Source organism: Streptomyces sp. NPDC003393 (assembly GCF_053589015.1).
Genome location: NZ_JBSFRB010000002.1, coordinates 1 through 112812 on the forward strand (window position 1 = coordinate 1; position 112812 = coordinate 112812).

Annotated in this window: 100 protein-coding genes, 2 pseudogenes and 1 riboswitch (1 of these 103 only partly in view); of the genes and pseudogenes, 63 read left to right on the forward strand and 39 right to left on the reverse strand. The window is 72.4% G+C overall.

Going from position 1 to position 112812, the window contains the following annotated elements:
• Positions 1-680: 680 nt before the first annotated feature.
• Together ACWDUZ_RS02020 and ACWDUZ_RS02025 are read left to right on the forward strand one after the other, a co-directional pair.
• Entirely contained in the window at positions 681-965 is a 285-nt protein-coding gene (locus ACWDUZ_RS02020) for a 2Fe-2S iron-sulfur cluster-binding protein (protein WP_451630166.1), read from the forward strand.
• A gap of 68 nt (positions 966-1033) precedes the next feature.
• Positions 1034-2752, forward strand: coding sequence for a serine/threonine-protein kinase (locus ACWDUZ_RS02025; RefSeq protein ID WP_451629820.1), 1719 nt, complete (start codon positions 1034-1036; stop codon positions 2750-2752).
• 4 nt (positions 2753-2756) lie between these two features.
• On the opposite strand, the gene ACWDUZ_RS02030 is transcribed toward ACWDUZ_RS02025, so the two are convergent.
• On the reverse strand, positions 2757-3692 hold the full coding sequence (locus ACWDUZ_RS02030; protein WP_451629821.1) for an AraC family transcriptional regulator: 936 nt from the start codon (positions 3690-3692) through the stop codon (positions 2757-2759).
• A 100-nt stretch (positions 3693-3792) separates the two neighbouring features.
• Here ACWDUZ_RS02030 and ACWDUZ_RS02035 point away from each other — a divergent pair, with 100 nt between their 5' ends.
• The 3 genes from ACWDUZ_RS02035 (at position 3793) to ACWDUZ_RS02045 (ending at position 8312) form a co-directional block, all read left to right on the forward strand.
• Positions 3793-4707, forward strand: coding sequence for an MBL fold metallo-hydrolase (locus tag ACWDUZ_RS02035; protein ID WP_451629822.1), 915 nt, complete (start codon positions 3793-3795; stop codon positions 4705-4707).
• A gap of 135 nt (positions 4708-4842) precedes the next feature.
• Positions 4843-6456 carry a succinic semialdehyde dehydrogenase gene (locus tag ACWDUZ_RS02040; protein WP_451629823.1) on the forward strand — a complete coding sequence of 538 codons (1614 nt, stop codon included), beginning with the start codon at positions 4843-4845 and terminating at the stop codon, positions 6454-6456.
• Between the two features lie 50 nt (positions 6457-6506).
• On the forward strand, positions 6507-8312 hold the full coding sequence (locus ACWDUZ_RS02045; RefSeq protein WP_451629824.1) for a GMC family oxidoreductase N-terminal domain-containing protein: 1806 nt from the start codon (positions 6507-6509) through the stop codon (positions 8310-8312).
• Positions 8313-8719: 407 nt separating this feature from the next.
• Here ACWDUZ_RS02045 and ACWDUZ_RS02050 read toward each other — a convergent pair whose 3' ends face one another.
• A complete protein-coding gene (locus ACWDUZ_RS02050) occupies positions 8720-9007 on the reverse strand; it encodes a chorismate mutase (protein WP_451629825.1) in 288 nt (95 codons plus the stop codon).
• A 340-nt stretch (positions 9008-9347) separates the two neighbouring features.
• Here ACWDUZ_RS02050 and guaA point away from each other — a divergent pair, with 340 nt between their 5' ends.
• Complete coding sequence (gene guaA / locus ACWDUZ_RS02055) at positions 9348-10928, forward strand: glutamine-hydrolyzing GMP synthase (RefSeq protein ID WP_451629826.1); 1581 nt, start codon at positions 9348-9350, stop codon at positions 10926-10928.
• Between the two features lie 17 nt (positions 10929-10945).
• Here guaA and ACWDUZ_RS02060 read toward each other — a convergent pair whose 3' ends face one another.
• Positions 10946-11419, reverse strand: coding sequence for a pyridoxamine 5'-phosphate oxidase family protein (locus ACWDUZ_RS02060; RefSeq protein WP_451629827.1), 474 nt, complete (start codon positions 11417-11419; stop codon positions 10946-10948).
• A 138-nt stretch (positions 11420-11557) separates the two neighbouring features.
• Between ACWDUZ_RS02060 and ACWDUZ_RS02065 the strand changes: the two genes are divergently transcribed.
• On the forward strand, positions 11558-12358 hold the full coding sequence (locus ACWDUZ_RS02065; protein WP_451629828.1) for a class II aldolase/adducin family protein: 801 nt from the start codon (positions 11558-11560) through the stop codon (positions 12356-12358).
• Between the two features lie 35 nt (positions 12359-12393).
• On the opposite strand, the gene ACWDUZ_RS02070 is transcribed toward ACWDUZ_RS02065, so the two are convergent.
• Complete coding sequence (locus tag ACWDUZ_RS02070) at positions 12394-12522, reverse strand: hypothetical protein (RefSeq protein ID WP_451630184.1); 129 nt, start codon at positions 12520-12522, stop codon at positions 12394-12396.
• Between the two features lie 294 nt (positions 12523-12816).
• Here ACWDUZ_RS02070 and ACWDUZ_RS02075 point away from each other — a divergent pair, with 294 nt between their 5' ends.
• The gene (locus ACWDUZ_RS02075; RefSeq protein ID WP_451629829.1) at positions 12817-14094 is read left to right on the forward strand and encodes a hypothetical protein; all 1278 of its coding nucleotides are present in this window, start codon (positions 12817-12819) and stop codon (positions 14092-14094) included.
• A gap of 162 nt (positions 14095-14256) precedes the next feature.
• Positions 14257-14784 carry a DoxX family protein gene (locus ACWDUZ_RS02080; RefSeq protein ID WP_451629830.1) on the forward strand — a complete coding sequence of 176 codons (528 nt, stop codon included), beginning with the start codon at positions 14257-14259 and terminating at the stop codon, positions 14782-14784.
• A gap of 94 nt (positions 14785-14878) precedes the next feature.
• Here the strand turns inward: ACWDUZ_RS02080 and ACWDUZ_RS02085 are convergent, their stop codons facing one another.
• A complete protein-coding gene (locus ACWDUZ_RS02085) occupies positions 14879-15121 on the reverse strand; it encodes a hypothetical protein (protein ID WP_451629831.1) in 243 nt (80 codons plus the stop codon).
• Positions 15108-16547 carry a PspC domain-containing protein gene (locus ACWDUZ_RS02090; protein WP_451629832.1) on the reverse strand — a complete coding sequence of 480 codons (1440 nt, stop codon included), beginning with the start codon at positions 16545-16547 and terminating at the stop codon, positions 15108-15110. The genes ACWDUZ_RS02085 and ACWDUZ_RS02090 overlap by 14 nt, the downstream gene beginning before the upstream one ends.
• Positions 16548-17028: 481 nt before the next feature.
• On the opposite strand from ACWDUZ_RS02090, the gene ACWDUZ_RS02095 reads away from it, so the two are divergent.
• Positions 17029-18318 carry an ATP-binding protein gene (locus ACWDUZ_RS02095; RefSeq protein WP_451629833.1) on the forward strand — a complete coding sequence of 430 codons (1290 nt, stop codon included), beginning with the start codon at positions 17029-17031 and terminating at the stop codon, positions 18316-18318.
• Positions 18318-19061 carry a LuxR C-terminal-related transcriptional regulator gene (locus tag ACWDUZ_RS02100; protein WP_451629834.1) on the forward strand — a complete coding sequence of 248 codons (744 nt, stop codon included), beginning with the start codon at positions 18318-18320 and terminating at the stop codon, positions 19059-19061. The genes ACWDUZ_RS02095 and ACWDUZ_RS02100 overlap by 1 nt, the downstream gene beginning before the upstream one ends.
• Before the next feature lie 21 nt (positions 19062-19082).
• On the opposite strand, the gene ACWDUZ_RS02105 is transcribed toward ACWDUZ_RS02100, so the two are convergent.
• Entirely contained in the window at positions 19083-20135 is a 1053-nt protein-coding gene (locus ACWDUZ_RS02105; RefSeq protein ID WP_451630167.1) for an NlpC/P60 family protein, read from the reverse strand.
• 499 nt (positions 20136-20634) lie between these two features.
• On the opposite strand from ACWDUZ_RS02105, the gene ACWDUZ_RS02110 reads away from it, so the two are divergent.
• A complete protein-coding gene (locus tag ACWDUZ_RS02110; RefSeq protein WP_451629835.1) occupies positions 20635-20988 on the forward strand; it encodes a hypothetical protein in 354 nt (117 codons plus the stop codon).
• Here the strand turns inward: ACWDUZ_RS02110 and ACWDUZ_RS02115 are convergent.
• Together ACWDUZ_RS02115 and ACWDUZ_RS02120 are read right to left on the reverse strand one after the other, a co-directional pair.
• The gene (locus tag ACWDUZ_RS02115) at positions 20966-21940 is read right to left on the reverse strand and encodes a tellurite resistance/C4-dicarboxylate transporter family protein (protein ID WP_451629836.1); all 975 of its coding nucleotides are present in this window, start codon (positions 21938-21940) and stop codon (positions 20966-20968) included. The two genes, ACWDUZ_RS02110 and ACWDUZ_RS02115, sit on opposite strands and share 23 nt — an antisense overlap.
• A 79-nt stretch (positions 21941-22019) precedes the next feature.
• A complete protein-coding gene (locus tag ACWDUZ_RS02120; RefSeq protein ID WP_451629837.1) occupies positions 22020-23078 on the reverse strand; it encodes a C40 family peptidase in 1059 nt (352 codons plus the stop codon).
• A gap of 219 nt (positions 23079-23297) precedes the next feature.
• Between ACWDUZ_RS02120 and pcrA the strand changes: the two genes are divergently transcribed.
• Complete coding sequence (gene pcrA / locus ACWDUZ_RS02125) at positions 23298-25778, forward strand: DNA helicase PcrA (RefSeq protein ID WP_451629838.1); 2481 nt, start codon at positions 23298-23300, stop codon at positions 25776-25778.
• A gap of 83 nt (positions 25779-25861) precedes the next feature.
• Here the strand turns inward: pcrA and ACWDUZ_RS02130 are convergent, their stop codons facing one another.
• Complete coding sequence (locus ACWDUZ_RS02130; protein WP_451629839.1) at positions 25862-27421, reverse strand: M23 family metallopeptidase; 1560 nt, start codon at positions 27419-27421, stop codon at positions 25862-25864.
• Positions 27422-27620: 199 nt separating this feature from the next.
• Positions 27621-28487: an esterase/lipase family protein gene (locus ACWDUZ_RS02135; RefSeq protein WP_451629840.1), complete on the reverse strand. Its 867-nt coding sequence runs from the start codon at positions 28485-28487 to the stop codon at positions 27621-27623.
• 440 nt (positions 28488-28927) lie between these two features.
• Between ACWDUZ_RS02135 and ACWDUZ_RS02140 the strand changes: the two genes are divergently transcribed.
• Positions 28928-29347 carry a cobalamin B12-binding domain-containing protein gene (locus tag ACWDUZ_RS02140; protein WP_451629841.1) on the forward strand — a complete coding sequence of 140 codons (420 nt, stop codon included), beginning with the start codon at positions 28928-28930 and terminating at the stop codon, positions 29345-29347.
• Positions 29348-29493: 146 nt separating this feature from the next.
• On the opposite strand, the gene ACWDUZ_RS02145 is transcribed toward ACWDUZ_RS02140, so the two are convergent.
• Positions 29494-31122: a DUF5691 domain-containing protein gene (locus tag ACWDUZ_RS02145; RefSeq protein WP_451629842.1), complete on the reverse strand. Its 1629-nt coding sequence runs from the start codon at positions 31120-31122 to the stop codon at positions 29494-29496.
• Between the two features lie 243 nt (positions 31123-31365).
• Positions 31366-32721, reverse strand: coding sequence for an SWIM zinc finger family protein (locus ACWDUZ_RS02150; RefSeq protein WP_451629843.1), 1356 nt, complete (start codon positions 32719-32721; stop codon positions 31366-31368).
• A 133-nt stretch (positions 32722-32854) separates the two neighbouring features.
• On the opposite strand from ACWDUZ_RS02150, the gene ACWDUZ_RS02155 reads away from it, so the two are divergent.
• The 6 genes from ACWDUZ_RS02155 to sucD all read left to right on the forward strand — a co-directional run bounded on the left by ACWDUZ_RS02155 (position 32855) and on the right by sucD (position 42065).
• On the forward strand, positions 32855-34015 hold the full coding sequence (locus ACWDUZ_RS02155) for an ATP-binding protein (protein ID WP_451629844.1): 1161 nt from the start codon (positions 32855-32857) through the stop codon (positions 34013-34015).
• 183 nt (positions 34016-34198) lie between these two features.
• Entirely contained in the window at positions 34199-36736 is a 2538-nt protein-coding gene (locus tag ACWDUZ_RS02160) for a DUF5682 family protein (protein WP_451629845.1), read from the forward strand.
• Complete coding sequence (locus ACWDUZ_RS02165; protein WP_451629846.1) at positions 36733-37923, forward strand: VWA domain-containing protein; 1191 nt, start codon at positions 36733-36735, stop codon at positions 37921-37923. Before ACWDUZ_RS02160 ends, ACWDUZ_RS02165 begins: the two co-directional genes overlap by 4 nt.
• A gap of 192 nt (positions 37924-38115) precedes the next feature.
• On the forward strand, positions 38116-39258 hold the full coding sequence (locus ACWDUZ_RS02170) for a hypothetical protein (protein ID WP_451629847.1): 1143 nt from the start codon (positions 38116-38118) through the stop codon (positions 39256-39258).
• A gap of 715 nt (positions 39259-39973) precedes the next feature.
• Positions 39974-41152 carry an ADP-forming succinate--CoA ligase subunit beta gene (gene sucC / locus ACWDUZ_RS02175; RefSeq protein ID WP_451629848.1) on the forward strand — a complete coding sequence of 393 codons (1179 nt, stop codon included), beginning with the start codon at positions 39974-39976 and terminating at the stop codon, positions 41150-41152.
• 28 nt (positions 41153-41180) lie between these two features.
• On the forward strand, positions 41181-42065 hold the full coding sequence (gene sucD, locus ACWDUZ_RS02180; protein WP_009190236.1) for a succinate--CoA ligase subunit alpha: 885 nt from the start codon (positions 41181-41183) through the stop codon (positions 42063-42065).
• A gap of 100 nt (positions 42066-42165) precedes the next feature.
• Here sucD and ACWDUZ_RS02185 read toward each other — a convergent pair whose 3' ends face one another.
• Positions 42166-43065: an RNA polymerase sigma factor gene (locus tag ACWDUZ_RS02185; RefSeq protein WP_451629849.1), complete on the reverse strand. Its 900-nt coding sequence runs from the start codon at positions 43063-43065 to the stop codon at positions 42166-42168.
• 96 nt (positions 43066-43161) lie between these two features.
• Between ACWDUZ_RS02185 and ACWDUZ_RS02190 the strand changes: the two genes are divergently transcribed.
• Positions 43162-44949 carry a cell division protein PerM gene (locus tag ACWDUZ_RS02190; protein ID WP_451629850.1) on the forward strand — a complete coding sequence of 596 codons (1788 nt, stop codon included), beginning with the start codon at positions 43162-43164 and terminating at the stop codon, positions 44947-44949.
• Between the two features lie 35 nt (positions 44950-44984).
• On the opposite strand, the gene ACWDUZ_RS02195 is transcribed toward ACWDUZ_RS02190, so the two are convergent.
• On the reverse strand, positions 44985-45809 hold the full coding sequence (locus tag ACWDUZ_RS02195; protein WP_451629851.1) for a hypothetical protein: 825 nt from the start codon (positions 45807-45809) through the stop codon (positions 44985-44987).
• A gap of 294 nt (positions 45810-46103) precedes the next feature.
• Here ACWDUZ_RS02195 and purN point away from each other — a divergent pair, with 294 nt between their 5' ends.
• Positions 46104-46733 carry a phosphoribosylglycinamide formyltransferase gene (purN, locus tag ACWDUZ_RS02200; RefSeq protein WP_451629852.1) on the forward strand — a complete coding sequence of 210 codons (630 nt, stop codon included), beginning with the start codon at positions 46104-46106 and terminating at the stop codon, positions 46731-46733.
• Positions 46730-48295, forward strand: coding sequence for a bifunctional phosphoribosylaminoimidazolecarboxamide formyltransferase/IMP cyclohydrolase (gene purH / locus ACWDUZ_RS02205; protein WP_451629853.1), 1566 nt, complete (start codon positions 46730-46732; stop codon positions 48293-48295). The genes purN and purH overlap by 4 nt, the downstream gene beginning before the upstream one ends.
• Before the next feature lie 128 nt (positions 48296-48423).
• On the opposite strand, the gene ACWDUZ_RS02210 is transcribed toward purH, so the two are convergent.
• A complete protein-coding gene (locus ACWDUZ_RS02210) occupies positions 48424-48963 on the reverse strand; it encodes a hypothetical protein (RefSeq protein ID WP_451629854.1) in 540 nt (179 codons plus the stop codon).
• Between the two features lie 287 nt (positions 48964-49250).
• On the opposite strand from ACWDUZ_RS02210, the gene ACWDUZ_RS02215 reads away from it, so the two are divergent.
• From ACWDUZ_RS02215 to ACWDUZ_RS02240, 6 genes are all read left to right on the forward strand, one after another.
• Positions 49251-50105, forward strand: coding sequence for a bifunctional methylenetetrahydrofolate dehydrogenase/methenyltetrahydrofolate cyclohydrolase (locus ACWDUZ_RS02215; RefSeq protein WP_451629855.1), 855 nt, complete (start codon positions 49251-49253; stop codon positions 50103-50105).
• Complete coding sequence (locus ACWDUZ_RS02220; protein WP_451629856.1) at positions 50095-50628, forward strand: DUF3017 domain-containing protein; 534 nt, start codon at positions 50095-50097, stop codon at positions 50626-50628. Before ACWDUZ_RS02215 ends, ACWDUZ_RS02220 begins: the two co-directional genes overlap by 11 nt.
• 274 nt (positions 50629-50902) lie before the next feature.
• Positions 50903-51478 (forward strand): helix-turn-helix domain-containing protein, encoded by a 576-nt coding sequence (locus ACWDUZ_RS02225; protein ID WP_451629857.1) that lies wholly within the window; start codon positions 50903-50905, stop codon positions 51476-51478.
• 82 nt (positions 51479-51560) lie between these two features.
• Positions 51561-52661 carry a DUF2690 domain-containing protein gene (locus tag ACWDUZ_RS02230; protein ID WP_451629858.1) on the forward strand — a complete coding sequence of 367 codons (1101 nt, stop codon included), beginning with the start codon at positions 51561-51563 and terminating at the stop codon, positions 52659-52661.
• Positions 52662-53124: 463 nt separating this feature from the next.
• Positions 53125-54114, forward strand: coding sequence for a malate dehydrogenase (locus tag ACWDUZ_RS02235; RefSeq protein WP_451629859.1), 990 nt, complete (start codon positions 53125-53127; stop codon positions 54112-54114).
• A gap of 411 nt (positions 54115-54525) precedes the next feature.
• A complete protein-coding gene (locus ACWDUZ_RS02240) occupies positions 54526-55302 on the forward strand; it encodes a hypothetical protein (protein WP_451629860.1) in 777 nt (258 codons plus the stop codon).
• On the opposite strand, the pseudogene ACWDUZ_RS02245 reads toward ACWDUZ_RS02240, so the two are convergent.
• Positions 55253-56329, reverse strand: a pseudogene (locus tag ACWDUZ_RS02245) (MFS transporter); the annotation flags it as partial. The gene ACWDUZ_RS02240 and the pseudogene ACWDUZ_RS02245 overlap by 50 nt on opposite strands.
• An 8-nt stretch (positions 56330-56337) precedes the next feature.
• Here ACWDUZ_RS02245 and ACWDUZ_RS02250 point away from each other — a divergent pair.
• From ACWDUZ_RS02250 to ACWDUZ_RS02275, 6 genes are all read left to right on the forward strand, one after another.
• On the forward strand, positions 56338-56535 hold the full coding sequence (locus tag ACWDUZ_RS02250; RefSeq protein ID WP_451630185.1) for a hypothetical protein: 198 nt from the start codon (positions 56338-56340) through the stop codon (positions 56533-56535).
• A gap of 188 nt (positions 56536-56723) precedes the next feature.
• Positions 56724-58250 carry an aldehyde dehydrogenase family protein gene (locus ACWDUZ_RS02255; protein ID WP_451629861.1) on the forward strand — a complete coding sequence of 509 codons (1527 nt, stop codon included), beginning with the start codon at positions 56724-56726 and terminating at the stop codon, positions 58248-58250.
• 146 nt (positions 58251-58396) lie between these two features.
• Complete coding sequence (locus tag ACWDUZ_RS02260; protein ID WP_451629862.1) at positions 58397-59935, forward strand: GMC family oxidoreductase; 1539 nt, start codon at positions 58397-58399, stop codon at positions 59933-59935.
• Positions 59932-61116, forward strand: a complete 1185-nt coding sequence (locus ACWDUZ_RS02265) for a quaternary amine ABC transporter ATP-binding protein (protein ID WP_451629863.1) — start codon at positions 59932-59934, stop codon at positions 61114-61116. The genes ACWDUZ_RS02260 and ACWDUZ_RS02265 overlap by 4 nt, the downstream gene beginning before the upstream one ends.
• Positions 61116-63065, forward strand: coding sequence for an ABC transporter permease (locus ACWDUZ_RS02270; protein WP_451629864.1), 1950 nt, complete (start codon positions 61116-61118; stop codon positions 63063-63065). Before ACWDUZ_RS02265 ends, ACWDUZ_RS02270 begins: the two co-directional genes overlap by 1 nt.
• Before the next feature lies 1 nt (position 63066).
• The gene (locus tag ACWDUZ_RS02275) at positions 63067-64023 is read left to right on the forward strand and encodes an ABC transporter substrate-binding protein (protein ID WP_451629865.1); all 957 of its coding nucleotides are present in this window, start codon (positions 63067-63069) and stop codon (positions 64021-64023) included.
• A gap of 6 nt (positions 64024-64029) precedes the next feature.
• Here ACWDUZ_RS02275 and ACWDUZ_RS02280 read toward each other — a convergent pair whose 3' ends face one another.
• From ACWDUZ_RS02280 to ACWDUZ_RS02290, 3 genes are read right to left on the reverse strand one after another with little or no spacing between them, the layout of a single operon-like run.
• Positions 64030-64752, reverse strand: coding sequence for an isocitrate lyase/PEP mutase family protein (locus tag ACWDUZ_RS02280; RefSeq protein ID WP_451629866.1), 723 nt, complete (start codon positions 64750-64752; stop codon positions 64030-64032).
• A complete protein-coding gene (locus ACWDUZ_RS02285) occupies positions 64749-65225 on the reverse strand; it encodes a carboxymuconolactone decarboxylase family protein (RefSeq protein ID WP_451629867.1) in 477 nt (158 codons plus the stop codon). Before ACWDUZ_RS02285 ends, ACWDUZ_RS02280 begins: the two co-directional genes overlap by 4 nt.
• On the reverse strand, positions 65222-65746 hold the full coding sequence (locus tag ACWDUZ_RS02290) for a carboxymuconolactone decarboxylase family protein (protein ID WP_451629868.1): 525 nt from the start codon (positions 65744-65746) through the stop codon (positions 65222-65224). Before ACWDUZ_RS02290 ends, ACWDUZ_RS02285 begins: the two co-directional genes overlap by 4 nt.
• A gap of 46 nt (positions 65747-65792) precedes the next feature.
• Here ACWDUZ_RS02290 and pdxR point away from each other — a divergent pair, with 46 nt between their 5' ends.
• Entirely contained in the window at positions 65793-67181 is a 1389-nt protein-coding gene (pdxR, locus tag ACWDUZ_RS02295; RefSeq protein WP_451629869.1) for a MocR-like pyridoxine biosynthesis transcription factor PdxR, read from the forward strand.
• Between the two features lie 68 nt (positions 67182-67249).
• Here the strand turns inward: pdxR and ACWDUZ_RS02300 are convergent, their stop codons facing one another.
• On the reverse strand, positions 67250-68179 hold the full coding sequence (locus tag ACWDUZ_RS02300; RefSeq protein ID WP_451630168.1) for a hypothetical protein: 930 nt from the start codon (positions 68177-68179) through the stop codon (positions 67250-67252).
• A gap of 138 nt (positions 68180-68317) precedes the next feature.
• Between ACWDUZ_RS02300 and ACWDUZ_RS02305 the strand changes: the two genes are divergently transcribed.
• The 3 genes from ACWDUZ_RS02305 (at position 68318) to ACWDUZ_RS02315 (ending at position 71520) form a co-directional block, all read left to right on the forward strand.
• On the forward strand, positions 68318-68659 hold the full coding sequence (locus ACWDUZ_RS02305; protein ID WP_451629870.1) for a hypothetical protein: 342 nt from the start codon (positions 68318-68320) through the stop codon (positions 68657-68659).
• Between the two features lie 7 nt (positions 68660-68666).
• The gene (locus tag ACWDUZ_RS02310; RefSeq protein WP_451629871.1) at positions 68667-69851 is read left to right on the forward strand and encodes a glutathionylspermidine synthase family protein; all 1185 of its coding nucleotides are present in this window, start codon (positions 68667-68669) and stop codon (positions 69849-69851) included.
• 69 nt (positions 69852-69920) lie between these two features.
• A riboswitch (ZMP/ZTP riboswitch) is annotated at positions 69921-70033 on the forward strand.
• Positions 70034-70074: 41 nt separating this feature from the next.
• Complete coding sequence (locus tag ACWDUZ_RS02315) at positions 70075-71520, forward strand: glycine hydroxymethyltransferase (protein ID WP_451629872.1); 1446 nt, start codon at positions 70075-70077, stop codon at positions 71518-71520.
• Between the two features lie 32 nt (positions 71521-71552).
• Here ACWDUZ_RS02315 and ACWDUZ_RS02320 read toward each other — a convergent pair whose 3' ends face one another.
• The gene (locus ACWDUZ_RS02320) at positions 71553-72197 is read right to left on the reverse strand and encodes a hypothetical protein (RefSeq protein WP_451629873.1); all 645 of its coding nucleotides are present in this window, start codon (positions 72195-72197) and stop codon (positions 71553-71555) included.
• Positions 72198-72357: 160 nt separating this feature from the next.
• Between ACWDUZ_RS02320 and trpS the strand changes: the two genes are divergently transcribed.
• Positions 72358-73371 carry a tryptophan--tRNA ligase gene (gene trpS / locus ACWDUZ_RS02325; protein WP_451629874.1) on the forward strand — a complete coding sequence of 338 codons (1014 nt, stop codon included), beginning with the start codon at positions 72358-72360 and terminating at the stop codon, positions 73369-73371.
• Between the two features lie 150 nt (positions 73372-73521).
• Complete coding sequence (locus ACWDUZ_RS02330) at positions 73522-74103, forward strand: 2'-5' RNA ligase family protein (protein ID WP_451629875.1); 582 nt, start codon at positions 73522-73524, stop codon at positions 74101-74103.
• 21 nt (positions 74104-74124) lie between these two features.
• Here ACWDUZ_RS02330 and ACWDUZ_RS02335 read toward each other — a convergent pair whose 3' ends face one another.
• Positions 74125-74907 carry an SDR family NAD(P)-dependent oxidoreductase gene (locus ACWDUZ_RS02335; RefSeq protein ID WP_451629876.1) on the reverse strand — a complete coding sequence of 261 codons (783 nt, stop codon included), beginning with the start codon at positions 74905-74907 and terminating at the stop codon, positions 74125-74127.
• A gap of 86 nt (positions 74908-74993) precedes the next feature.
• Here ACWDUZ_RS02335 and ACWDUZ_RS02340 point away from each other — a divergent pair, with 86 nt between their 5' ends.
• Positions 74994-75950, forward strand: a complete 957-nt coding sequence (locus tag ACWDUZ_RS02340) for a YihY/virulence factor BrkB family protein (protein WP_451629877.1) — start codon at positions 74994-74996, stop codon at positions 75948-75950.
• Here the strand turns inward: ACWDUZ_RS02340 and ACWDUZ_RS02345 are convergent.
• Positions 75898-77169: a D-alanyl-D-alanine carboxypeptidase family protein gene (locus tag ACWDUZ_RS02345; RefSeq protein WP_451629878.1), complete on the reverse strand. Its 1272-nt coding sequence runs from the start codon at positions 77167-77169 to the stop codon at positions 75898-75900. The genes ACWDUZ_RS02340 and ACWDUZ_RS02345 overlap by 53 nt on opposite strands.
• Positions 77170-77260: 91 nt before the next feature.
• Between ACWDUZ_RS02345 and ACWDUZ_RS02350 the strand changes: the two genes are divergently transcribed.
• From ACWDUZ_RS02350 to ACWDUZ_RS02360, 3 genes and pseudogenes are all read left to right on the forward strand, one after another.
• A complete protein-coding gene (locus tag ACWDUZ_RS02350) occupies positions 77261-77500 on the forward strand; it encodes an SCO4848 family membrane protein (protein ID WP_389833229.1) in 240 nt (79 codons plus the stop codon).
• A gap of 148 nt (positions 77501-77648) precedes the next feature.
• Positions 77649-77801 (forward strand): annotated as a pseudogene (locus tag ACWDUZ_RS02355) (metallophosphoesterase); the annotation flags it as partial.
• Positions 77802-78040: 239 nt separating this feature from the next.
• On the forward strand, positions 78041-79582 hold the full coding sequence (locus ACWDUZ_RS02360; protein ID WP_451629879.1) for an ABC transporter substrate-binding protein: 1542 nt from the start codon (positions 78041-78043) through the stop codon (positions 79580-79582).
• Positions 79583-79594: 12 nt separating this feature from the next.
• On the opposite strand, the gene ACWDUZ_RS02365 is transcribed toward ACWDUZ_RS02360, so the two are convergent.
• The 8 genes from ACWDUZ_RS02365 to ACWDUZ_RS02400 form a co-directional block, all read right to left on the reverse strand.
• Entirely contained in the window at positions 79595-80203 is a 609-nt protein-coding gene (locus tag ACWDUZ_RS02365; RefSeq protein ID WP_451629880.1) for a Uma2 family endonuclease, read from the reverse strand.
• 91 nt (positions 80204-80294) lie between these two features.
• A complete protein-coding gene (locus tag ACWDUZ_RS02370) occupies positions 80295-81014 on the reverse strand; it encodes a TetR/AcrR family transcriptional regulator (RefSeq protein WP_389833223.1) in 720 nt (239 codons plus the stop codon).
• A gap of 44 nt (positions 81015-81058) precedes the next feature.
• The gene (locus ACWDUZ_RS02375) at positions 81059-81469 is read right to left on the reverse strand and encodes a VOC family protein (protein WP_451629881.1); all 411 of its coding nucleotides are present in this window, start codon (positions 81467-81469) and stop codon (positions 81059-81061) included.
• A 147-nt stretch (positions 81470-81616) separates the two neighbouring features.
• Positions 81617-82396, reverse strand: a complete 780-nt coding sequence (locus tag ACWDUZ_RS02380; protein WP_451629882.1) for a succinate dehydrogenase iron-sulfur subunit — start codon at positions 82394-82396, stop codon at positions 81617-81619.
• Positions 82396-84150, reverse strand: coding sequence for a succinate dehydrogenase flavoprotein subunit (gene sdhA, locus ACWDUZ_RS02385; RefSeq protein WP_451629883.1), 1755 nt, complete (start codon positions 84148-84150; stop codon positions 82396-82398). The genes ACWDUZ_RS02380 and sdhA overlap by 1 nt, the downstream gene beginning before the upstream one ends.
• 24 nt (positions 84151-84174) lie before the next feature.
• Entirely contained in the window at positions 84175-84669 is a 495-nt protein-coding gene (locus tag ACWDUZ_RS02390; protein ID WP_451629884.1) for a succinate dehydrogenase hydrophobic membrane anchor subunit, read from the reverse strand.
• A 9-nt stretch (positions 84670-84678) separates the two neighbouring features.
• Complete coding sequence (gene sdhC, locus ACWDUZ_RS02395; protein ID WP_451629885.1) at positions 84679-85059, reverse strand: succinate dehydrogenase, cytochrome b556 subunit; 381 nt, start codon at positions 85057-85059, stop codon at positions 84679-84681.
• Between the two features lie 168 nt (positions 85060-85227).
• Positions 85228-85818, reverse strand: a complete 591-nt coding sequence (locus ACWDUZ_RS02400; protein WP_451630169.1) for a 2-oxo-4-hydroxy-4-carboxy-5-ureidoimidazoline decarboxylase — start codon at positions 85816-85818, stop codon at positions 85228-85230.
• 177 nt (positions 85819-85995) lie between these two features.
• On the opposite strand from ACWDUZ_RS02400, the gene ACWDUZ_RS02405 reads away from it, so the two are divergent.
• The 5 genes from ACWDUZ_RS02405 (at position 85996) to ACWDUZ_RS02425 (ending at position 91414) form a co-directional block, all read left to right on the forward strand.
• A complete protein-coding gene (locus tag ACWDUZ_RS02405; protein ID WP_451629886.1) occupies positions 85996-87639 on the forward strand; it encodes a beta-N-acetylhexosaminidase in 1644 nt (547 codons plus the stop codon).
• Positions 87640-87807: 168 nt separating this feature from the next.
• Positions 87808-88368 carry a hypothetical protein gene (locus ACWDUZ_RS02410; RefSeq protein ID WP_451629887.1) on the forward strand — a complete coding sequence of 187 codons (561 nt, stop codon included), beginning with the start codon at positions 87808-87810 and terminating at the stop codon, positions 88366-88368.
• Between the two features lie 171 nt (positions 88369-88539).
• Positions 88540-88941: a hypothetical protein gene (locus ACWDUZ_RS02415; protein WP_451629888.1), complete on the forward strand. Its 402-nt coding sequence runs from the start codon at positions 88540-88542 to the stop codon at positions 88939-88941.
• Between the two features lie 605 nt (positions 88942-89546).
• Positions 89547-90209 carry an RNA polymerase sigma factor gene (locus ACWDUZ_RS02420; RefSeq protein WP_451630170.1) on the forward strand — a complete coding sequence of 221 codons (663 nt, stop codon included), beginning with the start codon at positions 89547-89549 and terminating at the stop codon, positions 90207-90209.
• The gene (locus ACWDUZ_RS02425; protein ID WP_451629889.1) at positions 90209-91414 is read left to right on the forward strand and encodes an extensin; all 1206 of its coding nucleotides are present in this window, start codon (positions 90209-90211) and stop codon (positions 91412-91414) included. Before ACWDUZ_RS02420 ends, ACWDUZ_RS02425 begins: the two co-directional genes overlap by 1 nt.
• Positions 91415-91622: 208 nt before the next feature.
• On the opposite strand, the gene ACWDUZ_RS02430 is transcribed toward ACWDUZ_RS02425, so the two are convergent.
• Positions 91623-92558: a L,D-transpeptidase family protein gene (locus ACWDUZ_RS02430; protein WP_451629890.1), complete on the reverse strand. Its 936-nt coding sequence runs from the start codon at positions 92556-92558 to the stop codon at positions 91623-91625.
• Positions 92559-92857: 299 nt separating this feature from the next.
• Between ACWDUZ_RS02430 and ACWDUZ_RS02435 the strand changes: the two genes are divergently transcribed.
• Positions 92858-94438 carry an acyl-CoA mutase large subunit family protein gene (locus ACWDUZ_RS02435; RefSeq protein ID WP_451629891.1) on the forward strand — a complete coding sequence of 527 codons (1581 nt, stop codon included), beginning with the start codon at positions 92858-92860 and terminating at the stop codon, positions 94436-94438.
• Between the two features lie 198 nt (positions 94439-94636).
• Positions 94637-95293 carry a leucine efflux protein LeuE gene (leuE, locus tag ACWDUZ_RS02440; protein WP_451629892.1) on the forward strand — a complete coding sequence of 219 codons (657 nt, stop codon included), beginning with the start codon at positions 94637-94639 and terminating at the stop codon, positions 95291-95293.
• Positions 95294-95322: 29 nt separating this feature from the next.
• Here leuE and ACWDUZ_RS02445 read toward each other — a convergent pair whose 3' ends face one another.
• Complete coding sequence (locus ACWDUZ_RS02445) at positions 95323-96741, reverse strand: FAD-dependent monooxygenase (protein WP_451629893.1); 1419 nt, start codon at positions 96739-96741, stop codon at positions 95323-95325.
• A 71-nt stretch (positions 96742-96812) separates the two neighbouring features.
• Here ACWDUZ_RS02445 and ACWDUZ_RS02450 point away from each other — a divergent pair, with 71 nt between their 5' ends.
• Positions 96813-97463: a TetR/AcrR family transcriptional regulator C-terminal domain-containing protein gene (locus ACWDUZ_RS02450; RefSeq protein ID WP_451629894.1), complete on the forward strand. Its 651-nt coding sequence runs from the start codon at positions 96813-96815 to the stop codon at positions 97461-97463.
• 26 nt (positions 97464-97489) lie between these two features.
• Here the strand turns inward: ACWDUZ_RS02450 and ACWDUZ_RS02455 are convergent, their stop codons facing one another.
• Positions 97490-98827 (reverse strand): polysialyltransferase family glycosyltransferase, encoded by a 1338-nt coding sequence (locus ACWDUZ_RS02455; protein WP_451629895.1) that lies wholly within the window; start codon positions 98825-98827, stop codon positions 97490-97492.
• Entirely contained in the window at positions 98824-99819 is a 996-nt protein-coding gene (locus tag ACWDUZ_RS02460) for a glycosyltransferase family 2 protein (protein WP_451629896.1), read from the reverse strand. Before ACWDUZ_RS02460 ends, ACWDUZ_RS02455 begins: the two co-directional genes overlap by 4 nt.
• Before the next feature lie 198 nt (positions 99820-100017).
• On the opposite strand from ACWDUZ_RS02460, the gene ACWDUZ_RS02465 reads away from it, so the two are divergent.
• From ACWDUZ_RS02465 to ACWDUZ_RS02480, 4 genes are all read left to right on the forward strand, one after another.
• Positions 100018-101442: a DUF6716 putative glycosyltransferase gene (locus tag ACWDUZ_RS02465; RefSeq protein WP_451629897.1), complete on the forward strand. Its 1425-nt coding sequence runs from the start codon at positions 100018-100020 to the stop codon at positions 101440-101442.
• Positions 101443-101462: 20 nt separating this feature from the next.
• Positions 101463-102680: a cytidylyltransferase domain-containing protein gene (locus ACWDUZ_RS02470; RefSeq protein WP_451629898.1), complete on the forward strand. Its 1218-nt coding sequence runs from the start codon at positions 101463-101465 to the stop codon at positions 102678-102680.
• 11 nt (positions 102681-102691) lie between these two features.
• A complete protein-coding gene (locus ACWDUZ_RS02475) occupies positions 102692-103630 on the forward strand; it encodes an N-acetylneuraminate synthase family protein (protein ID WP_451629899.1) in 939 nt (312 codons plus the stop codon).
• A gap of 80 nt (positions 103631-103710) precedes the next feature.
• The gene (locus ACWDUZ_RS02480; RefSeq protein WP_451629900.1) at positions 103711-104799 is read left to right on the forward strand and encodes a hypothetical protein; all 1089 of its coding nucleotides are present in this window, start codon (positions 103711-103713) and stop codon (positions 104797-104799) included.
• A 116-nt stretch (positions 104800-104915) separates the two neighbouring features.
• Here ACWDUZ_RS02480 and ACWDUZ_RS02485 read toward each other — a convergent pair whose 3' ends face one another.
• The 3 genes from ACWDUZ_RS02485 to ACWDUZ_RS02495 all read right to left on the reverse strand — a co-directional run bounded on the left by ACWDUZ_RS02485 (position 104916) and on the right by ACWDUZ_RS02495 (position 106612).
• Positions 104916-105413 carry an N-acetyltransferase family protein gene (locus ACWDUZ_RS02485; RefSeq protein ID WP_451629901.1) on the reverse strand — a complete coding sequence of 166 codons (498 nt, stop codon included), beginning with the start codon at positions 105411-105413 and terminating at the stop codon, positions 104916-104918.
• Positions 105414-105569: 156 nt separating this feature from the next.
• Entirely contained in the window at positions 105570-105764 is a 195-nt protein-coding gene (locus tag ACWDUZ_RS02490; RefSeq protein WP_451629902.1) for a DUF397 domain-containing protein, read from the reverse strand.
• An 8-nt stretch (positions 105765-105772) separates the two neighbouring features.
• A complete protein-coding gene (locus ACWDUZ_RS02495; protein ID WP_451629903.1) occupies positions 105773-106612 on the reverse strand; it encodes a helix-turn-helix domain-containing protein in 840 nt (279 codons plus the stop codon).
• A gap of 203 nt (positions 106613-106815) precedes the next feature.
• Here ACWDUZ_RS02495 and ACWDUZ_RS02500 point away from each other — a divergent pair, with 203 nt between their 5' ends.
• The 6 genes from ACWDUZ_RS02500 to ACWDUZ_RS02525 all read left to right on the forward strand — a co-directional run.
• Positions 106816-107238, forward strand: a complete 423-nt coding sequence (locus ACWDUZ_RS02500) for an ATP-binding protein (protein ID WP_451629904.1) — start codon at positions 106816-106818, stop codon at positions 107236-107238.
• A gap of 33 nt (positions 107239-107271) precedes the next feature.
• Positions 107272-108213 (forward strand): hypothetical protein, encoded by a 942-nt coding sequence (locus ACWDUZ_RS02505; RefSeq protein WP_451629905.1) that lies wholly within the window; start codon positions 107272-107274, stop codon positions 108211-108213.
• A 2-nt stretch (positions 108214-108215) separates the two neighbouring features.
• On the forward strand, positions 108216-108467 hold the full coding sequence (locus ACWDUZ_RS02510; RefSeq protein WP_451629906.1) for a hypothetical protein: 252 nt from the start codon (positions 108216-108218) through the stop codon (positions 108465-108467).
• Between the two features lie 408 nt (positions 108468-108875).
• The gene (locus tag ACWDUZ_RS02515; RefSeq protein WP_451629907.1) at positions 108876-110198 is read left to right on the forward strand and encodes an amidohydrolase; all 1323 of its coding nucleotides are present in this window, start codon (positions 108876-108878) and stop codon (positions 110196-110198) included.
• A 399-nt stretch (positions 110199-110597) separates the two neighbouring features.
• On the forward strand, positions 110598-111662 hold the full coding sequence (locus tag ACWDUZ_RS02520) for a BMP family lipoprotein (protein WP_451629908.1): 1065 nt from the start codon (positions 110598-110600) through the stop codon (positions 111660-111662).
• Between the two features lie 196 nt (positions 111663-111858).
• Positions 111859-112812, forward strand: the 5' portion of a protein-coding gene (locus ACWDUZ_RS02525) for an ABC transporter ATP-binding protein (protein ID WP_451630171.1). 573 nt of this gene lie beyond the right edge of the window; the window shows 954 of its 1527 coding nt (coding positions 1-954); it begins with the start codon at positions 111859-111861; its stop codon lies off the right edge, out of view.

Sequence of the window (112812 nt, forward strand, 5' to 3'; positions counted from 1 at the left end):
CAGGAACCGGGAGGCGCGGGTGAGGACCGCGTCGGGTCGGTCGGGCCGGCCGGGTTCGGACACTTCGATGCCGGCGGGCCGCGCGGACGGCTCCGGCGGTTCCGGCACGCCGACCGCCTCCGGTGGGCACGTGGCCTCCGACGGGCCGACCGGATCTCAGGGTCCGGGCGTGCCCGGCCGGGCCGGTGGTGCGCAGGAGGCTCCCGGCCCGCGCTCCACGCGGGGCGTGCTGGCCGTGGCGCTGCTCGTCGCCGCGCTGGCCGGAGCGGGTGTGACCGCGGCAGCGCTGCTGATGAACGGGGGTGGCACCGGCGGGCATCCGCCGGTGAGTTCGGCTCCGGGTACGGCGGTGGACGTCTCGGGGAGCGGCCCCGCGGGCACGGCGACCGGCCGGGCCCCGGCCACGCCCTCCGTGTCGGTTCCGCCGTCGTCGACGGTGCCCTCCGGCCCGGCCGCCGGGGTCACGGCGACCCGGTCCGCCCCGGCCGCCGCCGGACCCACCGCGCCCTCGGGCTACCACCTGGCGCACGACCCGGCGGGCTTCTCGGTCGCGGTGCCGGACGGCTTCACGCGCAGCCGGCAGGGTGCGCGGACCTTCTACCTGTCACCGGGGGAGACCTTCCGCGTCGGCATCAAGATCGCCGAGCCGGAGGCCGGCGGGCCCCTCGCGGTGATGCGCCGTGCCGACGCCGCCGGCCCGGACACCAACCCCGGTTACCACGACGGCCGGGTCACCGGCACCTCGCACCGCGGACACCCGGCCGCCCTCTGGGAGTTCAGCTGGAACGGATTCAGCGCGGCGGAGGGGCCGCGGCACACCTACGACCTGTGCTGGGAGCAGAACGGGCGGATGTACGACGTGTGGGTGTCGGCGCCGGTCGGGAAGGTGCGGGAGGCGAAGGAGTACTTCGACGTCGCGGTGGACACGTTCGGCCCGGCGTGAGTGGCGGGCGTGTCCGCCGTAGGTCACGGGTCTGTGACCGCCTGTGCACCTGTGTGGAGCCGGGGACGGGGCTCGCGATATGCATGAACCATGAGCAACGACGGGGGAGCCCAGCACGGGGCGGAGGAGCCGACGAGTTTCGTCCTGCGACCGCCGGACGCGCAGCCGCAGGTGCCGCACCCGCAGAACCCTTACGCCGCACCGGTGCGGTCCCAGCCGCAGCCCCAGGTCCCGTCGCAGTCCCCGCCGCAGCCCCAGGTCCAACCGCAGCCCTCGGTGACCCCGACGCAGGCCCAGTCCCAGCCGCAGGACCCCGGTGCCGGGCGGCTGATCGCCGGGCGCTACCGGCTGCTGGCCAAGCTCGGGCACGGCGGTATGGGCACGGTGTGGCGAGCCAAGGACGAGACGGTGGACCGCGAGGTCGCGGTCAAGGAGCCCCGCGTCCCCGACCACCTTCCCGAACGGGAACGGGCCAACGCCTACGAGCGGATGCGCCGCGAGGCCCGCGCGGCGGCCCGGCTGGACCACCCGGCGGTCGTCGACGTCCACGACGTGGCCGTCGTGGACGACCGCCCGTGGATCGTGATGGAGCTGGTGCGGGGACGCTCCCTCGGCAGCGTTCTCCAGGAGGGCACGCTGGACGCGCGTGAGGCGGCCCGCATCGGTCTCCAGGTGCTCGGCGCGCTGGAGGCCGCACACGCCGCGGGCGTCCTGCACCGGGACGTCAAGCCCGACAACATCCTTCTCGGGCGCCACGACCGCATCGTCCTCACCGACTTCGGCATAGCCCAGATCGAGGGCGAGACCAACCTGACGGACACCGGCGGCTTCGTCGGCTCGCCCGAGTACATCGCGCCCGAGCGGGTGCTGGGCCGGCGCCCCGGCCCGGCGAGCGACCTCTGGTCCCTGGGAGTGGTCCTGTACGCGGCCACGGAAGGGGTCTCGCCGTTCCGCCGCAGCAACACCCCGGCCACCCTCCAGTCGGTCCTCAACGCCGTCCCGGCCCCTCCGGCCACCGCGACCGGACCCCTCGCCGAGGTCATCACCGGCCTGCTGCAGAAGGATCCCGCGCACCGCCCGGACGCCGCCCGGGTCCGCGCCCTGCTCCAGGCCGCGGCGACCCCGCCGCCCCCGGCGCCCACCCAGGTGGTCCAGTACGTCGAGGGCGGCCGGCGCTCCCTGCGGCTCGGCCGCCGCGCCTGGCTCGGGATCGGTGCCGCGGCCGTCGTGGCGGCGGTGGCGGCGTACGTCGGCATCGCGCACCCGTTCGCGGGGCCGCTGCCGGGCGGCTGGAAGAAGGACCACGTGACGGACGTCGCCGCGACGCTCGCCGTGCCCGAGCACTACCAGCGCACCGTGCCCGACCGGAAATCGGACGACGGGCACTGGGTCACCTACTCCGATCTGAGCGGCAGCGTCTGGATCACCCTGACCCTCGAGCGGAAGAAGGACGACGACAGCGGCGACATCGCGGACTCGGCGGCGGCCGAGATGTACGACGACGACGCCGACTTCAAGCAGCGGGGCGACTACCACCTCGACATGCCCGCGGGCAAGGGCACCACGACCGATCCCGACGACAACGCGACGTTCCACGGCCACAAGGCCGCCGGGAACACGATCACCTACATGACGGACGACCCGAACAACCCCCGTCCGCGCGCGGTGCGCATCTTCTACTACAAGACGTCCCAGGGCGACATGTACAAGCTCACCATCGGCTATCCCGGCAAGAACAGCGACTTCAACCAGCGCGGCACCGAGGTGGCGAAGACGGCGATCGACAATCTGGACGTCGACAAGCTGTAGCTCCTCACCGGGTGTCTGCCGTCCGTTCCTTCGCCCGGTAGCGGCCCGGGGTGACGCCGAATTCGCGGCTGAAGGCGTGGGACAGGGCGTACGGGCTGCCGTACCCGGTCTCCCGGGCCAGGGTGGTCAGGGAAGCATCGCTGTCCCGCAGTCTGGTGGCGGCCAGGGTCAGCCGCCACCAGGTCAGATAGGCCATCGGCGGCCGGCCCACGAGGGCCGTGAAACGGCGGGCCAGCGTGGCACGGGACACGCCGGCCTCGGCGGCCAGCCGGTCGTTCGTCCAGGCCGCCGCCGGATCCGCGTGCAGGGCGCGCAACGCGGCGGCCGTGACCGGGTCGCTCAGCACCGCGGGCCACGCGCCCGTCGCCGCCCGGTCGGTCCAGGCACGGACCAAATAGATCAGCAGGATGTCCAGCAGGCTCGGCAGGGCCAGGCCGGAGCCCGGCCGGCGCTCGTCCACCTCGCGGGCCAGCAGATCGACCGCCGCGCGGAGCTCGGGGTCCCCACCGACCCGGTGGGGCAGGTGCACGACCTCGGGCAGCTCCGCCATCAGCGGATGCACGCGCCTGCGGTCGAGGCGGTACTTGCCGCACAGCAGTTCCACCACGGGGCCTTCCGGTGGACTCCCCGCGGCCTGCCTGCCGACCTGTTCCCTCACTTGTTCGAATGGTGTCGCGCGGGCCACCGTCTCCGGACCGGCAGGCGCGTCGGCGAGCACGTGCCCGGTCCCGTGCGGCAGCAGGACGACATCGCCCGTGCCCAGGGCCACCGGCGGACCACCCCCGTCCGGCAGCAGCCAGCAGCTGCCGGCGAGGACCACGTGGAAGCCCGCGCCCTCGTAGGGCGCGAGCTTCGCACACCACTGTCCTCCGACCCGCAGCCGGCTGGAGGAGGGCCGCCCGATGCGCACGGCGGAGATCGCGTCGCTCACCACGTCCATACGGGAAGGGTAGTCACCAGATCACCGGTGAGACGTATGCGTATCCAGGTGAGCCTGTCAGGCATCGATAAGCTCACACATTCCCTCATAGCCTGGGAGCATGACTGACGAAGAAGGCGTGCGGCGTTTTGTCATCGGTGACCACGAGGTGTTCCGGGTCGTGGAGTGGGAGGGGCCCTACGTGCCGGTCGGGGACCTCGTTCCCGGCTGCGGTCCCGAGGTGTGGAAGGAGCACGAGGACCTGCTCGTCCCCGGCTTCAAGGAGGCCGGCGGAGACCGGGCGGTGGTGGCGCTCCAGACCTGGGTGGTGCGCGGCGGCGGGCGGACGGTGCTGGTCGACACCGGTGTGGGCAACGACCGGGAACGGCCCGGCACCCCGCTGTTCCACCGACGGAAGGGCGACTTCCTGGCGCGCCTGGAGCGGGCCGGGATCCGTCCGGAGGACGTGGACGTCGTCGTCAACACCCATATCCACGGCGACCACATCGGCTGGAACACCCATGAGGTGGACGGGCGGTGGGTGCCCACCTTCCCTCGCGCGCGGTATCTGATCCCGGCCGCCGACGACCGTCACTTCGGCCCGGCGGGCGGCTACGCCGGAGGCGTCCGGCCCGACGACCGGCTGATGTACGAGGACAGCATCGCGCCGGTCCACAGGGCCGGACAGGCCGTGCTGTGGGAGGAGGAGTACCGCATCGACGAGCACCTGACCCTGGAGGCCGTGCCGGGCCACACTCCCGGCTCGTCCGTGCTGTGGCTCGCCTCGGGCGGCGATCGGGCCGTCTTCGTCGGCGACCTGCTGCACAGCCCGCTCCAGATCCTCCACCCCGACCGCAACAGCCGCTTCTGCGGCGAGCCGCGGCAGTCGGTGGCGAGCAGGCGCCGGGTGCTCGAACGGGCCGCTCGCGAGGACGCATGGGTGATCCCGGCGCACTTCGGCGGCCCGGGGGCGGTACGGGTGGCGTTCCAGGGGGCGCGCGACCGGTTCACGGTCGTGCCCCCGCACGAGCGGTGATGACGGGCTTTCGTCCCGCACAACGCCCTGATCAGCACGTTTGTTGCCACTGATCACTGGCGTCGTGTGAGCGCTCGGTGAATCCCCGTTACCGACGGGTACACAAAGCTCCTGCCGCGTCATACCCTGCGCTTCATGACGGACGCGCAGGCCCCGGCCCAGACCGGCACGAACCCTCTCGCCCCCGCCCCGGCGGGTGCCCGCACCGCGGCCGACGTGGTGACCCCGGAGCTGGTCGCCCAGCTCACCAAGGGAGTCGTCGGATCCGGCCGGACCGCCAACCACACGCCGTTCACCGGTGAGAAGCTCGCCGACCTGCCCGAGTCCACCCCCGAGGACGTGGCCACCGCCTTCGAGCGGGCCCGCGCCGCCCAGACCGTCTGGGGACAGGTCCCCGTCCGGCAGCGCGCCGCGGTACTGCTCCGCTTCCACGACCTGGTGCTCGAACGCCAGGCCGAGGTACTCGACCTCATCCAGCTGGAGACCGGCAAGGCCCGTCTGCACGCGCACGAGGAGGTGCAGGCGGTCGCCGTCGCGGCCCGGCACTACGGCCGCCGGGCCGCGGCCTACCTGAAGCCGAAACGGCACACGGGCGCCGTACCGACCCTGACGAAGGTCGTCGAACTGCGCCACCCGCGCGGCGTCGTCGGTCAGATCGCCCCCTGGAACTACCCGCTGGAGCTCTCGGTCGGCGACGCGCTGCCCGCCTTCGTCGCGGGCAACGCCGTGGTGATGAAGCCCGACACGGAGACCTGCCTGACCGCGCTGTGGGCGCGGGACCTGCTGATCGAGGCCGGGCTGCCCGCCGACGTGTTCCAGGTCGTCATCGGTGACGGCCCGGTCGTCGGCCCGGCGGTCGTCCAGCACGCCGACTACGTCTCCTTCACCGGCTCCACCCGCACCGGCCGCGAGGTCGCCCAGGGTGCCGCCGCCCGCCTGGTCGGTGTCTCCCTCGAACTCGGCGGCAAGAACGCCATGCTGGTCCTCGAGGACGCCGACATCGAGAAGGCCGCGGCCGGCGCGGTCCGTGCCTGCTTCTCCTCGGCCGGCCAACTGTGCATCTCCATCGAGCGGTTGTTCGTCCACGAGTCGGTCGCGGACGCGTTCCTGGAGCGCTTCGCCGCCCGGACCAGGGCCATGCGCCTCGGCACGTCTCTCGCGTACGGCGCCGACATGGGCTCGCTGGTCGGCGAGCGGCAGCTGGAGACCGTCACCCGCCACGTGGAGGAGGCCGTCGCCAAGGGCGCCAGGGTGGTGGCGGGCGGCGTGGCCCGCCCCGACGTCGGCCCGTACTTCTTCGAGCCGACCATCCTCGACGGCGTCGAGACGCCGATGTCGGTCTGCACCGAGGAGACCTTCGGCCCGGTCGTCTCGATCTACCGCTTCGCCACCGACGACGAGGCCGTCGAGCGCGCCAACTCCACACCGTACGGCCTGAACTCGTCGGTGTGGACCAAGGACGCCCGCCGGGGCCGCGAGGTCGCCGCCCGGCTGCGCACCGGCACGGTCAACATCAACGAGGGTTACGCGCCCGCCTACGGCAGCGTCCAGTCGCCGATGGGCGGAATGAAGGACTCCGGCCTGGGCCGCCGACACGGCTCGGAGGGCATCCTCAAGTACACCGAAGCCCAGACCATCGCCCACCAGCGGCTGCTGCCCATGGCCCCGTCGCTCGGCATGGACGACGCGGCGTACGCGGCGTTCATGAGCCGGAGCCTGAAGCTGATGAAGGCCTTCCGCCTTCGCTAGTCGATTCCCGACCACACCCGTCCACACCCCGTTCTCGACGAGGAGAGCACGTGTCGCAGGAGCAGACTGTCCAGACCCGGGACGAGGACGGGTACGACTACGACGTCATCGTGGTCGGATCGGGGTTCGGCGGCTCCGTGTCCGCACTCCGCCTGACCGAGAAGGGATACCGCGTCGGCGTCCTGGAGGCCGGCCGCCGCTTCACCCGTGACACCCTCCCCAAGAACTCCTGGGACCTGAAGAACTACCTGTGGGCCCCGAAGCTCGGCCTGTACGGCATCCAGCGCATCCATCTGCTCGGCAACGTCATGGTGCTGGCAGGCGCCGGCGTCGGCGGCGGCTCCCTCAACTACGCCAACACCCTCTACGTACCGCCGAAGGCCTTCTTCGACGACCCGCAGTGGCGTGACATCACCGACTGGCAGGAGGAGCTCGCCCCGTACTACGACCAGGCCAGGCGCATGCTCGGGGTCCGGCTCAACCCGACGATGACGCCGTCCGACGTGCATCTGAAGGCAGCGGCCGAGCGCATGGGCGTCGGCGACTCCTTCCACATGGCCCCGGTCGGGGTGTTCTTCGGGGACGGCGAGGACGCCGACGGCAAGGCGAAGGCCAGGCCGGGGGAGCAGGTCGCCGATCCCTACTTCGGCGGGGCCGGCCCCGACCGCAGGGCCTGCACCGAGTGCGGCGAGTGCATGACGGGCTGCCGGCACGGCGCCAAGAACACGCTGAACGAGAACTACCTCCACCTCGCCGAGAAGGCGGGCGCGGTGGTCCACCCCATGACGACGGTCGTGTCCGTCACGGACGACTCGCGCGGCGGCTACGCGGTCGCCACGCTCCCCACGGACGACAGGAAGAAGGGCGCGGGCCGGACCTTCACCGCCCGCCGGGTCGTCCTGGCCGCCGGCACCTACGGGACCCAGACGCTGCTGCACCGTATGAAGGCGGGCCGGCAACTGCCCCACCTCTCGCCCCGGCTGGGCGAGCTGACCCGCACCAACTCCGAGGCCCTGGTGGGCGCCCAGACCGACAACCGGCGATACCGCAGGGCGACCGGCGAGCCGAAGGCCGACTTCACCCGCGGGGTCGCCATCACGTCCTCCATCCACCCCGACGAGAACACCCACATCGAGCCCGTCCGCTACGGCAAGGGATCCAACTCGATGGGCGGGCTGTCGATCCTTCAGGTCCCCTACGTGGACGGCGGGTCCCGGTTCGCGGCCTGGCTGGCGAACGCCGCCCGGCATCCACTGCTGGTGCTGCGCTCGCTGTCCAACCGCCGCTGGTCGGAGCGGACCATCATCGGCCTGGTGATGCAGTCCCTGGACAACTCCCTGACGACGTACCTGAAGCCGGACGGCGTCGGCAAGGGCCTGCTCACCGCCCGCCAGGGCCACGGCTCGCCCAACCCCAAGCAGATCCGCGCCGCCACGGAGGCCGCCGCCACGCTCGCCGCCGAGATCAACGGCTTCGCCGGTTCCAACGTGGGTGAGCTGATGGGCACCCCGCTCACCGCGCACTTCCTCGGCGGCTGCCCGATCGGCGACTCGACCGAGACGGGCGTCATCGACCCGTACCACCGCCTGTACGGCCACCCGGGCATCTCGGTCGTGGACGGGGCGGCGGTGTCCGCGAACCTGGGCGTGAACCCGTCCCTGACCATCACCGCGCAGGCCGAGCGGGCGATGTCGTACTGGCCCAACAAGGGCGAGGCCGACCCGCGCCCGGCGCAGGGCGCGGCCTACGAGCGGCTGAAGCCGGTGGAGCCCCGCCGTCCGGCCGTCCCCGCGGACGCGTTCGGCGCGTTGCGGCTGCCGTTCCTGGGGATGCCGACGGTGCCGCCGAAGAAGTAGCCGGCCCCGGGCGGACAGGGCACCGGTCCCGCGTGCTCGAGCGGTTGTGCCGGCGTCCTGGGCGGCCCTTGCGGGGGCCTCCTGTTTCCGCCGGCCGGCCCCGGGCGTCCCCGGAGCCGGCCGTTATCTGGGTGACCGGGCTGCTGTCCCCTGCCGTCCGGTCACTTCCCTGGAGCGAGGTCCCACGACGCACGGCACGGCCGCCACGTCTCATCGCTCCAGAGAGCCACGCGTGGTTCTTTCGGGCCCGCCCCTGGCTGGCACGGACACCGATACCAACGAGGTGGCGCACGCGGCGGTCACGCGCCGTACGGGTGAGATACGGCGGATGCGGGACGGGGACGCGGCACAGGCGGGGCCGGCGTGCGGGCGCCGGGGCGGGTCGGGGGACGTGGGCGCGGGCGGGCTCAGATCTTGCCGCGGCACAGTTCCAGCAGGGTCATCGCCAGCGTCGTGCCCGGCTTGCCGAGCGCGTCCCGGTAGTGGCCGAGGATCTCCATCTCGCGGGAGAGGTTCACCCGCCGGCCGCCCGAGGCGATCCGGGCATTCTGAACGACGGCCGAGACGGCCATGCGTTCCTGGATCAGGCCGATGATCCGGTCGTCGAGCGCGTCGATGCGCTCGCGGGCGCCGGTGATCACATCGGCGGCCTCGGGCGTGCGCGCGCCGGTGACGTCGGTGGCGGTGACGGTCATGAGGGGCTCCTCGTCGGACGGGGTGCCCCGGAGCGGCAGGATCCGGAGAACACCAGGCGCCCCGGACCTTGTCGGCCCGGGGCGCCTGGGAAGTCGCTTGTCAGTTGCTCAAGCAGCACGACCATGGCAGCCGGCGGGCCGGTTGCCATAGGTAAAGACGAAGGTCTGGTGCTTGAGCATGGGCCCAGTATGCCGGGTGGCGCGGGCGAGTCCAACACGGTTCGCATGATGAGACGGCGGTTCCGGGTGCGAGCCCGCGGACGACGTCGAAGTCACGCACGCACACCCCGGTAGAATTGGCAAGCACGTAAGACCCCGCCCGATCCGCCGGAAGGCTCCCGTGTCCTCAGCGCCCCCCGCTGCCGCCACCCCCGACACCGTCCTGGTCGTCGACTTCGGTGCGCAGTACGCCCAGCTCATCGCCCGTCGCGTCCGCGAGGCCCGGGTCTACAGCGAGATCGTCCCCAGCACCATGCCGGTGGCCGAGATGCTCGCCAAGAACCCGGCGGCGATCATCCTCTCCGGCGGCCCTTCGTCCGTGTACGAGGAGGGCGCCCCCCGCCTGGACCGCGAGATCTTCGAGGCCGGCGTCCCCGTCTTCGGCATGTGCTACGGCTTCCAGCTGATGGCCCAGGTCCTCGGCGGCACCGTCGACAACAGCGGCGCCCGCGAGTACGGCCGTACGCCGCTGCACGTCTCCAAGGCGTCCTCCACCCTCTTCGAGGGCACCCCGGCCGAGCAGCCGGTGTGGATGTCGCACGGCGACGCCTGCTCCGCCGCCCCCGAGGGCTTCGCCGTCACCGCCTCCACGGACGTCGTCCCGGTCGCCGCCTTCGAGAACGACGAGAAGAAGCTCTACGGCGTCCAGTACCACCCCGAGGTCATGCACTCCACGCATGGCCAGCAGGTGCTGGAGCACTTCCTGTACCGCGGCGCGGGCCTGGAGCCCAACTGGACCACGGGCAACGTCATCGAGGAGCAGGTCGAGGCGATCCGCGAGCTGGTCGGCGACCGGCGCGCGATCTGCGGTCTGTCCGGCGGCGTCGACTCCGCGGTGGCCGCCGCCCTGGTGCAGAAGGCCATCGGCTCCCAGCTGACCTGCGTGTACGTCGACCACGGTCTGATGCGCAAGGGCGAGACCGAGCAGGTCGAGAAGGACTTCGTCGCGGCCACCGGCGTGCAGCTGAAGGTCGTCGACGCCGAGGAGCGCTTCCTCGAGGCGCTCGCCGGGGTCAGCGACCCCGAGGAGAAGCGGAAGATCATCGGCCGCGAGTTCATCCGGGTCTTCGAGCAGGCGCAGGCGGAGATCATCGCGGACGAGGGCCCGGCCGTGGAGTTCCTCGTGCAGGGCACGCTCTACCCGGACGTCGTCGAGTCCGGCGGCGGGACCGGCACCGCGAACATCAAGTCCCACCACAACGTCGGCGGCCTGCCCGAGGACCTCGAGTTCAAGCTGATCGAGCCGCTGCGCAAGCTGTTCAAGGACGAGGTCCGCATGGTCGGCCAGGAACTCGGCCTGCCGGAGGAGATCGTCCAGCGCCAGCCGTTCCCGGGTCCGGGCCTCGGTATCCGTATCGTCGGCGAGGTGACGAAGGAGCGTCTGGACCTGCTGCGCGAGGCGGACGCCATCGCCCGTGAGGAGCTGACCGCGGCGGGCCTGGACCGGGACATCTGGCAGTGCCCCGTGGTCCTGCTCGCCGACGTGCACAGCGTCGGTGTCCAGGGCGACGGCCGCACCTACGGCCACCCGATCGTCCTGCGCCCGGTCTCCTCCGAGGACGCCATGACCGCGGACTGGTCCCGGCTGCCGTACGACGTCCTCGCGAGGATCTCGACGCGGATCACGAACGAGGTGCGGGACGTCAACCGGGTCGTCCTCGACGTGACCTCGAAGCCGCCGGGGACCATCGAGTGGGAGTAGGCCGCGGCTGATGGGGTTCAGGTGCGCTTGATCGTGCGCACCGGCTCGCCGGGCTGCCAGACCTGGACGACGAGGTACGTGTCGTCCTCGACGTAGGTGCGCACGACCTCCGTCAGCTCGGTGCGGAAGAGGTGGAACGGCTGCGGCGGTTCCACCTCTTTCGTGTAGGCGGACTTCCGCGGGCCGTCGGCCACCTCGATCGCCCGTCCGCTGATCCGCACGTCACCGCCCGCCATGCCGGTGCCCTCCCCGGGGTTGGCCTGGAGCGCGAAACGGGGGTCGCGGCGCAGGTCGCGGGCCTTGAGCGAGTCCCACATCATCCCCAGCCACAGCTCGCCGCGGCGGAAGTCGACCTCCAGCCCCGAGGTCCGCGGGGAGCCGTCCTTGCGCAGGGTGACGAGGACGTGGTGGGTGTAGGCGCGGAAGCGTTCCTCGACGGTCCCGGCGAGGTCCGGTTCGGCGGCGACGAAGGATTTCCAGGGAGCTGCCATGCGGCGAGTGTGGCGCCGAAACCCGACATCTACTGTCGCCTTTCCGCACGGCCTCGTTCTCTCCCCCGGCAAGCCCTGTTCTCCTGGGCCGACCGACGGTACCTTCCCGCCCGTACGCAACCGAGTGCCGGAGGACCAATGCCCGGGCCCACTCCGCCCCCGCCCCCACCCCTGCCCACGGACCAGCTGCGGTTCGCCATGCCGCCCAAGCACGCATCGGCCGAGGACGAACGCCGGTACCGCAAGGAGCGGCTCGCGGCCGCGCTGCGGCTCTTCGGGCGGTACGGGTTCGAGGACGGCGTCTCCGGGCACATCACCGCCCGCGACCCCGAGTTCAGCGACTGCTTCTGGGTCAACCCCTTCGGGATGCCGTTCCGACACGTCACCGTGAGCGACCTCGTCCTCGCCAACCAGGACGGGCAGGTCGTCGAGGGCGGCTACCACGTCAACCAGGCCGCGTTCACCGTGCACGCCCAGGTCCACGCGGCCCGCCCGGACGTGGTCGCGGTCGCGCACTGCCACTCGGTGCACGGGCGGGCACTGGCGACTCTGGGCGAGCTCCTGGAGCCCATCACCCAGGAGAGCTGCGCCTTCTACGAGGACCACGCTCTCTACGACGCCTACACCGGTGTCGCGGTCGACGCCGAGGCCGGCCGCCGGATCGCGGCCGCGCTGGGCTCGCACAAGGCGCTGGTGCTGCGCAACCACGGCCTGCTGACGGTCGGCGACTCGGTGGACGCCGCCGCCTGGTGGTTCCTGACCATGGAACGCTCCGCCCAGGTACAGCTCACCGCCCGCGCGGCCGGACGGCCGGTCCTGATCGACCACAAGGCGGCGGTGTCGACGCGCGAACAGCTCGGCGGAGACCTGGTGGCCTGGATCAACTACCAGCCCCTGTGGCAGGACATCAGCCGTAGCGAGCCCGACCTGCTGAGCTGAGCCTGCGGGGTGGCCGACCCGGGGCGTTCCCTGTGTCAGGACCCCGGGCGTGCCCCGGGGTCCAGGATCCGGGTCTCGCGGCGCCGGTACCCCTGCGGCACCGCCGCCTTGGTCATCGCGAACTCCTCGTCGGTGAGCAGCCCGTCCCGGTGCAACCTGCCCAACCCCCGCAGGCGGCGCAGCAGTACGTCGTGGTGGTCGGCCCGTGGGGGGCGGCGACACCGAGCGGGGGCCCCGGCGTGATCCTGACCGCGCCGTCGAAGGCCCGGCATCCGTCACGCTGGATGATCTCGGCCATAAGGGAGTTCTCGCAGCCGGGTCAACACGACGAGCCGGGCTTCACCCGCGCTGACCAGACCGGGCGGACGGGCACCGGGTGAGGTAGGGCACAATTCGCTGTCGCGGTGGGGTGTTGTCGGCAGGACTTCTGCGGTTCCTGGGGAAGGCGGGCATCGGGCGTGGCGGTGCAGGAAGCGAGAGACGGCGCGGCGAAGCGCGCCCACACGGGCGGCTGCACGTGCGGGGACTGCCCGCACGGGGCGCGAACGGGGCACCGGCGGGCCGTGGCCGAATTCCTTCTCGAACGGGACGAGTTCGCCGCCGGGCAGGGCCTGCCCGCGGCCGTGGCCCACTCTGCGTCGGCCTCCCGGCAATGGGTCTCGGAGGAGCTGACCCAGACCGCGGAACTCGTCGCCGAACGCGGCCGTGCCGAGGGCGAGGCCTGGCTGGCGAGGCTGTGGCACCGGACGGCGATCGCGGTGGGAGCGGCGGTCGTGCTGCTGCTCCTGGCGCAGGCGCTGACGGCGATCGGCGCGGGATGGAGCACCGCCCGGACCGCGGGACTGCTGGCGGCGGTTCTGGTGGGCGGGGTGCTGACGGCCGCCTCCTGGTTCCACCGGGCGCGCGGCGGTGTGCTGGCCCCGGTCATCGGTGAGGACAACCGGCTGTCCACCTCCCGCGCGGTCGCCGCGGGCTGGGTGCTGTTCGTGGTGTACGCGGTGCTGGTGCTGGCGGGCCGCCTGGCGGTGGCCTCCGGCCATGCGGAGCGCGACGCGCTGATCTCCGGACTGGAACTGGCCCGCGGCGCCGGCGTGGTCACCGTGCTCGCCGTGGTCTGCGGGATCGCGGTGCTGGTGCGGCGTGTGGTGGGGCTGCGAGTGCTGGGACAGCGGTTGCAGAAGGTGCGCGCGGACCGGCCCCGTGCCGCCGACCTGCTCACCGACGACTCGGGCCGCGGTACCTTCACCGACCTGCAGTACGTCGTGATCAGCGCTGTCGCGCTGGTCTTCGCGGCGGTGCGGCTGGCCCGTCGGCCCGACCAGCTGCCCGACCTGCCGTGGGGGCTGGCGGTGCCGGTCCTGGTGTCGGCCGCGACCTACCTGGCCGGCAAGTACGCGGAGGGCGGGCGCCCGGTGATCCTCTCGGTGGTCCGGGCCCGGGAGGCCGGCGACCTGGACGGGCCGATCCGCACCGGCGACGACATCGAGATCCGTGGCGTGGGGTTCGTCCCGCCCGGAGCGCAGGCCGCCGACCGGCTGTCGCGGATGGTGGTCCGCATCGGCGCGGTCAACGTCCACGTGCCCCTGGTCCCGGTCACCGGAGGCTTCACCAGCCCCACGGACGCCGCGCTGACCGTGCCCGTCCCGGCGGACGTGGAGCCGGGCCGGGTCGAGGTGCAGGTGGTGACCGCGGCGGGGGTCGAGACCAACCGGTACGCGATCGACGTGACCGAGTGAGCCGGGCGCCGATGCCGTCCGGGTGAGCCACGCGCGCCGAAACCGTCCGGAAGCCGGAAAGAAATCGGGAAAACGGCGGAGCGCGGTTGAACGGGTCCTTTCGTCCGTACGTATGGTCGGTTGAGTGGTGAACGGCCTTGCGGTGAGAGGTGGCTGACAGTGATGACTCACGGTCTTCGTACGGATACGCGGACCTCGTATGCGGATCGACCAGGTACCTGGCGGGACGTCGCCGCGCGATACTCCCTCCTCCCCCTCCGGGTCTTCCTGGGTGTCACCTTCGTCTACGCCGGCCTGGACAAACTCACCGACAGTGCCTTCATGAAGGCCGCCGGGCCCGGATCGATCGGCGACACGATGCGCGCGGCCCGCGACTCCTCCGCGATCCCGGCCCTCGTCGACCTGGCCCTGAAGAGCCCCGTCGGCTTCGGCTACGCCATCGCCTTCGGCGAACTCGCCGTCGGCATCGGTGTGCTGGTCGGCCTCCTGGGAAGGCTGGCCGCGCTCGGCGGCGCGCTGATCTCCCTCAGCCTGTGGCTCACGGTCAGCTGGGCCACCACCCCCTACTACTTCGGCAACGACCTCGCCTATCTGATGGCCTGGCTGCCCCTGGTCCTGGCCGGCACCTCGATGTTCTCCCTGGACGCCGCCCTGCGGGCGCGGCGGCGGGGCGCCGGGGACTACCGGTAGGTCCGGAACCCCCGGGGCGGCCGGGCGGTCGGGGGCGGCCGCCGCATCCCGACCGCCCGGCGGCCGGGGCTCAGCCCACCCCTCCGCCCGGGGTTCAGCCCACCCTCTCCGCCCGGGGCTCGCGGATCCCGCCGCGACGGGCTCGGCGGCGCCGCCGCACGGCCGCGTTGAGCCCCGCCACCACCCCTGCCAGGCACAGGCCGCCCACCACCAGTGGGACCCCCACGAACCAGGGGGTCTGCCAGAGGCCACGGGCGTCTCCGGCGTACACGACGCCGGCCGCGACGAGGAAGACGCCGCCCACCAGCTTGCCCGGCTGGAACTCATGACGCAGCACGGCTCACCTCCGCCTGTCCCAAGCCGACCTGAAGGTCGAGTTCCAGCGTCCCGGCCTTCTTCACGCCTGTCGCCGGTCTCAGGGTCACCTGCTCGTGCCTGCCCGGAGTCACGTCCACGTCCTCGGAGCCGTCGCCCGGCAACCGGATGTCGCCGATCCCCACGTCGATGGTCGCCCGCACGGTCATGCCCTGGGGGACGATCACGCGCAGCCGTCCCGCTCCCACCTGTGCCCGCGCGGCCACCGTCTGGTCGCTGCCGATGTGTATGCGGGTCAGGTCCAGGATGCCCTCGCCGGTGCCGAGCTGGTACTTCGGCTTCACCTCCGCCGCCGCGGCGGGCCGCCAGGTCGTGTGCGACCAGCGCGTGGTGATGTCCTCGGGCAGCGCCGCCGAGCCGGCGAGCAGGGCCGCGGTGATGAGCGCCAGCAGGATCGAGCCCGCTCCCGTGCGGCCCAGGAAGGCGCTGACGGCCATGCCCAGGCCGAAGACGCCGAGCGCGCAGGCCAGACCGGTCTGGAGGCTGGTGCCGAGCGTGTGGTCGCTCCAGGTCAGGCCGGTGCCCAGGCCGCCCGCGACCAGGGCGATCAGGAAGACCCAGCCGCCGATCCAGCGCGGGCCGCGCGGACCACGCGGGCGGGGCGGCTCCGAGCGCGGGGTGCGCGCTGCCGCGTCGTCGTGGCCGCCGAGGCTGATGTTGACGGCCGCCGCGATGTCCCGGTCGCGCGAGTCCTGGGGGCCCCAGAGATAACCGGTGCCGCCGACATGGGTGCCGTCCTTGACGATCGGGTCCCGCCACCAGGACGGGTAGGCGGCGGGCGCCGGCGGCGCCTGGGGTTCCGGCGGGGCGTCCGCGACGGCCTGGGCGGCCAGCGGGTCGGGGCCGGGGGCACCGCGGTACCGCGACCAGTAACCTGCGCCCGCGAGCAGCAGGGAGAGGACGACCGCGAAGGTCAGCACACTGCCGTTGCGCAGCATCGACAGGAACACCCCGCAGCCGACCAGCGCGAACAGCACGGCCGCCAGCGCCTGGCCGTCCACCCGGCCGGTGAGGAGCTTGCGCACCTCGTTCTCGTCCTCGTCGTCGTACGGCACGAAGAGCCAGGCGAAGCCGTAGAAGATCAGGCCGATGCCACCGGTCGCGGCGAGCACGGCCAGTGTGATGCGGAAGATCACCGGGTCCATGTCGCACAGCCGGCCCAGGCCCGAGCACACCCCGCCGATCAGGTTGTGCCGCCGGTCCCGCCGGAACCTCGGTGGGCCCACGGCGGCTTCCGGTCCCCCGGCGGCCGGAGAGCCGACTCCCGCTCCCGCCGACGCTCCGTCCGCCGCTGCGGCAGCCCCGCCCCGGCCGGGCTGCTCGGCCCGGCCGGGGCGCGGCTCCTCGGCCGTCTCCGGCCGGCCCGTCGCCCCCGTCGTCCCCGTCACGCTCGCCTCTCCGGTCCGCCCGGGCCCGTCGTCCGCACCCGGCTGTCCGCCTTTTCTCTCAGTCCCTGCTCTGTCCGTTCCGCGCGCGTCCGTGTGCTCGGGCCCGCGCGGCTCCTCACCAGCACCCGTGCCGGGCGCGGTGTCCCGCGGCCCGGAGCCCGGGACCGGGCGGGGGCCGGGTTCCGGGCCGTTCGCGGCGGGCTGGTGATTCCCCATGCGTCCATGGTGACGGGCGCGCTGCCGCGGCGGCAGCGGGGACGACCCTGGCCGAACCCTGATTCGTCCCTGAGGCAGGGGCGGGGTTGCGTTCGACGGGCTTGCGGAACGGCCTCCGACTCGTCCTCGCCGGGCCCTCGGCGAGCCCTCGCCCACGGACGGTACCGCGCCACCCGGGGTCCACCGAAGATCGTTCCCAAGATCAGGGGCGTCTCGGGGGCGGACCCTGATGACCCGGCTCCGCGGGCATGTGACCATCGATGGCATGCCGGACGCCGCAGCACTGCCTCTCGACGACCCGCGGCCGCCGCGCAAGCTCTACCGCAGCAGCGACGGACGCTGGCTCGGCGGAGTGGCGCGAGGTCTCGCCGGGCACCTCGGGCTGCCCGTGGTCTGGGTGCGGCTCGTCTTCGCCGGCCTGTTCATGGCCGACGGTCTCGGCGCGCTGCTGTACGCGGCCTTCTGGTTCTTCGTCCCGCTCGGCGTCGGCGGCGTCGGCGACCAGAAACCGCCCTCGCTCGTCGCCACGGAGACCTCGCCGGACGGCCGGCGCAGACTCGTCGCCCGCAAACCGGACAAGGGCCAGATCGTCGCCCTGCTCCTCATGGTCGTCGTGGCGACGGTCTTCGTCGGCAGCGTGAACCTGGGAGGCGGCGCCAAGGCGTACCTCGTGCCGGCCGTCCTCGTCGCCGCGGGCGTCGCCCTGGTCTGGCGTCAGGCGGACAACGCCCGCCGGGCGCGCTGGGCGGAGGTGGGCCGCCACCGCAGTACGCTGACGCTGCTGCGCACCGGCGCGGGAGTCCTGCTGGTCACCGCCGGTGTCTCGGCCATCTTCGTCCTGCAGGGGTCCGCCGCCCACCTCGGCTCGGTGCTCCAGGCGGCCCTCGCCGTCCTGGTGGGCGTCACCCTGCTCGCCGGGCCGTACCTCGTGCGCATGACCCAGGATCTCTCCGAGGAGCGCCTGATGCGCATCCGCGCCCAGGAGCGCGCCGAGGTCGCCGCCCACGTCCACGACTCGGTGCTGCACACCCTGACCCTGATCCAGCGCAACGCCGAGAACGCGGGCGAGGTCCGCCGCCTGGCGCGCGCCCAGGAGCGCGACCTGCGCGCCTGGCTGTACAAGCCGGAGGGCAACGGCAAGGACGAGGCCGACGAGCCGGCCACCCTCGCCGAGGCGGTCAAGCGCAACGCTGCCGAGGTCGAGGACAAGCACGGCGTCCCCATAGAGGTGGTCGTGGTCGGCGACTGCCCGCTCGACGAGCGGATCGGCGCCCAGATGCAGGCCGCGCGCGAAGCCATGGTCAACGCCGCCAAGTACGGTGGCGAGGGTGGCGCCGTGCAGGTGTACGCCGAAGTCGAGGGCAGGACGGTCTTCGTCTCCGTACGGGACCGCGGCCCGGGCTTCGACCTCGACGCGATACCCGCCGACCGCATGGGCGTCAGAGAATCGATCATCGGCCGCATGGAGCGCAACGGAGGTACGGCCCGGCTGCGCGCCGTACCGGACGGCGGCACGGAGGTCGAGCTGGAGATGGAGAGGGCGGAGAACACGTGATGAGCGACCCGACCGAGGCGAACGGTACGGCGGGAGCGGAGACGACGGAGGCGGCCGGGGCCGCCGGCGGCGCTGCCGGTGGACGGCATGTGCGCGTGGTCCTCGTCGACGACCACCGCATGTTCCGTACGGGTGTCCAGGCCGAGATCGGCCGGACCGACGAGACCGGCGTGGAGGTCGTCGGCGAGGCCGCCGACGTCGACCAGGCGGTCACGGTCATCACCGCGACCCGGCCCGAGGTGGTCCTTCTCGACGTCCACCTTCCCGGCGGCGGCGGTGTCGAGGTGCTGCGGCGCTGCGCCGCGCTGATGGCCGACGCCGAGCAGCCGGTCCGTTTCCTGGCGCTGTCCGTCTCGGACGCGGCGGAGGACGTGATCGGTGTGATCCGCGGTGGGGCACGCGGATATGTGACGAAGACGATCACCGGTTCCGACCTCGTCGACTCGATCTTCCGGGTCCAGGAGGGCGACGCCGTCTTCTCACCGCGCCTGGCCGGGTTCGTGCTCGACGCCTTCGCCTCCACCGACGCCCCGCCGGTCGACGAGGACCTGGACCGCCTCACCCAGCGCGAGCGCGAGGTCCTCAGACTGATCGCCCGCGGCTACGCCTACAAGGAGATCGCCAAGCAGCTGTTCATCTCGGTGAAGACGGTCGAGTCCCATGTCTCGGCGGTCCTGCGCAAGCTCCAGCTGTCCAACCGGCACGAGCTGACCCGCTGGGCGACCGCGCGCCGACTGGTGTGACCGGCCGCCCCGCCGACTCTGCTACGCCACCCGGGTCGCCCCCGCGAACGGCATCTGGTCGATCGGGGCCAGGCGGACCGGGGCCGAGGGGTTCGGGGCGTGGATCATCCGGCCGTTGCCCACGTAGATGCCGACGTGGCTGATCCCGGAGTAGAAGAACACCAGGTCGCCGGGGCGCAGATCGGACCGTGCGACACGGCGGCCGGCGTTGATCTGGGCGTAGGTGGTGCGGGGCAGGGAGATCCCGGCGGCGCGGTAGGCGGCCTGGGCCAGGCCCGAGCAGTCGAAGGCGTCGGGGCCGGTCGCGCCCCAGACATAGGGGCTGCCGAGCTTCTGGTACGCGTAGGCGACGGCCGCCGCCGCACGGGAGTTGGGCGCCGGCACCGAGCCGGGGGCGCCGAGCCCGCCCCTGGGGGAAGCCGAGCGGGAGGCGTGCGAGGAGCCGTCGCCGAGCGCGGCGCGCTGCTGGGGGGACAGCCCTGCCAGCAGCCGCCGGGCCTTGTCGAGCCTGCGGGTGATCGTCTTCTTCTGCCGGCGCAGCTCCGCCTGTCGTGACCTGAGCGAGGACAGCTCGATGCGCGCGGCCCCGCGCAGCTGCTCGATCTCCCGCAGCCGCCTGCGCACGTCGGAGACCGCGGCCGTCTGCCGGGCACCGGCCCGTTCCGCGAATTCGGCGTCCCGCAGGTACCGCCCGGGGTCGTTGGAGAGCATCAGCCGCACCGAGGGGTCGATCCCCCCTTCCCGGTACTGGGCCGCGGCGATCGAGCCGAGGGCGTCGCGTGCCGCGTTGAACCCCTGCTGCCTGCGGGCCGCCTCGTCGCCCAGTGTCTTGAGCCGCTTCTCCGCCGCGTCCGCCCTCTCCTTCGCCCCGTCGTACTTCTGGGTGGCGACCTCCGCCTCCTGGTACAGCTTGTCCACCCTGGCCTTGACCTGCTCCGGCGTCAGCTGCGGCGCCGCCTGCCCGATGCCGTCGAGGCCGGTGGCCGTCGCCGCGCCCGCCAGGGCGATCGTGGCGGCCGTGCGCGCCGTACCGCCGTTGAGCGAGCGCTGTCGGGGCCTGCGGTGCGCTGCCACGTGGACCGTCACGTCCCTTCGTCGGCCGCGGAAGCGGTGGGCGTCCGGCGGCGGCCCACACAGGGGGAGCGTGCCGCCGCCGGACCTTCTGGCGGGGGTGCCGGCTGCCGCCCCTGGCCCGGGCGGCGGTGGGGAGCCGGTCACCTGGAGGGACGCTAGAGCGCTCCGTGCCGATCCTGTGACTCCATGTACGGAACTGGCCTGAGGGGACCGTATCGTGACCGTATGTGACCGTCGTCCGGGACCGAGGCTGGCGACTTCACGCAGAGCGATGACCGATGCGGCGGTTCGGGGGGAGGCGCGGACGGCCGAGTGCTATGAGGGCGCATATATGCGTCGTCGGCCCGCGGTCCGGCGGCCCAGCCGACCGGACCGGTGTCCGAGGCGACCGGGCAGGCGTCCGAGCCGACCGGGCAGGCGTCCGAGCCGACCGGGCAGGCGTCCGAGCCGACCGGGCCGGTGTCCGAGGCGACCGGACCGCTGGTTAGGCTCCGGCCTCATGGACGTACTCATCCATCTCTTCGTCGGCCTGCACATCATCGGGATCGCCGCGCTGCTCGGCGGATTCCTCACCCAGATGAAGGCGATGGGCCAGGGCACGGCCCAGTTCGTGCCGGCCATGCTGCACGGTGCGCTGACCATGCTGGTCACCGGTGTCGTCCTGGTCGGCCTCAACGAAGCGCAGGACCACCACATCGACAACATCAAGATCGGCGTGAAGCTGGCGCTGCTGATCGTGATCCTCGGCCTGGTCTACGTCAAGCGCGACGACGAGAAGGTCGACAAGGGCATGTTCGGCGTCGTGGGCCTGCTGACCATGACGAACATCTTCATCGCGGTGCTGTGGACCTGAGTTCGGCGCGTGCGTCCGCGACGGCCCCGGCGGCGACGGCCACCCACACCGTCACGGCCACCCACAGCACCGCCTCGCCGGACGCCGCGAACTCGGGGATGTCCAGGTTCGTGGCCACCGACAGCATCGCCGACGCCGTCATGCCCAGCGGGAAGACGGTCGACCAGCGGCTCACGTCGTAGCGGAGCCGGGGACGTGCCAGCTCGGCCACGAGCAGGACGGCGCACCAGCACAGGTCGAAGGCGAGCAGGGCCAGCGTGACGGTGTGCAGGACGTCGTGGTCGTCCTGGTTCCACAGGTACGGGCCCCCGGTGCCGGCGGCGATCAGCTTCGCGCCCGCGAGTGCGGAGATCGCCAGTGCTCCGCCCGCCACCCAGTGGTCCCCGCGGCCCTCGACGACCTGACGCAGATCGAAGCGGCTCAGCGCAAAGACGTAGAGCGCGAGACCGAGCCAGAAGAACACCAGCGCCGTGTGCGCGAGCCAGGCCGTCGCCTCCGCCTTGGCCACGGACGCGCCGAGCACGCTCAGCCCCTCCGTGGCCACGCAGCACAGGAAGACGGAGCCCGGCATGGGCCGCGGCGAGTTGCGCACGACCCGCACGAGCAGCCACGGCCACAGCACCACGGCCAGGGCGAGCGCGGCCTCGGCGACGTGCTGCCAGCCCAGCACCGAGAAGCGCGTGCCCAGCACGGTGGTCGCGGCGACCCCGGTGAGTGCGCCCGGTGTTCCCGCCTCCCGGAGCCAGCGCGCCCGGTCATGCAGCAGCCGTAGGACGAAGTCCGCCGCCAGGCCCAGCCAGGCGACGCAGGCCACCGAGAGGACGGCGAGCGACAGCGCCTCGTAGCCCGTCAGATGAAGTCCGACCGACAGGATGCCGGTCGCCATGACGGCGGCCCCGGCGGCCGGCGGATGCTGCGCCAGCCAGGCGCGGAAGGGTGAGGTGGCGGGCATGATCCTGATGCTAAGAGGTGCGCGCACGGAGCGAGCGGGGTACGCGCGCGGTCGCGTGCAAAAAGGAGCCGGGGCGCTCTCAGGCCGGGCGCACCACCCCCAGGATCGCCGACGCCCCTTCGTAGAAGATCGACTCTGCACGGACATGAGCGCCGGGCCGTGGAGCGTGGATCATCGTGCCGTCACCGGCGTAGACGCCGACGTGACCTGGCTCGCCGTGGAAGAGGACCAGATCGCCGGGGAGCGCCTCGGCCAGCGGGATGCGTCTGCCCGCGCCGGCCTGATCGCGGGCGGCGCGCGGCAGGGCGACCCCCGCGGCCTTCCACGCGGCCTGGGCCAGGCCGGAGGAGTCGTACGAACCGGGACCGGCCGCACCCCAGACGTACGGCTTGCCGATCTGCGCTCGGGCGAAGGCGAGAGCCTTGCGGGCCTCTCCCCGCGCGGCCCCGCCCGACGAGGCGGGTCCCACCGGCTGCTCGGCCCCGGCCCTCGCCGGCACGGCGGCCGCGTGCGTCGGCAGCGGGCGGGCGTCGGCCAGCAGCGCACGGGCCTCGGCGAGCTTTCGCTGGACGGCGGCCTTGTCCGCCCGGATGCCACGCCGAGCCCCGCCCGTGCGCTCGACCGACGCGGGTACGGACGCGTGTGCGACCGAATCCGCGGTCGCGCGGGCGGCCGGGTTCCTGCCGGACTCGTCGGCGCCGGTGGCCTCCTGCCGGTCCGCGCCCTCCTGCCTCGAAGACCTCGCGGACCGCTGCACCGGTGAGTGGCCGATCAGGCTCTTCTGGCGTGCGATCAGCCGGCTCGTCACCTGGGCCTGGTCGAAGTAGCCCTGGGGGGTCTCGGGAAGGAGGGCGGCGTCGGGGCCGGCGGTCGCGGCGCGGGCCTGGCCGCCGGCGATGGCCTGGAGCATCTCGCGCGCCCTGCCGAGCGTGTCGGTGCGCCTGGCCATGTCGTCGAGCAGTGCGGCGACCCGGCCGCGCTGCCTGGCGGGCTCCTCCGGGGCCGCTGTGCGGTCGGCCGGGCCGTGCGCCCCGGCGTCCGGTCCGGCGGCCCGCCGGTACAGCTCGTCGATCTTCTTCTCGACCTCTTCCGCCGAGGCGGACGGCGATACCGGCGTGGTGGTGTGGTGCGACGCCAAGGGACGGCGACTCCTTCGGGCTCCGGGGCAAGGTCCGGGCGGAACCGTAACCAACTGGTGTGGTGTGTGTGAAGGTTGATGCGTGATATGCCCGATACGTTTTCGTGACCTGAGTTCGCCGGCCCGTGTGACGTGACCGGACGGCTGCGGACGGTGAAGCCGGCGATGTTCCGAGGGAGGCCACGGGTTGTCGGTGCGGCGCCCTAGACTCGTAGAGCGATGAGCAGCCTCTTTGACGACAGCTTCCTGGCGGATCTCCAGGCCCCGCGGGGCCACGAGGAGGAGCCCCCGCCGCCGCCCGAGGACGAGCACGCTCCGGAGCCGATTCCGGACGATCTGTTCGGCGGGAAGTTCGACGTGCCGCCGAGCCGGGACGCGTACTACCGCGACGGCGCCCACCGGCCCGTCGTGGACACGGCCGCGCTCCTGGAGGGGCTGAACGACAACCAGCGCGCCGCCGTCGTGCACTCCGGCTCCCCGCTGCTCATCGTGGCCGGCGCCGGCTCCGGCAAGACCCGCGTGCTCACGCACCGTATCGCCCACCTGCTGGCCGAGCGGGGCGTCCACCCCGGCCAGATCCTGGCGATCACCTTCACCAACAAGGCCGCCGGCGAGATGAAGGAGCGCGTCGAACAGCTCGTCGGCCCGCGGGCGAACGCGATGTGGGTGATGACCTTCCACAGTGCGTGCGTGCGGATCCTGCGCCGGGAGAGCAAGAAGCTCGGCTTCACCTCCTCCTTCTCGATCTACGACGCCGCCGACTCCAAGCGCCTGATGGCCCTGGTCTGCCGCGACCTGGACCTCGACCCCAAGCGCTACCCGCCCAAGTCCTTCAGCGCGAAGATCAGCAACCTGAAGAACGAGCTGATCGACGAGGAGGACTTCGCCGCCCAGGCCGCCGACGGTTTCGAGAAGACCCTCGCCCAGGCTTACGCGCTCTACCAGTCGCGGCTGCGCGAGGCCAACGCCCTCGACTTCGACGACCTGATCATGACGACGGTCAACCTGCTGCGCGCGTTCCCGGACGTCGCCGAGCACTACCGCCGCCGCTTCCGGCACGTCCTGGTCGACGAGTACCAGGACACCAACCACGCCCAGTACGCCCTCGTCCGGGAACTCGTCGGCACCACCGAGCACCCCGTGGACGTGCCCGCGGGGCCGGACGACCTCCAGCCCGCCGAGTTGTGCGTGGTCGGTGACGCCGACCAGTCGATCTACGCCTTCCGCGGTGCGACCATCCGCAACATCCTCCAGTTCGAGGAGGACTACCCGGACGCGACGACGATCCTGCTGGAGCAGAACTACCGCTCCTCGCAGACGATCCTGTCCGCGGCCAACGCGGTCATCGAGCGCAACGAGTCGCGCCGCCCGAAGAACCTGTGGACCAACGCCGGCGCGGGCGCCCGTATCACCGGGTACGTCGCCGACACCGAGCACGACGAGGCGCAGTTCGTCGCCGACGAGATAGACCGCCTCACGGACGCGGGCGAGGCCAAGTCCGGCGAGGTCGCCGTCTTCTACCGCACCAACGCCCAGTCCCGTGTCTTCGAAGAGGTCTTCATCCGCGTCGGCCTGCCCTACAAGGTCGTCGGCGGCGTCCGCTTCTACGAGCGCAAGGAGGTCCGGGACGTCCTGGCCTATCTGCGGGTGCTGGCCAACCCGGAGGACTCCGTCCCGCTGCGGCGCATCCTCAACGTGCCCAAGCGGGGCATCGGTGAGCGCGCCGAGGCGATGATCGACGCCCTCGCCCAGCGGGAGAGGATCAGCTTCCCGCAGGCACTGCGCCGCGTCGACGAGGCGTACGGCATGGCCGCGCGGTCGGCGAACGCCGTCAAGCGGTTCAACACGCTCATGGAAGAGCTCCGCACCGTCGTCGAGTCCGGCGCCGGCCCGGCCACGGTCCTCGAGGCCGTCCTGGAACGCACCGGCTACCTCGCCGAGCTGCAGTCCTCCACCGACCCCCAGGACGAGACCCGGATCGAGAACCTCCAGGAACTCGCCGCCGTCGCCCTGGAGTTCGAGCAGGAGCGCGGGGAGGGCGAGTCGGTCGCGCTGTCCGACTTCCTCGAGCAGGTCGCGCTGGTCGCCGACTCCGACCAGATCCCCGACGAGGAGGACGGCGACGGCGTCATCACGCTGATGACCCTGCACACCGCCAAGGGCCTGGAGTTCCCGGTGGTCTTCCTCACCGGCATGGAGGACGGCGTCTTCCCGCACATGCGCGCCCTCGGCCAGACCAAGGAGCTGGAGGAGGAGCGGCGCCTGGCCTACGTCGGCATCACGCGGGCGCGGGAACGGCTGTATCTGACCCGTTCGGCGATGCGCAGCGCGTGGGGACAGCCGTCGTACAACCCGCCCTCCCGCTTCCTGGAGGAGATCCCGGCGGCGCACGTGGACTGGAAGCGCACGGGCGGTTCGGCACCCGTCTCCTCCGGCCCGGCAGCCGGGGTGGCGGCCTCGCTGTCGTCGTCCCGGTCCCGCTCGTCGGCGGCCGGGGCGTCCGGCTTCGCCACGCGCCGCGCCGCGGAGAAGCCGGTGGTGTCCCTCGCCGTGGGCGACCGGGTCACGCACGACCAGTTCGGCCTCGGCACGGTCGTCGCGGTCAAGGGCACGGGTGGCAACGCGGAGGCGACCATCGACTTCGGTGACGCCAAGCCCAAGCGGCTGCTGCTGCGCTACGCGCCGGTGGAGAAGCTGTAGCGGGAGAAGAAGCGGCGCTCACACGGCGAGGAGCCCCCTGCCGAAAGGCAGCGGGCTCCTCGGTGATCGGATCACTCAGGTGCTCACGTCGGGTCCAGGCCGTGGCTGCGCAGCCACGGCAGCGGGTCTATGGGCGCCCCGCCGGCGGGCCGCACCTCGAAGTGCAGGTGCGGGCCGGTGGAGTTGCCCGAGCTCCCGGAGTACGCGATGGGCTGCCCGGCCTTGACGACGGCACCGGAGAAGACCTGGTACCGGGAGAGGTGGCAGTACCACGTCTCCGTGCCGTCCTTCGCCGTCAGGATCAGCATGTTGCCGTAGGCGCTGTTCCACTGGGTGCGGACCGTGCCGTCGGTCGCGGCCATGACCGTCGTCCCGTAGGAGACGGGGAAGTCGATACCCGTGTGCACGGACATCCAGTTCACACCGGCCTGGCCGAAGTAGGCGCTGAGCCCCCTGCGCAGGACCGGAAGGGCGAACTTGGGGCGCAGCCGCTCCTTGCGGGCCGCCTCCTCCGCCGCCTTCTTCTTCTCGGCCTCCTGCTGTGCCTTGAGGTCGATCCGTTCCTGCGTACGGCTGGCGCGGTCGGCGAAGTCGTCGGCACCGGCGGACAGGCTCTGCAGCTGGGTGTCCAGCTTGTTGTTCGCGGTGGACGCCCGCACGGGGTGCGCGTCCGAAGTGGACGCCGAGGTGTCCTGGCCGTCATCGGTGAGACCGCCGACGGAGGCGGCGGCGATGCCGGCGACCCCCATCACACAGGCCGAGGGAACGGCCACGGTCAGCAACGCGGAACGCTTGGCCGGGCGGCGCCGGGAACGGCCCGCGCCGCGGGAGCCGGCCCGCGCGACCAGGGGCGGGGTGGTCTCTTCCTGGTCCTCGAGCAGTCCGGACACGGTGGGCAGCTCACCGGTGGCGGACGGCTCGGCCTCGTCGAAGCCGGTCCCGTCCTGCTGCTGGGGGCCGCGGTAGGCGACGTGATCGCCGTACTCCGCGGTCGCGCCGCGCTCGTCGCCGTCCGGCGGATGCTCGGACGGCGAGACGCCGGTGACGGCGCCGGCGGTGTCGCCGGCCGCGCCGTCGGTGTTCCACTGCGTGGCGTCGTACGCGCCGGAGTCGAGAATCTCGGTGCCCCAGCCCCACTGCTGGGTCTGGCCGGCCGCGGAGTCGGCCTGCCCCGGGCCGCCGAACGGGTCGGTCTGATCGACCCCGCCCGGCTGGAGCCAGGCGCTCGCGTCCCACTGGCCGCTGACGTCCACGGGTCCCGACTGCTGCGGTACGGCGGCCAGTTGCTGGTACCCGGTGGCCCAGGCCGTCGTGTCGTACACGCCGGTGTCGTAGGCGGCGTGGTGCTGGGCCGCGTACGCGTCGTAGGGCAGTGAGTGCTGGGTGTCCGTGGACCACTGGGTGGGGTCGTACGCGCCCGTCGCCTGCGTGCCGTCGGCCGAGAACTGGCCGAAGAGGGGGTCCGTCGCGAAACTCGCCGTGCCGTACGTGCCGGTCTGGAAACCGGTGGGGGCGTAGTCGCCGTAGGTGGTGAAGTCACCGTACGCGGCTTCCTGTCCACCGTACGGCGCGTAGGGCGCCGAGGCGTCATCGGAGGCCGGAGCCGGGGTGGTCGCGGTCCCCGACGGGTGACGGTCGTTCACCAACTTCTCTTTCGCCTCGACAACAGGGGCTGCCAGAGCAGTGCGGCGACTGTACCCGGCGGTACGCGGGCGCGACAATCTTCCACAGGTTTCCCACACCCGGGAAACGGGCAATCAGCCGCGATTCGTCGAAGTGCGGACACACCCTTGGGACTGTGTTCGAGGCGAGGTTCGACCCTGATGGGTCAATGTTCTGTTGTCAGGCCACGGTGAGACCGCCGGCGCGCGTGGTGGACGGATCACCCGGCCGCACGGTGTCCAGGGCCTGCCGTATCCCGCTGGCGACGGCAGGGTGCACGGGCATGGCGAGATGGCCGATGCCGCTCACCTGGATGTTCGTGGCCTGGAGGTCCGGGTGCTCGACACAGGCCGACTCCAGCGGGTCCATCAGGTGGTCGAGGTCGCTCCAGAAGCTGACGAAGTGCGTGCGGCAGCCGGGAGCGGGACCGGCCAGCTCCTCGATGAGCTCGGAACCGGGCCGCATCTGGCGCACGATCGGATGGGCGTTGGCCAGCGGGGCGACGCGGGTGCCGGAGTGCGGGGTGCCGAGCGTGACGAGGGTGCGCACGCGCTGGTCGCCGCCGAGCCGCTGCACGTAGTAGCGGGCGATCAGGCCGCCGAGGCTGTGGCCGACGACGTCCACGCGCTCGCTGCCGGTCCGCTCGCAGATCTCCGCTATGTGCCGGCCCAGCAGTTCCGCGGCCGTGCGGATGTCACAGGTCAGTGGCGAGTAGTTGAGGGACTCCACCTGATGCCTGCCGTGCTGGGCGAGACTGCGGCGCAGCAGGACGAACACCGAGCGGTTGTCGATGAACCCGTGCAGCAGGACCACCGGGGGCTTGGCCTCCGTCGGCAGCTGCGCGGTGCCGTCGGGTGCGGGCGCCGGGTGGGTCTGGGCCCGGCGCTCCTGGATGATCCCGGAGGGGTAGAGCAGGACGTGTCCCGCGAGGATCGCGAGCTCCAGGGCGGTCGCCTTCAGAAGGGCCAGCGACAGTCCCGCGATCTTCACCGGGAGGAGACGCTGCGCGAACGGAAGGATCGGGTCTGCGACGCTGGTGACCTTCATGACCGACCTCCTGTCGGCACACGGGAGGACGGCTGTGTCCCCCAGGTGCCCTCGTGGGCAGTCGCGGCGAAGGCGCGGGACCGGGCAGGAACGGGGTACGCGGGGCGGATCGCGCGACGCGCGGCGTGCCAGACGCCGAAGAGGTGACGGGGCTCCCTGCCGGTGTGGCGACGAGGGTCCCTGCTGTCGTGCCGTACCCGTCCGGTGTGTCCTTCGTGCCCGAGACGGCCTTGTTGCGGCTCCCGTGGCGCTTGTTCCCACAGCCTCGCTGGTGCCCGGAGCCTGGGGAAGTGTCCCACCGTGTGATTTCCCCCTCGGTACGCACCGTGAAACTGACGGTTGCGGGATGCTGGCGATAACGTTCGTTCACTTCCCCGGACGATGTGGTGCCGGGCGTCCGTCCCGCAGGGCACGGATGGAATCGCTTCATGGAGGCAGTGATGGGTGTGGCAGCCGGTCCGATCCGCGTGGTGGTGGCCAAGCCGGGGCTCGACGGCCACGATCGGGGTGCGAAGGTGATCGCGCGGGCGCTGCGCGACGCCGGCATGGAGGTCATCTACACGGGGCTGCACCAGACCCCGGAGCAGATCGTCGACACCGCCATCCAGGAGGACGCCGACGCGATCGGGCTCTCCATCCTCTCCGGCGCGCACAACACACTGTTCGCCGCCGTGATCGACCTGCTCAGGGAGCGCGACGCCGAGGACATCGTGGTCTTCGGCGGCGGCATCATCCCCGAGGCGGACATCCCGCCGCTCAAGGAGAAGGGCGTCGCGGAGATCTTCACCCCGGGCGCGACCACGCAGTCCATCGTGGACTGGGTCAGGGCGAACGTCCGCCAGCCGGCGCAGGCCCAGTAGCTCCAGCGGCCGGCCAGGGGGCCGCGCCGCCCGGCGCGAGCCGCCGGGCACCGGCCGGGCCGGTGTGCGGGGACGGAGCCGCTCGGGCCCGCCGAGGGTCTGGGCGCGCGGCCGCCGGGGACGGCCGTCCGGAGACGGGGCCGGGTTCAGCCGGCCCGGCCACCGAGCTCCTCGGTCATGGCGTGGCGCAACCGCAAGGTCGTCACCAGCCGCTGGAACGCCTCCGCCCAGTACCCCCCGGCCCCGGGCGACGCGTCCTCCGCCTCGTCCGGCACCGCCAGGAGTCCGTCGAGCCGGTTCGCCTCCGCGGGGTCCAGACACCGCTCGGCCAGTCCCATCACTCCACTGAAACTCCATGGGTAGCTCCCTGCGTCCCGCGCGATGTTGAGCGCGTCGACCACCGCCCGCCCGAGCGGCGCGGCCCACGGCACCGCACACACTCCGAGCAGCTGAAAGGCCTCGGAGAGCCCGTGCGCCGCGATGAACCCGGCGACCCAGTCGGCCCGCTCGGCGGCGTCCAGCGTGCTGAGCAGTCTGGCGCGCTCGGCCAGGGACACCGCGCCCGGTCCGCCGGCCCCGGGTGCCGCGGGCGCCCCCAGCAGCGCCCGCGCCCACTGTGGGTCACGCTGCCGCACTGCCGCCCGGCACCAGGCGGCGTGCAGCTCGCCCTGCCAGTCGTCCGCCACCGGCAGGGCCACGATCTCCTGCGGGCTCCGCCCGCCCAGCCGCGCGGACCACGTGCCGAGCGGGGCCGCCTCCAGCAACTGCCCCAGCCACCACGACCGCTCTCCCCGCCCCGCCGGAGCCTTGGGTGCGACACCGTCGCGCTCCATGCTCGCGTCGCACTCGTGCGGGGCCTCGACGACGATCGTCGGTGTGTCGCACGTGTGGTCGACGGCCACACAGGCCGCGGCCCGGCCCGCCATCCGCGCGGCCAGCGCCGAGCCGGGCAGCGCGGAGAGCAGCTCCGCGGCCGTGGCCCGTACGTTGCGGCTGCGGTCGGCGAGGGCCTGCTCCAGGAACGGCTCGTCGTCCGGGCCGAGCCCCGTGCGCAGCGAGTCGAGGAACATCAGCCGGTCCTCGGCCTGCTCCGTCGCCCATGTGGCCGCGAGCAGCTTCCGCCCGGCCGCGGGCCTGCGCTCCCGCAGCGCGGCCAGCAGGGCGACCCGCTCGGCGAACAGGCCCTCCTCCCACAGCCGCCGGATCCGCTCCGCGTCCTCGGGGCCGGGGAGCGCCGAATCGGCCCCCGGGGCCGCTCTCAGGGCGAACCGCCACTCCGGGTTGAGCCGGGCCAGCCACAGCGCGCGAGGGCCGGCGAAGGTCAGCGCGGCCGGACGCAGGTCCGTACGGCCCCGGGCCGCGTCCAGCAGCGCCGGGACGGCCTCCGGGGGTGCCGCGTAGCCGTGCGCGTTCGCCGCGGCGAGCCACTGCGGCAGCAGCTCCATCAGGTCGGGCGCCGTGCCCCTGCGACCGCCGCCTGCCGGGCCGGGCCGGTCGGCCAGCAGCACCGACAGCCTGCGGGCCGCCGCCTCGGGCAGCGCCGGGCGCGGATCCGGGGCCACGGGCCGCGGGCGCTCGGCCGCCCGTCCGGGGCGCAGTCCCGCCCGTCGGCGCACGGTCCGCACGGCGGCGCTGTCCAGCAGTGCGACCGGAGCCGCGCGGCCGGCTGTGCCGCCCGGGGGTGTGCGGCGGTCCGTGCCGAGCAGGGCGGCAGTGACCAACTCCTCCCAGGCGCCCGCGCCGGGCGCCTCCACCGGGGCGGAGGTCCTGATCATGAGCTTCCTTTCCGTTGCCGGTGCCGGAGGGTCACCCGGTCCGGGTTTCCCCTGGTGCGGAAGAAATGCGTGAATCGGATGAGAAAGGGCGGGTGGGTGAGCTGCGGTGGTGGTCGGTGTGCGCCTTTCGGGTGAGGGTTCCCGCTGTGCCGAGGACGCCCCGCCCGGCGCGGTGACGTCACTCCAACGCCGGACAGGAAAAGCCGATGACGGGCCCTGATGTCACGGACGGTGGGCAGCTGATCAGCAGAGTGTGATGATCGGGTCTTCGGCTCGCGGCCATGCCGTCAGGGGGGTGAACCCGCGGTGGCCGCACTCACCGAAAACCGTGACGGGTGCCCCGCCCGACAGGGCGACCAGCCGCCACAGCCCCGGCCGGCCGAGAGCCGTCGCGGTCAGGGGCAGCGCGGAGTCGGCCCCGGCGTCGGCCAGCTGCCAGGAGTCGCCGTCCGGCACCGGTATCACCTCCGCCAGCGTCACCGGCACCGACTCCAGCCACGGATCGTCCCGCAGCGCCTCGCCGTATCGCGCGGCCGCCTGCGCCGTCGTCACCCCGGGCGGGCGTATCCGCGTGGGCTCCGGCGCGGCGAACCGCTCGCCCAGGGCCGCGCGCGGCTGCCCGGCGCCGGGGTACGCGGCCACCTCCGCGTCCAGGGCCAGTCCGACCGGCAGCGACGGCTCCGGGGCGCGCCCGGCGGCTCCGTAGGACAGCAGCAGGACCGTACGGCCGGAGCCGGTGCCGTGCAGCCAGATCCTGCGCGTGGTCAGCTTCGCGTCCGCGGTGTCGTACTGGGCCAGGACCAGCCAGCGGTCCCTGACCGGCGCGCCGTCCGCGGAGCCGGGGAGGCCGACGCGGGACCGGATCGTCGCGGCGAGCGACTCGGGCAGCCGCTCGCGGCGCAACCAGCCCTGGTCCAGGAGGTGCAGCAGCGCGCACTCCTCCAGGAGCCGCACCGGCCAGCCCGGCCCGGACGACGGAATCGCCCCCAGCTCACGCACCCGGGCGGCCAGGCCGGGGGCCTGCGCGTCCACCATGCGGGCCGCCGTCTCCTCCCACAGCCCGTACCCCGCCTGCTCCGCCGCGGCCAGACCGCCGCGCATCAGGTCCGCCAGGCGCTGCTCCAGCTCCGTCGCACCCGCCGTGATCCGCTCGGCCCGGCGCTCCGCCCGGCGGCGCGCCGCCTCGGGATCGGCGGCGGCCGGGCCGGCACCGGACGCCCCGGCGGCCTGCTTCTCCGCGGCCCTGCGCCTTCTGCCCGCCGTCCACCGCTCCGCCCACTCCGGCGCGTGCCCCGGCGGTACCGCGTCCTCCCCGGTCGCCCACAGCAGCAGCAGCCCGAGCGCGTGCTTGCACGGGAACCTGCGGCTCGGACAACTGCACTTGTACGCCGGTCCCGTCGCGTCCGCGATGTCGACGACCGTCTGATACGGCCTGCTGCCGCTGCCCCTGCACAGCCCCCACACCGTCCCCTCGTCCGAGCTCCCCGCCTCCGACCACGGCCCGGCGACGCCGAGTTTGCTTCCCGCTTTGCGTGACGCCGCGTCAGGCGCCAGTGCCAGCACCTGCTCGACGCCCCAGCGCACCCCCTGCTCAGTCATGCCTTCGACGGTAGATCCCCCCACTGACAATCGACCCGGCGAGAGCGTTTGCCCAGGTCGGAACGGATTGTCAGTGGCGTGGTGCACGGTGGGTGACAGATCCGAACCGGCCGAGCTGGAGGGGGCCTCAGCCATGTCTGTGTCCGTGGAGCCGACGTCCGTCGCACCGAGCCGGTACCACTCCGCGCCCGCGAACGCGGGCGATGCGGAGGGGGCCGAAGCGCTGCGGCCGCACGCCGAGGACGCCTTCGCCGCCGAACTGGCCGCACTGGCCGCGCAGGACGACCGTCCACGCCCGGTCCGCTGGAAGCTCTCGCCGTGGGCGGTGGCGACCTACCTGCTCGGCGGCACCCTGCCGGACGGCACGGTGATCACACCGAAGTACGTCGGCCCGCGCCGCATCGTCGAGGTGGCTGTCACCACCCTCGCCACCGACCGCGCCCTGCTCCTGCTCGGCGTGCCCGGTACCGCCAAGACCTGGGTGTCCGAGCACCTGGCCGCCGCGGTCAGCGGTGACTCGACCCTGTTGGTGCAGGGCACAGCGGGCACACCGGAGGAGGCCATCCGCTACGGGTGGAACTACGCGCGGCTGCTGGCGCACGGCCCGAGCCGCGACGCCCTCGTGCCCAGTCCGGTCATGCGCGCCATGGCGCAGGGCGCGACCGCCCGTGTCGAGGAGCTGACCCGGATCCCGGCCGACGTGCAGGACACGCTGATCACGATCCTCTCGGAGAAGACCCTGCCCATACCGGAGCTGGGCGAGGAGGTGCAGGCGGTCCGCGGCTTCAACCTGATCGCCACGGCCAACGACCGCGACCGCGGCGTCAACGACCTGTCCAGCGCCCTGCGCCGGCGGTTCAACACGGTGGTGCTGCCGCTGCCGGAGACCCCGGAGGCCGAGGTCGACATCGTCTCCCGCCGTGTCGACCAGATCGGCCGTTCCCTGGACCTGCCGGCCGTGCCGGACGGCATCGACGAGATCCGCCGCGTGGTGACCGTCTTCCGCGAGCTGCGCGACGGCGTCACCGCCGACGGCCGTACGAAGCTGAAGTCGCCCAGCGGCACGCTGTCGACGGCCGAGGCGATCTCGGTGGTCACCGGCGGCCTGGCGCTGGCCGCCCACTTCGGAGACGGCGTGCTGCGTGCGGGCGACGTGGCCGCGGGCATCCTCGGCGCCGTCGTCCGCGACCCGGCGGCCGACCGCGTGATCTGGCAGGAGTACCTGGAGACGGTGGCCCGCGAGCGTGACGGCTGGCAGGACTTCTACCGGGCCTGTCGGGAGGTGAGCGCGTGAGCGGCATGAGCACCAGCGCGAGCCAGGACAGGGCGGGGCGGCCGACGGAAGGCGCCGCGCAAGGCCGCTCCCACGACGAGCCCAGCTGGACGGGCGGGCGAGGCGGACGGCGCGGGCCGTACGGCAGGTGCCGACGGGGCGGACGGCTGGAGCGAGGAGGAGGGCACGGACGAGGGGGACGGTGTGACAGGGGTTGACGGGGTGTCGGGCCGCCGTGCGGCCGTGCGGCCGCTGCTGCTGGGAGTGCGGCACCACGGGCCCGGATCCGCGCGGGCGGTGCGGGCCGCGCTGGAGGCCGCGCGGCCGAGTGCGGTGCTGATCGAGGGCCCGCCGGAGGCGGACGCGCTGATCCCGCTCGCCGCCGAGGAGGGCATGCGGCCTCCGGTCGCCCTGCTCGCCCATGCCGTGGACGAACCGGGCCGGTCCGCGTTCTGGCCGCTGGCCGGGTTCTCCCCGGAGTGGGTCGCCCTGCGCTGGGCGCTGGAACACGGCGTTCCGGCCCGCTTCATCGACCTCCCGGCCACACACACGCTGGCGTGGGGGAGGGACGACGCCGGCCCCGACCCGGATGCAGGGAGGGCCGGGACCTCCGGGGACGGCCGGGGCTCCGCGGTGGAGGGGACCGCGGAGCACCCGGCCGTAGCCGGGGGAGCGGGGTCGGACGGGGCCGGAGCTGGGGGAGCCGGGGCGGAGGGAACCGGACGGCCGGAGGCCGACGTGCGCGTCGACCCGCTGGCCGTGCTCGCCGAGGCCGCCGGCTACGACGATCCCGAGCGCTGGTGGGAGGACGTCGTGGAGCACCGCGGCCCGGGTCAGGGCGACCCGTTCGCTCCGTTCGCGGCGCTCGAGGAGGCGATGGAGACACTCCGGGAGACGTACGGGAGCGGGGGCGGTGGAGACCGGGACCTCGTGCGGGAGGCCCATATGCGGCTCCAGGTGCGGGCCGCGCGGCGGGAGCACGGCGACGGGGTGGCCGTGGTGTGCGGGGCGTGGCACGTGCCCGCGCTGCGGCGCAAGGCCGCCGTCGCCGCCGACCGGGCGCTGCTGAAGGGACTGCCCAGGGTCAAGGCCGACATGACCTGGGTGCCGTGGACGCACCGCCGGCTGTCGCGCTTCAGCGGCTACGGAGCGGGCGTCGACGCGCCGGGCTGGTACGCCCACCTGTTCGCCGCGCCGGACCGGCCCGTCGAACGCTGGCTGACCAAGGTGGCCGGGCTGCTCCGCGAGGAGGACCGGATCGTGTCCTCCGCGCACGTCATCGAGGCGGTGCGGCTCGCCGAGACCCTGGCCGCGATGCGCGGCCGTCCGCTGCCCGGGCTGAGCGAGACGACCGACGCCGTCCGGGCGGTCATGTGCGACGGCTCCGACGTGCCGTTGGCACTGGTGCACGATCGGCTCGTGGTCGGGGACGTGCTGGGCGAGGTGCCCGAGGCGGCGCCGGCGGTCCCCTTGCAGCGCGACCTCACCGGCCTCCAGCGGCGCCTGCGGCTCAAGCCCGAGGCGTTGGAGCGGCAGGTGGAGCTCGACCTGCGCAAGGAGACCGACGCCGGGCGGAGCAGGCTGCTGCACCGGCTGGGGCTGCTGGGCGTCGGCTGGGGCGAGCCGACCGCGTCACGTGGCAGCACGGGCACGTTCCGGGAGACCTGGCGGTTGCGCTGGGAGCCGGAGCTGTCGCTGCGGGTCGCCGAGGCCGGGGTGTGGGGGACCACCGTGCTCTCCGCGGCGACCGCCAAGGCCGAGGCGGACGCCGTCGGCGCGCGGGCCCTCGCGGAGGTGACCGCCCTCGCCGAGCGCTGCCTGCTCGCCGGACTCGGCGACGCACTGCCCGTCGTGATGCGGGTGCTCGCCGAGCGTGCGGCGCTGGACGCGGACGTCGGACACCTCGCCCAGGCGCTCCCGGCCCTGGTGCGCTCCCTGCGCTACGGCGACGTGCGCGGCACGCACACCGGGGCGCTGGCCGAAGTCGCCGCCGGCCTTGCCGAACGGGTGTTCGTCGGCCTTCCGCCGGCCTGCTCGGCCCTGGACGCGGACGGGGCCGAGGAGATGCGGGGCCATGTGGACGCGGTGCACACGGCCGTGGCTCTGCTGGGTGACACCCTCCCGGCCGGCCACGCGGACCTGCGTGGCCGCTGGCACGGTGTGCTGCGGGTGCTGTCCGGGCGCGACACCGTGCCCGGCGTCCTCCGGGGACGCGCGGTGCGGCTCCTGCTCGACGACGGGGAGCTGGAGCAGGAGCAGGCGGCACGGCTCATGGGGCTCGCGCTGTCACCGGGCACGCCACCGCCGGACGCCGCCGCCTGGATCGAGGGCTTCGTCGGCGGCGGAGGCGGCATGTTGCTCGTGCACGACGAGCGGCTGCTCGCACTGGTCGACGCCTGGCTGACCGGGGTGCCGGCGGCGGCGTTCACCGATGTGCTGCCGTTGCTGCGGCGCACCTTCTCCGCGTACGAGCCGGGAGTGCGCAGAGCGCTCGGCGAGCTGGTCCGGCGGGGTCCGGGACGCGGCGGCGGGACGACCGGGGCCACGGCGGCCGGTGTGCCCGGCTTCGCCGCCGACCTCGACCGGGAGCGGGCGGACGCCGTGCTCCCGGTGCTGGGGCTGCTGCTGGGCGCGGACATCGGACAGGACATGGATGACGGACGCGACGTACAGGACGTACAGGCGGCGGACGCGACGGTGCGGGACTCCGTCGGCGAGGAGCTCGCGGGGGTGGCGCGATGACGACGGCGGAGGGTCACGACCTGGGGGCGGCGGACCCTGCGCAGGAGCGGTTGCGGCGCTGGCGGCTGGTGCTCGGCGGCGACGCGGCCGACGGCACCGGGTGCGCGCTGTCCGGCAGGGACGCGGCGATGGACGGAGCGCTCGCCGCGCTCTACGGCAAGGGCGACAGGCCGCAGCAGGGCCGGACGGCACGGGACCGTTCGGCGGGACTGGGGGCGTCGGCGCCCTCGGTGGCGCGCTGGCTGGGGGACATACGCAACTACTTCCCGTCGTCCGTCGTGCAGGTCATGCAGCGGGACGCCATCGACCGGCTGGGCCTGGCCACGCTGCTGCTGGAGCCGGAGATGCTGGAGGCGGTGGAGGCGGACGTGCACCTCGTCGGCACCCTGCTCTCGCTCAACAAGGCGATGCCGGAGACCACGAAGGAGACGGCCCGCGCGGTGGTGCGGAGGGTCGTCGAGGACCTCGAGAAGCGGCTCGCCACCCGCACCCGGGCCACCCTCACCGGCGCCCTCGACCGCAGTGCGCGCGTCCACCGGCCCCGCCACCACGACATCGACTGGCACCGCACGATCGCGGCCAACCTCAAGCACTACCTGCCCGAGTACCGGACGGTCGTGCCCGAGCGGCTCATCGGCTACGGGCGGGCGTCGCGGTCCGTGAAGAAGGAGGTGATCCTCTGCATCGACCAGTCCGGGTCCATGGCGGCGTCCGTCGTGTTCGCGTCCGTGTTCGGGGCGGTGCTGGCGTCCATGCGGTCTCTGAGCACACGGCTGGTCGTGTTCGACACGGCGGTCGTCGACCTCACCGACCAGCTCGACGACCCGGTCGACGTGCTCTTCGGCACCCAGCTCGGCGGCGGCACGGACATCAACCGGGCGCTGGCGTACTGCCAGTCGCAGATCACCCGGCCGGCGGAGACGGTGGTCGTGCTGATCAGCGACCTGTACGAGGGAGGCATACGCGACGAGATGCTGAAACGGGTCGCGGCGATGAAGGCGTCGGGTGTGCAGTTCGTGACGCTGCTCGCGCTCTCCGACGAGGGCGCGCCCGCCTACGACCGGGAGCACGCGGCAGCGCTCGGGGCACTCGGCGCACCGGCGTTCGCGTGCACCCCCGACCTGTTCCCCGAGGTGATGGCGGCGGCGATCGAGAAGCGCCCGCTGCCGATACCCGACACCGCATGAGGACGGGGAGGACCTCAACCCGGGAGAACGGTCGGCGCGCTGACGGCCTGTCGGTCGCGTTCGGAGGGCAAATCGGACATGCCTACCCATCGGTAACACCGGGCTTGCGCGACCGCTGGAGTCCCGTGCGAGGATCGATGCCTCGTTCGGCGGTGCGTCGCCCGCCCGGGAAGGAACCGTCCCCTCTTGACCGTGCCAGCAGCCCCCCTGTCCGCTTCCGTCCTGCGCGTGATGCGCACGGCGGCCGGGCGGCGTGCGCTGCACCTGGTCCTGCTGGTGGGCGCGTTGTTCGCCCTGGGATTCCTCTGCGGGGAACGGGCGCAGGCCGCTGAGGGCGGGGCGGTGGTGCCCTCGCCCACCGCGGTCCTGAACGCGGTCTCCGGACGCGAGCCGGCCACGGGCCGCCCCGATCACGGCCGGGAGCGCGTGTCGTCCCTCCCGGCGCGGGCCCGCGTCGCCCGCCCGGCGGTCGGCACGGCGGGATCGCCGGTGACGGCGACGGCGATGCCGAAGGTGAGGGTTCCTGCGGCGGTGTCCCTGCCCGCGTTGCCGACACGGCCCGTGCCGAGCGCTCCGCCGGCGCCGGACCTCTCAGAGCCCTCGCGGAAACCCTCACACCCCTCGGCCCTTCCGCCCCTCCGACAACTCCCGGATCGCCCGGATCTCAAGGGCCTCCCGGACCTGTCCGTCCTGCCCGACAGGCTCGATGCCCCCCTGTCCGGGATCGCGTACGCGGGAAGCGTGCTGCCACTCCCCAAGGTCTCTCTGCCCTCGCCGGTCACCCCTCCCGTGCGCATCACGCTGTCCTCGCCGGTCACCCTGCCCGCACCGGTCACGCCGCCCGAGCCCGTTGCCCCCACGACCTCCGCGTCCGGGTCCCCGTCCCTTCCCCAGCAGCCGTCGGATGCGGCCGTCGCGGGCCCTGCCGGGCACCGCGGCGACGGACACCACGCCGATGGACCCGGCCGCACGGCCGAACGCGTCGCCGGGCCGACCGCGGCGATCGCCTTCGGACCCCGGCCGGCACACCGCACACGCCCTCCGCGCACCGTCGACCCGCTCTCCGGACAGGCGGCGACGCACGGCACCTCACCCGCCGCGCACGATCCTTCCGCGGCCCCGCACGCCGCCACCGGGCAGGTGCCCGGCGGAGACCCGGACGGGGTCGTGGGCACCCGTTCGACGGCCGACTCCGGTGAACCGGTCCACGGTGACCTGCACGCCGTCACCTCCGGCGGCCGGGCCCCGCTTCCCCGGACACATGGCACCGTCACCCCGCTCGCGGCGGCCGGAACCCGGGACGTGCGCGAGGACGTCCCCGTCTACCCCGGCTAGTGCTGTGACCGGAAAGGCTCACCGGCTCGCGACGCCCGGCACGGCACCTCGCCGCGTTGTCGCATCACCCGAGTACATCCAGTACACGGATGATGCTCCGCCTTGCGACGTACCGCACCGGACGCCGCGAGCTTTCCGGCAAACCTTTCCGGCCACAGCACTAGGCGGATCCGGGCGTCCGGGCGGGCCCTGTCGCTCCGTCAGCCCTTCCCGTGGACCCTTCCCGGCAGCCCTGCCGACAGCCCTGCCCGGAGGACCCCGGGCGGGCAGGCGCGGGACGGGACCCGGCTCCCGTCCGCACCCCCTCGACTCCGCGGACCCGGTGGACCCGGACGGCCGAAAACCGTCGGCCGGTCCGGCAGCCCCTCGGAACTCCGCGGAAGGGCCGCTGGTCCCCATTGGGGTGGGGATCATCCGCCCTGAGCCCCTCGGGGCTGATCAAGGGACCTCACCAGGTCAACCCCAGCCTGGTGAGGTCCCGCACATGCGGCACGCGGTGCCAGGGAGCGCGGCATCATGTGACAGGTATCACCGCTCACGTGTGACCCCTGATTTAGGGCGCGTCCGCGAGCGGAGATAACCTGCGAGATGGACATGCCGCGCGCTCGGACACCGTGTGCGCCTCCCTTGTGACACAGAGCGGACGTCACGTTGCCCTTCGCGGCACGCCCACGCATCCAACGAACCGCGAGATCACTGATAGGGACGGAAGCGCGTGGACCTGTTCGAGTACCAGGCGAGGGACCTCTTCGCCAAGCACGGTGTACCGGTGCTGGCCGGTGAAGTCATCGACACGCCTGAGGCGGCGCGCGAGATCACCGAGCGGCTGGGCGGCAAGTCGGTCGTCAAGGCCCAGGTGAAGGTCGGTGGTCGAGGCAAGGCCGGTGGCGTGAAGCTCGCCGCCACCCCGGACGAGGCCGTTGCCCGTGCGACGGACATCCTCGGCATGGACATCAAGGGCCACACGGTCCACAAGGTCATGATCGCCGAGACGGCTCCCGAGATCGTCGAGGAGTACTACGTCTCCTTCCTCCTCGACCGTGCCAACCGCACCTTCCTCTCCATCGCCTCCGTCGAGGGCGGCATGGAGATCGAGGAGGTGGCCGCCACCCGTCCCGAGGCCGTCGCCAAGATCGCGATCGACGCCATCGACGGGGTGGACGAGGCCAAGGCCCGCGAGATCGTCGAGGCCGCCAAGTTCCCGGCCGAGGTCGCCGACAAGGTCGTGAACGTCCTGGTCACGCTGTGGGACACCTTCATCAAGGAGGACGCCCTCCTGGTCGAGGTGAACCCGCTCGCCAAGGTCGCCTCCGGTGAGGTCATCGCCCTCGACGGCAAGGTGTCCCTCGACGACAACGCCGAGTTCCGTCACCCCGACTTCGAGGAGCTCCACGACAAGGCCGCCGCCAACCCGCTCGAGGCGGCCGCCAAGGAGAAGGGCCTCAACTACGTCAAGCTCGACGGCGAGGTCGGCATCATCGGCAACGGCGCGGGTCTGGTCATGTCGACCCTGGACGTCGTCGCGTACGCCGGTGAGAACCACGGCGGCGTCAAGCCCGCCAACTTCCTGGACATCGGCGGTGGCGCCTCCGCCCAGGTCATGGCGAACGGCCTGGAGATCATCCTCGGTGACCCGGACGTCAAGTCCGTCTTCGTCAACGTCTTCGGCGGCATCACCGCCTGCGACGAGGTCGCCAACGGCATCGTGCAGGCTCTGAAGCTCCTGGAGGGTCGCGGCGAGCAGGTCACCAAGCCGCTCGTCGTCCGCCTCGACGGCAACAACGCCGAGCTGGGCCGGAAGATCCTCACCGACGCCAACCACCCGCTGGTCCAGCGCGTCGACACCATGGACGGCGCGGCCGACAAGGCCGCCGAGCTGGCCGCCGCCAAGTAAGCACCGAGGACGAGGACACCAAGACACCATGGCTATCTGGCTCAACAAGGACAGCAAGGTCATCGTCCAGGGCATGACCGGCGCCACCGGCATGAAGCACACCAAGCTCATGCTCGGCGACGGCACCAACGTCGTGGGCGGCGTGAACCCGCGCAAGGCGGGTCAGACCGTGGACTTCGACGGCACCGAGGTACCCGTCTTCGGTACGGTCAAAGAGGCCATCGAGAAGACCGGCGCCGACGTCTCCGTCATCTTCGTGCCGGAGAAGTTCACCAAGGACGCGGTCGTCGAGGCCATCGACGCCGAGATCCCGCTGGCCGTCGTGATCACCGAGGGCATCGCCGTGCACGACACGGCCGCCTTCTGGGCGTACGCCGGCAAGAAGGGCAACAAGACCCGCATCATCGGCCCGAACTGCCCCGGCATCATCACCCCGGGCCAGTCCAACGTCGGCATCATCCCGGGCGACATCACCAAGCCCGGCCGCATCGGCCTGGTGTCGAAGTCCGGCACGCTGACGTACCAGATGATGTACGAGCTGCGTGACATCGGCTTCTCCACGGCCGTCGGCATCGGCGGTGACCCGATCATCGGCACCACCCACATCGACGCCCTCGCCGCCTTCCAGGCCGACCCCGACACCGACCTGATCGTCATGATCGGCGAGATCGGCGGCGACGCCGAGGAGCGGGCCGCGGCCTTCATCAAGGAGAACGTGACCAAGCCGGTCGTCGGCTACGTCGCGGGCTTCACCGCGCCCGAGGGCAAGACCATGGGCCACGCCGGCGCCATCGTCTCCGGCTCCTCCGGCACCGCCCAGGCGAAGAAGGAGGCCCTCGAGGCCGCCGGCGTCAAGGTCGGCAAGACCCCGACCGAGACGGCCAAGCTCGCCCGCGAGATCCTCGCCGGCTGAGCGGGCTCAGGTCTCCTCACGCGGCACCGGTGGGCCCGTCCCTGAGAAGGGGGCGGGCCCACCGCCATGTCCGGCCGGGGTCCCCGCCCTCGCGCTCCCGCTACCGCGCCTCCGGTTCCAGCCGCGCCGGCCCTCCCGCCGTCTCCTTCCGCAGCATGGTGCTCGGCTTCAGCTCGTGCTGCGCCACGGGACCGGGCATGCCCCGCGCGGGCAGGCCCTGGACCGGGCGGCGGGGGGACACCGGCGCCAGGTGGTGGGTGGGGGCCGTCCGCAGCGTGAGGGCCGTGGCGCCGACGACGGTGACGGTGAGTGCGATGGCGGACCGGGTCCACAGGCGGGTGGTGCGCTCCCCGGCGGTCCGCAGGGCCACCGGGGAGTCCACGGGCGGCCCGGCGGTCGGACGAGTGGCGGCCGAGGCGGTCCAGGCCGGCGACGAGGGGGACGAGGGCGGCGGTCCGCCGGTGGTGAGGTGTGCGGCCGAGGCCAGTCGGATCAGACGCCGGTGCAGTTCCGCGGGGTCGGCCAGTTCGGGCAGGTGCGCGGCGACGGCCTGCCGGGCGTGCAGCAGCCGGTTCGCCGTCGCCGGGGTGCTGGCCTCCGTCTCCGCTGCCGTCTCCGGCAGGTCGAGGCCGACGCCGTCGTAGAGCACCAGTGTGCGGCGGTACGAGGGCGGAAGCCGCAGCAGCGCCCGCTGGAGCGCGCGATCGGCGGGATCGGGCGGCGGATCGGCACGGCGCCAGCGGGGTATGAGGCGGTGCCAGGGCGAGAGGGCGCACTCGTACGTCGTCGCTCGCACCCAGCCGGCCGGGTTCCGGTCGTGGGCCACTTCGGGCCAGCGCTGCCAGGCGAGTCGGAAGGCGCGCTCCACGGCGGCACGTGCCCGGGCGCGGTGGCCGGTGAGCAGGTAGGCCTGGCGTATGAGCGCCGGGGCGCAGAAGGCGTGGAGCGAGTCGAAAGCCTGAGCGGGCGTCAGCGTCCGGTCCGCGTGACCGACCGTCATGGTGCGTCCCTCCGTATGAATAAGCACATGAACATATATTGAGCGACACTTCGGAAGTTTGCCTGTTACGCCGGGAATGCGTGTGACGTTGGGAGCATGGCAGGTGTGATCCAGACGACCCGTCGACGTCCGCCCCTGCCGCACCTGCGCACCCGCGTACGGGACCGCTCACCCGGACTCGGCGCCGGCTTCGTGGGCGGTGTCGTCGCGGCGGGTCTCGGGCTCGGTTCGTTCGCCGTGCTCGTCATCGCGCTGTGGATCAGCTCCCCGGACCCCGACAGCGGGCCGAGCAGCGCGCTGCACGTCGCCGCCGCGCTGTGGCTGCTGGCGCACGGAGCCGAACTGGTCCGCGCCGACACGCTCACCGGTGCGCCCGTGCCCCTGGGAGTCACCCCGCTGCTGTTCTCCGCCCTGCCCGCGCTGCTGGTGCACCGCGCGGCGCGGGACGCGACCGACGGCGGCGACGGCGGCCCGCTCGTCCCCCCGCGCACCGCCTGGACCGGCGTCGTCCTCGGCTACCTCGGCGTCGCCGGCGGCGCCGCCGTGTACGCGGCGGGCGGCGCGCTGCGTCCCTCCTGGGTGTGGACGGTCCTGTGGGTGCCGCTGGTCGCCGCGGTGGCGGCGGGCAGCGGCGTCTGGACGGCGTACGGCTGTCCGCGCGCGCCCGTGGAACGGGTTCTGGGCCCGCTGCCGCCCGGCGTTCGGCGGCTGCTGTTCGGACCGGGGCCGCGGGCGCGACTGGGCGCCTCGGCACGGGCGGCGGGGGCCGGGGCGGTGGTGTTCGCCGGGGGCGGCGCGCTCGTCCTCGGGGTGTCGCTGGTGGGGCATTCCGGGGCGGCGCAGGGCGCGTTCCTGCGGTTGACCGAGGGCTGGTCGGGACGGTTCGCGGTGCTGCTGCTGTGTCTGGCGCTGCTGCCGAACGCGGTCCTGTGGGCGGTGGCGTACGCCCTGGGGCCCGGCTTCCTGCTCGGCGCCGGCCATGTCGTCGCCCCCTTCTCCTCCGACCCGGGACCGATGCCGCCCTTCCCGCTGCTCGCCGCGGTACCGGACGCGGGGCCCGGCACCTCCCTGAACTGGGTGGCGACCGCCGTACCGGTGGTGGCCGGGCTGACCATCGGCTGGTTCGTCGCGGGCAGCGCGGTACGTGACGGACGGGACACCGACGGGAACGTGACCGGTGCGAAGCGGGCGTGGTCCTGGCGGCGGACCGTCGCCGGAGCGGTCCTGGGCTGCCTGCTGTGCGCGATCGGGCTCGGGGTGTTCGCGGAGCTGGCGGGCGGCCCGCTCGGAAACTCCCAGCTCTCCCGGTTCGGGCCGGTGGGATGGCAGGTCGCCGGGGCCGCGCTGCTGTGGACGGCGACGGCGGCCGTGCCGACGGCGCTGGTGGTACGGGCCTGGCGCTACTGGGGCGGCGGCCGGGTGCCCGCACCGGACGTGACCGAGGGGAGGATCGGCCGGCCGCGGGACGGCGGAGCCACGGTGACCCGGCCGTCGGACACCGGCACACGCCCGGCCCAGGGCTTCGACCCCGCCCTGGAACCGTACGAGGTACTGCCCCTCGACCCGCCGGAATCCGGCCCGGCCGCCTGGCAGGACGACGAAGCCGCCCGCCGGACCCGCTGGGAGGCCCTCAGACAGGCGGCGACGGCCACGGGAGCGGAGCCGGCGGAGCCGGACACCCCCGAGGAACCGGCGTCACCCGCGGACCGGTCCGCCACCGGAGCAGACACCGGGTCCGGCGGGTCGGCCGCTCCCGGGGGACCACCCGCACCCGAGGAACCGGCCGACCTGGAGCCGGAGCCGGATCCCGGCCCCGATCTCGGCACGCCGGCGAAGCCGTCGGCAGAGCCTCCGGCCGAGACGGAACCGCCCACCCCCGGCTGAGAGCGCCGCGGGCGGAGCGGGAGCCGCCGCTCGGCTCAGCCGTCCACTCCCAGGACCCCCCGCAGCTGCCGCGGCAGATGCTGGTCGCAGGACTGCTTGGCCTGGTTGGTGAGGGAGTCGTTCATGCACGTGTAGTAGTCGCGGTAGACGAACTGCGCGGCGAAGCCCGTGGCGACCAGAGCGAGGGCCAGGGACGCGGTGACCAGGCCGCTGATCGCCGCCGTCGTCTGGGGGCGGCCCTCGGTCACCGGGGCCGCGTCCGGGTCGGGCCTGCGCGGCTTGGTGCGCAGCGAGCTGATGCCCCAGTACAGGGCCAGCGCACCGAGCAGCAGGGCCACGTACGGCCAGCCGAACAGGACGAAGAAGAAGGCCCACATGCCGCTCAGCAAGGCGTAGCGCGCGCGGCGCTGGGCGGGGTCCGTGGGGTCCCAGCGCGTGCCGGGACCGCGTCCGCCGCCCGGCCCCTCGGGGCCGCCGGGACGCGGGGGGCGCTCGCCGAAGCCGCCGTCGGGGGAGCGGCCGGGCTGGCGGTCGCTCCACTGGCTGCCCCAGGGGGCGTGTCCGCCGCCTTCACCGGAGCCGCCTCCCTCGCCGGAGCCCTGCCCCCGGCCGGAGGGATGCCCGCCCGAGTCGGACCCCGAAGGGCGCCGGGGCTGCCACGGGCGGTCGGGTGCGCCCTCGGGCGGCGGTGCGAAGGGGTTGCCGTCCTGGGCCGGGCCGCCCCGGCCGTCGCCGTTGTTCCCGCCCGAGGGCGCGTCCGGCGGCGAGGCGGGCTGCTCCCGCAGCAGCACGGCGCCGCGCTCCCCTCCCTGCCTGGGCTGCGGGGGGAGCGTGAGGAGTCGCAGACTGCGGTCCGGCATCAAGTGAGCGTCTTCCCCTTGTGACTGTGTGACGTACGACGTACGCGTGAGTTCGGCTGGTCCGGCGTGCGAGCCGGCATGGGCTCTGTCCTGGTGAACGCACCATGCCGCCGTCGCGTTCCCGAACCCCCTCCCCGCAGACGCTACCTTCCGGCCACGCCCCCGTCCCACGGGGGCCGCCCGGAGTGCCGGTATCGTTGCTGACGGTCGGCCGGTTCGTAGGCTTCCCCGTATCCGGGGGCCCGAAGCATTCGTACGACCGTACAAACAGCTCCTTCGAGAAAGGGCCCCACCGTGGCCGCCAAGCCCGTGGCCAAGCGCCTCGTCGTGCTGGTCTCCGGATCCGGCACCAATCTGCAGGCGCTCCTCGACGCGATCGACGAGAGGGGAGCCGAGGCCTACGGTGCCGAGATCGTCGCCGTGGGTGCCGACCGCGACGGCATCGAGGGGCTCGCGCGCGCCGAGCGCGCCGGGGTGCCGACCTTCGTGCGGAAGGTCAAGGACTACGGCACGCGCGAGGAGTGGGACGCGGCGCTCGCCGAGGCCGTCGCCGCCCACGAGCCCGACCTCGTCGTCTCCGCCGGGTTCATGAAGATCGTGGGGAAGGAGTTCCTCGCGCGGTTCGGCGGGCGGTTCGTCAACACGCATCCCGCCCTGCTGCCCAGCTTCCCCGGGGCCCACGGCGTGCGGGACGCGCTGGCGTACGGCGCCAAGGTCACCGGTTGCACCGTCCACTTCGTCGACGACGGCGTCGACACCGGTCCGATCATCGCCCAGGGCGTGGTCGAGGTCCGGGACGAGGACGACGAGAACGCGCTGCACGAGCGCATCAAGGAAGTCGAGCGAAGGCTGCTCGTCGAGGTCGTGGGGCGGATCGCCCGCAACGGCTATCGCATCGAGGGACGAAAGGTAGTTATCCAGTGACCGCCGAGAGCAACAAGCGGCCCATCCGGCGCGCGCTCGTCAGCGTCTACGACAAGACCGGTCTGGAGGAGCTCGCGCGCGGGCTGCACGAGGCCGGCGTCGACCTCGTCTCCACCGGCTCCACCGCAGCGAAGATCGCCGCGGCGGGCGTGCCCGTCACCAAGGTCGAGGAGCTGACCGGCTTCCCCGAGTGCCTGGACGGGCGGGTCAAGACCCTGCACCCCAAGGTGCACGCCGGCATCCTCGCCGACCTGCGCCTGGAGGACCACCGGCGACAGCTGGCCGAGCTGGGCGTCGAGCCGTTCGACCTGGTCGTCGTGAACCTCTACCCGTTCCGTGAGACGGTCGCCTCCGGCGCCTCGCCCGACGAGTGCGTGGAGCAGATCGACATCGGCGGCCCGTCGATGGTCCGCGCCGCCGCCAAGAACCACCCGTCGGTGGCGGTCGTCACCAGCCCCGCCCGCTACGGCGACGTCCTGGCCGCCGTCTCCTCCGGCGGCTTCGACCTCGCCACGCGCAAGCGGCTGGCCGCCGAGGCCTTCCAGCACACGGCCGCCTACGACGTCGCCGTCGCGACCTGGTTCGCCTCCTCCTACGCGCCCGCCGACGACTCGTCCTTCCCGGACTTCCTGGGCGCCACCTGGCAGCGCGCGCACACCCTGCGCTACGGCGAGAACCCGCACCAGCCCGCCGCGCTGTACGTGGACGGCAGCGGCGCGGGCCTGGCGCAGGCCGAGCAGCTGCACGGCAAGGAGATGTCCTACAACAACTACACGGACACCGACGCCGCCCGCCGTGCCGCCTACGACCACGACGAGCCCTGCGTGGCGATCATCAAGCACGCCAACCCGTGCGGCATCGCCGTCGGCGCGGACGTCGCCGAGGCGCACCGCAAGGCGCACGCCTGCGACCCGGTGTCGGCCTACGGCGGTGTGATCGCCGTGAACCGCCCGGTCAGCAAGGAGATGGCCGAGCAGGTCGCCGACATCTTCACCGAGGTCATCGTCGCGCCCGACTACGAGGAGGGGGCCCTGGAGGCCCTCACCAAGAAGAAGAACATCCGGGTGCTCAGGGCTCCCGAGGCCCCGGCGAACCCCGTCGAGGTCAAGGCCGTCGATGGCGGCGCGCTGCTCCAGGTCACCGACCGCCTCCAGGCCGACGGCGACGACCCCGCCAACTGGACGCTGGCCAGCGGCCAGGCGCTGGCGGCGGACGAACTGGCCGAGCTGGCCTTCGCCTGGAAGGCATGCCGTGCGGTGAAGTCCAACGCGATCCTGCTCGCCAAGGACGGTGCCTCGGTGGGCGTCGGTATGGGCCAGGTCAACCGGGTCGACTCCTGCAAGCTGGCCGTCGAGCGGGCGGGCGAGGAGCGGGCGCGGGGTTCCTACGCCGCCTCCGACGCGTTCTTCCCGTTCCCCGACGGCCCGGAGATCCTCATCGCGGCGGGCGTGAAGGCCATCGTCCAGCCGGGCGGCTCGATCCGCGACGAGCAGGTCGTGGAGGCCGCGAAGAAGGCGGGCGTGACGATGTACTTCACCGGTACGCGGCACTTCTTCCACTGAGCACCTGATCGGGTGTCCGACACGAGCGACGGCCGCGGGCCCCTCTTCCAGGAGGGGCCCGCGGCCGTCGCCGTCCGGCGTGTCACTTCGGACAGGTGCTCAGCATCAGGAGCAGCGACCGGTCGCCATCAGTAGCGCGGCCGGTTGAACCAGGCCTTGCCCTTGGAGCCGCCGACGAAGCAGGCGATCAGGATGGCGAGCACCAGGTGCACGATGCCCGCGATGGTGAACGGATACAGGGCGATGACCGCGGTGATGATCCCGAACACCATGATGGTGACGCGGACTCCGTTGCCGCCCGTCTTGAACTTCGTGGCCAGGACGGCCGTGAGTACACCCCAGACCACCGCGAACACCACGAGCGCCCACAGCCAGCCGGTCGAGTAGTCGGCGAGACGCTCGAAGGCGGCGCTGTCCTTGAGGCTGTCGTCGTCCTTCGCCGCGTTGATCGAGGCCGCGCCGGCGGCGAACAGGGCCGCGCCGAGCACCTGGAGGCCGACGATCACCCACATCAGCACCCGGGCGGCGCTGACGCTGCCCGGCATCGTCTCCGGTACGCCGGCGCCGTACGGCTGCTGCACGGGCGGGGCCTGCGGGTAGCCGTAGCCGGGCGCCTGGCCGGGCTGCTGCGGGGCGCCATAGGGGTTGTTCGGGTCGCCGTAGCTCATGGCGGTACTTCCTCCGTGGATCACGTGCGGGGACGACGCGTGGCACCGCACGGAGGAGAGTTCTACGGCAAGCGGTCCGTCCCCCCGATGAGCTGCCCGCGGCACTATGGCTCATCATCGTTCTTGACCAGTTGCTTACTTGTCCAGCCGGATTTCACAGGTGTTGTGCAAGCGCAACCTCACGATCAAGAAGCCGGAGCGGCGAGGCAGCGCGACGGCCACCCGGCCGACCACGACATGCTCACCCGGATTGGAACCACCGCCCGGTCATCCGCGAGGATGGAGACATGACCGCCCAGATTCTCGATGGCAAGGCCACCGCAGCCGCGATCAAGTCCGATCTGACCGCCCGCGTGGCGGCGCTGAAGGAGAAGGGCGTCACGCCCGGCCTCGGCACGATTTTGGTCGGGGACGACCCCGGCAGCCGCAAGTACGTCGCCGGCAAGCACCGCGACTGCGCCGAGGTCGGCATCGCCTCCATCCAGCGCGAACTGCCCGCCACCGCGACCCAGGAGGAGATCGAGGCGGTCGTACGGGAGCTCAACGAGGACCCGTCCTGCACCGGCTACATCGTCCAACTGCCCCTGCCCAAGGGCATCGACGAGAACCGCATCCTGGAACTGATGGACCCGGACAAGGACGCCGACGGCCTGCACCCGATGAACCTGGGCCGCCTGGTCCTCAACGAGCCGGCCCCGCTGCCCTGCACCCCCAACGGGGTGCTGACGCTGCTGCGCCGCTACGGCGTGGAGATCAAGGGCGCCGAGGTCGTGGTCGTCGGCCGCGGGGTGACCATCGGCCGCCCGATGCCGCTGCTGCTCACCCGGCGCAGCGAGAACGCCACGGTCACCCAGTGCCACACCGGCACCCGCGACCTGTCCGCCCACCTCAAGCGGGCCGACATCATCGTCGCCGCGGCCGGCGCGGCCCACCTGATCCGCGCCGAGGACGTGAAGCCGGGCGCGGCCGTCCTCGACGTCGGTGTCTCTCGCAACGCCGAGGGCAAGATCGTGGGCGACGTTCACCCCGACGTCGCCGAGGTGGCCGGCTGGATCTCCCCGAACCCCGGCGGCGTCGGCCCGATGACGCGCGCCCAACTGCTGGTCAACGTGGTCGAGGCGGCGGAGCGCAGTGTCGGCTGAGGCGGGCGGCGCCCCACGGAGCGCACGGGACACGCAGGATTCTCGGGAGACGCGTGACACGGCCCGGGACCAGGGGCCGGGTCAGGTCGGGGACCCGGCCGGTGCGCCGGAGGCCGGGGCCCGGCCGAGGCGGGGCACGCGCCGCTTCCCCCTGCTGACGAAGGACACGGCACGGCCCGAGGGCGGCGGTCGTGCCGCACCGGGCGACGCCCCCGCTCCCGCGCGGCAGTGGCCGCTGCTCGCCGTGCTGGTCACGGTCGGGCTCGGCCTGCTGGTGACGGCCCTCGACGCGTTCCGGGTGGGGCTGCTGCTGATCGGCGCCGGGCTGCTGGGCGGCGCCCTGCTGCGCTGGTTCCTGCCCCGCGTCGGCATGCTCGCCGTCCGCTCCCGTTTCACGGACATCGTCACCTACGGGATCCTGGGCTGCGCGATCGTGCTGCTGGCGCTGATGGCCCAGCCGAAGCCCTTGCTGGAGATCCCGTTCCTGGACGACGCGCTGCACTTCACGGTCCGCAACAGCTGACGAACTGCTGACGGCGGCCCTACATCCGTACGGCTACGGTGGCGGCGGCCCATCCTCTCCCCCGAGTCAGGACGGGCCGCCGTCGGGAACAACACTCCTGCACGGTGAACGGCCTGTTCAACGGCTGTCCGTGCGCTGTGGCACGGAAGTGACCATTCCGCTACGGTGTCCGCGCTCTGCCACAGGGGCGCTCCCGCCCGGCGCGGGAACCGATCCACCCGCCGTCCTCGTCACTCTCCGCAAGGGGCGACGCGAGGATGCCGGGAGGTGTGGGATGGGCGCCTGGCAGCCGCTGCCGGAGGATCTGCCGCCGGAAGTACGGCACTGCGTGGAGCAGTTGCGGCTCCTCAAGGACACGACCGGCCTCAGCCTGGCCGCGCTCGGTGCGCGCACCGCGTACAGCAAGTCGTCCTGGCAGCGCTGTCTCAACGCGGGCCAGCCGCCGCCGCGGCAGGCGGTCGCCGCCCTGTGCCGGGTCGCGGGCCTGACCGGCGCGGACGTCGAACGGCACATCGTGCGCTGGGAGATGGCCGTCAAGGTCTGGCCCAGGCCGGCCGCGGCGCCGGAGGCGGCGGCGGAGGGGGCCGATCAGGCCCGGGCGACCCGGGCCCATGAGGTCCGCGAGGTCCGTGCGGCGGCCTGCGATGCGCACGGCGTGACCCACGGCGAGCACGACGCGGCCCACGGCGAGGCCCCCGAAGCCTATGAGGAGCTCCCCACCGTGCCCTGGTGGGACCGGCCGGAGGAACGGTCACGTTCCGGGCCGGGCGGACGCCTTCTGCTGTATGCCGTCGTGCTGCTCGTGGGCCTGGTGCTCGCCGCCGTCGTGGGCACCCTTGCCCTGGGGTGACAAACTAGGGATCCGGGGAGAAGTCGCCCAACAGCCGGGCCGGTGCTGACAATCCGCGCAAGGGGGAACAGGGGGAGTCGCGATGGCTCGTTGGAAGGCTCTGCCCGATGAACTCGACCCGCAGGTCAAGGAGTTCGCCGGGCAACTGCGGCGGCTGGTCGACCGCAGTGGTCTCAGCGTCGCCGCGCTCGCCGACCGCACCGGCTACAGCAGGACGTCCTGGGAGCGTTATCTGGGCGGCCGGCTCCTGGCGCCCAAGGGGGCGGTGATCGCCCTCGCCGAGGTCACCGGCAGCAACCCGGTCCATCTCACCACGATGTGGGAACTCGCCGAACGAGCCTGGAGTCGCGCAGAGTTGCGCCACGACAGGACCATGGAGGCCATCCGGATCGCCCAGGCCCGGGCGGCGCTGGGCGGACCCGGTACGACGCAACCCGGGGCGGTGTCCGGTGGCGGCACCCGCGTGGGCGGCAGCGCCACCGTGCCACCCGGGGCGCCCAAGCCGGGTGCGCCCACGCCCGGGGTGGCGGGCCCGGCGGGCGTGTCCCCGACGGTGGTGCCGTCGCAGCCGACGGCCTCCGACGCGCACGTGCGCGACGCGGTCCCCGTCTCCGGGGCCGCCTCCGGATCCGCGCCCGGCCCGGGATCCGGCGCCCGCCCGCCGGCGACCGGTGCGCCCGGCCGGTTCGGGGGGCGGGGGCGGAGGCTGACGATGTTTCTCGCGGGCATGGTGGCCGCGCTGGCGGTGATCGGCACCGTGTTCCACTTCACCGGCGGCGGCGGGCGCGAGGTGCCGGCCGCGAGGACGTCACCGTCGCCGTCCGTGAGTACCGGCGCCGGCCTGCCGCCCGGAGTGAAGTGCGCAGGGGCGGGCTGCACCGGCAAGGACGCCGAGGCCATGGGGTGCGGCGGGAAGCTGGTGACCACGGCCCGCAGCGTCACCGTGGGCACAACCGTGGTCGAGGTGCGCTACAGCAGGACGTGCGGCGCCGCATGGGGTCGTATCACCCGGGCCGCGCAGGGCGACCGGGTACAGGTGACGGTCGGCTCGCACAAGGAGACCGACACGGTCACCGAGCCGGGCGACACCATCGCGTACACACCGATGGTGGCCGTGAAGGACGCCGCTTCGGCGAGGGCGTGCGCGACGCTGGCGTCGGGGCGGACGGGCTGCACCACGTGAACCCGCTCAGGCGGCCCCCTTCGCCCGGAAGGCCCGCCGTCCGACCGGAGCACCGTCCGACCGGAGCACCGTGCGGCCGTGAGACGGCGAGAGAGGCGGCCGCCCGTCCGGGAGAGGAGAGACTCGGGCGGCCGCCGTGGGGGATGCCGGAAGAACCGGATTCCCGTGGGGGGTGGGATTCGCGTGCCCCGAACGGCGTAACCCATGCGCGCCGCGCGTCACTTCTCCGCACTTCTCCGCGGCATCTTCACTGTGCCGTCTGTGGGACGGGCCACAGGGGGGCGGGAGTCCGGCATGCCGGATGCGCGATAGCCTGACCGTGGATCTCTCTTGACGCCAAGAGATCGATCATCCGTATCCGTGATCGATCATCGCGGCGGGTGTACGGTCGCCGACCGGACGCGGGGATCCCGCACCCCGGGGCAGGGACGCCCCGACCGCCAGCTGTCCTACGGAGAACGCCATGACCCGCACTCCCGTGAACGTCACCGTCACCGGCGCGGCCGGCCAGATCGGTTACGCCCTGCTCTTCCGCATCGCCTCCGGCCAGTTGCTCGGCGCGGACGTGCCGGTCAAGCTGCGCCTCCTGGAGATCACCCCGGCCCTGAAGGCCGCCGAGGGCACGGCGATGGAGCTGGACGACTGCGCGTTCCCGCTCCTTCAGGGCATCGACATCACGGACGACCCGAACGTCGCGTTCGACGGCGCCAACGTCGCCCTCCTCGTCGGCGCCCGTCCGCGCACCAAGGGCATGGAGCGCGGTGACCTGCTCGAGGCCAACGGCGGCATCTTCAAGCCGCAGGGCAAGGCCATCAACGACCACGCCGCGGACGACATCAAGGTGCTCGTCGTCGGCAACCCGGCCAACACCAACGCGCTGATCGCCCAGGCCGCCGCCCCGGACGTACCGGCCGAGCGCTTCACCGCCATGACCCGTCTGGACCACAACCGCGCGCTGACCCAGCTCGCCAAGAAGACGGGCTCGTCGGTCGCCGACATCAAGCGCCTGACCATCTGGGGCAACCACTCCGCCACCCAGTACCCGGACGTCTTCCACGCCACGGTCGCCGGCAAGAACGCCGCCGAGGTCGTGAACGACGAGAAGTGGCTGGCCGAGGACTTCATCCCGACCGTCGCCAAGCGCGGTGCCGCCATCATCGAGGCCCGTGGCGCCTCGTCGGCCGCCTCCGCCGCCAACGCCGCCATCGACCACGTGTACACCTGGGTCAACGGCACCGCCGAGGGCGACTGGACCTCCATGGGCATCCCGTCGGACGGCTCCTACGGCGTCCCGGAGGGCCTGATCTCCTCCTTCCCGGTCACCACCAAGGACGGCAAGTACGAGATCGTCCAGGGCCTGGACATCAACGAGTTCTCGCGCGCCCGCATCGACGCCTCCGTCAAGGAGCTCGAGGAGGAGCGCGAGGCGGTCCGCGGCCTCGGCCTCATCTGAGTCGACCGGAGCCGACCCGGGTCGAGCGGCTTTCGCCGTGGACCCCGCTTCGTCACGACCCCGCACGGGCTCCGTTCCGGTTTCATCCGGAACGGGGCCCGTGGCCGTTTTCACCGCTACCGTCGAATGGCGCGAATGACGCGGAAATCGGTAGGCGGGTTCGGCGGTACGTCGGTCGCCGGTGCGCGGCGGGGCGGCTTCGGGGGGTTGACGATGAGCGGTTGGGACGTCCACGGCTCCGGTTCGGGACCGGAGCGCGAGCCGAGCGAGGACAGAGGCCGGGCGGCCTGGCAGGGATCGGACGGAGAGGCTTCGGAGCCGTCGTGGGCGTCCGCCGAAACCCGAACGGGCACCCCGCTCCCGCCGCCGCGGGGAACCCCGCCGCCCGCACCCCCCTCGTCGTCGCCGTACGTGCCACCCCCGGCGTACGCCCCGTCCGCGCCGGCGCCGCGTTCCGCGGGCGGGACTCACCGCGGCGGACGCGTCCTGGCGGCGCTGGCCGCGGCCGCGGTGCTGGGGGCGGGAACCGGTGCGGGGGTCTGGTACGTCCTGCTGCGGGACGGGGCCACCGGATCGTCGGCCGGTCCGGCGACCGGCGTCGCCGTCACCACCTCGTCCCCGGCCTCCTCCCCGCTTCCCTCGTCACCGGACTCGGCGGACCCGGGGAACGACGACGGCACCCCGGGGACCGATCCCGGCCAGGACGCCTCGGTCCGGTCCCCCGCCGCCCCCGCCTCCGGCTATCGCCGCGCCCAGGACCCCGTCGGCTACACGCTCGACGTCCCCGAGGGCTGGACCCGGCGGCAGAAGCAGGGCGAGAAGGCGCCGGTGGTCTACTACGACTCCCCGTCCGACGGCCGTCAGCTCCAGATCTTCGCAGTCACGGAGGACTCCCCGGCCGCCTCCCTCGACCTGGCCGAGAACGACCCCGGCTACGGCTTCGCCCGGCAACCCGGCTACGAGGCCCTGGACCGCGACTCCGGCCCCGCCTGGGTCGAGCTGACCTATCGCTACGACGACGCGGACAAGGGCCCCCGCCGGGTCGTCGACCACCGCTTCCGGGCCGCCGACGGCACCCTCTACGCCCTCCGCGTCAGCGGCCCCGCCGCCCTCCCCACCGCGCGCGTCCGCGTGCCGCTCACCGCCGCACTGAACTCCTTCTGCCCGCCGGGCGGTCGGTGCGGTTAGAGCGCCCGTGACCGGCCACCACCACCGTCGTCGCCACCAGGACCGTCAGCGCGACGACGCGCAGGGCCGGCGCCATGCCGGCCGTGAGCGCCTGGTGCGCTCCGGGCGCCTGGGCACGGGGGTGGGCGGTCAGGACGGTGCCGGTGACGGCGACGCCCAGGGCGGCGCCCAGTTCGCGGGCCGAGGTGCCGAGACCCGAACCCAGGCCCGCCTGGTGCGGCGGCAGCGAGGCGACGACGCCGACCGTGAGCGCGGGCATGCTGAGCCCGATGCCGGCGGAGATGACGAGCAGCCAGCAGGCGTACACCGCGTACGGGGTGCCGGCGCCGGCGGTGGAGGCGCCGAGCAGTCCCAGGCCGATCAGGGACAGGCCACCGCCGATCACCGGGCGCGGGCGGTGCGCCCACTGCGCCGCCATCTTCGGTACCAGGGCCATGCCCACGGCGAGCGGCGCGATCGCCACCCCGGTGACGGCGGCGCCGTAGCCCTTGATGTCCTGCAGGTACTGGGAGTTGACGTAGAAGAGGGAGAACAGGCCGAAGAAGCCGGTGGTGGTGCCCAGGGCGGCGGCGCGCAGCCGGTGCGAGGCGAAGACACGGGGGTCGAACAGCGGGGCGGGCGAGCGCAGGGCGTGCCGGGTGAAGAGGGCGGTGAGCAGGGCGCCCGTGGTGAACGCGACGACGATGCGGGGCGAGCCCCAGCCGTGTACCGGGCCCTCGATGATGCCGAAGACGACGGCGACCAGCCCGGCGGTGAGCAGCAGGGTGCCGAGCGGGTCGGGGTTGCCGCGCGCCGAGCGTGCGGTGCGCGGCACGGCGACGGCCACGGCCGCGGCGAGCAGCGCGGCCAGTGGCACCATGACGGCGAACAGGGCGCGCCAGGACAGGAACTGGCCGATGAGGCCGCCGCCGAGGAGCGCCGCGCCCGCACCGGACAGGCCCCGGCCCGCGATCAGCGGTGCGGGGCCGGTGGCCAGGGCGCTGGTGGCGGCGCCGGCGGCGAACAGCGCCAGCCCGGCGAGCAGGCTCCGACCTGGTGGGCCTGGTCCCCACCTGGGGGCTGCCGCTGGCCGCCGCGCTGGGCCTGGTCGCCTTCCGCGTACCGCTCCGGCTGCCCGCGCTCGCACTCGGCCTCGCCTGGCACCCGCGTCACGACGTCGACCCGGCACACGCCTGGCTGCGCCGGTGCGTCCGCGACGTGATGGACCAGTGGGCGGTGACCGGCGGAAGCTGACGATCGGCCGCGACCGATCGACATCCGCGGCTTTCGTCCCGCCATGTCCGCCACCTCCGTGACGAGGGGCACTTTCGGACATGGATCGCGCATGCACCTCGCGGGGAGCGGGCAGGCGCTCCCGGTCCCCGTGGGTGACATCCGCGTCACCCGGGGCGACCAGGCAGGAACGGAAGGCATCACCGATCATGGCGGACAGTACGCAACACACGGCGCGCACCACGATCCACGCGGGAGGGGAGTGGCTGGAGGCGGTCTCCGGCGCCACGCGCGACATCCTCGACCCCGCGGACGCGACGCCGTTCGCCGTGGTCGCCGAGGGCGACGAGAAGGACGCGGACCGGGCCGTGGAGGCCGCCCGGCGCGCCTTCGACGGGGGCGCCGGCCCCTGGCCGCGCACCCCCGTCGCCGAACGGGCCGCCCTGCTGCGCGAGGTCGCCGGCCTGCTGGTGCGCGACCGCGAGAAGCTCGCAATGGTGGAGAGCCGGGACGCGGGCAAGACCCTGGAGGAGGGCCGCGTCGACGTCGACTGCGTCGCCGACGCCTTCCGCTACTTCGCCGACCTGGTCGCCGCCGAGGCACCCGGCCGGGTCGTGGACGCCGGCACGCCCGACGTCCACAGCGTCGTCGTCCATGAACCGGTCGGCGTCTGCGCCCTGATCACTCCCTGGAACTATCCGCTGCTCCAGGCCAGTTGGAAGATCGCCCCGGCGCTCGCCGCGGGCAACACCTTCGTGGTCAAACCCAGTGAGATCACCCCGCTCACCACGGTCGCGCTCGTCGGCCTGCTCCTGGAGGCCGGCCTGCCCGCCGGGGTGGCCAACATCGTCACCGGCCCCGGTCACACGGTCGGCGCCCGCCTCGCCGAGCACCCCGACGTCGACCTCGTCTCCTTCACCGGCGGCCTGGCCAGCGGCACGAAGGTGGCCCGGGCCGCCGCCCCCACCGTGAAGAAGGTCGCCCTCGAACTGGGCGGCAAGAACCCCAACGTCGTCTTCGCCGACGCCTGCGCCACCGACGAGGGCTTCGACACCGCCGTCGACCAGGCCCTCAACGCGGCCTTCATCCACAGCGGCCAGGTCTGCTCGGCCGGCGCCCGGCTGATCGTCGAGGAGTCCGTCCGGGACCGTTTCGTCGCCGAACTCGCCCGCCGCGCAGCACGGATCCGGCTGGGCCGCGGCACCGAGCCGGGCGTCGAGTGCGGGCCGCTCGTCTCCGAGCAGCAGCGCGCGAAGACCGAGGCGTACGTCGCCTCGGCGCTGGCGGAGGGCGCGGTGCTGCGCTGCGGCGGCAAGCGGCCCGAGGCCGACCGGACCCGGCCCGCCACCGGCTACTACTACGAGCCGACCGTTCTGGACCAGTGCCACCGGGAGATGCGGGTCGTCCGCGAGGAGGTCTTCGGACCGGTGCTCACGGTCGAGACGTTCCGCACCGAGGACGAGGCCGTCCTGCTCGCCAACGACACCGAGTACGGCCTGGCCGGCGCCGTCTGGACCGCCGACGCGGGCCGGGCGCGCAGGGTCGCGGGCCGACTGCGCCACGGCACGGTCTGGATCAACGACTTCCACCCCTACCTCCCGCAGGCGGAATGGGGTGGCTTCGGCAAGAGCGGAGTCGGCCGCGAACTGGGACCCTCCGGACTCGCCGAGTACCGCGAGACCAAGCACCTGTACCAGAACCTCGCGCCCAAGCCGGTGCGCTGGTTCGCGGGCTGAGCCCCGCCCCCGTACGCGGCGAACCCGCTCCCCTCACAGGCGAACGCGCTCCCCTCGCGGCAGACCCCCCGTACGCCGCGGTCGGCGTGCGCCGGACGCCACCTGCCGGACCCCACCGGCCGGATCCCCCTCTGGAGTACCCCCTCATGCCCGACAACCTCCCTGAGAACACCTACGACTACGTCGTCGTCGGCGGCGGCACGGCCGGATCCGTCATCGCCTCCCGCCTCACCGAGAACCCCGACGTCACCGTCGCCGTCATCGAGGGCGGCCCGAGCGACGTCGGCCGCGACGACGTGCTGACCCTGCGCCGCTGGATGGGCCTCCTCGGCGGCGAGCTCGACTACGACTACCCCACCACCGAACAGCCCCGCGGCAACTCCCACATCCGGCACAGCCGGGCCCGCGTCCTCGGCGGCTGCTCCTCGCACAACACCCTCATCGCCTTCAAGCCGCTGCCGTCCGACTGGGACGAGTGGGAGGAGGCCGGCGCCAAGGGCTGGGGCGCGGTGCCCATGGAGGCGTACTACGCGCGGCTGCTCAACAACATCGTCCCGGTGGACGAGAAGGACCGGAACGCCATCGCCCGCGACTTCGTCGACGCGGCCCAGGCGGCCCTCGGCGTCCCCCGCGTCGAGGGGTTCAACAAGAAGCCGTTCAGCGAGGGCGTCGGCTTCTTCGACCTCGCCTACCACCCGGAGAACAACAAGCGGTCGTCGGCCTCGGTGGCCTACCTGCATCCGGTGATGGACGAGCGCCCGAACCTCAGCCTCTTCCTGGAGACCTGGGCGTACCGGCTGGAGCTGGACGGCACCCGCGTCGAGGGCGTCCAGGTGCGCACCAAGGACGGCGAGGAACTGCTGATCCGCGCCCGCAACGAGGTCGTGCTGTGCGCGGGCGCCGTCGACTCGCCGCGTCTGCTGATGCACTCGGGCATCGGTCCGCGCGAGGACCTGGAGGCGCTCGGCATCCCGGTCGTGCACGACCTGCCGGGCGTCGGCGAGAACCTGCTGGACCACCCCGAGTCGGTCATCGTCTGGGAGACCCACGGACCCATCCCGGAGAACTCCGCGATGGACTCCGACGCGGGCCTGTTCGTGCGCCGCGACCCCGAACACGCGGGCCCCGACCTGATGTTCCACTTCTACCAGATCCCGTTCACCGACCACCCGGAGCGACTGGGGTACAAGCGGCCGGAGTTCGGCGTCTCGATGACCCCCAACATCCCCAAGCCGAGGAGCCGCGGCCGCCTCTACCTGACCAGCGCCGACCCGTCCGTGAAGCCCGCTCTGGACTTCCGCTACTTCACCGACGAGGACGACTACGACGCCCGGACCCTCGTCGACGGCATCCGCATCGCCCGTGAGATCGCCAAGGCCGAGCCGCTCGCCGGCTGGCTCGAGCGCGAGGTCTGCCCCGGCCCTGAGGTCGTCGGCGACGCCGAGCTGAGCGAGTACGCCCGCAAGGTCGCGCACACCGTCTACCACCCCGCCGGCACCTGCAGGATGGGTGCCCCCGAGGACGAACTCGCCGTCGTCGACCCTGAGTTGAAGATCCGGGGCCTGGACGGCATCCGTATCGCCGACGCCTCCGTCTTCCCGACCATGACCGCCGTGAACCCGATGATCGGGGTGCTCATGGTCGGGGAGAGGGCCGTCGACCTGATCGGAGGCGATGCGCGATGACGCTCACGGTCCCCACCCGCAAGCCCCCCACCACCACGACCGACGCGCCGGTCTTCTCGGTGTCCGGCCTCTGGAAGGTCTTCGGCCCCAAGGCCGACCGTGTTCCGGCCGACCCGGAACTCAGCGGACTCGGCCCCGCCGAACTCCGCTCCCGCACCGGCTGCACGGCCGCCGTGCGAGACGTCTCCTTCGAGGTGCGCAGGGGCGAGGTCTTCGTCGTCATGGGCCTGTCCGGCTCCGGCAAGTCCACGCTCGTACGCTGCCTCACCCGGCTGATCGAACCGACCGCGGGCGCCGTCGCGCTCGACGGCGAGGACGTGCGCGCCATGGACCGCACCCGGCTGCGGGAGCTGCGCCGGCACCGCACCGCGATGGTCTTCCAGCACTTCGGCCTGCTGCCCCACCGCACCGTCCTCGACAACGTCGCCTACGGCCTGCAGATCCAGGGCGTGGGCCGCTCCGAGCGCCGTGCGAAGGCCGCGGAGGTGGTCGCGAAGGTCGGCCTGAAGGGCATGGAACAGCGCCGCCCCGGTCAGCTCTCCGGCGGCCAGCGCCAGCGCGTCGGCCTCGCCCGCGCCCTCGCCGTCGACCCCGAGGTGCTCCTGTTCGACGAGCCGTTCAGCGCCCTCGACCCGCTCATCCGGCGGGACATGCAGGAGGAGGTCGTCCGCCTGCACCAGGAGGAGGGCCGCACGATGGTCTTCATCACCCACGACCTTCAGGAGGCCCTCAAGCTCGGCGACCGCATCGCGCTGATGCGCGACGGCCGCGTCGTGCAGCTCGGCACGCCCGAGGAGATCGTCGGCTCCCCGGCCGACGACTACGTCCGCGAGTTCGTCCGAGACGTCCCGCGCGAACAGGTGATGACGGTGCGCAGCGCCATGCGCCCGGCCGCCGCGCAGGACGCGGGCACCGGCCCGGCGGTGTCCCCGCGTGCCACGGTCGCCGAGGCCATCGAGGTGGTCGCCCGGGCGGGCGCACCGGCCCGCGTGGTGGACGGGGGCAGGTGCGTGGGGACGGTCGACTCGGACGCACTGCTGGGCGTGGTCGCGGGCGTCACCGACGCCGGCGTGCCCGCGGGCGGCCGCGCCGGTGGGACGGCACCGGTGAGCGCGGCGGCGTCCCGCTCGGGCGGGCCGGCCGTCCCGCCCGGTCCCGGCAGTGACCCGGGGGCCGTGTGATGGCGACGATCTCCGCATCGGTCCCCCGTCCGGCGTCCGGCGCCGTGCGCAGCCCCGCCCTGCAGAAGCTGGCGGTCCTCGCGCTCCTCGCCGCGGTCGTCGGGCCCCTGGCGGGCGCCCACTGGGCGGGCAGCGCCTGGCCGCACGCGCTGACGGTCGACCTCACCGAACCGCTCACCGGCGTCAGCACCTGGATCATCGACAACCGCGACAGCCACCCCCTGTTCCTCTACTTCTTCGGCCACATCAGCAACGCGGTCGTCATCTGCGTGCGCGCGGTGTACCTCTTCCTCCTCGCCGCCGGCTGGGCCGGCGCCACCGCCCTCGCCGCCGCCGTCGCCTGGCGGGTGGCCGGAGTCCGGCTCGCCCTGGGCACGGCGGCCGCGTTCCTCGCCTGCGGTCTGCTCGGCATGTGGGTGCCGACCATGCAGACCCTCGCGCTGATGGTGATCGCGGTGCTCGCCTCGGTGGCCGTCGGGGCGCTGCTCGGTCTCGCCGCCGGGCTGTCGGACCGCATGGACCGCGCGCTGCGCCCGGTGCTGGACACCATGCAGGTGCTCCCGGCGTTCGCGTACCTGCTCCCCGTCGTCCTGGTGTTCGGCATCGGAGTGCCCGCCGCCGTCCTCGCCACGGTCGTCTACGCCGCCCCGCCCATGGCCCGTCTCACCGCCCTCGGGCTGCGCGGCGCCGACGCCGAGGTGCTGGAGGCCGTCGACTCCCTCGGTGCCACCGCACGCCAGCGGCTGCTGACCGCACGCCTCCCGCTGGCCCGGAAGGAACTCCTGCTCGGCCTCAACCAGACGATCATGATGGCGCTGTCCATGGCCGTCATCGCCTCCGTCATCGGCGCCGGCGGCCTCGGCGACCGCGTCTACCAGGCGCTCGCCTCGGTCGACGTGGGCGCCGCGCTGGCGGCCGGCATCCCCATCGTGCTGCTGGCCGTCGTACTGGACCGGGTGACCGCAGCGGCGGGGGAGCGCATCGGCGACGGGCCCCGCACGAACGCGGTGTGGTGGGTGAACGGCGCCCTCGCCGCCGCCGTCGCCGCCGTGGCGGTCGCCGCCCGTGTCGCGGGCCGTCCCGACTGGCCCTCCGGGTGGACGGTGGACATCGCCGAGCCGGTCGACCGCGCGGTCGACTGGATGACCGCACACCTGTACTCGGGCGTCCCGTACATCGGCGGCACCGCGGACTGGGCGGGCCACTTCACCACCTGGGTCCTGGACCCCGTGCGGTCCGGGCTGCAGTGGCTGCCCTGGTGGTCGGTGCTGCTGATCGTGGCCGCCCTGGCCTGGCTGATCGGCACCTGGCGCACCGCGTTGACCGCCGTGGCCGCCATGGCCGCGATCGGAGTGCTCGGGGTGTGGAAGCCGGCCCTGGACACCCTGTCCCAGGTGCTGGCCGCCGTCGCCGTCACCCTGCTCGCCGGTTTCGCCACCGGCATCGCCGCCGCCCGCAGCGACCGCTTCGAGAAGCTGCTGCGCCCGGTCCTGGACGTCTTCCAGACCATGCCGCAGTTCGTGTACCTGATCCCGGTCGTCGCGCTGTTCGGCGTCGGCCGCGCGCCGGCGGTCGCCGCCGCGATCGTCTACGCCCTGCCCGCCGTCGTCCGCATCACCGCACAGGGGCTGCGCCAGGTCGACCCGGCCGCCCTGGAGTCGGCCCGCTCGCTCGGCGCGACCAGCGGACAGCAGCTGAGGCAGATCCAGCTGCCGCTCGCCCGGCCGGCGCTGCTGCTCGCGGTCAACCAGGGCCTGGTCCTCGTCCTCGCCGTCGTCATCATCGGCGGCCTGGTCGGCGGTGGCGCGCTCGGGTACCAGGTCGTCTTCGGCCTCGCCCAGGGCGACCTGGCGACCGGTCTCGTCGCCGGCGTCGCGATCGTCTGCCTCGGCCTGATGCTCGACCGGGTGACCCAGCCCACCGCGCGGCGCGCGAAGAAGGGAGCGTGACATGCGAAGCCGTACGTCGTCCGCCGTGGCCGGCCTGACCGGACTCCTGCTGCTGACGGGCTGCTCAGCCGCCGACATGACCCGGCAGGCCTCGCCGTTCGCGGGCGCGCAGGGCGCGAGGACCGTGACGCTGTCCGTCCAGTCGTGGGTCGGCGCGCAGTCCAACGTGGCCGTCGCCCAGTACCTGCTGGAGCACGAGCTGGGCTACCGCGTCGACACCGTCCAGGTCGACGAGGTCCCCGCCTGGGACGCGCTCAGCCAGGGCCGGGTCGACGCCATCCTGGAGGACTGGGGCCACCCCGACCAGGAGAAGCGGTACGTCCGGGACAAGAAGACCATCGTGCGGGGCGGCGACCTGGGGGTGACGGGTCACATCGGCTGGTTCGTGCCGACGTACCTCGCCAGGCAGCACCCGGACATCACCGACTGGAAGAACCTCGACAAGTACGCCCCCCTCTTCCGCACCGCGGAGAGCGGCGGCAAGGGCCAGCTGATGGACGGCTCCCCGTCGTACGTCACCAACGACAAGGCGCTGGTGGCCAACCTGAAGCTGGACTACCAGGTCGTCTTCGCCGGTTCCGAGGCGGCTCAGATCACGCAGATCAAGCAGTTCGCCAAGGAGAAGAAGCCCTTCCTGACCTACTGGTATTCACCCCAGTGGCTGTTCGAGAAGGTCCCCATGACCGAGGTGAAGCTGCCGCCGTACAAGGCGGGCTGCGACGCGGACGCGGCCAAGGTCGTCTGCGCCTACCCGCACACCCCGCTGCAGAAGTACCTCAACGCCGGCTTCGCGAAGTCGGGCGGCGAGGCGGCGGCCTTCCTGAAGAAGTTCACGTGGACGACCGAGGACCAGAACGAGGTCTCCCTGATGATCGCCGACCAGAAGCTGTCGCCCCAGGAGGCGGCGAAGAAGTGGGTGGACAGCCACCCCGATGTGTGGAAGCGGTGGCTGCCCTGAACCGTGTCAGCCCACCAGGCCGGCGGCGATGTCGCGCAGCGCCTGTGCGGCACGCCGCTGGAGCCCTGGCCCGAACGTGATCCTGGTGGCTCCGAGCTCGCCGAGTTCGGCCGGGGAGGGCCCCGTGCCGTCCAGCACGGCCAGCATGTTCAGCGGGCCCTTGATCCCCGCCCTCAGCGAGGGCAGCACGTCCGCCGGGGCGAGGATCGGATACACGCAGTCCGCGCCCGCCGCCGTGTACAGCGCGGCCCGCTCGACGGCCCCTCCGGGATCGCCGTCGCCGTGCAGGAAGGTGTCGACCCGGGCGTTGACGAAGAGGCGGCCGGCGGCGGCCGAGCGGACCCCGGCGAGGAAGTCGGCGTGCTCGTGCGGGTCCTTCAGGGCGCCCCCGCGCGAGTCCTCCAGGTTGCAGCCGACGGCACCCGCCTCCAGCAGCCGCTCCACCAGCTCCTCGGGGGCGAGCCCGTACCCGTCCTCGACGTCCGCCGACACCGGCACGTCCACCGCCCGCGCGATCCGGGCCACCGCCGCGAACATCTCGTCGGCCGGGGTCGCGCCGTCCTCGTACCCGAGGGAGGCGGCGACCCCGGCGCTGGGTGTCGCCAGCGCCGGGAACCCGGCCTCGGCGAACACCCGGGCGCCGGCCGCGTCCCACGGACCGGGCAGCACCAGCGGGTCGCCCGGGGGGCGGCCCTGGTGCAGCGCGCGGAAGGTCTCGGCGCCGCTCACCACTCGGTGCTCCCGGCGGGGATCCGGCGGCTGACCATCAGACGGTTCCAGGTGTTGATGGCGCCGATCAGCGCGATCAGATGGGCCAGGTGGGGCTCGTCGAAGTGCTCGGCGGCCTTGTCGTACACCGCGTCCGGCACGAAGCCTCCCCCGGAGCCGGAGGCCCGGGAGGTGCCCCCGGTGAGGACGGTGACCGCCTCGGTCAGGGCCAGCGCCGCCCGTTCCCGTTCGGCGAAGACGTCTCCGGCCTCCTCCCAAGCGTCCAGGAGACCCAGCTGCCGCTCGCTGACGCCGTGCTCGCGGGCGAGGGCCAGATGCATGTCGAGGCAGAACGCGCAGTGGTTCAGCTGCGAGGCGCGCACCTGCACCAGCTCGGCCAGGGCAGGATCGGCCAGGCCCCGTTTGGCGGCGGCGCCCACCGACCGCAGGGCGCCGCGCACCGCGTCGTCCAGGCGGGTGGTCCGGGCCGTCACTTGTGCTCCCCCGGCGTGTAGTGGCCGGGCACGCCGCGGGTGGTCACGCCGAACCGGTTCCAGGCGTTGATCACCGCGATCGCGGCGATGAGCTGGGCGAGTTCCTCCTCGTCGAAGTGCTGGGCGGCCTTGTCGTACACCTCGTCCGGCACGAAGCCGTCGGTGAGGACCGTGACCGCGTCGGTCAGCTCCAGGGCGGCGAGCTCCCGCTCGGTGTAGAAGTGCCGGGACTCCTCCCAGGCGCCCAGCTGGATGATGCGCTCCACGCTCTCGCCCGCCGCGAGGGCGTCCTTGCTGTGCATGTCCAGGCAGAGCGCGCACCGGTTGAGCTGCGAGGCGCGGATCTTGACCAGCTCGCGCAGCCGCGCCTCCAGACCCCGCCCGGCGGCCGCGTCCAGCCGGATCATCGCCTTGTAGACCTCGGGGGCGTGCTCGGCCCAGCGCATCCGGGGGCCCTCCTCGGGCGCGTACTCGGCGTCCGTGTCATGCGTCGTCTCAGGGGTGTTCCGCGTCGTGGTCATGCTTCGACCCTAGGTCGGAAGCAGCCCAGGCGTATGGTCCATTTTCATGGTGAGATCTTGGGCCATTCCGGGCGTCGACCTGCATCTGGAACCGGCCGGACCGCGCGTGCGCCGAGGGCTGACCGACGCCCTGCGCGAGGCGGTCCGCTCCGGCCGCCTGGCCCCCGGCACCCGGCTGCCCTCCTCCCGCGCCCTCGCCGCCGACCTGGGCATCGCGCGGAACACGGTCGCCGACGCCTACGGCGACCTGGTCGCCGAGGGCTGGCTCACCGCCCGCCAGGGCTCCGGCACCCGGGTCGCCGACCGGTTGGTGGCCACCCCGCGCGCCGACGCGGCCCGCCCGCCCCGCGAACCCGGCCGCCCCGCCCTCGACCTGCGCCCCGGCATCCCCGACCTGGCCTCCTTCCCGCGTGCCCAGTGGCTCAGAGCGGCCCGCCGCGCCCTGGCCGCGGCCCCGAACGACGCCCTCGGCTACGGCGACCCGCGTGGCCGCCCCGAACTGCGCACCGCCCTCGCCGGCTACCTGGCCCGGGTGCGCGGCGTACGCACCGACCCGCGGCACATCCTGGTGTGCTCGGGCTTCTCGCACGCTCTGCGGATCCTCGGCGCGGTGCTGCGGGCGCGCGGCGCGGACACGGTCGCCGTCGACTCGTACGGCCTGAACGTGCACTGGGACGTCCTGACCCGGGCGGGCCTGCGCACCCGGCCCCTGCCCCTGGACGAACGCGGCACCGTCACCACCGGGCTGACGGACGTCGGCGCGGTCATGCTGACCCCCTCCCATCAGTTCCCGTTGGGCGTACCCCTGCATCCGGACCGGCGTGCGGCCGTGACGGACTGGGCGCGGCGCACCGGGGGTGTCGTCCTGGAGGACGACTACGACGGCGAGTTCCGCTACGACCGCCAGCCGATCGGCGCTCTCCAGGGCCTGGATCCCGACCGCGTGGTCCACCTGGGCACGGCGAGCAAGGCCCTGGCCCCCGGACTGCGCCTGGCCTGGATGGCGCTGCCGCCCTCCCTGGCCGAGGAGGCCGCGGCGGCGAAGGGGTACTCCGACACCTGCGGGGTGCTCGACCAACTGACTCTGGCGGAGTTCATCGCCTCCGGCGCCTACGACCGGCACGTACGCTCCGCCCGGCTGCGCTACCGGCGCCGCCGCGACGCACTGGTCGAGGCGCTCGCCGCCCACGCCCCGGCCGTCCGTCCCACCGGTATCGCCGCCGGACTGCACGCCGTGTTGCGGCTGCCGCCCGGAACCGAACCGGCCGTGGTCCAGGCGGCGGCCTGGCAGGGGCTCGCCCTTCACGGCCTGTCCCGCTACCGGCACGAGCAGGCCGCCGTCACCCCCGTGGACGCCCTGGTCGTCGGCTACGGCACTCCACCGGACCACGCCTGGGCGGCGGCCCTGGACGCGCTGTGCCGGGTCCTGCCCTGACGGCAGCCCACGGCTCCGCGCCCCGGGCCACGCCCGCGCGGCCCCGGCCGCCGTGCGCGCCGCGCCGCTCAGTGCCGCTCGACAGGCGCCACCGCGTCCGCCGCCGCCCCCGGCGCCGGTGTGCCGCCCGGCGCCGCTCCCGCCGGGACCGTCCCGTCGGCCGCCGTCGGCGTCACCGGAGCCTCCCCGAAACGTGCCAGCGCCAGCGCTCCGGCCACCGCCACCGCGAAGCCCAGGACCGCCGGCCATCCCAGGCCCTCCCGCGTACGGTCGCCCAGCCACACCACGCCGATCGCGGCCGGGCCGATCGTCTCGCCGATCACCATCCCGGCGGTGGCCGTCGTCACCGAGCCGCGCTGGAGCGCCGAGGTGAGCAGCAGGAACGCGGCGCCGCCGCCCAGGACCAGGGCGTACGACGCGGGGTCGGCGAACAGCGCCGCGGGGCGCGGCGAGTCGATCAGCCGCACCGTCACCTCGACCACACCGAAGCCCAGGCCCGCGCCCAGGCCGAGCAGCAGGGCCCGGCCGCGCGGGGGGAGACGGCCGGACACCGCGCCCAGGGCGAGCACGGCCGCAGCCGCCGCGAGCATCGCCCACCTCAGTGCCGTGGAACCGTCCCGGCCGCCCTCCGTCCCCGAGGCCAGGCCCAGCATCGCCAGGCCGGCGCAGACCACGCCCACCGCGGCCCACTCCGTCCCGCGCAGCCGCACCCGCAGCAGCCGGGCCGCGGCCACCGCCGTCACCGCCAGGCTGGACGCCAGGGCCGCGCCCACCGCGTAGATCGGCAGCGACCGCAGAGCGGCGATCTGCAACAGGAAGCCGAGTCCGTCCAGGCCCAGACCCGCCGCGTACCGCCACTGCCGCAGCGCCCGCAGCAACAGCGCCGCGTCCGCCGCGCCGCCCCGCGTGCCACCCGGCTCGGCCGCCGCCCGGGCGGCGACCGCCTGGAGCACCGTCGCCGTGCCGAAACACACCGCCGCGCCGAGCGCGCACACCATTCCCGAGAGCACGGGCCGACTGTAGGCGAGCGGCGCCGGTCGCGGGGCCCCTTGGCGGGCGCTCACACCTGATCTCTAGGCTGTCCGTCGGAAACCGGCGGCCACCCGCCGGCAGCCGACGACAAGGGGGAGACGGACATGGCGGACACCGGGCGGCAACTCAGGTCGGGCGCCGTGGTGCTGGGCGGGATGGGACTGCTCGCCTCGGCGCTCACCGCGTGCTCCTCCGACCCGGACAAGCGCTGCGTCGACCGCGACAGCTACACCTTCTCCCAGGGATACAAGGTCGTCTCCGACAAGAACTGCAAGTCCGCGACCTCCGTCGACGGCGCCTGGTACTACGGCGGCAAGAAGAAGAGCGGCTGGATCGAGGGCGGCTCCTTCACCAAGCCCCGCAAGAGCTCCGGCGGGTCCGCCGGCAGCCACGGCGGCGTCGACCGCGGCGGCTTCGGCAGCGGCCACGGCAAGTCCGGCGGCTGAGCCGGGCATGGAACGCCGCACCGTCGAGCCCCGCCCCGGCTGGCAGCGGACCGTCGAGGCGCAGGGCCTGATCTACCCGCTCACCCGCTACCCCGACGACTCCCTGCGCCCCTACTGGGACGAGAGCGCCTACTACGTCTTCTCCCTGCCCGAGGTGGAGGCGCTGGAGGAGGTCGTCGAGGAACTGCACCGCATGTGCCTGGCCGCCGCGGACCACATCGTCACCACGGGGCGCTTCGCGGACCTCGGCATCACCGACCCCCGAGTCGCCCACGCCGTCGCCGAGTCCTGGCGGCGGCGCGCCGAACTCCCCTCCGTCTACGCCCGCTTCGACCTGCGCTACGACGGCACCGGCCCGGCCAAGCTCCTGGAGTACAACGCGGACACCCCCACCTCCCTGGTCGAGGCCGCCTCGCCCCAGTGGTTCTGGATGGAGGAACGGTTCCCCGGCGCCGACCAGTGGAACTCCCTGCACGAACGGCTCGTCGCCGCCTGGAGGAAGCAGGCCGGCCTGCTCCCGCCGGGCAGTCCGCTGCACTTCGCGCACTCCGCCGCCGACGAACTCGGCGAGGACCTGATGACGGTCGCCTATCTGAAGGAGACGGCCGAGCAGGCCGGCCTCGACACCGACTGGATCTCCGTGGAGGAGATCGGCTGGGACCCGCTCTCCGGACGGTTCGTCGACAACGGCCTCCGTTTCATCCGCAGCATCTTCAAGCTGTACCCGTGGGAGTGGCTCACCACGGACCGCTTCGGCGGCCACGTCCTGGACACCCTGGACAACGGCGGCGGGACCGGTTCCACCTTGTGGATCGAACCGGCCTGGAAGATGCTGCTGAGCAACAAGGCGCTGCTGGCGATCCTGTGGGAGCTGTACCCGGGCCACCCCAACCTGCTTCCCGCGTACCTGGACGGGCCCCGCGAGCTGGCCGACGGCGCCGGCTGGGTGGCCAAGCCGCTGCTCGGCCGCGAGGGCGAGGGAGTGACGGTCCACGAACCGGGGACCGAGCCCGTCGTGCGCGACGAACCCTGCTGCTATCAGGAGCTCGCCCCGCTGCCCGCCTTCGACGGCAACCACGTCGTCCTCGGCGCCTGGGTCGTCGAGGACGAGTCCGCCGGTCTCGGCATCCGTGAGTCGGCCGGGCTGGTCACCGACGAGTACGCCCGGTTCCTGCCGCACGTGATCCTCTGACGGGCCCGCACGACGCGGCTCGCATGGTGGACGCGGCAGGGCCTTCGGGCAGGTCACCCGGTAGGCTGACGGGCGGGCCGTGACTGGCGCGTCGGGTCCTGGTGACGCCAGGGCCCAAAGATGGGACCGACCATCGGGGAGCGGCCCGAGCAGCGAGTGTGCCGTGCGCCTGGGCCGTACCGTGAACGCCGAACGCCGAACGCCACGCCCGGAGGTCCCCGAGATGTCTGCGCCCCTCTCCCACGAGTCCACCGCCTTCCGCGCCGCCCTCGACGTGATCCGCGCCGTCGAGCCGCGCGTCGCCGACGCCATCGGCCAGGAGGTCGCCGACCAGCGCGCGATGCTCAAGCTGATCGCCTCGGAGAACTACGCCTCCCCGGCCACCCTCCTGGCGATGGGCAACTGGTTCAGCGACAAGTACGCCGAGGGCACCGTCGGCCGCCGCTTCTACGCCGGCTGCCGCAACGTCGACACCGTCGAGTCCCTGGCCGCCGAGCACGCGCGCGAACTCTTCGGCGCCCGCCACGCCTACGTCCAGCCCCACTCCGGCATCGACGCCAACCTGGTCGCCTTCTGGGCCGTCCTCGCCGACCGCGTAGAGGCCCCCTTCCTGGAGAAGGTCGGCGCCCGCCAGGTCAACGACCTGACCGAGGCCGACTGGGCCGAGCTGCGCCAGGCCTTCGGCAACCAGCGCATGCTCGGCATGTCCCTGGACGCCGGCGGTCACCTCACCCACGGCTTCCGCCCCAACATCTCCGGCAAGATGTTCGACCAGCGCTCCTACGGCACCGACCCGGCCACCGGCCTGATCGACTACGACGCGCTGCGTGCCCAGGCCCGCGAGTTCAAGCCGCTGATCATCGTCGCCGGCTACTCGGCGTACCCCCGTCTGGTGAACTTCCGGATCATGCGCGAGATCGCCGACGAGGTCGGCGCCACGCTCATGGTCGACATGGCGCACTTCGCGGGCCTGGTCGCCGGCAAGGTCCTCACCGGCGACTTCGACCCGGTCCCGCACGCCCAGATCGTCACGACCACCACGCACAAGTCCCTGCGCGGCCCGCGCGGCGGCATGGTGCTGTGCGACGACTCCCTCAAGGACCAGGTCGACCGCGGCTGCCCCATGGTCCTCGGCGGCCCCCTCCCGCACGTCATGGCCGCCAAGGCGGTCGCCCTCGCCGAGGCCCGGCAGCCGGCCTTCCAGGACTACGCCCAGCGCATCGTCGACAACTCCCGCGCCCTCGCCGAGGGCCTGATGCGCCGCGGCGCCACCCTCGTCACCGGCGGCACCGACAACCACCTCAACCTGATCGACGTCGCCACCTCCTACGGCCTCACCGGCCGCCAGGCCGAGGCCGCCCTCCTCGAGTCCGGCATCGTCACCAACCGCAACGCGATCCCGGCCGACCCCAACGGCGCCTGGTACACCTCCGGCATCCGCATCGGCACGCCCGCGCTCACCACCCGCGGCCTCGGAACGGCGGAGATGGACGAGGTCGCCGGCCTGATCGACCGCGTCCTCACCAGCACCGAGCCCGGCACCACCAAGTCCGGCGCCCCCTCCAAGGCCGCCCACGTCCTCGACCCGAAGATCGCCGACGAGATCTCCCACCGCGCCACCGACCTGGTGGCCGCCTTCCCGCTGTACCCGGAGATCGACCTGGGCTGACCCGGCCAGGGGTGTCCCGCCCCCCGGGGAGCTCAGAGGTCGATCAGCTCCTGACGCGGCTCCTCACGCGGCGGCCCGGCCTTGCGCCGGGCCGCCGCGCGGCAGGTCAGAAGCGTCCCGGCGACCCCGGCGGCGAGCCCGCCGGCCGCCCACCACACACCGTCCCGCTCTCCGCCCTCGCGCGCGGCGGCCGGCGTCCCGTCGAGCCCGAGGAAGCCGGCGCCCGCCAGCTCGTCGTAGACCCGCCGCGGCGCCCGGTGCCAGCGGATGTCGTCGTCCGGCAGGTCGGGCGCCGGGTCGCTGCGCACCCACGGGGTGCCGTCCTCGCCGACGAAAAGCTGGTCCTGGCGCAGCATCGCCACGTCACCGCCGGGCGCCCGGTCGGTCTGGGGCCAGCCGCCGACCCCGGTCAGTCCCCACATCACCGTGAACCGCACCGGCGGATACCGGCCCTGCGACCAGGCCTCCGGCACCCGTTCCGTGCCCGTGTACGACGGGTCCAGCAGCCACCGCAGCCGGTCGAATTCCGTCTCCCCGGAGTGCCAGGACTCGGTGCGCCCCTCGCCGGCGGTCACGACCACGGCCACGTCCGGTTCCTCGGGAGCCGCCCGGGCCCCTCCGCCGCCCGCCAGCACCGCCGCCGCCGTGGCCGCCGCCACGCAGATCAGCCGCCGCATCGCGCCCCCTCACCCGCCCCTCGTCACGCCCCGGGGTCACCCGCCCTCTGACGCACCCTCAAGGTCACCCGCCCCTTGTTACACCTCCGGGGACGGTTCGGAGCCCCTCTGTTTCCGGCCAGTTCCGGATCGGGCCGCCGGACCTGAGAGAATGATGAGCATGGCGACAGACCGACCTCGCGTGCTCTCCGGAATCCAGCCCACCGCAGGCTCGTTCCACCTCGGGAACTACCTCGGCGCCGTCCGTCAGTGGGTGGCCCTGCAAGAGACGCACGACGCGTTCTACATGGTCGTCGACCTGCATGCGATCACGGTGCCCCAGGACCCGGCCGAGCTGCGCGCCAACACCCGGCTCGCGGCCGCCCAGCTGCTGGCCGCCGGCCTCGACCCGGAGCGGTGCACGCTCTTCGTCCAGAGCCACGTCCCCGAGCACGCCCAGCTCGCCTGGGTCATGAACTGCCTCACCGGCTTCGGCGAGGCGTCCCGGATGACCCAGTTCAAGGACAAGTCCGCCCGGCACGGCGCCGAGCGCACCTCCGTCGGCCTGTTCACCTACCCGGTGCTCCAGGTCGCCGACATCCTGCTCTACCAGGCCAACGAGGTGCCGGTCGGCGAGGACCAGCGGCAGCACATCGAGCTCACCCGCGACCTGGCCGAGCGCTTCAACGGACGCTTCGGCGAGACCTTCACCGTGCCCTCGGCGTACATCCTGAAGGAGACGGCGAAGATCTACGACCTCCAGGAGCCGACGATCAAGATGAGCAAGTCGGCGTCCACCCCGAAGGGCCTGGTCAACCTGCTGGACGAGCCGAAGGCCACCGCGAAGAAGGTCAGGAGCGCGGTCACCGACACCGACACCGTCGTCCGCTTCGACCCGGAGACCAAGCCCGGCGTCAGCAACCTCCTGACGATCTACTCGACGCTCACCGGCACGAGTGTCGCCGCACTGGAGGAGAAGTACGCCGGCAAGGGCTACGGCGCGCTCAAGACGGACCTCGCCGAGGTCGTGGTGGACTTCGTGACGCCGTTCAAGGAGCAGACCCAGCAGTACCTGGACGATCCGGAGACGCTGGACTCGATCCTGGCCAAGGGAGCGGAGAAGGCGCGCACGGTCGCCGCGGAGACCCTCTCCCGGGCGTACGACAGGGTGGGCTTCCTGCCCGCCAAGCACTGAGGCGCACCACCGCGCACACGCCTTTGGGGGCAGAGCGCCGTACATCACTGTGCCCGCGCCTGCCCTCGGGACGGCTGTGGACGTACAGTCGATAGCCGGACGGCTGAGAACGAAACAGACAACTCACCCGACACGACGACAGGAGACGACGTGGGGACCGTAACGATCGGCGTGTCGATCGCGGTCCCGGAGCCCCACGGCAGCCTGCTCCAGCAGCGGCGCGCGGGCTTCGGCGACGCCGCGGCTCACGGCATCCCCACGCACGTCACCCTGCTGCCGCCGACGGAGCTGGACTCCGCCGAGCTGGCGGCCCTCGGGGCCCATCTGACGGAGGTGGCCGCGGTCGGCCGGCCCTTCATGATGCGGCTGTCCGGGACGGACACCTTCCGTCCGCTGTCGCCGGTGGTGTACGTACGGGTCGTCGACGGCGCCGAGGCCTGCACCCGGCTCCAGGCACGGGTCCGCGACGCCTCCGGGCCGGTGGCACGCGAACTCCAGTTCCCCTACCACCCGCACGTCACGGTGGCGCACGGCATCGACGACGCCGCGATGGACCTCGCCCTCCGCGAACTCGCCGGCTACGAGGCCGAGTGGTGGTGCACCGGCTTCGCCCTGCACGAGCAGGGTGCGGACGGAGTGTGGCGCAAGCTGCGGGAGTTCGCCTTCGGCGGCTCCGCCGTGGTGCCGCCGCAGGCGGCCCCCGTGGACAGCGGCACGCTGCCGGCGCGGTAGCGGACGGCAGGCCGGCGCGGCCTACAGGGGCAGCCGCCGGTACAGCGCCCGCGGCAGATGCCGCAGCACCGCCGCCACCGGCCGCAGGACCCCCGGCACCCACACGGTCTCCGAGCGCCGCCGCAGCCCCAGCTCGACGGCGGTGGCGACCTCCTCCGGCGTGCTCGCGAACGGGGGCACCGGCCGCCCGGCCGTCGCCGCCGACCGCACGAAGCCGGGGCGCACGGCCATGACGTGCACGCCCGTGCCGTACAGCGCGTCGCCCAGCCCCTGCGTGAAGGTGTCCAGCGCGGCCTTGCTGGAGCCGTAGATGAAGTCCGTGCGGCGGGCCCGCTCGCCGGAGACCGAGGAGAGCACGACCAGCGAGCCGTGCCCCTGGTTCTGCAGCTCCCGCGCGGCCACCAGGCCCGAGGACACGGCTCCGGTGTAGTTGGTCTGTGCGACCCGCACCGCGTTCAGCGGCTCCCGTTCGTCGTAGGCCTGGTCGCCGAGGACGCCGAAGGCCAGCAGCACCATGTCGATGCCGCCCTCCGCGAACACCTTGCCGAGGGCCTCCTCGTGGGACGCCGGATCGAGCGCGTCGAAGTCGACGGTGTGCACCTGGGCGCCCAGGGAACGCAGCTGCCCGGCGGCCTCCTCCAGGGCGGGCGAGGGCCGGCCCGCCAGCCACACCGTGCGGGTGCGGCGCGCGATGAGCCGGCGTGCCACGGCCAGCGCGATCCGGGACGTGCCGCCGAGGACGAGCAGGGATCCGGGGAGCGGGGAGAGCCGGAGCAGACGGGTGAGACCGGAGGCATCCTTCACGGCAGACGACTGTATCGTCCGCTTATGGACGCTTCGTCGTAGAAACGCGGTGTTGACGGCGGCCCGGAGCGGGCACACGTCGGATCATGGACTGGCTGAAGAAGCTCCCCGTCGTCGGCCCCTGGGTGGCGCGGCTGATGCGCACGCACGCCTGGCGGTCGTACGAGCGTCTGGACCGCGTGAAGTGGACGCGGCTGGCCGCCGCCATGACGTTCGTCAGCTTCGTGGCGCTCTTCCCGCTGCTGACGCTGGCCGCCGCGCTCGGCGCCGCCACGCTCAGCGCCCGGCAGCAGCACAGGCTGGAGGACAGGATCACCGCGCAGTTCCCCGGTCTGGGCGAGCAGCTGCACATCAGCTCCCTGGCGCAGAACGCGGGCACGGTCGGGGTCATCGCCGGCGTCCTGCTGCTGTTCACCGGCATGGGCTGGGTCGGCCAGATGCGTGACTGTCTGCGCGCGGTCTGGGAGCTGCCCGACGCCGAGGAGAACCCGATCCTGAACAAGCTCAAGGACGGTGGCATCCTCATCGGCCTCGGCGGCGCGGTGCTCGTCACCCTGGCCGTCTCCACGCTCGCCTCGGCCGCCATCGGATGGCTCACGCGCCAGATCGGCCTGAGCGAAGACGGCTGGGGCAGTGTCGTGTTGCAGGTCGTCGCGTTCGTCGTCGCCGTCGCCGCCGACTTCCTGGTGCTGCTGTACGTCCTCACCCTGCTGCCCGGCGTCGAGCCGCCGCGCCGCCGGCTGCTGGTCGCCGCGCTGCTCGGAGCGGTCGGCTTCGAACTGCTGAAGCTGCTGCTCAGCGGCTACATCCAAGGCGTGGCGGCGAAGAGCATGTACGGCGCGTTCGGCGTCCCCGTCGCCCTGCTGCTGTGGATCAACTTCACCGCCAAGCTCGTGCTGTACTGCGCCGCCTGGACGGCGACCCGTGTCGAGCCGGTTCCGGACGGCGACGGTGCGGGCGGCGCCGGGGACAGTGGGCCGGGGGACCGGCTCACGGGCGGGAGCGGCGGCGCACCAGGTCCGGCAGCGGCCAGCGGCGGTTGACCAGATAGGCGCCGGCCGCGAGCAGCACCACGACTCCGCCGGCGATGCCCAGGGCGATCCCCATGCCGGTGGAGCCGCTCCGGGCCGAGGCCTTCGCGACCGGCTCGGCCGACGAGCCGCCGCCCGCCCGGCCGGCCGAGGCGGTCGGGCCCGGCCGGGCGCTCGCCGGCACCGCGCTCTTCGGCGGCACCAGCTCTCCCACCGGCCGCACCTTGCCGACCGCCTGGAAACCCCAGTCGAAGAGCTTGGCGGTCTCCCGGTAGACCTCGTTGTGCCCCTTCTTCTCCGGGTTCATCACCGTCACCAGCAGGACGTGGCCGCCGCGTTCCGCGACGCCGGTGAAGGTGGCGCCCGCGTTGGTGGTGTTGCCGTTCTTCACCCCCGCTATCCCCTGGTAGACGGAGAGGTCGTAGTCACCGCTCAGCAGCCGGTCGGTGTTCTGGATCTCGAAGGAGGTCCGGGTCTTCTTGCCCTTCTTGTCCTTCTTGGTCTCGCCGGGGAACTTGGCGCGCACCGTCGAGCAGTACTCCCGGAAGTCCTTCTTCTGGAGCCCGGAGCGGGCGAACAGGGTCAGGTCGTACGCCGAGGAGACCTGGCCGGGCGCGTCGTAGCCGTCCGGGGACACCACATAGGTGTCGAGCGCCTGGAGCTCCTGGGCGTGCGCGTTCATGTCCTTGACGGTCTGCTCGACGCCGTGGTTCATCGCGGACAGCACGTGCACCGCGTCGTTGCCCGAGCGCAGGAAGACACCCAGCCACAGGTCGTGGACCGTGTAGGTCTCGTGCTCCTTGATCCCGACCAGGCTGGAACCGGCGCCCATGCCGGCGAGGTCCTCGGGGGCGACCTTGTGCTCCTGTGCCGCGGGGAGCTTCGGCAGCAGGGTGTCGGCGAACAGCATCTTCAGGGTGCTGGCCGGGGGCAGCCGCCAGTGCGCGTTGTGCGCGGCCAGCACCTGGCCGGACTCGGCGTCGGCGACGATCCAGGAACGGGCCGTGAGGCCCTTGGGCAGAACCGGGACGCCGCCGGTCAGGTCGACCTGCGTGCCGGCCCGGCCGAGGCGGGCGCCGCCCACCGTGGACATGTTCGCCGGGGGAGTGGCCGACGGGCCCGTCTTCGGGGCCGGAGCCGCCAGGGCGGCGGGCGCGGTCAGTGACGCGGACAACAGGGCGGCGGAAGCGACCAGAAGGGATCGCCTGCCGGTCTTCTTGGGTGCGGGCACGGTCGGAAACGTACCTGCCGTGACCGACGGCACCCCATCCGCCCTCCCACCCCGGGCCGGGAGCGAGGCGTCCGGCAGCGATACTGGACGCATGAAGCTCAGCCGCCCCCTCTCCTGGTTCCTGCTCGCCTTCGGGGTGTGGAGCTGGATCATCTGGGTCACTTTCGTCAAGAATCTCGTCAAGGACGGCAGCGGACTGGCGTTCGACCACGGGGACCCCACGGCGTACTTCTGGGTGCACCTGGCGCTGGCCGTCGTCTCCTTCGTATTGGGGACGGTCATCGGGGTCATCGGGTTGCGCGGACTGCGCGCACTGCGCCGGACGTCATAGCGTTCCGGCCACGGAAGGGACGGGCGGCATGGTGTTCGTCCTCGTGCTCGGGGCGCTGCTCGCCCTGACGGCCGTCGTGGCGGCCAACCGGTATGTGCGGCACCGTCCGTTCCGCGACACCACCGCCGGCCCGGGCCGGGCACGGCGCGCGGCCACCGCCGGCCCGACCGTCGCGGGCGTGGAGCGGTACGACGACACCCAGTTGTACGTCAGCCGGGGGGCCGCCGCGTGGGGACCGCCCACACCCGCGGGCGCCCCGTCCGACATCACCGTCGTCCAGCCGGCGTCCCGGCAGGCGTGACAACGACGGCCGGAAAAACGGATGAAGAGGCGCATTCCCCGCAACTCGTGGGCCCGGCTGAGAAGTTCCTGTGAAACGAACTGAAAACACTTCTTCATAACGTCTTTTCATCCTCTCCAGAACCCTCTTCCCCGGGGTGAAAGACCTGTGATTAGGTGTCCGCGCCACTCAGGGGTGTGGCATATGCACAGCGGCCCGTGGAGGGCCTGGGGAGGGCATCACCGATGCGATCGGTTCGCATGCGGATTCTGTTGGCGCTGCTGGTCCTGGCCATGGTGGGCGTGGGCGGCTGGCAACTGCTTCCGTCGCAGGGGGACAAGGACAGAACGATCATCGTCGGGACGACGGACGCCGTCACCTCGCTCGACCCGGCCGGCGCCTACGACGCCGGCTCCTGGGCCCTGTACAGCAACGTGTTCCAGTCCCTGATGACCTTCGATCCGGACGGCGCCACCCCCGTCCCGGACGCCGCCAAGAGCTGCGCCTTCCAGGGCGGCGGACTGCGCACCTACCGCTGCGAGCTGCGCCCGGGCCTGAAGTTCCCGAGCGGCCGGTCGATGACCGCCGAGGACGTGAAGTACTCCTTCGAGCGGGTCAAGAAGATCAAGTCCGACGTGGGTCCGTCGCCGCTGTTCTCCACGCTCGGCTCGGTGGACGCCGACGGCATGGTCGTCACCTTCCACCTGTCCACGCCGGACGCCACGTTCCCGTTCAAGGTCGCCACCGGGGCCGGCTCCATCGTCGACCACACCCGCTACCCGAAGGACGCGCTGCGCTCCGGCGGCCAGGTCGACGGCACCGGACCGTACCGTCTGACGGCCTACACCAAGGACAAGAGCGCCGAGCTGAAGCCGAACGGCTCCTACAAGGGCGCCGTCGGCCACACCGGGCACCCCATCGACCTGCGCTACTACCCGCAGGCCAGCGCCCTGGACAGGGCCTGGCAGGACCAGCAGATCGAGGTCGCCACCCGCACCCTGTCCCCGAAGGTGCTCGCCGGGCTCAACCCGAGCGACCCCGACCAGCGCGTGTCGGAGTCCGACAGCTCCGAGACCCGCAACCTGTACCTCAACACGCGGTCCTCCTCGCCCCTGCACGACGTCCACGTCCGCCGCGCCATCGCCTGGCTGATCAACCGCGAGCAGCTGGCCGGCAGCGTGTACGACGGGACCGTGGACGCGCTGTACTCCCTCATTCCGGCGGGCATCACCGGGCACACCACGTCGTTCTTCGACTCCTATCCGGCCCAGGACGCCAAGAAGGCGCGGGAGCTGCTCGAAGAGGCCGGCGTGTCGATCCCGGTGCGCTTCACCTACGGCTACGGCGAGGGGCGCGGCGCGGGCGCCGAGGAGGCCAAGGAGATCAAGCGGCAGCTGGAGGCGAGCGGCCTGTTCAAGGTCGACGTCAAGGGCTACGAGTGGACCGACTTCCAGAAGCGCTGGGCGGGCGGCAAGCTCGACGCGTACGCGGTCGGCTGGGTCGCCGACTACCCCGACCCGGACACCTTCGGGGGCCCGCTCGTCGGCACCGGCTCCACCATGAACACCGGCTACAGCAGCAAGACCGTGGACCACCTCATCACGGACAGCCAGAAGTACGCCGACCGAGGCCGGGTCGCCACGGACTTCCGCAACCTCCAGGCGGAAGTGGCGCGGGACGTGCCGCTGATCCCGCTGTGGCAGCAGAAGGAGTACGTCGTCACCACCGACGACGTCGGCGGCGGCCAGTACCTCTCGGACGGCACGGGCGTGTTCCGGCTGTGGAAGCTGGGACGGCTCTGAGGCGGGGGCCGGTCAGCCGGTCTTCGGCTGACCGGCCTTGAGGATCTCGTTCACGTCGAGGGTGACCTGGGCGCCGATGGACTCGGGGAGCGTGACGAGCTCGCCGGGAGAGTACGGACGGTGATTCTCGTACCCGTCGCCGGCGGGGTCGGTGAGGACGTGGAGGCGCTGGTGCTTGCGGTCGACGATGACGTAGACCGGGATCTTTGCGCCGGCGTAAGCCTTCACCTTGTCCCGCAGGTCGGTCTTCCAGTTGCTGGAGGTGACCTCCAGGACCAGTCGGAAGCACAGGGGGTCGTAGCAGTTGTTCTCGACCAGGTGGTCGTCGATATCGCCGTCCACGATCGCGAGGTCGGGAATCGCATAGTCCTCGACTCCGGTAGGGAGCCACAGTCCCACGCCTTCGAGAACTTCGGTTTCCCCACCATCGAGACCCGCGGCCGTAAAGGGGCGCCTCAGCCTGGACAGGGCACGGGCGTGAGGGGCGTTGGGCGGCGGGGACACGAGGATCTGGCCTCCGATGATCTCGACGCGATTCCCCGGGTTGCGCTCCATGAGCCGGTTGGCTTCCGCGATCAGCGGACGCTCGCCGTGGGGCCGCTCGACTGCTGCAGCGGACATGAGGTGCCTCCCGTGGCTGAAATGTCGAGAGCATCATCGTAGGCAGCCGGCACTCCACGTGTCCCGTCGCGACCCGATCACCCGAAAGTGATCACGCCTCCTTCCGGCCCCTGACTCCCGGGTCCGGCAGCATCTTCGTCATCCCCGGCAGGAAGTCCGTGAACAGCTCGTGCACCTCCAGCACGAGCGGACGCAGCACCCGGAAGCGGGCCAGCGCCACGCCCCGCGCGGTGAGGCGGGCGCCGCGCTCGGCCAGCCGGTAGCTGCGCTCGCGTCCCTCCGTGCGGTCGAACACCCAGTACAGGACGAGCCCCATCTGGGCGAGCCACATCAGCTCGGGGAGCACCTCGCGCAGTTCCGCCGGCACCTTGGTCCGCGCCCCGCGCAGCACCTCCTTGTGGACGCTGATGGCCTCCGTCCGCGCGTGCTCGGACTCGGGGGAGAAGGGGCTGAGCGGGCTGTCGGGGTCGGCGGCGTTCTTGAAGAACTGCACCGCGAACTCGTGGTAGGGCGTGGCGATGTCCAGCCACGCCTTCAGCACGCCGGCGAGCCGGGCCTCCAGGGCCGTCTCCCGTGCCAGGACCTCCCGGACCGCCTCCTGGTGCTCGGCGGCGATCCGGTCGTAGAAGCCCTGGATCAGGTGTTCCTTGCCCTCGAAGTAGTAGTAGGCGTTGCCGACGGAGACCCCGGCCTCCTGGGCGATGGCCCGCATGGTGGTCTTGTCGTAGCCGCGCTCCTGGAACAGCCGCATGGCCGTCTCCAGGATGAGCGCACGGGTCTGCTCGGACTTGCTGATGGTCTTCTCGGGCACGAGGAGAGCCTAAGGGCTGCCCCGCGCGCCCCACCGACGGTGTCTCAGGGGCGGCGGCCCAGTTCCCGGCGCTTGGTGTAGTCCGTGAAGCCGAGGACGTTGCCCCAGGGGTCGGCGATCTCGACCGTCCAGCCGGTCGCCACGGCGGACGGCTCGTCGAGCAGCGCGATCCCGGCCGCCGTCAGCTCCCTGGCCGCGACCCGGGCGTCCGGGACCTCCAGCCACACCCGCGGCGACGCCCACGGCGGTGTGCGGCGCCCCAGCGCCTCCTCCTGGCGCAACAGGATCCCCGGCGTCTCACCGCCCACCTTCAGCAGCGCGATCCCCGCCTCGTCCAGCCGCAACGCCACCGCGAACCCGGCCCGCCCGTAGAACTCCACGGCCTCGCCGAGATCGCCCACGGCCAGCAGCACGTTGTCGAACCCGAGCAGCTCGTACGACTCGTCATCTGACATGTGGTCAGATTAGGTTCGGACCCGCCACGCCCTCCCTCTCACACCCGGCCGACCGACCGAGAGGTCACCCGCCCGGCCGAGGAACGCCGAGGGCCCCGCTCCGCAAGGAACGGGGCCCACAGGCAGGTACCGGAAGCGACCTCAGGCTCAGAAACGACGCGTGATCAGCGCCCGCTTGACCTCTGCGATCGCCTTCGTCACCTCGATGCCACGGGGGCACGCGTCGGTGCAGTTGAAGGTGGTGCGGCAGCGCCAGACGCCGTCCTTGTCGTTCAGGATCTCCAGCCGCTGCTCGCCCGCCTCGTCACGGCTGTCGAAGATGAAGCGGTGGGCGTTGACGATGGCCGCCGGGCCGAAGTACTGGCCGTCGTTCCAGAACACCGGGCAGGAGGAGGTGCAGGCCGCGCACAGGATGCACTTCGTGGTGTCGTCGAAGCGCGCCCGGTCCTCGGCCGACTGAAGACGCTCACGCGTCGGCTCGTTGGTCTCCTTCGTGATCAGGAAGGGCATCACGTCCCGGTAGGCCTGGAAGAACGGCTCCATGTCCACGACCAGGTCCTTCAGGACCGCCAGGCCCTTGATGGGCTCGATCGTGATCGGCTTCTCGGGGTTGATGTCCTTGATCAGCGTCTTGCAGGCCAGACGGTTCTTGCCGTTGATCCGCATGGCGTCCGAGCCGCAGATGCCGTGGGCACAGGAGCGGCGGAACGTCAGCGTGCCGTCCAGATCCCACTTGATCTTGTGCAGACCGTCGAGGACGCGCTCCTTGGGGTCGATCTCCAGCTGGAAATCCTCCCAGGTCGCCTCCGCCGAGACCTCCGGGTTGAACCGGCGGACCCGGAAGGTGACGGTGATGTAGGGGGAGTCGGCGAATCCGGGCTCGGGCTTGCCGGCCGCTTCTTCCTTGTCCAGAACAGGTGTAGCCATCAGTACTTACGCTCCATCGGCTGGTAGCGGGTCTGGACGACCGGCTTGTAGTCGAGACGGATGGATTCGGTCCCGTCGGCGCCGACCTCGCGGTACGCCATGGTGTGGCGCATGAAGTTGACGTCGTCGCGGTTGGGGTAGTCCTCGCGGTAGTGACCGCCGCGGGACTCCTTGCGGGCCAGGGCGGAGACGGCCATGACCTCGGCCAGGTCCAGCAGGTTGCCCAGCTCGATGGCCTCCAGGAGGTCGGTGTTGAACCGCTTGCCCTTGTCCTGGATCGCCACGTTCTTGTAGCGGTCGCGCAGCTCGGCGATCTTCTCGACGGCCGTCTTGATCGTCTGCTCGGTGCGGAACACCATGACGTTGGCGTCCATGGTCTCCTGGAGCTCGCGGCGGATGTTCGCCACCCGCTCGGTGCCCGTGGAGGTGCGCAGCCGCTCGATCTGCTCGACGACGAGGGACTCCGGGTTCTCCGGCAGCTCCACGTAGTCCGCGGTGCTCGCGTACTCGGCGGCGGCGATGCCGGCCCGGCGGCCGAAGACGTTGATGTCCAGCAGCGAGTTGGTGCCCAGGCGGTTGGCGCCGTGCACGGACACGCAGGCGACCTCGCCGGCCGCGTACAGGCCGGGGACGACGGTGGTGTTGTCCGCCAGGACCTCACCCTCGACGTTGGTCGGGATGCCGCCCATCGCGTAGTGCGCGGTCGGCTGGATCGGGATCGGGTCCGTGTAGGGCTCGATGCCGAGGTACGTCCGCGCGAACTCGGTGATGTCGGGCAGCTTGGCGTCCAGCTGCTCCGGCGGCAGGTGGGTCAGGTCGAGGTACACGTGGTCGCCCTCGGGACCGCAGCCGCGGCCCTCGCGGATCTCCGTGTAGATCGAACGGGACACGACGTCGCGGGACGCCAGGTCCTTCATGACGGGCGCGTACTTCTCCATGAAGCGCTCGCCGTCCTTGTTGCGCAGGATGCCGCCCTCACCGCGGGCGCCCTCGGTGAGCAGGATGCCCATGCGCCAGATGCCGGTCGGGTGGAACTGGAAGAACTCCATGTCCTCCAGCGGCAGACCCCTGCGGTACACGGCGGCCTGGCCGTCACCGGTCAGGGTGTGCGCGTTCGACGTGACCTTGAAGAACTTGCCGCAGCCACCGGAGGCGTAGATGACGGCCTTCGCCTGGAAGATGTGGATCTCGCCGGTCGCCAGCTCGTAGGCGACGACACCGGCGGACCGCTTGACGCCGTCGACCTCGGTGATCAGCTGGTCCAGGACGTAGAACTCGTTGAAGAACTCCACGCCCTCCTTGACGCAGTTCTGGTACAGCGTCTGGAGGATCATGTGACCGGTGCGGTCGGCCGCGTAGCAGGAGCGGCGGACCGGGGCCTCGCCGTGGTTGCGGGAGTGACCGCCGAAGCGGCGCTGGTCGATGGTGCCGTTCGGGGTGCGGTTGAACGGCAGGCCCATCTTCTCCAGGTCGAGGACGGAGTCGATGGCCTCCTTCGCCAGGATCTCGGCGGCGTCCTGGTCGACCAGGTAGTCACCGCCCTTGACCGTGTCGAAGGTGTGCCACTCCCAGTTGTCCTCCTCCACGTTGGCCAGCGCGGCGGCCATGCCGCCCTGCGCGGCGCCCGTGTGGGAGCGGGTGGGGTAGAGCTTGGTCAGGACCGCGGTGCGGCTGCGCTTGGTCGCCTCGATGGCGGCACGCATACCGGCGCCACCGGCGCCGACGATGACGGTGTCGTACTTGTGGATCTTCATCAGGATTTACCTCGGTCCCGGGGCCTAGCGGATGTTCGGGTCGAAGGTGAAGATCACCAGCGTGCCCAGCAGGATGGTCCACACCGTGGCGGTGTAGAGCAGCGCCTTCAGCCACAGCCGAGTGTTGGCGCGCTCCGCGTAGTCGTTGATGACCGTGCGCAGGCCGTTGCAGCCGTGCAGCATCGCGAGCCACAGCATCAGCAGGTCCCAGACCTGCCACCACGGGGAGGCCCAGCGGCCGGCGACGAAGGCGAAGCCGACCTTGGAGACGCCGCCGTCCAGGACGAGTTGGATCAGCAGGTGGCCGATGACCAGCACGACCAGGACGACGCCGGACAGCCGCATGAACAGCCAGCCGTACATCTCGAAGTTGCCCCGGGTCGACTTCGGGGTCTTCTTGGTGCGCTTGCGCGGGGCCTCGATGACCGGTGCGGGGTTGTCGACGCTGTAGTCGGCGGCGCCCTCGACCGGGCCGATGCCGGAAGCGGTGGTTTCAGTGGTGACTGCGTTGTTCGACATGCGTGCGCCTCAGCTCCCGAAGACGACTCGAGCGGCGTGGCCGAGAACGGGGTAGATCGCCCCGATCATCAGCAGGACCCAGAGGCCGACGACGCTCCAGAGCATCTGCTTCTGGTAGCGGGCGCCTTTGGCCCAGAAGTCGACGGCGATGACTCGAAGGCCATTGAGCGCGTGGAAGAGGACGGCGGCGACGAGGCCGTACTCCAGCACGGCGACGACCGGCGTCTTGTAGGTGGCCACGACCTTGTCGTATGTCTCGGGAGACACGCGGACGAGCGCGGTGTCCAGCACGTGAACGAACAGGAAGAAGAAAATGAGGACGCCGGTGACTCGGTGAGCCACCCAGGACCACATTCCTTCCCGGCCGCGGTACAGCGTTCCAGCCGGCACGGAAGAACCCTCCGGGAGCGGGGACTAGGGCCGCGCCGGCTTCTGTGTCGGTCGGGCCCGGCCGGGTACGGTCCACCGGCCCCCAGCATGGTAGCGATGCGCCGCGGTGAGCTTCGCGGGGGGCCTGCCTCGTGTGATCAAACTGGCACTCAAAGGTGCACGGACGGGTTAGTGAGGGGTGGCCACCGGGCGGGTGTGGTCGGGGGGCTGCCGGGTGCGTGGGCGCGGCGGCTGGTCGCGCCCCGCGGCGGAGCCGCTGACCGCCGCCGCGCCGCGCCCCTGCGCCGCTCGCGCCAGCCGTCCCCTGGCGACGCGGCGGAGTTCCTCCGCCGCGGTGATCCGTTCCTCCTCCGGATCGTTCGCCAATCGTGATCGGATCGCCGCCAGTACCCGGTCGAGCGTCTCGCCGGCGGGTACGTCGTCCAGGCAGATGACGAACGTGTGTCCGAATTTGGCCTCGTAGGCCGCGTACGCCGCGCTCAGGGCCGTGGAAGCGGCCGCGTACGTGGCCGCCGGCAGTGCGGGCAGCGGCTCCGCCGCCAGGGCCTCCGCCAGGTCCCGCGGGTCCAGGTCGTAGACCGCCTCGTCCGCCGCGGCCAGCAGGGCCGCGAGGTCGGGGTAGGGGCGGTGGGCGGTGACGCGGTGGGCCCAGCGCGGGCTGGGCAGGCAGGCCAGGAGGGTGTGGCGGGCCTCCTCGGGCGGGGCGGTGTTGAAGTGCTCCAGGTTCTGCGCGGGCAGCGTGGGTCCTCGGCGTGGGATGCGGCGGCGCCCGTGGGCGGGCCGTGTGTGTCGGCAGGGGATCTTGTGTGAGATGTGCCGTTACGTTATCGGGCGTGCTCATGATGTGTCCGGTCGAGGCCCGGATTTCACTCGGACGGCAGAGTTTGAGAACGCTTCGTGGACGGACGTCGCGCGCGGGGGCCGTAGGTTGGCTCTGTGAGTCAGCACAGGCATCGCCGGGCGCCGGCGCGAAAGCCGCAGCGCAGGTACGCCCTGGCCGCGGGGGTGTTCGCCGTGACGGTCGGGCTCGGTGTCGGGCTCGGTCTGTGGGCCTCCGGCGGTGACGAGACCCCGACGGGTTCGGCGGGCACCGCGTCCGGGGAGCCGTCCGTCCCGGACGCCGGCGGCACCAGCCCCAGTCCCAGCCGCAGCTACCCGCTGTCCCAGGCGCCCCGCACCATCCCCGCCGTGCGGTCCCACACCGCGGCGCGCGGCCCCGGCTGGCGCCCTGTCCACGGAGAGCGGGTCGTGGTGAGCGACGCGTCCCTCGCCGACGAGGGGAAGCTGATCGCGAGCGAGCTGGGCCTGTCGTACGCCGGTGAGAAGAACGACGTGCGGGCCGGGGACGTACGCCTCGCGCTCAGCGGCGGTGAGGGCGGTGATCCGGAGTCGTACACCATGACCGTGCGCGGTGGCCGGGTCACCATCAGCGCTCCGGCCGACGCGGGCGTCTTCTACGGCACCCGCACCCTGAAGCAGGAGGTGCACGGCGGCGGCACGGCACCGGAGGGCGTCGTGAACGACGAGCCGGCCGAGCCGCGTCGCGGCTTCATGCTGGACATCGCGCGCAAGCCGTACACGGTCGGCTGGATCGAGGACCGTGTACGCGAGCTGGGCGACCTGAAGTACAACGAGCTGGGCCTGCACTTCTCCGACGACCAGGGCTTCCGGATCCAGTCCGACACCCACCCGGAGATCGTCTCGGCTGACCACCTCACGAAGGCGCAGGTCAAACAGATCGTCGACCTGGCCACGAGCCGGCACATCACCGTGGTGCCGGAGATCGACTCGCCCGGTCACCTGGGCGCGGTCATCTCCGCCCACCCCGACCTCCAGCTGCGCAACGCGAGCGGCGTGCCGACCCGCGGCGCGATCGACATCTCCAAGGACGAGTCCGCGCAGATCGTCGACGACCTTCTGAACGAGTTCGCGGGCGTCTTCCCCGGCGGCTACTGGCACCTGGGCGGCGACGAGTACCAGGCGCTGACCGTGCGGGACCCCGCCGCCTCCTATCCGCAGCTGGCCGCCGCCGCGCGCAAGGCCTACGGCCCCGGCGGCACCGTCGCGGACCTGGCCACCGGCTGGCTGAACGACCGCGCCGCCACGGTCCGCAACCACGACCGCGCCCCGCGCGCCTGGAACGACGGTTTCTTCCGGCACACCTCGGTGCAGCCCGCCAAGGACATCGAGGTCGCCTACTGGACCGGCAAGGAGATCGGCGCCCGGCCGCCCGCCGAGTACCTCGCCGCCGGCCGCAAGGTGATCAACTACAACGACGAGTTCCTCTACTACGTCCTCGGCCAGCCGCAGACCTTCGTCTACCCCACCGGGCAGCGGATCTACGAGCAGTGGACCCCGCGCGTGCTGCGCGGCACCGAGGCGGTCCCCGCCCGCTACGACGCCCAGATCCTCGGCGGCACCTTCGCCGTCTGGGGCGACCGCCCGAACGCCCAGACCCAGGACCAGGTGGCGGCCGGCATCCGGATGCCGCTGCGGGCGACCGCGCAGAAGCTGTGGGACTCGCGGAAGCCGGAGCTGTCCTGGGCGGACTTCAAGGCGCTGGCGGGCCGGCTCGGCTGACCCCGGCGCCTGTCGGCGCCACTGGCCGAAATCTTTTCTTCCGCAGCTCCCTCGACTGAGCGTGATGCCCGTGTGACACTACCGGGCGGTCGCAGACGGTAAGGGGAAGGGCGGGTTCCGTGGCCAGAAAAGGGCCTGGGACGACGCTCTGGCGAGGGAGGGGTGTGGATGAGCCTGGTGGAACTGATCGCGCAGGCCGACGAGCGCGGGCTGGCCGCCAGCGGGCTGGCTTGTCTGGACCGGTGCGTACCGCTGCTCGGCGGGGACGACGAGGTGCTGCGGCCCCTGTGGGGCACCCTCGTGGAGGGCCGCGACGGAGACTGGGCCGACCGGCTGGAACAGGCGCGCGGCGAGCTCGGCGGGGCCGGCTCCGAGGAACCGGACGAGGACGAGGCCGCGCTGCTGGCCCGGCGCATGCTCGCCGCCGCGCCGGCCGGCCGGACCCCCGTGGAGGTACGGCAGTGGGCCGACGCCTGCTCGGTCGCCTCCCTCCAGATCCACCGGCTTCTGGACCCGGCCGAGGATCCCGAGTCCGTCGACTCCCGCCGCGAGGGACGCACGGACGGCATGTCCCCGCTGGTCGCCGCCGAACTCCGGCGCCAGATCAGCGTTCTCGAACTCCTCGCCGGGCACGGCTCCGCGGGGCTGCGCCACGCCCTGGAGGTCTCCACCGAAGGCCGCCGTGTCCTGCGGGCGGTGGTCTCCCGCCGTGCCCGCGGCCGGGTGTGAACCCCTGACCGGTCCCGGCGGCTCGCGACGTGCGGAGCCGCCGTTCTGTGAGCGTCGTGCGGGTGTGGTGCGGGGGCTCTGCGGGGGTCGTGCGCCGGTTGCGGGAAACGGGCGGATCCGGGTGACGGAAACCGTGCCGTCCCCGCTCTTCCCTATGTGACAGCGCAGCATGTGACGACTCGACAGCAGACCAGGCCGCACGCCGCCGGCAGGCCGGTGCGGTGGGCGGCGGACACCGTGGCGGCGATGCGCGAGGGTGCCCGGCTGCGCCTGGACTACTCGCGGCGGAGCCTGTGGCGGGTCGACCGGGTGATCGAGGAGCTCCGCCGCGAGGGCACGCCGTACCCGGCCGTGGAGAGCGTGCTGCGCGGTTTCGGGGCGTACGCCGGTGAGGTGATCGTCCGCGAGGCCGGGGCCGAGTGGTGGGCCTCCGGCGGCGAGCACTGGATCCGTACCGTCGACGGCCGCCTGTGGGACCCGATCGACGAGTCCCGCCGCTGCTTCGCGGGCCACGGGTCCCTGCGGCTGCTCTGCCTGGACGCCATGGCGGGGCACGGCGGCCCGCGCGACTGACGCACCGGGCCGGGGCCTCGCGTGACGCGGGCCCCGTCCGGACATCACCGTCCCGCTTTCGCTCCGCCGGACCCGTGCCGCACCACAGGACCGGCCGTGCGCACGGCCGTGGCCGTCGCAGCCGGTCCGTACCGAAGGCGCACGACCCGCGGCGCGAGGGCGCACGACGGGGAGCCGGGCACGGCCGTGGCGCGCGCCCGGAACGGCGACGAGAGCGCCTTCGCGAGGTGTACCGGCCCGAGGCGATCCCCGGCACCGGGAGAGCCGGAATGAACGGCGAGGTCGCGGACCCGGCTGACCGTGTGTTGCTTCCGTGCGCCGCTCCGCCGAGGCGACGGCCGGGGCCGCCACCCCCCACAGGAGAGGCCCCGGCCGTCACGCGGCACGGGCCGCGCGGCGGCCCGTACTCCCTACAGCGCCGTGAGTGCGTTTTCTGTCACACCGCACACCCGATCTGTTAGTTGCGCGTTGTACTGTCATGGACGAGAGGCGGTTTGAGGCCGTAACGTGCCTTTCGTGCCGGGCCCGGAAGGTGCATGATCACCGCACACGACGTCGGCCGTGATGCCGCAACGATCCTGCTCGATCTACTGAGGAACCACGGGGTGCTGGGGGACGACGCGGAGCTGACCGCCGCGGTGCTTGCGGCACAGGACGGAGACGAGGCCGCTTTCCGGACTGTGTACCGTGCCGTGCACCCACGGCTGCTCGGATACGTACGCACACTGGTCGGCGACCCCGACGCCGAGGACGTGGCGTCCGAGGCGTGGTTGCAGATCGCCCGGGACCTGGAGCGCTTCAGTGGGGACGCGGACCGCTTCCGCGGCTGGGCGGCCCGGGTCGCCCGCAACCGCGCTCTGGACCACATACGCATGCGCGGCCGCCGCCCGGTGATAGGGGGTGACGAAACGGAACTGGCGGGCAAGGCCGCCGAGTCGGACACCGCGGGGGAGGCCATGGAGTCCCTCGCCACCGGCCGCACTCTCTCGCTCATCGCCCGACTGCCCCAGGACCAGGCCGAGGCCGTCGTGTTGCGCGTGGTCGTGGGCCTGGACGCGAAGACCGCCGCCGAGACGCTCGGCAAGCGCCCGGGCGCCGTCCGCACCGCCGCGCACCGCGGCCTGAAGCGCCTCGCCGAACTGCTCGGCGACGATCCGGAATCCGTCGGCGCGCTCGACGCGCTGCCACCCCCGAGAGAACCGCGCGGCCCCGCGGTGACGTCCGCCGGTGTGACGCGGATGCGCGCCCGGACGCAGAAGGACATGTGATGGCCGACGAGCAGTACCACTGGCTGGACCCCGACACAGCGGAGCGTCTGCTGCGTGGGGAGCCACTGGACACCGTCGACGAAACCGTCCGCGACCAGGCCGAACGCCTCGCCGCAGCACTGTACGCACTGGCCGCCGAACCGCAGGCCGAGCCGCCGTCGGCGGACGACGCCGAACTTCCCGGCGAGGCCGCCGCGCTCGCCGCCTTCCGCAAGGCGCGCGCCGAACGGGCCGACGCCGAAGTCGTCCGTGTCGATGCGCACGCGCACCCTTCGGCGGACGCCGGTCGTTTCCGCCGGCGGGTCGGGCCTCATGGACGTATCGCGCGGACGTACGGCCGGAGTTGGGGCCGCCCCCTGCGCCTCGCCGTGTCCGCCGCGCTGGCCGCGGGAGCGGTCGGCGGGGTGGCGGTGGCCACGACCGGTGTGTTCCCGACCCCGTTCGGCGGCGAGCCCGCTCCCGCCGCGTCCGTCTCGGGCCGGGCGACGCCTGGCGGCCCGTCCGCCTCGTCCTCGCCGAACGGTTCTCCCGGCGGCCGTTCGGGTGACGCGCGCGGCGGGGGGCCGGGTGCGTCGACGCCCGGGGGCGTCCCGTCGCGCCCGTCCGGTGCGGACGGCGGCAACGACGACCGCGCCGGTTCGGACGGTCGCTGGGGCCGTCTGGCCGCCGACTGCCGCGACCTGCGGGACGGCAAGGGCCTGGACGCCGACCGCAGGCACGCCCTGGAGGGGGCGGCCGGCGGCTCCTCGCGTGTGTGGACGTACTGCAAGGGCGTCCTCAAGACCGCCGAAGGCCGCGGCTCGGCCCAGGGCGGCGGCCGGGACGACGGCGACGGCGACAGGAACGGCGGCAAGGACAGCAAGAGTGGCAAGGACAGCAAGAGTGGCAAGGACAGCAAGGACGGCAAGGACAGCAAGGGCGGCAAAGAGGGCAAAGACGGCAAGGGTGGCAAGGACGGAAAGGGCGGCACGGACAGCGGCGGCGGCAAGGACGGCCGGGGCGGCAAGGGCGGTGACGAGGACGGCGGTCACATAGGCGGCGGCCGGCCCGGTACCGACACCGACACCGCCGGCTTCGCGCCCCCGCGTCCGCCGCACCCGGCGGGGAAGGCCCCGAAGGCGACCCCGGCGGGCAGGGCGGCCTTCGACCAGCCCGCGTCCTCTGCCGCACCCGCCTCCCCGGCGGCGCCTGCCGCACGCCGATGACCTGGTCTTTCGCAGCCCGGCGGCAATCTTTCTCCGCGCGGTGTGACGTTTTCGGCGGTCGCGGCGCAGTACCTAGTGAGCCGACTGGTCATCGGCCGTCGCACGCAGCCGGGGTTCCCCCCGTACCTACGGCTCGTGCATGTGGCGCGGGCGGGACACGTTCCCCCGGTCCCGCCCGCGCCCCGCCTCATTCCTCGCCCCTGCGGCCTCACCAGTAAACGACGACCTTGTCCCCCACCCTCACCTGTGCGAACAGCCGCGCGATCGCCGTCTCGTCCCGTACGTTGACGCAGCCGTGCGAGCCGCCCGCGTACCCCCGGGCCGCGAAGTCGTAGGAGTAGTGCACGGCTTGGCCGCCGCTGAAGAACATCGCGTACGGCATGGGGGAGTTGTAGAGCGTCGACACATGGTGGCGTGACTTCCAGTAGAGCGTGAAGACACCTTCTCGCGTGGGTGTGTACTGCGTGCCGAACCGCACGGACATCGTCGCGAGCGTCCGCCCGCCGACCATCCAGCGCAGGGTTCGGCTGGTCTTGTCGATGCACAGCACCCGGCCGGTCAGACAGCGCGGATCCGGTGCGCCGGCCGGCTGACCGCCCATCAGGTACAGCTCCCACTTGCCCGGCTCGTGCGTCATGGAGAGCAGCCGCTGCCAGGTGACGGTGTCGGTCCGTCCCGTCGCCGGCAGGCCGCGCTTGCCCTGGAAGCCCTTGACCGCCCGCTCCGTCAGATCGTCGTACGTCCCCGTCGGGCCGTCGAACAGCCAGGCGATCTGACGCAGCCGGGCCTGGAGCTCGCGGACGCCGCTGCCGCTGTCACCACGGGCCCACAGGACGGACGCGGGCGTGCTCGGCGCCCGGCTGGGAGTGGCACCTGGGGTCGTGCCCGGTGCGGTTCCGGCCCCGTGGGCCGTACCCGGGGCCGCGCCGCCCGGTCTGTCGTCGCTCAAGGCGCGGTCGCCGGGCGATCCGGTGGCCGGGATCTCGATGTGCACCGGTCCGCGGTGCCCGCCACCGCCGCCGTACGGCCCGGCTCCCGATCCGGAGCCCGCGCCGGGGGTCCGCACCGTGCAGGCGCCCACCGTGGCCAGCGCCATCGCCGCCACCACGGCGACGCCCGATCTCCTGATGTCCCCGATGCGCATACCGCCCCCCGTCGTGGCTGTCGAGTCGCCGTGGTCCGGAAGTACACCGGATGTCTCCCCACGGGTGACCGGCCGTGAACCAGGAGGCACGCTGGAAGGGCGGAGCCCGTCCGCGAAAGCGTGCGGGAGGCGTGGCGGACAGCGGGCCGGACGGGGCCGGACAGCGGGCCGAACAGGTCTGTGAGCAAGGTCCCAGCGTGGGGCACTCCACCCGGCGCACGGCCGCAGCTACAGTCCGTGGCGAGGATCGGGATACCGGCGAGTAACTGGCGAGTAACAAGAACGCGGAGGCACACACCATGGCGCGCGAGTCGGAGTCCGGGCTGCCCATCGAGCCGGTCTACGGGCCGGACGCCCTGGAGGGCTGGGACCCGGCGGCGAAGCTGGGCGAGCCGGGGTCGTACCCGTTCACGCGTGGCGTGTACCCGACGATGTACACCGGCCGGCCCTGGACCATGCGCCAGTACGCGGGCTTCGGCACGGCGGCGGAGTCCAACGCCCGGTACAAGGAGCTCATCGCGCACGGCACGATGGGTCTGTCGGTCGCCTTCGACCTGCCCACCCAGATGGGCCACGACTCCGACGCGCCGATCGCGCACGGCGAGGTCGGCAAGGTCGGTGTCGCCATCGACTCGGTGGACGACATGCGGGTGCTGTTCGGCGGGATCCCCCTGGACAAGGTCTCCACGTCGATGACGATCAACGCCCCCGCCGCGCTGCTGCTCCTGCTCTACCAGCTGGTCGCCGAGGAGCAGGGCGTGCCGGCCGACAGGCTGACCGGCACGATCCAGAACGACGTGCTCAAGGAGTACATCGCGCGCGGGACGTACATCTTCCCGCCCAAGCCGTCGCTGCGGCTGATCGCGGACATCTTCAAGTACTGCAAGGCCGAGATCCCGAAGTGGAACACCATCTCGATCTCCGGCTACCACATGGCCGAGGCGGGCGCCTCGCCCGCGCAGGAGATCGCCTTCACGCTGGCCGACGGCATCGAGTACGTGCGCACGGCCGTCGCGGCCGGCATGGACGTGGACGACTTCGCGCCCCGTCTCTCCTTCTTCTTCGTGGCCCGTACGACGATCCTGGAGGAGGTCGCCAAGTTCCGCGCGGCCCGCCGGATCTGGGCGCGGGTGATGAAGGAGGAGTTCGGCGCGAAGAACCCCAAGTCGCTGATGCTGCGCTTCCACACGCAGACCGCCGGGGTGCAGCTGACGGCCCAGCAGCCGGAGGTCAACCTGGTCCGGGTCGCCGTCCAGGGCCTGGCGGCCGTGCTCGGCGGCACCCAGTCGCTGCACACCAACTCCTTCGACGAGGCGATCGCACTGCCGACGGACAAGTCCGCCCGCCTGGCCCTGCGCACCCAGCAGGTCCTCGCCTACGAGACGGACGTGACCGCGACGGTGGACCCCTTCGCCGGGTCGTACGTCATCGAGAAGATGACCGACGACGTCGAGTCCGCGGCCCTGGACCTGATGCAGAAGGTGGAGGACCTGGGCGGCGCGGTCAACGCGATCGAGCACGGCTTCCAGAAGAACGAGATCGAGCGCAACGCCTACCGCATCGCCCAGGAGACGGACAGCGGCGAGCGGGTCGTGGTGGGCGTCAACCGCTTCCAGCTCGACGAGGAGGAGCCCTACGAGCCCCTGCGCGTGGACCCCGCCATCGAGGCCCAGCAGGCCGAGCGCCTCGCCAAGCTGCGCGCCGAGCGCGACCAGGCGGCGGTCGACACGGCCCTGTCCGCCCTGAAGAAGGCCGCGGAGGGCGAGGACAACGTCCTGTACCCGATGAAGGACGCCCTGCGCGCGCGGGCCACGGTGGGCGAGGTGTGCAACGCGCTGCGGGAGGTCTGGGGGAACTACGTGCCGTCGGATGCTTTCTGATCCGGGAGATTCCTCCGGATGACGGAGGCAGGGCGGACCTGGCACGTCCCCGGTCGCTGTCGTGGAGAGTGCGCCTGCCCGTGCCGGAGCCCGTCGGCATCCGTGTCGAACTCGCCGTGGACACCCTTCTCGACGGCTGATCGTCTCCCTTCGAAAACCGGATTCGGAGTGTCGTACCCCCGTGCGACACTCCTTTCCATGTTCGGCGTCATCGATCTCCCCACCTACCTGGCAGGACTCGTCCTGATCGTGCTGCTGCCAGGGCCCAACTCGCTCTACGTGCTGTCCGTGGCCGCGCGGCGCGGCATCCGCGCCGGCTACACGGCCGCGGCGGGCGTGTGGTGCGGGGACACCGTGCTGATGACGCTGTCGGCCGCCGGGGTCGCCTCGCTGCTCCAGGCGAACGCCGTGCTGTTCGGGATCGTGAAGTACGCCGGTGCCGGGTACCTGACGTGGCTCGCGATCGGGATGCTGCGGGCCGCGTGGGGGATGTGGCGCGCCCGGCGCGAGCGCACCGCCGCCGGGGACGCGCCCGCCGAGGCCGGTCCCGCCCACGAGCGGCCCTACCGTCGGGCCCTGGTCGTCAGCCTGTTCAACCCGAAGGCGATCCTGTTCTTCATCGCCTTCTTCGTGCAGTTCGTGGACCCGGGCTACGCCTACCCGGCCCTGTCCTTCGTGGTCCTCGGCGCCTTCGCCCAGCTGGCGAGCTTCCTCTACCTCAGCGCCCTGATCTTCAGCGGCACCAGGCTGGCCGCCGCCTTCCGCCGCCGCAAGCGCCTGTCCGCGTGGGCGACTTCGGCGGCGGGCGCGCTGTTCCTGGGTTTCGCGGTGAAGCTCTCGCTGGCGAGCGCGTAGGGCACCGGCAGGCCGGCGAAGGGGCGCCGTCAGAGACCGACCACGCCCAGATACGCGTCGAGTCCGGCCGGCGAGTCGCCCGCCCAGCCCACGTATCCGTCCGGGCGGACGAGGAACACACCGGGGCCGTACGACTTCGGCGCCGCCGGGAGCGCTCGTACACCGGCCACGGATGTGGTCGCGCCGAGCAGCGTCCAGTGCGGTCCGCGGAAGGTGTCGAAGAGGCGTACGCCGTCCACCGTGCCGTCCGGCGCCCGGTCGCCCGCCCGTATCCCGGCCGGGTCCGTACGGACGTCGACGCTCAACGACGACTTGGGGTAGCCCAGACCGAGTTGCACGGTCGCCCTGCCCCGCCGCACCTCACCGCGGTGCACCCCCGTCGACAGGCCCAGCACCCCGGCCGCGATCGGGCGCCGCTCCTCCTCGTAGCTGTCGAGAAGAGAGTCCCCCGCCCCGCCCCGCAGCACCGCACCCAGCTTCCAGCCCAGGTTGTACGCGTCCTGGACGCTGGTGTTCAGGCCCTGTCCGCCGGCCGGTGAATGGATGTGCGCGGCGTCGCCCGCGAGGAAGATGCGGCCCACCCGGAATCGGTCGGCCAGCGCTGCCCGCGGCCGGTAGTCCGAGGCCCAGCGCACCTGAGTCACGTCCTCGGGGTCGAGGTGCGTGTACGCGGCGACCAGTTCGCGGATGCCGTCCAGGGACGGGTCGGGCGTCGTTCCCTCGGGGAGGCGGCCCGCCAGCTGGAAGTCGTCCGTGCCGGCCAGCGGGCACAGCGCGATGCCGCCGTCGCCCGCGGGGAAGGTGTGCCAGAACTCCCGGTCGAGGCCCCTCACCCGCACGTCCGCCACCAGGTACGGGGCCGGGTCGACCGTCTCGCCGGCCATGCCGACGCCCAGCGCCCGCCGTACCGCGGAACGGCCGCCGTCGGCCGCGACCGCGTACCGGGCGCGGACGGTCCGGCCGCCGGCGAAGCGCGCGGTCACGCCCTGCGCGTCCTGCTCCAGGCCGGTCACCTCGCGACCGAAGGCCACCCGCACGCCGAGCTCCACCAGCCGTGCGTGCAGGATCTCCTGCGTCCGCCACTGCGGAACCATCAGCGGGTCGGTGTACGGCGCGCCCTCGTCCGCCTCCACCGGCTCGAACATCGGCTTCGCGTCGATCCGCCGGCCGTCCTTCCAGAGCACCCGGGGCGGGTAGCGGCCGCCGGCCGCGCGGATCGCGTCGAGGACGCCGAGGTCGTGGAAGACCTCCTGGGTGCGCGGCTGGATCCCCTTCCCGCGCGATCCCGGGAACAGGCCGTCCGCCCGCTCGACCACCAGCGCGCCGACTCCGCGCCGGGCGAGGTCGATCCCGAGGGCGAGCCCGGTGGGCCCCGCTCCCACGATCAGCACCTCGACCGGGACATCGCTCGGGACGTCGTCGCTCCGGGCGTCATTCCACGCATCCATCACATCTCTCCTTAACATCGTTAAGGTGCGGTCTCGGCAAGCGTGCCCTTAACGCTGTTAAGCTGTCAAGCGTGAGTACGGAACGACGCGCCCCCCTGGACCGCCGACGGGTCACGGACACGGCACTGCGGCTGCTGAACGAGGTCGGCCTGGACGGGCTGACCCTGCGCGCCATCGCCAGGGAGCTGGACGTCAAGGCCCCCGCGCTGTACTGGCACTTCAAGGACAAGCAGGCGCTGCTCGACGAGATGGCGACGGAGATGTACCGCCGGATGGTCGCGGGCACGGCGCTCGATCCCGCCGACACCTGGCAGGAGCGGCTGCTCAAGGTGCACCGGGGGCTGCGTGCCGCGCTGCTCGGCTACCGGGACGGAGCCAAGGTCTTCAGCGGCTCACGCTTCACGGGCACGGACCACGCCCGCGAACTGGAGGCGAACCTGCGGCTCCTCACGGACGCCGGACTCACCCTCGCCCAGGCCGTCCAGGCGGGCCGGACGGCGAGCGTGTACACCCTCGGCTTCGTCACCGAGGAACAGGGCGTCCGGCCCCTCCCGGGCGAGCGCCGGGAGGGTTACGACGTCGGGGAACGTGCCCGGCGGATGGCCGACCACCCGCTGGCGGCCGCGGCCGGCGAGCTGCTCTTCGACGACTACGACCGCCAGTTCGAAGAGGGACTGGCGCTGGTCATCGCCGGCATCGGAGCCCGCTACGGGATCGGCTGAGCCGCCGCCGTGAAGATCGTCGATCGTCAGCGTCCCGTCCCGTCCCTCAGCGCGCGTGCCCGGCGGGCCAGGCGCCGTACCGTCGCGTTGCGCCGGAGGAAGGCCGGCCGCATCGGAACACCGCCGGGCAGGGCCAGGGAGGTGAGACGGCGGCGCTTGAAGTAGCGCCGGGTGCGCGGGCCCGGATGTGCGGCGAGATACCGCTCGGCGGCCGGGCGCAGACCCGGGTGCATCCTCGGCTGCATCGCGAAGGCGACCGCCCGGACCAGCTCGGTCAGCGCGTCGACGGCCATGCCCGGCCGCTGCGCGGTGACCGCCGCACGGTCGTCCAGGTCGGGCAGGAGCGCGTCGACGATCGTCACCGGGATCCGGTTGCTGTTCTCGTACGGCGTCAGGCGCTCCAGAAGCGTGCCGGTGCCGGTCCGGGCGACCGGCAGGCCGTACAGCGCGGAGGCGGTGAGCAGTGCGGTGGAGAAGCAGCCGACGACCAGCGCCGGACGCGTCCGCTGGTACAGCACCTCGGCGAGCACGGGCGTGGTGAGGACGGTCAGCTCGGCGCCCAGCTTCTCCGCCTCCCGCTCCAGCGCCCGCGACCAGCGGACCGGCGCCGATGGGTGCGGCTTGAAGACGGCGCGCGTGTGGCCCAGCGCGACCGCGCCCCGCAGCATCCGCACATGCAGCGCCTCCTCCTCGTCGGCGGTGAGGATGCCCAGCGCGGACAGGTACTGACCGAGCAGCAGCGCGGGTTCGGTCCCCGCCTCCGGCAACTCCTCGCCGGCGTCCGACAGTTCTGCCAGCACCTTGACGAAGGCGTCCGTCGGCACGATCTCCGAGCCGACGCCGAACTCGGTGAGCAGCACCGGCTTCAGGCCCGGCACCAGATCCAGGTGCAGCACGCGGTCGACGCGGGTGCCGACCAGCGGGTCGATCTTGTTGCGGGTGGGGCCGTAACTCATCAGTCCGTCGGCGTAGACGGTGACGGGCGCGCCGGTGAAGATCCGGCAGACCCCGAGGGCCGGACCGACCTGGATGGACTCGACGACCAGTGCGACGTCGTCGTCACCCAGGTCCCACAGCAGCCGCAGGTGCCGCTCCCACAGCGGGACGTCGTCCGGGCGGGGGCTCCAGGCGCCCGGGTGGAACGGCGCGATGGTCTCGTTCCACGACACCACGTCGTCGAACCGTGCCCGCAGCCGCTCGAAGCCGGGCAGCTCGTCCAGCGCCGGGGTGGTCTCGGGCGTGGCGGCGTTGTTGCACACCAGCAGCATGCGGCGGTCGGCCGGGCCGAACCGGCCGGAATCCAGGGCGGCGGCGAGCGTGGCCGTGCCGTACAGCGTGGAGGCCAGGAAGATCTGCGTGGTCATGCCGAGGCTCCCGTCGCGGCAGAAGCGGAAACCGGGACCGGGCGGCGCCGGAGGCGGCGCAGCCGGGACGCCCGCTGGACGTCCATGGAGTCCAGCGTCTGGTCGAGGACATCTTGCGGCATGCGCCGCAGGGCCCCCGCGCCGAGCGACTTCAGCTTCCGTGCCACCGCCGGTTCGAACCTGTCGAGGGACCCCAGATGATGGGAGATGATCGCGCAGTACGTGCGCACCGCCTTGGGCAGCAGCCGGTCCGCGTCCCGGTCCTGCGCCGTTTCCCGGACGATCTGGTCGAAGGCGCGGATGAAGTCCAGCCGGCGCACGTCGCCGATCTGGGTGAGGGACGAGGCCACCCCGCGCCGGTAGCGCACCCCGAGCAGACCCACCACGGCGAAGGACTCCGCCTCCCGGTGCAGCCGCCATATCCACGGCCGGTCCTCGGCCGTGCGCAGCCCGTCGGTGAAGTGCAGCAGACCCTTCTCCACCAGCCGCCGGTGGTAGACGCCCGCCCAGGCGTAGGGATAGTCGACCGAGGTGGAACGGCCGGCAGGCAGGATCGCCGAGCGCGGGTCCAGCACCACCCCGCGCCGGCCGTGCGGGACCCGGCGGATCGTGCGCGTCCGGCCGGTGCACTGCACATGGTCGGTGCGCACGAAGTCGCAGCCCAGCCCCTCGATCGTGGCCAGGAGCCGCTGGTAGTAGCCGGGGACCAGCCAGTCGTCGCCGTCCAGGAACGTCAGATACTCACCGCGCGCCCGGTCGATCCCGGTGTTGCGCGCGGTCGCCAGTCCTTCGTTCCGCTCGTGCCGGACGCACACCGCGCCCGGAAGGTCGCGCTCGGCGCGCGCGAGAATGTCCGGGGTGCCGTCGTTCGAGCAGTCGTCGACCAGCACGAATTCGAAGTCGTCACGCGCGTTCGCACGCAGACTTCGCAAAGTGTCGGGTGCGTATTTCTGCACGTTGTAGAACGGCACGATGACGGAGAGCTTGACCACGCAGGCGACGTTAGACGTCGGGGCCCGCCCGTGTCTTTACCTCCAGTTCGACCGTGGATGAACGGTGCGTGGCGATGCCGTTAACCACGGCTTCTTTCGCGGTTTCCCGGCCCGATTCGCCGTTCGGCGGTGCGCTGTTAACCGTTTGTTGCGTTCGAGTTGGGTCGCACCTAGAAATGCCTTCCTACGGTCTTCGGTGTGCCAGCAAGTGCAATGAAGATCAGGCGAGTCGCTGTTCTCGCGGATTCCGACACCCGGTGGAAATGGGGCGCGCTCACCGCGAAGCGCCTGGTCGCCGCCGAGCCCGACGCCTCGGACATCCGCCTGGACGGCTACCTCCTGCGGGGCCGAGCCACCCCCACCGCCCGCCAGTTGACGGAGGTCGGCGTCCGCGCGGACTCGCTGCGCGAGGTGACCGCCGTCGAGTTCCTGCGTGCGACGGCCCCCGAGAGCGAGTGGGGCGTCGGCGGGTCCGGCGCGGGCCGGTCCGGCGCGGATGCGGACGCCGGGGGCGTGGACGCCGAGGCCGCGAGGTCGTACGACGTGCTCGTCCTCGCGCTCGTCGGCGGCGGGGTGCAGGCCCTGCTGCACGGGCTGAAGCGGGTGTGGGAGGGCCGTGAGCGGCGTCCCGTGGTCGTCACCGGGTACGTCGGCGTCGTCTACGAGAAGCTCGCCGACGGCCTGCTGCTGCGCCACGGCGCCGACCTGGTGCTCGCCAACTCCCGCCAGGACGCGGACCGTTTCCGCGCCGTCTACGAAGGGGTGGGCGCCGACGCCTCGGCGGTCACCGAAGCGGCGCTGCCGTTCCTGGACGGTGCCGCGTACGAAGGCGAGCACCAGCCGTACGCCGTGGTGTTCGCGGCCCAGCCCTCCGTCCCCGAGCGCCGCGAGGAGCGCGCGTACCTGCTGGACCGGCTGGTCCGCCACGCCCGGCTGCACCCCGACCGCGAGGTGCTGCTCAAGCTGCGCTCCAGGCCCGGCGAGCACACCACCCACATCGAGGAACTGCCGTACCAGAAGCTGGCGCGCAGGACCGCCCTGCCGCCCAACCTCCGCCTGGTCCACGGCCACATGGGGGAGGTCCTGGACCGCACCGACCTGCTCGTCACGGTCAGCTCCACGGCCGCCCTGGAGGCACTGCACCGCCGCATCCCCACGGTGATCCTCACCGACCTGGGCGTGCGCGAGGCACTCGGCAACCACCACTTCGTCGGCTCCGGCTGCCTGGCCTCCTGGGACCAGCTGGACGCCGGCCACCTCCCGGTGCCCGACGAGACGTGGGTGGCCCGGCAGGGCGTCGCGACCGGGAGCCCCTCCTCCGGGGGCGGCTCGTACGCCACCGCCTTCGACACGGCCCGCGCCCGCGTCACCGAACTGCTGGCCGCGCCCGGCGGACTGCCGCCCCTGAGCCCCTACTACACGCCCGCCACCGCCCCCGGCTGTCTGCCGGGCATCCTCGCCCGCCACCACCTCGGCCCCGACGGCGCCCCGCTGCCGGGCGCCCCGGCCGGCGACAAGGAGCCCGGAGCCGTCCGGCGGATCGTCCGCCGCGCCGCCCGCGGCGCCTACCGCCACGGCGTGCAGCGCGTCGCCCCGGTGATCCGGCGGATGGGCGAGCTGTGACCCCGCGAGGAGAAAAGCCCATGTCCGAGACAGCAGCCGGGGTGCGCCGCGTGCTCGCGGTGATCCCCGCGCGCGGCGGCTCCAAGGGAGTCCCCGCGAAGAACCTCGCGCCGGTCGGCGGGGTCCCGCTGGTGGCGCGCGCGGTCCGCGCGTGCCGGGCGACCCGGCTGGTGACCGACGTCGTGGTGTCCACCGACGATCAGGCCATCGCGGCCGCCGCTCGGGAGGCCGGCGCCGAGGTCGTGCTGCGGCCCGCAGCCATCGCCGGGGACACGGCGACCTCGGAGGCCGCGGTCCTGCACGCCATGGACGTCCACGAGGCGCTGCACGGCGCGGCGGTCGACGTGGTGCTGCTCGTGCAGTGCACCAGCCCGTTCATCGTCCGCGAGGACATAGACGGGGTGGCCGGCGCGGTCGTCGAGAACGGCGCGGACACCGCCGTCACCGTGGCCCCCTTCCACGGCTTCGTCTGGCGCCGCGTCGAGGAGGAGGGCGAGGGCGGACACGGCGTCAACCACGACAAGTCCTTCCGCCCCCGCCGCCAGGACCGCCCCCAGGACTTCCTGGAGACCGGCGCCGCCTACGCGATGGACGCGGCCGGGTTCCGCGCCCACGGGCACCGCTTCTTCGGCCGGACGGAACTCGTCCGCACCGACCCGGCCCGGGTGCTGGAGATAGACGACCCGCACGACCTGGCGCGGGCGCGGGCCCTGGCGCCGTTGCTCGACGCGGACCGGCCCGGCGCCCTCCCGACCGCCGCCGACATCGACGCGGTCGTACTGGACTTCGACGGCACCCAGACCGACGACCGGGTGCTGATCGACTCCGAGGGACGGGAATTCGTCTCGGTGCACCGCGGCGACGGGCTGGGCATCGCGGCCCTGCGCCGCGGCGGCCTGAAGATGCTGATCCTGTCCACGGAACAGAACCCGGTGGTCGCCGCCCGCGCCCGGAAGCTCAGGCTTCCCGTGCTGCACGGCGTCGACCGCAAGGACCTCGCGCTGAAGCAGTGGTGCGAGGAGCAGGGCATCGCGCCGGAGCGCGTGCTCTACGTCGGCAACGACGTCAACGACCTGCCGTGCTTCGCCCTCGTCGGCTGGCCCGTCGCGGTCGCGAGCGCCCACGACGTCGTACGCGGCGCCGCACGCGCGGTCACCACCGTCCCGGGCGGTGACGGCGCGATCCGAGAGATCGCCGGCTGGATCCTCGGCCCCGGTCTCGACTCCCTCCCCGATTAAGGACATCCCTGATGAGCACCAACTCCCGTCTGCGTACGTTCGGTTCGCGCGAGGTCGGCCCCGGCCGTCCCGTCTACGTCTGCGGCGAGATCGGCATCAACCACAACGGTGAGCTGGACAACGCCCTCAAGCTGATCGACGTGGCCGCCGCGGCCGGCTGCGACGCCGTGAAGTTCCAGAAGCGCACACCCGAGATCTGCACCCCCCGCGACCAGTGGGACATCGAGCGCGACACCCCCTGGGGCCGGATGACCTACATCGACTACCGCCACCGCGTGGAGTTCGGTGAGGACGAGTACCGCCGGATCGACGAGTACTGCAAGGAGAAGGGGATCGACTGGTTCGCCTCCCCGTGGGACACCGAGGCCGTCGCCTTCCTGGAGAAGTTCGACCTGCCCGCCCACAAGGTGGCCTCGGCCTCCCTGACGGACGACGAACTCCTGCGCGAACTGCGCGCCACCGGCCGGACCGTCATCCTCTCCACCGGCATGTCCACCCCGAAGCAGATCCGCCACGCGGTGGAGGTGCTCGGCAGCGACAACATCCTGATGTGCCACGCCACCTCGACGTACCCCGCGAAGGCCGAGGAGCTCAACCTCCGCGTGATCGACACGCTGGAGAAGGAGTACCCGAACGTCCCGATCGGCTACTCCGGCCACGAGACGGGCCTGCAGACCACGCTGGCCGCCGTCGCCCTCGGCGCCTCCTTCGTCGAGCGCCACATCACCCTCGACCGCGCCATGTGGGGCTCCGACCAGGCGGCCTCCGTGGAGCCGCAGGGCCTGGAACGCCTGGTCCGCGACATCCGCGTGATCGAGGCGTCCCTCGGTGACGGCGTGAAGAAGGTCTACGACTCCGAGCTCGCCCCGATGAGGAAGCTGCGCCGCGTCACCGGCGTCGTCGCCGAGGCGGAGATCGCCGCGGCGGCGGGCGAGCCGGTCGCGGTCTGAACGCCCTGCGCGCCTGATCGCCTCACTGGTTCCCCGCTGGTCTCCCCATGGTTCCCTCACGACGGGACGGTCGTACGCCGATGAGCCCCCGACCCCACAGTCGCACCCTCGCCTTCGTCGAGAGCCCGGTCCAGTTGCTGAACGTCATGGAGTGGGCGCACCACCACGGCCTGAACGGCCCGGCACCGGACGGCGGCCCGGCACCGGAAGAAGCACAGCTCACCGTCGTCGTGCTGTCCCCGGCCGACCCCATGACCCGGGGCCAGCTGCGCCGCACGGCCGACCTCGCCCGGGACGAGGGGTACCGGGTGCGCTGGGAGGAGGCCCGGGGCGGCACGACCGCCCCCTTCCACACGATCGGCGGCCTGGCGGGCCCGCTCCGCCGGGCCGACCGGGTCGTCATCGGCGACCCGTTCTCCCGCTACGTCCAGCTGCTGCTGACGATCACCCGGGCCCGCGATCTGGTGGTGGTGGACGACGGCACGGCGACCATGGAGTTCGTCGCCCAGCTGGCCCGTGGCGAACGCCTGGTCCGTTGGCACCGCAAGGGGGGCCGGCGCGGGCCCAGGGACCTGCTGTTCGCGCCGGTGTCCTCCTCGGCCCGCCGCCGCCTCACCCCGCGGCAGGGCCGCAGCGTGGAAGTCTTCTCGTCCATGCCGGTGACGGAGGCCCCGGACGGCGTCACGGTCACCGCCAACGACTTCGCCTGGACCCGGGCCCGCTTCGGCCCACCGCGCCTCACCAAGGGCGCGGACCTGGTCGGCACGTCCCTGGTCGAGACGGGTGTGGTCGACGTCGGCCACTATCTGGAGGCGGTCCGCGCCCTGGCCAGGACCCATGGCGCCACCCGCTACTTCGCCCACCGCCGCGAGAGCACGGAGAAGTTGCACAGGCTGGCGCGGGAAACGGGACTGGAGATAGTCCGCCCCGACCTCCCCCTGGAGCTGACAGCCCGCCGCGGCCCCATCGGCCGTACGATCCTCAGCTTCCCGTCGACGGTCGTCCACACCCTGCCGCTGGCCCTGGCGGGCACGGGGGTGAGGGTCGCGGTCTGCGACATCGACCCCGCCTGGCTCACCGAGACGGCGTCCCCGCGAGCACAGGGGTTCCTGTCGGGGGTGACGGGGACGGCACGGGACGTGCACCGCCTGGCGGTGGGGGTGCTCTAGTGCCGTGACCGTGTAGGTTCGCCGCATGCGCAGGGAGAAGGGCATGCGCTGGGGCGGACGCCCCTCGCCGCCGCAGCCTGACCGGTTGAGTGATCCCGCGATGCCGGATGTGGAGATCAGACAGCGGCCAGGCGCTTCGCCATGACCCGCTCCCTGCCGACGCCATCGGGCAGAAGATCGCCGGGCTCACCCGTGTCCGTGAAACCGTGCCGCTCATAGAGCGCGGTCGCCTTTCGGTTGTCCGGCATCACGGACAACCGCAGAGTCGTGGCGCCGCGCGCCACCCCCCACCGCTCGACCGCCTGGATCAGGCAGTCGCCCACGCCTTTGCCCCGAGCCGTCGGGTTGACCCACATCGAGATCAACTCCACGTTCTCTGCTCCCTCGCCCGGCACTCCGCTGGCCATGCCCACCGGAAGACCGTCGAGGAGCGCGACGAGATCGTGCGCGCCAGGAATCGACAGACGGGCACGCCAGCGTTCCTCTCGGTCGCCGGAGCCCTGCCACTGGGCCAGCGTCGATCCGAACGCGTAGGGCGCCTCGGCAAGTGCGGCCAGCCGCAACTCCCGCCAGAGGGGCCAGTCGTCTGATTCCACAGTGCGGAGTTCGAGCATGATCCAGACCCTGCCCGCCCGCCCGGGTCGGCAGCAAGTTGATTACAACCATGCGAACGACGTCGTTCAGCCCTGCGACCAGCCGAAACCGGGGAGCAGCGGTGACTCGCGCACCCGCAGACCACGAGACCTCGGTGAACCTGTCCGGTCACGGCACTAGCGACGCTCGGGGGTCTTGAGGGAGCCGAGGAAGGCGGCGAAGGCTTCCGTGGGGAAGGTGAGGGTGGCTCTGGCGGGGGCTTTGGAGTCGCGGACGGCTATGTAGGTGGGGGAGCTGGCGATCTCCAAGCAGTCGTTGCCGTCTCCTGGGCCGGAGTAAGAGGACTTCCGCCAGTTGTCGGGGGTGGTCATCGGATACCTCACAGCTCTTTCGACAACCTGTGAATGAAGTCGCACGAGCGCTCGGGCTCGAGTGACGCGTCTTCCACCTTACGCAAAAGCCTTTGAAAGGCGCCGAGTTGAGCATCTGCGTCGATGAAGACGGTCCCATGGGGAGCATCGCGGACCACCGTGTCCAACTTGGGTACGGGGCCACTCACGTAAGTCATCGTGCTCGTGGCCAGCCCGAAGCCGTCCAAGTCGAAGGGGATCACGCGCACTGTGATGCGATCCGACTCGGAGAGTTCGAGGATGCGGACGAGTTGGGCGCGTGACGTCGCACGGTCGCCGACCCTGATGCGCAGCGCCGCTTCATGGATCACGCCCTCATAAGGGACGACGACGTGCTGTTGGCGCCTCATTCGGTGGTCGACGCGCAAGTCGATTTCGTTCTCGTCGAGTTCGGGGATTCTGTTGGAGAACACCGCGCGGGCGTAGTCCTCCGTCTGGAGCAGCCCGGGCACGTACAGGGTGGCTACGTTGCGTAGAAGCCGTGCGTGGTGATCCAGCTCGGACAGATCCAGGAATGATGTGGGCAGGAGACCCCGGTACTCCTCCCACCAGCCGTGCGTCCGATCGGTGGCCATGGCTACCAGGGCATCGATGAACTCCCTATCTGTACAGGCGTAATGGGCTGCGAGGCGGCGCAACCGTTTCTCGCTCACCCCTGCGATGCCGGACTCGATCTGGCTGATGACCGGAGCAGTCACCCCCAGTAGGGTCGCTGCCTCCCGGGCGGTGAGGCCCGCAGCGTCGCGGAGCCTGCGCAGCTCGGTCGCCAGCCGCAACTGACGTGCTGTCGGTTCGCTCCTCAGTGCCATCGTTCGATCCTCTCAACGCGCCTGTCAGCACGCCCCGTTCGGGTGTCAGGGTACGTGATCCGCTTGCGGGATTTAAACAATTAGCCCTACGGTCGGTGACGCAACGCACACGCAGCGGAAGCGCACCGCACCGTCGTGCCATGACGGCTGCGGCAAGGCCACCGCGCGCGGAGACCCCCTTCACCGCCCGGAGTTGATGACGCATGCCCGGAAGCGAGCCGACCGAGTCCTGGGACTACACCCTCTACATCCCCAACGACCCCAGAGCGGTCACGGTCTGCCGCCGCACCCTGCGCCTCATCCTGACCATGCACGGACTGATCGGCCTGGTGGACACGGCGGAACTGTTGGCGGCGGAGCTGGTCTCGAACGCCGTACGCCACACGAAGGGGCCGGCCGCGCTCAGGATCCGCCGCACCCGGCAGGGCGTGGTGTGGATCGGGGCGTGGGACACGGACCCGGCCCCGCCGGACCCGCCACGACCGCTGGAGCAGGTGGGCGAGGTGGAGGAGGAGGGGAGGGGCCTCGCCTTGGTGACGGCCTGCGCGGACCACTGGGGCTGGCGCCCGTCGACCCGCTTCGGCGACCACGGAAAGTACGTGTGGTGCGAACTTCTCGCGGCGTAGCTCGTTGATCACGTCGTACGGAAAGGAGAGCTGATGGTCGGCTCGTCGCACGAGGCGCTGCACCGCATCTTCCAGAAGGAACCCGAACTGCTGACCAAGGCCTTACAACGCGTGCTGAACGTGCCGTTTCCCAAACCGCGGGAGATCGCCGCGCTGAACGTGGACCTCACGGAGATCGAACCGGTCGAGCGCCGCGTGGACACACTGCTGCGGGCGGAGACGGACGAGGGGACGTATCTCCTCGTGGTCGAGTCCCAGGGCAAGGTGGACGAACGCAAGCGGGGCAGCTGGCCCTACTACCTGTCGTTCCTGTACGAGAAGTACCGCTGCGAGCCGGTGCTGATCGTCATCACCCAGAGCAGCGCCACGGCACGGTGGGCGTCGCGCCCCATCCAGCTCGGCTTTCCGGGGTGGTACTCACTGACGGTACGACCACTCGTGCTCGGCCCGGACAACGTGCCGGTGATCGTGGACGAGCGTCAGGCGAGGCAGGACCCACCTCTTGCGGTGCTCTCGGCCATGACACACGGTCGGGGGCCACGAGTCGCCGCCATACTGGAATCCCTGGTGGCCGGCCTGGAGGAGCTCGACCCCGACAGCGCCGCAGCCTTCGTACAGTTCGTCGACTCCTGCCTGACCGACCCTCAGGCGAAGCAGATCTGGAGGGACCTGATGACGGCGACCCAGTACTTCTTTCGGCACCAGGTGGCCGAGCGGGTGCGCGAGGAAGGCCGAGAGGAAGGGCGTCAGGAAGGGCGTCAGGAAGGGCGTCAGGAAGGGCTTGAGGTAGGGCTTGAGGCGGGGCGTCAGAGGCTTCGCGAACTGATCCACCGCATTTTGCAGTCGCGCGGCATCCCCGTGACGGACGCTGTCCGTGAGCGTGTGGGCGCGTGCCCGGATCTGGACCAGCTCGAGATCTGGGCGCAGCGAGCGGTGCACGCGGCGGACGCGGCATCGTTGTTCGCCGAGGAGTGAGAGTGGAGTCCGGCGACGTGAAGGCGGCGGCGAGAACGCCGACCGATGATGAGGTTCTCGACTACTGGCACAGGCAGCAGCACCTCAAGGCTGATCGCCAACTGGTCTTCGCCGTCCTGAAGTGGCGCGGCTTCCCGGTCACCAACCTTGTCCGGTCGCGTGTGAACCTCTGCGGGAGTCGTGAACGGCTCGAACTGTGGATGCGGAGGGCCGTGCATGCCAAGGACGCTGCGGAGGTGTTCGCCGAGGAGTGACTGACTGACTGGCTGGGCGGGCGTCACGGTCCGTGACATGTGTCGTATCGCCCGGACGGGCCAGACCGGAGAGAGCCTCGTTCGGCCCTGTTCTCCCTAGGGCCGCCTGGTCAGCGGCCGCACGGCGGGCCGTCCGGTGATGTCCGCCAAGTGAACAATTCGGGCGTGGTTCCCGTGAAGCGTGGTATGCCTGGAGAAAAGCACAGTGGGACGGGTGCCAGGGTGTGGCGGTGCCACCTCCGGGGATTCCGTGATCCACTCGGCCGGTCAAGACGGGCGAGTGTACCCATCCCAGCCGATACCTATGCGCCGACGGCCGGTTTTTCTTCCCCTGACGGGCTGAACTTTTGTTGATCGAGGGTCAGTTGACCGGCCCGGCGGCATACCCTTCAGAGGGTGAAGCAACTGATGTCCCCAGAGTCCGAGGCCGATCTCCCCGCGGAAGCCGCCCTGCCCGGCACCCTGCCGGAGGCGCTGTTCGCCGAACTCGTCGCGTTCCGTCGCGACCTGCACATGCACCCGGAGCTCGGCAACCAGGAGTTCCGCACCACCGCCGCGATCAAGGAGCGCCTGGAGAAGGCCGGGCTGGCGCCGCGCGTGCTGCCCAGCGGCACGGGACTCGTCTGTGACATCGGCTTGGACGCCGGCGTGAGCCCGGACGGCTACGGGGAGGAGCTGGACGATCTGCTCGGTGACGCGCCGGGTGACGCGCCGGACGTGCCCCTGGGTGACGGCGCGAGCGGCACCGCGCGGGGCATCCTCGCGCTGCGCGCCGACATCGACGCGCTGCCCATCCCCGACACCAAGACGGACTGCCCGTACCGCTCGACCGTGCCCGACCGCGCCCACGCCTGCGGCCACGACGTGCACACCACCGTGGTGCTCGGCACCGGACTCGTCCTCGCCGACCTGCACCGGCAGGGGCTGCTGTCCCGGCCCGTGCGGCTGGTCTTCCAGCCCGCCGAGGAGGTGCTGCCCGGCGGCGCCGCCGAGGCGATCAAGGCCGGCGTGCTGGACGGGGTGGCGCGGATCGTCGCCGTGCACTGCGACCCCCGGGTGGACGCCGGGATGATCGGGCTGAGGCAGGGCGCCATCACCTCCGCCTGCGACCGGCTGGAGGTCTCGCTGGACGGTCCCGGCGGTCACAGCGCCCGGCCGCATCTGACCACCGACCTCGTCACCGCCGCCGCCCGGGTCGTCACCGACGTGCCCGCGCTCGTCGGCCGCCGGGTCGACACCCGCGCCGGGCTGGCGGTGACCTGGGGGCGCATCGAGTCGGGGCACGCCCCGAACGTCATCCCGCAGCACGCCGAGCTCTCCGGGACCGTGCGCTGCCTGGACATCAACGCCTGGCGGCACGCGCCCGACATCGTGGTCGCCGCGATCGACGAGGTCGCCAACCTGCACAAGGCCAAGTCAGAGATCAACTACGTCCGCGGGGTGCCGCCGGTCGTCAACGAACCCGGCGCGACCGAACTGCTGCGCGAGGCCATGGTGGCGCGGCGCGGCGCGGACTCCGTCGAGAGCACCGAGCAGAGCCTGGGCGGCGAGGACTTCTCCTGGTACCTGGAGCACGTGCCCGGTGCCATGGCCCGGCTCGGCGTCCGTACCCCGGGCGAGCGCACGCTGCGCGACCTGCACCAGGGCGACTTCGACGCCGACGAGTCCGCGATCCGGGTGGGCGTGGAGCTCTTCACGGCCGCCGCCCTGCTCCACGCGGCGGGCCGGTGAGCGGTGCCCCGATGAGCGGTGCCCCGGTGAGCCGTGGGCAGGTGCGCCGTGGGCCGGTGAGCAGGCCCCGGCGAGCCCTGCCCCGGCCGGCGCTGCTCCGGTGAGCGGATCGGCGGAACGGCACGCGGCGGCCCTCGACGGGGCCGTCGCACCGCCTGGCTCCCGGCGGTAACAAGCCAGGCGGCCACGGCCCGAAATCCGCCCCGCACAGCCGCCAGAGCCTGAGTTCAGACGCCGTTTGCCTCGAATCGATAACGGCTTCGCGAGAGGTCTTTTTCTGACATCTACGCGCGTTACGATGCCGAAGCCGGCGCCGTCGGGGCGTCTCGGTTCGAGCACTGGTGTGGTGCTCACATCAAGCGCCGACACGGCGCTCAGGTCAGGTGAAGGAGCCTTCCCGTGCGCCGGGTAGCCAAGCTTTCCGCTGTGGGCGTCGCCACCGCAGCACTCGCACTGTCTGCCACTGCCTGTGGCAGCACCTCCTCCGAGAAGAACGACAAGTCGTCGTCCTCCTCTTCCTCCAGTGACGGCAAGGGCGTCAAGATCGGCCTCGCCTTCGACGTCGGCGGCCGTGGTGACCGCTCCTTCAACGACTCCGCCGCGCGCGGTGCCGACAAGGCCAAGAGCGAGTTCGGCGGCGAGATCAAGGAGCTGACCGCCAAGACCTCGGACACCGAGGCCGACCGCGAGCAGCGCCTGTCGGACCTGGCCCAGGCCGGCTACAACCCGATCATCGGCGTCGGCTACGCGTACTCCGAGTCGATGAAGAAGGTCGCCGCCAAGTTCCCGAAGACCAGCTTCGGCATCGTCGACTCGGTGGTGGACGTCAACAACGTCGACAGCATCACCTTCACCGAGGAGCAGGGCTCCTACCTGGCCGGTGTCGCTGCCGCGCTGAAGACCAAGAAGGACCACGTCGGCTTCATCGGCGGCGTCGACGTCCCGCTGATCAAGAAGTTCGAGGCGGGTTACGTCCAGGGCGTCCACGACACCAACCCGAAGATCAAGGTCGAGACCCAGTACCTGAGCCACGGCTCGGACACCTCCGGCTTCGCCAGCCCCGACAAGGGCAAGGAGGCCGCGCAGGGCATGCTCGACAAGGGCGCCGACGTCATCTACTCGGCGGCCGGCTCCTCCGGCAACGGCGCGATCGAGGCGGTCAGCGGCGCCAAGGGCACCTGGGCCATCGGCGTGGACTCCGACCAGTACAACATCCCGGGCCTGGCCAAGTACAAGAACTCGATCCTGACGTCGATGGTCAAGAACGTCGACGTCGGTGTCTACGACTTCATCAAGTCCGTCCACGACGGCAAGCCGCTGACGGGCGTCAACACCTACTCGCTCGCCAAGGACGGCGTCTCGCTGGCCACCAGCGGGGGCTTCATCGACGACATCCAGGCCAAGCTGGACGACGCGAAGAAGAAGATCGTCGACGGCAGCATCAAGGTCAAGACCACCCCGTGACCTGATGGGTCCCGTCGGACCCGGCTCGACGAGGGGCCGCAGCGCAGCCCCTCGTCGAGCCATAACAATGTGTCAACTCTACGCGCGTAGCAAGGAGTTGTCGCGCTAGCGTCGCCGACGCCTGCCCTCCCCCCGCAGCCCCTTTCCCCGAGGAGAGTGCGCCATCAACGCGTCCAGCCCTCCCGCTGCCGTCGAACTGCGCGGCATCACCAAGCGCTTCCCCGGCGTCGTCGCCAACCGCGACATCGACATCACGGTCCGCACGGGCACCGTCCATGCCCTGTGCGGTGAGAACGGCGCCGGCAAGTCCACCCTGATGAAGATCCTCTACGGCATGCAGCAGCCGGACGAGGGCACCATCACGGTGGGCGGCGAACAGGTCACCTTCCACAACCCCGCCGACGCCATCGCCCGCGGCATCGGCATGGTGCACCAGCACTTCATGCTCGCCGACAACCTCACCGTCCTGGAGAACGTCGTCCTCGGCGCGGAGAAGCTCTACGGCATCGGCGCCAAGGCGCGCGCCAAGATCAAGGAGATATCCGACGCCTACGGGCTGAACGTGCGGCCGGACGTCCTCCTGGAGGAACTCGGCGTCGCCGACCGCCAGCGCGTGGAGATCCTCAAGGTCCTCTACCGCGGCGCCAGGACCCTCATCCTCGACGAGCCCACCGCCGTCCTCGTGCCGCAGGAGGTCGACGCCCTCTTCGACAACCTGCGCGAGCTGAAGGCGGAGGGGCTCACCGTCATCTTCATCTCCCACAAGCTGGGCGAGGTGCTCTCCGTCGCCGACGAGATCACCGTCATCCGGCGCGGCACCACGGTCGGCACGGTCGACCCGGCGACGACCACCACCAAGCAACTCGCCGAGCTCATGGTCGGCAGTGAACTGCCCACGCCGGAGACCGAGGAGTCCACCGTCACGGACGTCCCGCTGCTGAAGGTGGAAGGCCTGCGCCTGGCGCAGACCGACCTCGACGGCGTCGAGCGGATCATCCTCGACGACATCTCCTTCACCATCCACAAGGGCGAGGTCCTCGGCATCGCCGGTGTGGAGGGCAACGGCCAGTCGGAACTGGTCGAGGCCATCATGGGCATCCGCGACCCCGACGCCGGCACGATCACCCTCGACGGCAGCGACATCTCCCAC

What these genes read in the sequence shown, in the direction of transcription:
- ACWDUZ_RS02430 (WP_451629890.1), bottom strand. Translation starts at nt 92,558, where the DNA reads ATGCGCATCGGGGACATCAGGAGATCGGGCGTCGCCGTGGTGGCGGCG.
- ACWDUZ_RS02365 (WP_451629880.1), bottom strand. Translation starts at nt 80,203, where the DNA reads ATGTCCGCTGCAGCAGTCGAGCGGCCCCACGGCGAGCGTCCGCTGATC.
- ACWDUZ_RS02515 (WP_451629907.1), top strand. Translation starts at nt 108,876, where the DNA reads ATGTCCCCAGAGTCCGAGGCCGATCTCCCCGCGGAAGCCGCCCTGCCC.
- sucD (WP_009190236.1), top strand. Translation starts at nt 41,181, where the DNA reads ATGGCTATCTGGCTCAACAAGGACAGCAAGGTCATCGTCCAGGGCATG.
- ACWDUZ_RS02030 (WP_451629821.1), bottom strand. Translation starts at nt 3,692, where the DNA reads ATGGACGTGGTGAGCGACGCGATCTCCGCCGTGCGCATCGGGCGGCCC.
- ACWDUZ_RS02275 (WP_451629865.1), top strand. Translation starts at nt 63,067, where the DNA reads ATGCGAAGCCGTACGTCGTCCGCCGTGGCCGGCCTGACCGGACTCCTG.
- ACWDUZ_RS02190 (WP_451629850.1), top strand. Translation starts at nt 43,162, where the DNA reads ATGGCAGGTGTGATCCAGACGACCCGTCGACGTCCGCCCCTGCCGCAC.
- ACWDUZ_RS02315 (WP_451629872.1), top strand. Translation starts at nt 70,075, where the DNA reads ATGTCTGCGCCCCTCTCCCACGAGTCCACCGCCTTCCGCGCCGCCCTC.
- ACWDUZ_RS02500 (WP_451629904.1), top strand. Translation starts at nt 106,816, where the DNA reads ATGCCCGGAAGCGAGCCGACCGAGTCCTGGGACTACACCCTCTACATC.
- ACWDUZ_RS02060 (WP_451629827.1), bottom strand. Translation starts at nt 11,419, where the DNA reads ATGGCAGCTCCCTGGAAATCCTTCGTCGCCGCCGAACCGGACCTCGCC.
- trpS (WP_451629874.1), top strand. Translation starts at nt 72,358, where the DNA reads ATGGCGACAGACCGACCTCGCGTGCTCTCCGGAATCCAGCCCACCGCA.
- ACWDUZ_RS02145 (WP_451629842.1), bottom strand. Translation starts at nt 31,122, where the DNA reads ATGATCAGGACCTCCGCCCCGGTGGAGGCGCCCGGCGCGGGCGCCTGG.
- ACWDUZ_RS02165 (WP_451629846.1), top strand. Translation starts at nt 36,733, where the DNA reads ATGACGACGGCGGAGGGTCACGACCTGGGGGCGGCGGACCCTGCGCAG.
- ACWDUZ_RS02195 (WP_451629851.1), bottom strand. Translation starts at nt 45,809, where the DNA reads ATGCCGGACCGCAGTCTGCGACTCCTCACGCTCCCCCCGCAGCCCAGG.
- leuE (WP_451629892.1), top strand. Translation starts at nt 94,637, where the DNA reads ATGTTCGGCGTCATCGATCTCCCCACCTACCTGGCAGGACTCGTCCTG.
- ACWDUZ_RS02100 (WP_451629834.1), top strand. Translation starts at nt 18,318, where the DNA reads ATGAGCGACCCGACCGAGGCGAACGGTACGGCGGGAGCGGAGACGACG.
- ACWDUZ_RS02475 (WP_451629899.1), top strand. Translation starts at nt 102,692, where the DNA reads ATGAGCACCAACTCCCGTCTGCGTACGTTCGGTTCGCGCGAGGTCGGC.
- ACWDUZ_RS02185 (WP_451629849.1), bottom strand. Translation starts at nt 43,065, where the DNA reads ATGACGGTCGGTCACGCGGACCGGACGCTGACGCCCGCTCAGGCTTTC.
- ACWDUZ_RS02230 (WP_451629858.1), top strand. Translation starts at nt 51,561, where the DNA reads ATGGCTCGTTGGAAGGCTCTGCCCGATGAACTCGACCCGCAGGTCAAG.
- ACWDUZ_RS02095 (WP_451629833.1), top strand. Translation starts at nt 17,029, where the DNA reads ATGCCGGACGCCGCAGCACTGCCTCTCGACGACCCGCGGCCGCCGCGC.
- pdxR (WP_451629869.1), top strand. Translation starts at nt 65,793, where the DNA reads ATGGTGAGATCTTGGGCCATTCCGGGCGTCGACCTGCATCTGGAACCG.
- ACWDUZ_RS02445 (WP_451629893.1), bottom strand. Translation starts at nt 96,741, where the DNA reads ATGGATGCGTGGAATGACGCCCGGAGCGACGACGTCCCGAGCGATGTC.
- ACWDUZ_RS02425 (WP_451629889.1), top strand. Translation starts at nt 90,209, where the DNA reads ATGGCCGACGAGCAGTACCACTGGCTGGACCCCGACACAGCGGAGCGT.
- ACWDUZ_RS02080 (WP_451629830.1), top strand. Translation starts at nt 14,257, where the DNA reads ATGACTCACGGTCTTCGTACGGATACGCGGACCTCGTATGCGGATCGA.
- ACWDUZ_RS02065 (WP_451629828.1), top strand. Translation starts at nt 11,558, where the DNA reads ATGCCCGGGCCCACTCCGCCCCCGCCCCCACCCCTGCCCACGGACCAG.
- ACWDUZ_RS02375 (WP_451629881.1), bottom strand. Translation starts at nt 81,469, where the DNA reads ATGTCAGATGACGAGTCGTACGAGCTGCTCGGGTTCGACAACGTGCTG.
- ACWDUZ_RS02485 (WP_451629901.1), bottom strand. Translation starts at nt 105,413, where the DNA reads ATGCTCGAACTCCGCACTGTGGAATCAGACGACTGGCCCCTCTGGCGG.
- ACWDUZ_RS02350 (WP_389833229.1), top strand. Translation starts at nt 77,261, where the DNA reads ATGAAGCTCAGCCGCCCCCTCTCCTGGTTCCTGCTCGCCTTCGGGGTG.
- ACWDUZ_RS02300 (WP_451630168.1), bottom strand. Translation starts at nt 68,179, where the DNA reads ATGGTGTGCGCGCTCGGCGCGGCGGTGTGTTTCGGCACGGCGACGGTG.
- ACWDUZ_RS02040 (WP_451629823.1), top strand. Translation starts at nt 4,843, where the DNA reads ATGACGGACGCGCAGGCCCCGGCCCAGACCGGCACGAACCCTCTCGCC.
- ACWDUZ_RS02390 (WP_451629884.1), bottom strand. Translation starts at nt 84,669, where the DNA reads ATGTCGAACAACGCAGTCACCACTGAAACCACCGCTTCCGGCATCGGC.
- ACWDUZ_RS02255 (WP_451629861.1), top strand. Translation starts at nt 56,724, where the DNA reads ATGGCGGACAGTACGCAACACACGGCGCGCACCACGATCCACGCGGGA.
- ACWDUZ_RS02210 (WP_451629854.1), bottom strand. Translation starts at nt 48,963, where the DNA reads ATGAGCTACGGCGACCCGAACAACCCCTATGGCGCCCCGCAGCAGCCC.
- ACWDUZ_RS02305 (WP_451629870.1), top strand. Translation starts at nt 68,318, where the DNA reads ATGGCGGACACCGGGCGGCAACTCAGGTCGGGCGCCGTGGTGCTGGGC.
- ACWDUZ_RS02050 (WP_451629825.1), bottom strand. Translation starts at nt 9,007, where the DNA reads ATGACCGTCACCGCCACCGACGTCACCGGCGCGCGCACGCCCGAGGCC.
- ACWDUZ_RS02140 (WP_451629841.1), top strand. Translation starts at nt 28,928, where the DNA reads ATGGGTGTGGCAGCCGGTCCGATCCGCGTGGTGGTGGCCAAGCCGGGG.
- ACWDUZ_RS02025 (WP_451629820.1), top strand. Translation starts at nt 1,034, where the DNA reads ATGAGCAACGACGGGGGAGCCCAGCACGGGGCGGAGGAGCCGACGAGT.
- ACWDUZ_RS02215 (WP_451629855.1), top strand. Translation starts at nt 49,251, where the DNA reads ATGACCGCCCAGATTCTCGATGGCAAGGCCACCGCAGCCGCGATCAAG.
- ACWDUZ_RS02505 (WP_451629905.1), top strand. Translation starts at nt 107,272, where the DNA reads ATGGTCGGCTCGTCGCACGAGGCGCTGCACCGCATCTTCCAGAAGGAA.
- sdhA (WP_451629883.1), bottom strand. Translation starts at nt 84,150, where the DNA reads ATGAAGATCCACAAGTACGACACCGTCATCGTCGGCGCCGGTGGCGCC.
- ACWDUZ_RS02225 (WP_451629857.1), top strand. Translation starts at nt 50,903, where the DNA reads ATGGGCGCCTGGCAGCCGCTGCCGGAGGATCTGCCGCCGGAAGTACGG.
- ACWDUZ_RS02270 (WP_451629864.1), top strand. Translation starts at nt 61,116, where the DNA reads ATGGCGACGATCTCCGCATCGGTCCCCCGTCCGGCGTCCGGCGCCGTG.
- ACWDUZ_RS02155 (WP_451629844.1), top strand. Translation starts at nt 32,855, where the DNA reads ATGTCTGTGTCCGTGGAGCCGACGTCCGTCGCACCGAGCCGGTACCAC.
- ACWDUZ_RS02455 (WP_451629895.1), bottom strand. Translation starts at nt 98,827, where the DNA reads ATGACCACGCAGATCTTCCTGGCCTCCACGCTGTACGGCACGGCCACG.
- ACWDUZ_RS02235 (WP_451629859.1), top strand. Translation starts at nt 53,125, where the DNA reads ATGACCCGCACTCCCGTGAACGTCACCGTCACCGGCGCGGCCGGCCAG.
- ACWDUZ_RS02360 (WP_451629879.1), top strand. Translation starts at nt 78,041, where the DNA reads ATGCGGATTCTGTTGGCGCTGCTGGTCCTGGCCATGGTGGGCGTGGGC.
- ACWDUZ_RS02320 (WP_451629873.1), bottom strand. Translation starts at nt 72,197, where the DNA reads ATGCGGCGGCTGATCTGCGTGGCGGCGGCCACGGCGGCGGCGGTGCTG.
- ACWDUZ_RS02470 (WP_451629898.1), top strand. Translation starts at nt 101,463, where the DNA reads ATGTCCGAGACAGCAGCCGGGGTGCGCCGCGTGCTCGCGGTGATCCCC.
- ACWDUZ_RS02435 (WP_451629891.1), top strand. Translation starts at nt 92,858, where the DNA reads ATGGCGCGCGAGTCGGAGTCCGGGCTGCCCATCGAGCCGGTCTACGGG.
- ACWDUZ_RS02260 (WP_451629862.1), top strand. Translation starts at nt 58,397, where the DNA reads ATGCCCGACAACCTCCCTGAGAACACCTACGACTACGTCGTCGTCGGC.
- ACWDUZ_RS02290 (WP_451629868.1), bottom strand. Translation starts at nt 65,746, where the DNA reads ATGACCACGACGCGGAACACCCCTGAGACGACGCATGACACGGACGCC.
- ACWDUZ_RS02340 (WP_451629877.1), top strand. Translation starts at nt 74,994, where the DNA reads ATGGACTGGCTGAAGAAGCTCCCCGTCGTCGGCCCCTGGGTGGCGCGG.
- ACWDUZ_RS02135 (WP_451629840.1), bottom strand. Translation starts at nt 28,487, where the DNA reads ATGAAGGTCACCAGCGTCGCAGACCCGATCCTTCCGTTCGCGCAGCGT.
- ACWDUZ_RS02380 (WP_451629882.1), bottom strand. Translation starts at nt 82,396, where the DNA reads ATGGCTACACCTGTTCTGGACAAGGAAGAAGCGGCCGGCAAGCCCGAG.
- ACWDUZ_RS02150 (WP_451629843.1), bottom strand. Translation starts at nt 32,721, where the DNA reads ATGACTGAGCAGGGGGTGCGCTGGGGCGTCGAGCAGGTGCTGGCACTG.
- ACWDUZ_RS02035 (WP_451629822.1), top strand. Translation starts at nt 3,793, where the DNA reads ATGACTGACGAAGAAGGCGTGCGGCGTTTTGTCATCGGTGACCACGAG.
- ACWDUZ_RS02310 (WP_451629871.1), top strand. Translation starts at nt 68,667, where the DNA reads ATGGAACGCCGCACCGTCGAGCCCCGCCCCGGCTGGCAGCGGACCGTC.
- ACWDUZ_RS02115 (WP_451629836.1), bottom strand. Translation starts at nt 21,940, where the DNA reads ATGCCCGCCACCTCACCCTTCCGCGCCTGGCTGGCGCAGCATCCGCCG.
- pcrA (WP_451629838.1), top strand. Translation starts at nt 23,298, where the DNA reads ATGAGCAGCCTCTTTGACGACAGCTTCCTGGCGGATCTCCAGGCCCCG.
- ACWDUZ_RS02480 (WP_451629900.1), top strand. Translation starts at nt 103,711, where the DNA reads ATGAGCCCCCGACCCCACAGTCGCACCCTCGCCTTCGTCGAGAGCCCG.
- ACWDUZ_RS02110 (WP_451629835.1), top strand. Translation starts at nt 20,635, where the DNA reads ATGGACGTACTCATCCATCTCTTCGTCGGCCTGCACATCATCGGGATC.
- ACWDUZ_RS02410 (WP_451629887.1), top strand. Translation starts at nt 87,808, where the DNA reads ATGAGCCTGGTGGAACTGATCGCGCAGGCCGACGAGCGCGGGCTGGCC.
- ACWDUZ_RS02495 (WP_451629903.1), bottom strand. Translation starts at nt 106,612, where the DNA reads ATGGCACTGAGGAGCGAACCGACAGCACGTCAGTTGCGGCTGGCGACC.
- ACWDUZ_RS02490 (WP_451629902.1), bottom strand. Translation starts at nt 105,764, where the DNA reads ATGACCACCCCCGACAACTGGCGGAAGTCCTCTTACTCCGGCCCAGGA.
- ACWDUZ_RS02265 (WP_451629863.1), top strand. Translation starts at nt 59,932, where the DNA reads ATGACGCTCACGGTCCCCACCCGCAAGCCCCCCACCACCACGACCGAC.